Here is a 108520-nt window from a genome sequence, read left to right on the forward strand (position 1 = left end):
TCTGGCTGCTGGCTATAGCTACACGCGCGCAACTGAGTCGAACGGCATTACGAGCGCGGCCAGCTATCAGCAGTTCAACCTCTCGCAGTACTACAGTCTCTCCAAGCGCACCGGCCTGTACGCACTGGAAGCCTATCAGCGTGCGGGTGGCCAGACGCTTGGGACGAACGGCAAGAGCATCATCAACGCAACCGCCGATATCGGCGACGGCCAGAACAGCGCGCCGTCCTCGTCACGCAGCCAGTTTGCTGCCGGCGTGGGTATCATTCACCGGTTCTAACCGGGCAGGATGGTGGCGGCGTAGCGTTACTCCGCCACCGCAATTCGCTTTCGGTATGCGATGGTCGGACTATTGCTACCGTAGCTGTCAACGTCATTTAATAAGGATAACTACGCGTGAGCCGGAGCGGCAACCTACTCCCGTCAACTTGACAGAGTCGTTTCGAGTCGTGCCTCTTGTCACAGAAGTGCAGATAACCGAGGGTTTATCCTGGGTCAGGATGCTTGAAGAAGCAAGTCGCGAATGCCGTTAAATGTACCAGATAGTTAACAAATTGGGGCGTTTACATGAAGTTGTCCACCAAGTTGCTGGCTCTGGTCTTCGCGGCCTTGTTCGGCGTAGTACTCGTTGCGGCAACCGCCGTTCAGACTGTACGCAGTTCGCTCGTCGACAGTCGGCGGGAGCAGATCGTTATTCTTCTGACGAAAGCCGAGCATCTTGTCAATCACTACCGCGACCTACAGTCGCGTGGCGTGCTGACGCGCGACCAGGCCCAACAGGCAGCCAAAGACGTCCTCTCCCAGCTCAACGCGGACACGAAGAGCTACTACTGGGTCACCACGGCCGATGGCGTGAATCTGGTCCACCCGAATGCCCGGTTCATCGGGACCCGGGCCAAGGGCAATAAAACCACGGCAGGATTGACCGACAGCGACGCTTACCGTGAGGGCATGGCGGCTTCGCATATTGCGCTTGTCGACGTACTCGTGAAGCGCACGCCGGATGCGGACCCGGAGCCGAAGTTGCAAGGCGTGGTTGCGATACCCGATTGGGATTGGTGGATCGGCACCGGATTTTTCTATGACGACATCAACGCAGCGTTCATCAAGCTCGTCATCGTTCTGGGTTCCATTGCAGCCGTCATCTTCACCGCGGTTGGCGCGATCGCCTGGGTCGTGACGCGCGGTGTGAAGAGGGCGCTCGGCGGGGAGCCTGCCTACGCGGCCCATATCGCCACGCAAATCGCGGGCGGCAATCTGGCCATCGAGATTGAAGTGGGGCGGGCGTTACCGGGCAGCCTGCTATGCGTGCTGAACGACATGAAGTCAGAGCTCGCGGCCATCGTGTCCGAGATTCAGTCGGCGAGTCATTCGATCGCGACCGGTTCAGGTGAAATCGCGCAAGGCAACCTCGATTTGTCCCAACGCACTGAGGAGCAGGCGGCGTCGTTGCAGGAAACGGCCGCCAGCATGGAGCAGATTACGGCGACGGTTAAGCAGAACGCGGACAATGCAAGACAGGCAAACGGCCTCGCCAATGCCGCGACCGAGGCCACGGCGCGTGGGGGTTCCGCGGTGCAGGAAGTGGTCGGAACGATGAAGCAGATCGAGAGCGAGTCAAAAAAGATCGCCGAGATCACCTCGGTTATCGAAGCCATTGCCTTTCAAACCAACATCCTTGCGCTCAACGCCGCTGTCGAAGCAGCGCGGGCAGGCGAGGAGGGGCGCGGTTTTGCTGTCGTGGCAGGCGAGGTCCGCGCCCTTGCGCAACGCAGCGCCTCAGCCGCGAAAGATATCAAGAGCCTGATCCAGGCGTCGGTGGCGAATGTCAGCGGAGGCACCCGGCTGGTCGAAGTAGCCGGTGGCCGGATGGCCGAGATCGAGCAGTCGATTCGCGGGGTAACCGACATCATGGGTGAGATTTCCTCCGCGTCGGAAGAGCAGAGCACTGGCATTGAGCAGGTCAGCCGGGCGGTGTCGCAGATGGATGAAGTGACGCAACAGAATGCTGCGCTGGTCGAGCAGGCGGCTGCGGCTGCGGCGTCGCTCGACGAACAGGCAGGGCGCCTGCGTTCTGTGGTGGCCGTATTTCGGGTGGTCGCACAATAGGTTGCCGTCATCAGATGTCAGGGGTTCCCGGTTGACGCGAGAACGCTCGTATCCAGGCGCAAGGTCACAGGGGCTGCGTCTGTGCTTATCTGGTGCATGGCATGTGGCGGGTCTCGGCGGCGCCAATGTGAATGCCCCCGGGGCTTCGCAGCGAAGTATGGGTAGAACAATGGGTACGTGATGGTCCGGAACGTCACAGTGACACGATCCAGATATAGAAAGGTTCTCTTGTAAGCGGATCCTCCATTCTGCAATTGCAATGCAGGCGTAATGTAAAAAGAGCGTGCGGTTCAGCTCCGCTGATGCGCGAAGTCAGGCAAAATTCCAGCATTGATGCCGGTCTTTGATGCAGTTCGCTAACCCACTTCACGTTCTTGAGGCAATGAATGGCTACCCAGCAACCTACCATCATCTACACCCTGACCGACGAGGCTCCGCTGCTGGCAACGAGCGCCTTCCTGCCCATCATCCGCACGTTCACCGCGTCGGCAGGAATCCAGGTCACGGCGAGCGACATCTCAGTGGCCGGCCGCATCCTGGGCGAATTTCCAGAATTTCTGACCGAGGCACAACGGGTGCCTGACAACCTGGCCGAACTCGGTCGCCTGACCTTGCTGCCCGATACCAACATCATCAAACTGCCCAACATTAGCGCCTCGGTGCATCAACTGGTCGGTGCGATCAAGGAGCTGCAGGGGAAGGGCTACAAGGTGCCGGATTTCCCTGAGGAACCGAAGACCGAAGCCGAGAAGGCCATTCGTCAGCGCTACTCCCGGTGCCTGGGCAGTGCCGTCAATCCCGTGCTGCGCGAGGGCAACTCGGATCGCCGCGCACCTGCAGCTGTGAAGAATTACGCTCGCAAGAACCCGCACAGCATGGGCGATTGGAGTATGGCTTCGCGTACCCACGTGGCCCACATGAAGCATGGCGATTTTTACCATGGCGAAAAGTCCATGACCGTAGACCACGCCCGTGACGTGAAGATGGAACTGGTTACCCAAAGCGGTAAGGCCATTGTGCTCAAGCCCAAGGTGTCGCTGCTGGCCGGCGAGATCATCGACAGCATGTTCATGAGCAAGAAGGCGCTGTGCGACTTCTACGAAGAACAGATGGAAGACGCCCGCAAGACCGGCGTGATGCTGTCGCTACACGTCAAGGCCACGATGATGAAGGTCTCGCACCCCATCGTCTTTGGCCACGCGGTGAAGATTTTCTACAAGGAAGCCTTCGAGAAGCACGGCAAGCTGTTTGACGAACTGGGTGTGAACGTCAACAACGGCCTCGTCAACCTGTACGACAAGCTGGAAAGCCTGCCCACCTCGAAGCGCGAAGAAATCATCCGCGATTTGCACGCCTGCCATGAGCATCGCCCCGAACTGGCGATGGTGGACTCGGCTAAGGGTATCTCCAACCTGCACGCACCCAACGACGTGATCGTGGACGCCTCGATGCCGGCCATGATCCGCATCGGCGGCAAGATGTGGGGCGCCGACGGTCGTCCGAAGGACACCAAAGCGGTGATCCCGGAAAGCACGTTTGCCCGCATCTATCAGGAGATCATCAACTTCTGCAAAACCAATGGCAACTTCGATCCCGTCACCATGGGCACGGTCCCCAATGTCGGGCTGATGGCCCAGCAGGCCGAGGAATACGGCTCGCACGACAAGACTTTTGAAGTGCCCGAAGCGGGCGAAGCCCGTATCGTCGATATCGATACAGGCGAAGTGCTGCTCGTGCAGAACGTCGAAGAAGGTGACATCTGGCGCATGTGCCAGGTCAAGGACGCGGCGATCCGCGACTGGGTCAAACTGGCGGTCACCCGCGCCCGCAACTCCGGCATGCCGGCCATCTTCTGGCTGGACCCGTACCGCCCGCACGAGGCCGAGGTGATCAAGAAGGTCGAGACCTACCTCAAGGACCACGACACCGCGGGCCTGGACATTCAGATCATGTCGCAGGTGCGAGCCATGCGTTACACGCTGGAGCGCGTCATTCGCGGACTGGACACCATCTCGGTCACGGGCAATATCCTGCGCGACTACCTGACCGATCTGTTCCCCATCATGGAGCTCGGCACCAGCGCCAAAATGCTGTCCATCGTGCCGCTGATGGCCGGCGGCGGCATGTACGAAACCGGGGCGGGCGGCTCGGCTCCCAAGCACGTCAAGCAACTGGTGGAAGAAAACCACCTGCGCTGGGATTCCCTGGGTGAATTCCTGGCACTGGCGGTGTCGCTGGAAGAACTGGGCATCAAGACCGGCAATGCGAAGGCCAAAATACTGGCAAAGACGCTGGATGCCGCCACCGGCAAGCTACTGGAAAACAACAAGAACCCGTCGCCCAAGACAGGACAACTGGACAATCGCGGCAGTCAGTTTTATCTCGCCATGTACTGGGCCCAGGGGCTGGCTGCGCAAACCGAAGACGCCGCGCTTGCCGCGCATTTTGCGCCGTTAGCGAAGCAGCTCACTGAGAACGAGCAGGCCATCGTGGCCGAATTTTCGGCCGTGCAAGGCCAGCCGGTGGACATTGGCGGTTACTACATGCCCGACAGCGACAAGCTGGACGCGGTGATGCGCCCGAGCAAGACGTTGAATGCGGCGTTGTCGGCGACTCAGGCTTAAGAAAGTCCGGCTGCCCTGTCTATCAGGGCAGCCTATTCTCTGTCGCATTCCGGTTCTTGCGACGTCCCGTCGAGCGCGGCGGGTTGTTGGAACGTTACGGCGAATGCAGCGTCCGAACACGTTGCGATAAAGCTTGCGATGCCGTCCTGCAGTGCGACGGGTGGCAGCCACGGATACGGCAAGGATCCCTGCAGCGCGTTTAACTTTGCCGCGTCTGGATCGGGGACGGCGTCCATGCGTTCAATATGAATGTGCAGTCTGGTGATGGCATTTGCGCCGTCCGCCTCCTGTCCGAAGCGCCATTGATACACACCCTTTCCGATCCGCAGCGACCCGCCGTCCTTCTGCCGCATCACGACAAGCCATGGCATGACACAGGCTCCATCTTCATCCACCTGCGGTTCCGCGCAGACATAGTAGGTCCGGCACCGCTCGAAGCGTTCTCCGAAGTCAGCCACCAGTGTTTTGGCGATCGCCGGCGCGCCGACAACGCGCCGGGGAAAATCGATATCGTCGGTTGCAATCGAAAAGCTCAACTCGGCATCGGGCGAGAAGCACTCGGATATCAACTCCGGGTGGTTCAGGTCCTTGGCGCGAAGGTAGCATTCGAGAAGGGACTGGGCGGACGAAGAGGGCGGGGCAGTGTTCATGGTTAATCTCGGGTCGAAGTGAGCGAGGTGGCGGGTGCGTAGCCTGCACGGAGTCCACTCACCTTTGAAGTATAATTACCTTTCAAAGGTAAAGGTACGTGCAGTATCTGGAGTGGAGAGGTCATGGCCAAGCATCAAGAGGAGGTCGTTCTGACCGTAACAAACCCTGCCTGTCTGGTCGATGGCATGGACGCGGAGTTTCGGCATCTTGTCAACGGGTTGCTGCCGTTTGCAGCCCGGCTACTGTCGGTTCGTGATGGCTTCGGCACGCTAATCGGCCTCACGGGAATCCAGTATTCGTTGCTTATCGCGATCGCCCAGCTCTCGCACGAGGACGTCGTCACCGTCAATCAGCTGGCGGACCATCTGCATTTGAGCGGAGCGTTCATTACGATCGAAACCGGAAAACTTAAAAAACTGGGATTGATCGACAAACGATCCCACCCCGACGACAAGCGCAAGATGCGGCTGACCGTGACATCCGCAGGATCGAAACTGCTCAAGGAGCTTGCCACGAAGCAGCAGCACATCAACGACGTTCTGTTTGAAGGGGTGACCAAAACGGAGTTCAAGGTGCTTTGTTCGGTGGTGGATCGTCTGGTTGCCAACGGCGATCGCGCCACGCTCGATCTGTCGCACCTGATCGCGCGGCAGGAGAAGCGTTAAGCGATTCGCCCGCCGCTGCCTGACGTGAAGGCGCCGATCGGCAAGTCCCTTCACGTGTCCTGGTGTTAGTGCGCAGCCCATTGGATCGTGCTGATGTCGATTCCTTCAAGGTGCATATCCCAAAGCGGACTCAGCGCACGCAGTTTCGCCACGGTGCCTTGCACCTGGCGAATCACCTCGTCCACTTCTTCCTCCGTCGTGAACCGTCCTAACGTGAAGCGAATCGAGCTATGCGCCAGCTCGTCGCTACGGCCGAGCGCTCGCAAGACATACGAGGGTTCGAGCGACGCCGACGTGCACGCCGATCCTGAGGACACCGCGACGCCCTTGATCCCCATGATCAAGGATTCACCTTCCACGAAATTGAAGCTGACGTTGAGGTTATGCGGAATGCGCTGCGTCATGTCGCCGTTGACGTAAACCTCCTTCATCTGCGTCAGGCCTTCCAGCAGTCGATTGCGCAAGGCCCCGATGCGGCGGCTCTCGGACACCATTTCTTCCTTCGCGATTCGAAACGCTTCACCCATGCCGACGATCTGATGGGTGGGCAGCGTTCCCGAGCGCATTCCCCGCTCATGGCCGCCGCCATGCATCTGTGCTTCGATCCGCACGCGCGGTTTGCGGCGCACATACAGGGCTCCCACGCCTTTCGGGCCATACACCTTGTGGGCCGTGACGGTCAGAAGGTCCACATTCAGTGCATTGACATCAATGGTGATCTTGCCGGCCGCCTGCACGGCGTCGCAATGAAAGACGATGCCTTTCGCGCGGCACATGGCACCGATCTCGGCAATCGGTTGCACGACACCAGTCTCGTTGTTGACCATCATGACGGAAACGAGAATCGTATCGGAGCGCATTGCTTGTTGCAGTGCGCTCAGGTCTAGCAGGCCGTCCTGCTGGACGTCCAGGTAAGTCACTTCGAAACCCTGCCGTTCCAGCTCGCGACACGTGTCAAGTACCGCCTTGTGCTCGGTCTTCACCGTCACGATATGCCGGCCTTTTCCCTTATAGAAATTGGCCGCGCCCTTGATCGCCAGATTGTTGCCTTCGGTCGCGCCGGAGGTCCAGACGATCTCCCGCGGGTCGGCCCCGAGAAGTCCGGCGACGTGTGCGCGAGCCGTTTCCACGGCGTCGTCTGCTTCCCATCCGTAACTGTGGCTGCGCGACGCAGGGTTGCCAAAGCTCTCGTTCAGAAACGGAAGCATGGTGGCGACGACCCTTGGATCAACCGGCGTCGTTGCGCTGTAGTCCATATAAATCGGACGAGATGACTGTTTGGTTTGCATTGTTCCTACTCCAGAGAGCCCGGTCTCTTCACATCGAGCGAAGGCCGGCAGATGCAGCGACCGCAGTTTAGCGTGGAGTCGACCGATTTCTCGTCAACATCCATCCGCCGAGTAGGGTCGTCGCTTCCCTGCCGGCTTCAAATCGGGGTTTACGATAGCTTGCTTAGCTTTGTTGAAAGACATTTAATAAAAGCTAAGTAACAAAGCTAATAAACAACGCTTTGTGTGATGAATTGTAGCATCGCCTTGCCGGCGGTGCGCTGCAAGGAGGGCGAGATGGGAGAAAGCACTGTGAGCTCGAGCGGCAACCCGGACGCGCAGCGTCAGTTCCGGACGGCGTTGTCGATGTTTGCGACAGGGGTGGCCGTGATCACGGCGCCGAGAAAGAATGGACCACCGATCGGCATCACGGTCGCGTCATTCAACTCCGTTTCACTCGATCCGCCTTTGATTCTCTTCTCCGTTGACCGGCGCAACCAGAGCTTGCCCGACCTGAGCGCCGTGGGTACCTACGCGGTGAATGTGCTCGATGAAGCTCAGCAGGAAGTGTCGAATCGATTCGCCAAGGCGAATAGCGACAAGTGGGGCGGCATGCCCTGCGTCTCGAGCGAGCGCGCCGATGTCGTCCTGCTCCCCAACGCGCTCGCCACTTTCGAATGCGAACCGTATGCGCAACACGACGGGGGAGACCACGTCATCTTTATCGGTCGCGTCAAGAAACATCAATCCCGGTCGGAAGGACGTCCGCTCGTCTTTTTTGGCGGCCGATACCACACGCTCAACGGTGCTCACCAGCCTTCTGCCTGAGCGCACATCTGACCTAATTTCCGGAGAACATCATGATCAAGAACGGCACCCAACATATCGCGTCGCTGCGCGACGGACGACAGGTCTATATCAACGGTCAGGCCGTCGGCGACGTGACGTCGCATCCCGCGTTCCGCAATTCCATTCGCAGCTACGCCAATCTGTACGACTTCCAGGCGCGCCCGGAGAACGTTGAAAAAATGACCTTTGAGTCGCCCGACACGGGGCGACGAGTCAGCAAGATCTGGCAATTGCCGACCTCTTATGTCGAACTGGTGGAGCGGAGAACCGCCCTTGAAGCATGGACGGAGCTTCACTACGGCTTCATGGGCCGTTCGCCGGACCATGTCGCGTCATGCATCTCGGGCATGTACATGGGCATCGACGTGTTCGAGCAGTACGATCCGGCGCGCGCCGGTGCCTTGCGCGATTACTACAAGTACGCACGCGACAACGATCTCTTTCTCAGCTATGTGATCGTCAATCCTCAGGCCAATCAAGCTAAAGCGGCGCACGAGCAGGAGGACAAATACCTTGCAGTCGGCATCGTCGATCAGGACGCGGAAGGTATTACGGTGCGTGGCGCGAAGATGCTTGCCACCAGCGGCATCATGGCGAACGAGGTGTTCTGCAGTTGCATCCAGCCGTTACGCCAGGGCGACGAGATGTATGCGCTGTCATTCGCGGTGCCCATGAATGCCAAAGGCATGAAGGTGATGTCACGCAAATCGTACGAGGAGAACTCGCCTTCGGTCTTCGACAATCCGCTGTCGAGCCGATACGACGAAAACGATGCAGTGCTTTATTTCGATGACGTCAAGGTGCCGTGGGAGCGCATTTTTGTAGCCGGCGACGTGGCAATGTGCGCGAAGCAATTCCATGCGACGCCCGCCCACAGCTACCAGAACTACCAATGCCAGGTGCGCCTGATGGTCAAGTTGCGCTTCCTCGTCGGTCTCGCGCTGAAGATCACGGAAGTCACCGGAACCAACAGTTTTCCGCAAGTCCGTGAAACGTTGGGTCAACTCGCCTCTGAAGCGTCGATGGTGGAAGCCTGGGTGTACGGCATGGAGGCGAAGGGCCGTGTTGAAAACGGCTACTACGTGCCGGACCGCAACATGCTGTACGGCTCGCAGGTGGTGACCCAGCAACTGTATTCGAAGGTGCTCAACACGCTGCGCGAACTTGCCGGGGGCGGAATGATCATGCTGCCATCGAGCATTCGAGATTTCGAGAACCCCGACCTCCTCCGAATCATCGAAAAAACCCAGAAGTCGCCTGTCTGCAGCCCGGAGGAACGCGTCAAGTTCTTCAAGCTCGCATGGGACGCCGTGGGCTCCGAGTTCGCCTCGCGTCACAACCAATACGAACTGTTCTATGCGGGCGCTTCGTTCGTGACGAAGGGCCACGCATTCCGTACCTACGACTGGCCTCGTGCCACCGGTCTCGTCGACGACCTGTTGTCGACCTATTCGCTCGGCGCGGAGCTGGCGACGTTGCAGGCCGCCTGATTCCGAATTTCACCCCGATTCCAATTCACACAGGAGAGCAGTATGGCAATCAACAAACTTCACGACGAGTTTCGCACGCTGGACATGGAGCAGGGCTGGCAGTTGCCCGAAGGCTACGATCCGGCTTCCGGCGCGCAGGAACTAATCCTCGCCGGCTCGCTCGATACCGTCAATAAAACGGGCAGCCGCACGCGTCTGCTGCGCCTGCCGGGCGGGCTCTTCACGAAGAAGCCGTTCGTCCATGACTACTGGGAAGAGGTGTTTCTCGTGGAAGGCGACCTGACGGTTGGCAACGACGAGAATGGTCACGGCGGCACGCCGTTCAAGGGCTACACCTACGCGGTTCGGCCGCCTGGCGCTTACCACGGCCCGTTCAAGTCGGAGAAAGGCTGCGTCCTGCTTGAGACTCATTACTTCGATCCGGCCTGATCATGCTGGCTCCAATCGAGTGCTGCCGGCCAGTTGTCGTCGTCGGGCCATTCTAGCGGCAGCTTGACGCAGAGAACGGACCTTCATAGTCGGACGGCGAGGGCCCGATCATCGGTCTTATGGAAAGCGTCGCATAAGGCCGATGACGCGACAAAGAAGATCGGAGTCCGTTCGTCCCGTAACTGAGCGAATGCACATCCTCGCTTCCCCGCCGCAGCGAAGGCGAATGCCGTAGCATGCCGATGCAGACATCGCCGTATCTGGCGCGCGCCGGTTCGCTAGGCCGGCGTGCCTTCTCCCGCAGAACTTGCGCCCCCGCCACCCGCCCCACCGCCGTCATGATCGCCGCCACCGCCCGGTGTGCCACCGTCGTGCTCGCCATGGCCGCCTCCGTCGTCACCGTCGCGATGGCGCATTTTGTGCGACACCTCGTCGAGCTCATCGCCCAGCAGCCGCCGTACAACCACATAGAACACCGGAATCAGCAGCAAACCGAAGAAGGTGGCGAACAGCATGCCGCCGATCACGCCGGTGCCAATTTCGTGACGCGAAGCGGCGCCTGCACCCGATGAGATAACGAGCGGGAACACGCCGAGAATAAAGGCCATTGAGGTCATCAGGATCGGACGCAGTCTCAGCCGGGCTGCGGTCAGGACGGCGTCGCGCAGTGTCATGCCGCGTTGCTGACCCTCCACTGCGAACTCGACAATCAGGATCGCGTTTTTCGCCGCGAGACCGATCACGGTCACGAGACCAATCTTGAAGTATATGTCGTTCGGTACACCGAACGAAAGGCAGAATGCCAGCATGCCGAGCATGCCGAGCGGCACAACCAGCAGCACCGCAGCCGGGATCGACCAGCTTTCATACAGCGCGGCGAGACACAGGAACACCACCAGGATCGACAGCATCAGCAGCGTCACCGCCGATGAGCCCGACAGCAATTCCTGGAACGACTGCCCGGTCCAGTCCGCCGCGAAACCCACCGGCAACTGGTGGTCCACGATGTTCTGCAGCACATCGATCGCCTGACCGGTCGAATAGCCCGCCGCGGAGTTGCCGACAACCTCGATCGCCGAGTAGCCGTTGTAGCGCGGTAGCACGGTCGGCCCGAAGCTCCATTTGGCATTCACGACGCTAGAGAGCGGCACCATGTTGTAAGGGCTGATCGACGTGTTCGCGGGCGACGGGTCGACGGGTGTCGCGAAGCCGTTCAATGCGCTCGCACTATTCGATGACGACTGGCTCGCGGACGTGCTCGTGCTGCCACTGTTCGTGAACAGGCTCGGCGTATACAGGTGCTGGAGCGCATCGAGCCCCATCCGGTACGGCGCGTCCGCCTGGATATAGACACGCTTCACGCGCCCGCCGTAAGTGAACTGGTTGACGTAGAACGGCGCGAGCTCCATCTCAAGCGTGTCGTAGACATCGGTCAGTGACAGGCCCATCGCTTCAGCCTGAGTCCGGTCCACCGCGACGTCCAGTTGCGGCGCGCTCGGCAGTGAGTTCGGCCGGATCCCGAATAGCACAGGGCTCTTCGAGGCGCTCGCAAGCAGCGTGGCCGTGGCCTGGCCAAGCTCGGCGCGCGACTGGCCGGCACGCGCCTGCAGATACATATCGATGCCGCCGAACTGGCTGAGACCGCGGATGGTCGGCAGATTCACCGCGAAGATCTGCGCGTCGGGAATGCTATGAAGGATCTGGTTGATCTTCGGAATCAGCGTCATCGCGGTGTCATGGCGCTGTTTCCAGTCCGCCAGCTTGATGAACGACATGCCGACGTTTTCGCTCGTGCCGACAAAGCTGAAGCCTTCCGGCTGGAAAATGCCCACGATTTCCTTGCCGACCTCACTGTGTTCGAGTTTGTCGCGTACCTCGGCCATCACGTGATCAGTGCGTTGCAGCGTCGAGCCGGGCGGCAGATTGATGAGGGCGAGCACAAAGCCCTGGTCCTCGTCAGGCACAAAGCTGGTCGGCAGTTTCGTATACAGGAAACCGGTCAGCACGACGACGAGCACAAACACGATCATCCAGCGCGGCGCATGGTGCACGGCGCTGCCGGCATGGCCGAGATACTTTTTCGACGTCCAGTCGAAAGTGCGGTTGAACCAGCGGTAGATCGCGCTCTTCTTGTCCGGGTGTTCGGGCCTCAGGATCGCCGCGCACAGCGAAGGCGTGAACGACAGCGCGAGGAATGCGGAGAATCCCATCGACACCGCGATCGTCAGTGCGAACTGCGCGTAGATGATGCCGGTCGCGCCCGGCTGCAGCGCGGACGGGATGAACACGGCGGATAGCACCACCGTGATCGCGACAATGGCACCGGTGATCTGGCCCATTGCCTTGCGTGTCGCCGCTCGTGGCTCCAGATGCTCTTCGGTCATGATGCGTTCGACGTTTTCGATCACGACGATCGCGTCGTCAACCACAATGCCGATCGCCAGCACCATGCCGAACAGCGTCAACTGGTTGAGCGTGTAGTGCAGCGCCGACAGGCCGATGAAGGTCCCGAGCAGCGCCACCGGAATCACGAGCGTCGGAATGATCGTGGCCCGCAGATTCTGCAGGAAGATCAGCATCACGAAAAACACCAGCACGATCGCCTCGACGAGCGTGCGGATCACGTCGACGATCGACGCGGTGATAAACGGCGTGGTGTCGTATGGCACGCTCCACGTGACGCCTTCCGGCAAATCCCGCGCCAGCGTCGCCATCTCGGCTTTGACGGCCTTCTCGACCGCGAGCGCATTCGCACCCGGCAGCAGGAAAACCGCCAGCCCCCCGGCTGCCTTGCCGTTATAGACCGGCGCGAAGCCGTACGTCTGCGAGCCGAACGAAATACGCGCCACGTCGGAGAGCTTGACCGTGGTGCCGTTGCTGTTCGCCACGATAATGATGTCCTGGAACTGCTTGAGCGACGAAAACAGGCTGTCGCCCGTCACGTTCGCCGTAAACACCTGCCCTTTCACGGCCGGATCCGCGCCCAGCGAACCGGCTGCGAACTGCGCATTCTGGGAGCTCACGGCATTGAGCACCTGGGTCGTGGACAGCCCGTAGCTCTGCAGCTTGTCGGGGTCGAGCCAGATGCGCACCGCGTACTCCGAGCCAAGCAGCGTGGTATTGCCGACTCCGTTTACACGGCCGATGTTGGGCTGGATCTGTGAGGCGAGAATATCGGAGAGCCGCCCGGCATCGATCGCGGGATTATCTGACTGCAGCGCGACGAACATCAGGATGTCCGGGCTCGCCTTCGCCACAACCACCCCTTGCTGGGTGACCTGCGAAGGCAGCAGAGGCTCGGCGAGCGTGACTTTGTTCTGCACCTGCACCTGGGCAATGTCCGGGTTGGTGCCGGTCGCGAAGGTGAGGGTGATCTGCGTCTGGCCATTCGAGCTGGAGTTCGAACTGAAATACAGCAGATTGTCGATGCCAGTAAGCTGCTGTTCGATCACCTGGGTCACCGTCGATTCCATCGTCTGGGCGCTCGCTCCCGGATACTGCGCGGTGACGGTCACTTCCGGTGGAGCGATGTCCGGGTACGAATCGATCCCCATGCTGTGCACCGAGATGATGCCGAACAGCGAGATCAGGATCGCGATGACCCACGCGAAGACGGGGCGGTTAATGAAAAAACTCGGCATGAGCGGTCTCCTACTGCGTCATGCCGGCCGAAGCCGATGATGCTGCGGAAGCCTGCGCCGCCGCGGGAACCGACGACGACGCCGGGCTTGACACAGCAGGTGTCGTGGTCGCAGCGAAATCCGCAGCCGCCCCCGACGCCGGCGCAGGCGGCTGCCACGCGACGGTCTTCACCGGCGCACCTTCCCGCACCATCTGTACGCCTGTCGCGATGATCTGGTCACCGTCTGCCAGCCCGTGCGTGACGACCCAGTTGTTGCCAAGGCTATTGGTCGCCTCGACGTCCTTGCGCGTCACCTTGCCGTCCGCGCCGACCACAAACACGTATGCACCAACCGTGTCGCGCTGCACTGCCTGCTGTGGAATCAGGAATACATTGTTCTGCTGGCCGAAATTAACGGTCAGCGTCACATACATGCCCGGCAACAGACGCCGCTGCGGGTTCGCGACGAGCGCACGCATATTGATCGAGCCGGTCGCGGCATTCACCGTCACGTCGGAGTAATCGAGGGTGCCTGCGGTGCCGTACGACGTACGATTGGGCAGCCCGATCCGCACCGTGGTCTGGTTCTGTTGCTGCAGCTCTATCGAGCCGTTGCTTTGGGACTGCTGCAGCGTCGCCAGATCGGCTGAACTGATCGTGAAGTTCACGTACATCGGATCGATCTGCTGGACCGTCGTCAGCAGCGTGCCGCTGCCACCCGTGTCGGACGTGCTGGTGCCGACCACCGCGCCCGCGGTCACCTGTTGCTGTCCGGCGATACCGCTGATCGGTGCCGTCACGCGCGTGTAGTTGAGCGAAACCCGTGCGCTTTCGACGGTTGCCTCGTCGGCCTTGACCTTGGCCGCGGCGCTGCGTTCGGCGGCATCGGAATTGTCGACCGTCTGCTGCGAGACCGAGCCGACCGGCAGCAGCTTGCGGTTGCGCATGGCGGTGACGTGGTCGTTGACGTAGGTGGCCTGATCCTCGGCCAGCAGCGCGAGGTCGTTATTCAACTGCGCGCGGTAAAAGACCGGATCGATTTCGAACAGCAGTTGGCCGGCGCGAATCTGCGAGCCTTCCGTGTAGGTGCGCCGCAGCAGCACGCCCGACACGCGCGCCGTCACATTGGCGCTGTAGTACGGCGAAAGCCGGCCGACAAACTGACGTTCGAGCGGCACCGTTTGCGATTGCGCCTTCACCACGGCGACTTGCGGCGGCGGGGGCGGCGGCGCGTGTTTCGAGCAGGCGGCGAGTACGATCAGACACAGATACGACAGCGCGCCGCGCTGAGAACGTGACGTCATGGGAACTCCGTTCTTGCTTAAGGCCTGCACACGCGTGCTGCGCGGGATTCCAGACCGTTATGGAACAGCATTTGAGTCAGTCGGCCGACTGCGCCGAGGCAGGTCGTACAGCAGTTTCGGAAGCGGGTGAAGAAGCAGGCCAAGAAGCGGCGGCCGGCACCGAAGCGACCTTGGCGTCATCACGCTGCCAGCCGCCGCCAAGGTTCTTGACGAGTAACACGTTGCTCTCGGCGAGCAGAGCCTGCGTATCGCGCAGGCTCTGCTGCGCCTGGATCAGGGTGAGGCGCTGCGTCAGCACGTTTTGCTCGCTGGACGCGCCGGCATTGAACTGCGCCTGTTGGCTCGCGAACAGCCGGCTGCTGCTGTCGAGCACCTGTTCGAACGCGCTTTCCTGCGCCCGCAGGTGATTCATCGATGACAGGCTGTCCTCCACGCTCTGGAAGGCCGTCAGCACGGTATTGCGGTAGTTCGCGACGTCTTCGTCGTAGGTCGCGCGCGCCTTGTGGACCGCGGCAGTACGTTCACCGCCGTCGAAGATCGTGGCGGCGAGATCGGGGCCTAGCGTCCAGAAGCGGCTCGGCAACGTGAAGAGATGCGCGAACGTGTTGTGCGCAAAACCGCCCTCGGCCGAGAGCGTAAGGGTTGGAAAGTATGCAGCTTCGGCGACGCCGATGGTCGCGTTGGCCGCCGCCGCCGTGCGCTCGGCGCTCACCACGTCGTAGCGCCGCTCAAGGAGTTGCGAAGGCAGCGCGGGCGGCACGTCAGGTTGAACGAAGGAGTAGTCAGGATCGGGGGCGATGCTGAATGACTCGGGCGGCGTGCCGGTCAGCACGGCAATCGCGTGCTCGTCCTGCTCGCGGGTCGTTTCGGTCGCCTGCAGATCGGCGATCACCGTTTGGAGGTTCTCCTGCGCGTTGAGCACATCGTCGCCGGACGCTGCGCCTTCCTTGAACCCGGTCTGCGTCATCACGAGAATGCGGCTGTAGATGTACTGCTGCTCCTTCAATGCGTGAATGTCGTAGTCGGCCTGGCGTAGCTGGAAGTAGTCGGTCGCGACACTGGCCGCGATCGAAATGCGCTCACCGGCAAGCTGCGCATCCGACGCCTCGGCGTTCGCTTTCGCTTCCTCGATCTCCCGCCGTATCTGTCCCCACAGGTCCAGCTCCCAACTGACGGTCCCGGTAGCAGCCACGGCGTTGCCCGCCGAGGCCGACGAGCCGGAACTCGCCGAAAGTCCCTGGACGTTGCCACCGGAACGCGCGCCGGCGAGGCCTGCCGTGACGACTGGGAACAGGCCCGCCTGGTTGCTCTCCACCGTCGCGAGCGCGACGCGATAGGCGGCTTCCGCCGCCGCGATCGACTGATTTGCCTTCAACGCCTGTTCGACGAGACCGTCGAGCTTCTCGTCGCCATACATGCGCCACCAGGTGCTTGAGATTGCCGCCTGCGGATTCGCCTCGGCGCGCTGCCAGTCGACACCTTCCTTGAACCCTTCCGGGACCTGGACCTCGGGCTTGCGATAGTCCGGGCCGACCATGCACGCCGCAAGGGACGTGACGAGGGCGAGCGCTACGCCGCCTTTGATCGCGCGTCGCGATCGAGAGCGTGTAGCCTTTTTGCAAGCAAAACTCAAGGTAAGTGAATGACTTCTCAAGTGCATTCCCCTGTGTTGACCGGAGTTGGCGCTTTAGCTGTCGACGGGAGTTAGCGCTTGAGTGCTTACTCCGGTCCCATGCAAAGTACTTACTCCCGTCCGATGCAAAGCATTTACTCCGGTCCCTTACAGACTCGTTCTGCACACCGGATCAGCGATCCGGCAACGAGATGACACACTTTAGCGGGATTAAACGAACTCTGCAGCGTCGAGCCACCAGGAGAGCATTTCAATGGCGACCGCCACTTCGCGCTATCCCGGCGAAGACTCCCCCAGTCGCGGGAGCGGCTTGGCCGCGCCGACAGGAATACGTCATTTATCTCTGCTCTCCGGCCGCGATGATCGAAAAGTGGGGGAGGCAAACGAGTCGCGACACAGTTCAAGCATTGCGAGCAAATCCCGCCAGGGGATTTTCAATGCCCTGCGAGCGTGTCAATCCCGTAACCAGTGATGCGCACATCGAGTGCTCTCCATTTGGCGTACTGATTGGTGCTGCCTGATGTTGTGCTGCCGTTCGTCTAGCCATCGCCTCCTATGCCCAGCAGGAATGACTGTTATGCAATCGTGCTGCCTTCTCCGTCGGTTTGCATTGGCGGACTATCCCTACCACGCAATGTGCGTTAAACATCATCAGGAAGGAGATTGTCATGTCACTTCAAGCCAAACTCGACGCATTCAAGGCCGATTTCAAAGGCGGAAAAGCCCCGTACTTTGCACCGCCGGAAATCCATCCAATCATGGAACGCGCGACGGCCGAACTCGTGGCGTCCGGTCAGGCCGCACGTGCTCTCAAAGCGGGTGACGTAGCGCCGGAATTTACCCTCAATGATCCGGAGGGCAAACCCGTGTCGTCTGTCGACCTGCTGAAGCAGGGGCCGCTCGTGATCAGCTTCTACCGTGGCGTATGGTGCCCGTATTGCAATCTCGAGCTGAACGCGCTTGAAGAAGCGCTGCCGTCGTTCAAGGCCGAAGGTGCAAGTCTGGTTGCGATCTCCCCGCAGAATGCCGTGAACAGCCGCAAATCGGTCCGCACCAACAAGCTGAACTTCCCGATCCTGAGCGACACGCACAATGATGTGGCCGCCGCATTCGGCATCCGCTTTGCTTTGCCCGACTATCTCGTGGGTCTGTACAGGAACCTCAAAAACGATCTGCCGGCGTTCAACGGAGACGACAGTTGGACGTTGCCTATGCCGGCGCGCTACGTGATCGGGCAAGACGGAACGATCCTGTACTCGGAAGTTAACCCGGACTACACGCACCGTCCTGAGCCTCAGGACATGTTGCCGGTTCTTCGCAAGAAGGTCGCTGCGGCATCCTGATTCGGTCCTGCTCTGTTCCTGCCTCGTTCCCGGCCGTGAACCGTCGGGAAAGATTGAACAGGCAAGCGGGTACATCAACATCGAGGCAATATGAGATCACGTTTGAGGGCCGAATAGCTCCTCAATCCAGGCGACGAAAGCGCGAGCCTTTGCACTGACCATGCGCCCACTGGGAAACACTGCCCACAGGTCGATACCCGGCAATTCCCAGTCGGGCAGCACGCGTTTAACGGCACCGCTTGCGAGTTCCGGCGTGAACATCCATTCCGAAGCGATCGCGACGCCCATGTCGGCGAGCACGGCCGCGCGCACGCCTTCCGCCGCGTTCACGCGGACGCGCCCGGCGACGACAATTGCCGTTTCGGAATTGCCTTGCCTGAACGACCACACGGTTCCGCCGCCGCTCTGCTCATACACGATCGCCTGATGCGATAGCAGATCCGCAGGTACCCGCGGTTCGCCGGCTTTTGCGAACCAGGTTGGCGTGCCGATGACGCAACGCCGACCGCTAGTCACCTTGCGCGCAGTCATGTTCGAGTCGCCAAGCACCCCCATCCTGAGTCCAACGTCGATGCCGCGTTCCAGCAGATCGATGTTCTCATCGTCGAGCACGATGTCGACGTTGAGTTCAGGGTGTCGATCAAGAAATGTCTGGAGTTGCGGAAGGATGTGAATCCGCGCAAAAGTCACCGCTGCTGAAATCCTGAGACGACCCGAGAGGGCGCCAGCCGAACCTCTTGCCGCAAACTCCGCCTCGTCGGCCTCTTCGATCGCCCGCTTGGCGCGCTCGTAAAATGCGTGGCCCGCCTCGGTCGGCGTCAGTCCGCGCGTCGAGCGGAGCAGCAGTCGAACTGCGAGCCGCTCTTCGAGTTGCGCGATGGACTTGGAAACGGCGGGCTGCCCAACGTTCAGCAGCCGCGCTGCCGCCGAAAAAGAACCGGAATCCACCACGCACACAAACGTTTCCATCGCTGTCAGTCGATCCACGGTCGTCCCTCCTGGAACGGATGTTTGGGGCTCGTGCGTCGCACCGTCAAACACGTGCGACGAAACCTGCTTGCCGGAAGATACACCACTGCACCACGCTGTTTTCCGTAGCGCCGGCATAACACTCATTCCGCACAGGCATACGGTAACGCGTTCTTGTCCTCAGCGACTTTTCTTGCGCCGTCAGCCTTTCACCGACCGGGATGAAGTCCGCCCGATATTCCGCAAGAGAATGACTGTTATGCAGTCACGCTGCCTACCCCGGCGAGTTCAATTCAACGACGATGTCTCTGTGTTTGGCGAGCCGCTATCAGGCGCTCGTCTGACAGCAAATCGCCGTTGTGGCTCGCCCCGCAGTTGCAAGAGCCATCGAACGTGTTACCGCACTTGTACCGCAAGCCGGTACTAACTGATCCGCAAGGAGTCACTTCATGAGCAAGCTGTTTTCAGCCGTCAAAGTCGGCCCTTACACGCTTTCCCATCGCGTCGCGATGGCGCCATTAACACGCATGCGTTCGGAGCCCGGCGACGTGCCGGGAGATCTGATGGTTGAGTACTACACGCAGCGCGCAACCGAAGGGGGTCTTATCGTCACGGAGGCAACCCCCGTTTCGGTACAGGGCTACGGCTATGCAATGGCCCCGGGAATCTACTCCGACGATCAGATTGCGGGATGGCGCCGGATCACGGATGCCGTGCACGCCAAAGGCGCTCGCATCTTCCTCCAGTTGTGGCATGTTGGCCGTCAGTCTCACCCTGATCTTCAGCCTGGTGGCGCGGCGCCGGTCGCTCCGTCTGCGCTGAAAGCCGACGGCTATGCGTATTCGGTGAACGGCGAAGTCGAATTCACGATGCCCCGTGCGCTTGAATTGCATGAAATCCCCGCCATTATCGAGGACTTCCGCAGAGGTGCCGAGCGGGCACTGCGCGCGGGCTTCGACGGTGTGGAGCTGCACGGTGCGAACGGCTACCTGCCGGACCAGTTTCTCCAGGACGGTTCGAATACTCGCACCGACGAGTACGGTGGACCGATTGAAAATCGCGCCCGCTTTCTCCTCGAAGTGACGGACGCACTGATTTCGGTGTGGGGCGCGGATCGGGTCGGCGTGCGCATTGCACCGAGCGGCACCTATGGCTCGATGCATGACAGCGATCCGGAAACCACCTTCGGTTACGTGACGGAGCAGTTGGACAAGCGCGGCATCGGCTATCTCCACGTGGTCGAGCCACGCATCAAGGGCACGGAGACGATCGGCGAAGTTCATGATCCGGTCGCGTCTCGCCACCTGCGCCCGAAGTTCACCGGCACGCTAATCGCAGCGGGCGGCTTCACGAAAGAGGATGCGGACGCGATCATCGAAGCGGGCCACGCGGACATTGTGGCGTTTGGCCGCCACTTCATCGCCAACCCCGATCTGCCCGAGCGCCTGCGGTTGAATCTGCCACTCAACCGGTACGACCGGAGTACTTTTTACGGCGGTGACGCACGCGGTTACACCGACTATCCGTTCCATGCTGAAATGCAGGCGGCGTAATTCTGCACCCCACCATCCAGACGCCGGAAGCGTGGATTCCGGGACTTGATCCCCTTCACACAAGCACCACGGCCTGAACGACGCAGCGACCCGCACTAACGTAGCGCCGGTCGCTGCGTTGGCTACTACGGCACGGCAGGGTGAGTGGTTCTAAACTCTCTCGCAGGACTCTATATGAGCATTCTGGTGACCAGCGCCTCTGGTTCGAACGGCGATGGATACGGGGCGCTTCTGTCATTCCGCCTCGACGGTACCTTCATTGGGTCGTTTAGTGACGATCCTCGCATCGTCGATCCTCGCGGTATGAGCGTCAGTCCGGATCGGCAGTATCTTTATGTCAATAGCGGAAACGACTGCATCCTTGCACTCGACACCAACGGGATGGTGGTACGCGACACGGGTTCCGTTCAAGGACTGAATGCCGGAGGCGGCAACCTTGGGCCCGATGGGCGCTATTACGTAGGATTGCGTAGCGAACGGACGATTGCCGCGTTTCCCCCCGATCTCGACGGCGCCGCGCAATCCGTGCTGCCCGCCGGTGTGGTTCCGTACCCTCGCGGATTCGCCTTCGGCACGGATGGCAAGCTTTTCCTTGCTTCCGGCATCGGTCCAGACGGTGAGGGTGAGAACAACATCGTCGTGTTCGACCCGGACGGTGGACTGCATGCTTCCCGATTCATTACGGACGACGCGGTGAGTCCACTGGATCTCACGATTGGGCCGAACGGAAATGTGCTTGTGTCCAGCGAGTTCCCCTTCGGAAAGCCGGACGCGGTATGTACCGTCCGCGAATACGACAGTTCAACTGGTAGCCTCGTTCGCGTGTTCCGGGTGGATCGGAGTATGAGCTTTCATCGTCCTCGGGGTCTGCGCTTCGACCCTGAGGGATATTTGTTCTGCGTCGCGCGGGATACCGTCATTGCGTTCGACTTCGTCGACGGACGCTGCCTGGGTCCTGTAATCGACATGCCAAGGCTAAACGGCCAGGCGATCGCTTTCTTTGCTTGACGCACCGATTCCCTGCGTCGTGCCGCCAGCACGTTCTGGCTTTTAGCGCAGCGGCGATATCTAAGGTGTGTGACAGCTCGCCCGCGACCCAGTCCGGTTACCCCGAAAAAGTCTTTGCACATATCTGAGAAGTCAGATATATTCCGGATCAGAAACAGAGGTATCAGGAATGGATCACTACTTCGACGACTTTTTTGGGCCCGGTCAGAGCATCGTCTTTGCGTTGAGCAAAGCACGTCACCTGCTCACGGCGGAAATGGACGCGGCGCTCTCGGGCACCGGCGTCACCAGTTCGCAGATCGGCGTGCTGCTGCTCCTGTCGCGGGACAGGGCGTACACCTCGGTGGGATTATCCAGGCTGCTTGGCATCGATTCTGGATTCGTCACACGGATGCTCGACCGGCTGGAAAGGCAGGGTCTCGTGCGCCGGGCTCGCAACAGCGTGGACCGCCGGGTGGTGAGCCTGACGCTGACCGAAGCAGGGCGGGATGTCGCCACGCGGATCGCGGAGATTGCGCCGGCGATGTTGAACCGGCGGCTATCGAGCTTTACCCCTCTGGAATTCGCAACCTTGTGCAGGCTCCTCAACAAGTTGCTGGAAGGGTAGGCCATTTTTTTTGCTTAAATATCTGACATATCAGATAAGTGACGATGTTGTCAGGACAACCGACCGTCACACCCCTTAAAGGACGCAACATGAATCCGCCGAAACACGCGAGCGCTCCGGCGCCATTGACTGGCTGGCAGTTCGCACTGGGCACGTTTGCCGTGGCGCTCGCCACCTTCATGAATGTGCTGGACTCGTCGATCGCCAACGTCGCGATCCCGACGCTCTCCGGCGACCTCGGTGTGTCGGTCGACGAAGGCACGTGGGTCATCACGATGTTCTCCGCGGCCAACGCGGTGTCGATTCCGCTGACCGGCTGGCTCACGCAGCGGGTTGGGCAGGTGAAGCTCTTCGTGGCCGCGATCCTGCTGTTCGTGGTGTCGTCCGCGGCGTGCGGCCTCGCGCCGAACCTGCCCGTGCTGCTCGTGGCGCGCATCATCCAGGGCGCGGTGGCGGGGCCGCTGGTGCCGCTGTCGCAATCGCTCCTGCTCGCTTCGTTTCCGCGGGAAAAAAGCTCGAGCGCGCTGTCGCTGTGGGCGATGACCGCGACGGTCGGACCGATCGCCGGGCCGGCTCTCGGCGGCTGGATCACCGACAACTACAACTGGTCGTGGATCTTCTACATCAACGTGCCCGTCGGCCTCTTCGCCGCCGCGGTGATCTGGGCGCTCTACCGCAAGAGCGAAACGCCGTCGCGCAAGCTGCCGGTCGACAAGATGGGGCTCCTCTCGCTGATCGTCTGGGTGGGCGCGCTGCAGGTCATGCTCGACAAGGGCAAGGATCTCGACTGGTTCAATTCACCGGTGATCTGGGCGCTCACGATCGTCGCGCTGGTCGGGTTCGTGTTCTTCCTGATCTGGGAGCTGACCGAGGCCAGGCCGATCGTCGACCTGCGTCTGTTTAAAGGACGCAACTTCCTGGGCGGCACCATCGCGATATCGGTCGCGTACGCGGTCTTCTTCGCCAACCTCGTGATCCTGCCGACGTGGATTCAGGAGTACCTCGGCTACCGGGCCGTCGACGCCGGCATGGTGACCGCGCCGCTCGGCATCTTCGCCGTGCTCCTTGCGCCGGTGATGGGCAAGATCATGCCGAAATCGGACGTACGGGTGCTGGCGACGCTCGCGTTCCTGGGTTTCGCCGGCGTGTTCTTCATGCGCTCGCTCTACACCACGGACGTCGACCCCTACACCCTCGTGTTGCCTACGCTGCTGCAGGGCATCCCGATGGCGCTGTTCTTCACGCCGCTCACGGCGATCATCCTGTCGGGCTTGCCACCGGAGAAGATCCCGGCGGCCGCGGGCCTGTCGAACTTCGCGCGGATCTTCGCCGGGGCAGCGGGTACGTCGCTCATGAGCACAGTCTGGAACGACCGGACAATCCTGCACCATTCGCAGCTCGCCGAGCAGACCAGCGTGAACAACCCGAACTACGTGCACGCGCTCGCCGGTATTCAGACGACGCTGCACGCGAGTCTCTTCAAAGCCCAGGCCTTTTTCGAAACGCAATTGAGCGCACAGGCGTCGATGCTCGGCCTGAACGATGTGTTCTGGCTGTCGGCGGTGATCTTTGTCGTGATCATTCCGCTCATCTGGATCACCAAGCCGAGCAAGGACGGTGCGAAGAACGCAGCGGGCGCGGGCGGCCACTGAACAGCGCGGGGTCCGAACGGGAAGAAATCGCAAAAATTATCCTTGCCAGAATCTGACTTCACAGTTATTGTGTGAGTCACACACATTGAGGCCGCACCATGAAGCACTACACGCCTGAAAATTTCTCCCTGACGCACAGCGTCGGGTTCCTGCTGACCAAGGCTCGCAACCTGATCACGTCGGAAATGGACACGGCCCTCAAGGATCTCGACATCACCGGCCCGCAGATGGGCATTCTCCTCGCGATGCAGCGCGGTCTGGCCTCCACGCCGTTCGAGCTCTCGAAGATGTTGTCCGTCGACACCGGGCTGATGACGCGGATGCTGGACAAGCTGGAAACGAAGGGGTTGCTGGAACGCTCGCGCAGCGTTGACGATCGCCGGGTGGTGAACCTGGTGCTGACGCAGAAGGGCGAAGAAATCGCGGCCGAGATTCCGACTATCGCACCGGAAGTGCTGAACGTGCGGTTGAAGAAGTTCACGAAGGCGGAGTTCGAAGAACTGTGCCGTCTGCTTAACAAATTCATCGGAGAGTGAGCGCCGCGGCGCTCCCCCTTTTTTTTAATCATACATCTGACAGGTCAGAAAATGAAATCTCAGATTAATCAATCCGGCAGTGTTATCCGTGCGATGAGGACGGGGCTGTCAGCGATCCTGGTGGCGATGCTCTCGGCATGTGCCAACTACGCGGGTATCCACAGCGACAAGCAGATGGCGCAGCCGCAGCAGTTCGAGACGACGCAAAGCCTGCCGGCCGAAAACGGTCACTGGCCGGCGGCCGACTGGGCGGACCAGTTCGGTGACGGCCAACTGAAGGCCCTGATCGAGGAAGCGCTCAAGGGCAGCCCGACGCTTGCGCAGGCGCGCGCCCGCCTCGCCGGGGCGCAGGCCTATGCGGACACCGCGAAGGCCAGCACGATGCCACGCGTCGACGCTGAGTACTCACTGACGCGCCAGCAGTTCAGCGGCACGGCGGAAGTGCCGCCGCCCTACGCGGGCAGCTGGCAAACCCAGAACAGTGGACTGTTGAGCGCTTCGTACGATCTGGATCTGTGGGGCAAGAATCGCGAAGCGCTGAAGGCGGCGGTCTCCCAGGTGCAGGCAGGCGAGGCCGACGCGGAAGTCGTCAAGCTCACGCTCACGACGGCAGTTGCCCGCACCTATAACCAGCTCGCGCGGCTTTACGTGCTGCACGATATCGCCCAGCAGGAAGTCGAGCGCCGCGAACAGATCGACCGCATCACGGCCGGCCGCATCGCCACCGGACTCGATACCGAAGTCGAACGCAAGACGGCGCAGGCGAATCTCGCGACCGCCCGCTCGGCGCTCGCCGCGCTCGACGGCAGCATCCTCACGACCCGCTACCAGTTGGCCGCGCTCATGGGCGAAGGCCCCGACCGTGGGCTCACGATCGCGCGGCCTGCGCTCGGCGTCGGCGACGAAGTGCGCTTGCCGGACAACCTTCCCGCCAACCTTGTGAGCCGCCGCCCGGACATCGTCGCGGCCCGCTGGCGCGTCGATGCGATTACGCACGAAGTGAAGGAGGCGAAGGCCGAGTTCTACCCGGACATCAATCTGAGCGCCGCGATCGGCCTGGACGCCTTCGGTTTCGGCCGCTTTCTGACGGCAGCGAGCCGCACGGCCAGCGTGGGTCCGGCCATCAATCTGCCGATCTTCGATGCGGGTGCGCTGCGTGCGCAACTGAAGGGCCGTTACGCGGATTTCGATGACGCCGTCGCGACCTACAACCAGACCCTGAGCAGCGCCTTGAGCAGCGTGGCGACGCAACTTGCGCAAATCCGTTCGAGCGACGTGCAGCTTGGCGATGCGCAAGCGGCGCAACAGGCCGCGCGCGAGGCCGACGAGCTGGCGATCACGCAGTACAAGGCCGGCCTGACGAATCAGCTGACCGTGCTCAACGCCGACACAAACGCGCTGCAGGCCGATCAGGCCGTTGCCAGCCTGCTGATGGACCGGCGCGACCAGCAGATCGCGCTCGCATCAGCGCTCGGCGGCGGCTATGTCGATACGTCATCCGAATCAATACGCCGTGCGGATTCAGCCGCACCTTCCCACGCCGTCGTCGCCGCGCGCTGAACCGGCACGTTCGCACACTCTCTGGAGAATTGACATGAGCGATAGCACTACGGCCGACCGCACGAGCGCGGACCCGGCACAATTGAACAGCAAGGGTGCACACAACGCTCCCGCTGGACCCTCGCCGGACGCGACGCCTCCCGGCGGCTCGGGCAAGCGCAAGCTGTGGCTCGCACTGCTGGGCATCGGGGTTGCGGTCGCGGGTGCTGCTTACGGCACGTACTACGTCAAGTATGGGCAATATCACGAGTCGACCGACGACGCGTACGTCAACGGCAACCTCGTGCAGCTTACGCCGCAAGTGACCGGCACGGTCAACGCGGTCAACGCGGACGACACGCAGATCGTCAAAGAGGGCAGCCCGGTCGTCACGCTGGACCCGGCCGATTCGCGCATCGCGCTGCTGAACGCAGAAGCGGCGCTCGGCCAGGCCGTGCGCAAGGTGAGCACGTTCTACGTGAACAACAGCTACTATGCGGCCAACGTCGCGCAGCGCGAGGCGGACCTGGCGCGCGCGCAGGACGATTTGCAACGCCGTGTTGCGGTGGCCAGCACCGGCGCGGTGTCGGCGGAAGACGTCTCGCACGCCCGCGAGGCTGTGGCCGGCGCTCAGGCCGCGCTCGACGCCGCTCGCCAGCAGGCGCTATCGAACCGTGCGCTGACCGACCACACGTCGATCGAACAGCATCCGGACGTGCAGGCCGCCGCCGCCAAGGTGCGCGACGCCTATCTCGACTACGCGCGCAATACCCTGCCTGCACCGGTGACGGGCTACGTCGCGCAGCGCTCGGTGCAGGTTGGCGAGCGCGTCGGGCCGGGCACGTCGCTGATGTCGATCGTGCCGCTCAACGGCGTGTGGGTCGATGCGAACTTTAAGGAAGTGCAGCTGCGTCGCATGCGCATCGGTCAGCCGGTCACGATGACGGCGGATGTCTACGGATCGAGCGTCAAGTACCACGGAAAGGTGATCGGCTTCTCGGCGGGCACGGGCAGCGCCTTCGCGACCCTGCCGGCGCAGAACGCGACCGGCAACTGGATCAAGATCGTGCAGCGCCTGCCGGTGCGTATCGCGCTCGATCCGAAGGAGCTGCAGGCGCATCCGCTTCGCGTTGGGCTCTCGATGGACGTCGACGCCGACACACGCGAGGACTCCGGCACGCAGCTCGCCGCTGCGGTCAACACGACCTATCGCACCGATGTGTTTGCGCAGTACGGCGCGCAGGCAGACGCGGAGATCGCGAAGATTATCGAGCACAACGAAGTGACGGCGCCGGTGAGGGTGACAGCGTCGGCTGCGAGGAAGGTGGCGATGCGGGATCCGGCGCGCGGTTAGGGATGGTCAGCGTTAGCAATGATGTGGGAACCATTCCTGACGAACCCGGCGAGTCAACCGGCAGCCGGGATTCCTGGTATCGCGACGCCAAAAGTCTGCAGCAGCAGAATCGCGTTGAGGACCAGAATCGTTGCGGTCCCCACAATCGCGGTGACGGATACCAGCCGGCTGTTCACGAACGCGCCCATGATGTCGCGCCGGCTGGTAAAGATCACGAGCGCAACCATCGGCACCGGCAGCGCAAAGCTCAGCACCACCTGGCTGTAGACAAGCGCATCGGTTGCGTTGACGCCCAATGCCACGACAATGAATGCGGGCAGCATCGTCGCAAGACGGCGGAGCCAGACTGGAAGACGAAAACCCACGAAGCCTTGCATGATCATTTGCCCAGCCATCGTTCCGACTACCGAACTCGAAATGCCGGAGGCCAGCAGCGAAATCAGGAAGACCCCCGCCGCGCCAGCGCCGAGCAGAGGCGTCAAGGTGTGATAGGCCGTCTCGATCTCGGCCACGTCAGGGTGACCCGCGTGAAATGCGCCGGACGCCATGATGACCATGGCCATGTTGACGAGACCGGCAATTGTCAACGCAATGACGACTTCACGGTTCGAGAAACGCACCAGCCTGTGGCGCGCGGCATCGGTGTGCGCGGGTGCGCGATTCTGTGTCAGGCCGGAGTGCAGGTAGATGGCGTGCGGCATCACCGTGGCACCGATAATGCCGACGGCGACACCGAGCGCCCCTGAGCCATGCAACTGCGGTACGAACGTTCCGTGCGCCGCGGCTCCCCACGCTACGTGGACGATCGCCAGTTCGATCACATAAGACAGGGCAATCGCGCCGATGAGACCGCCGATAACCAGTTCGATCGGGCGGAAGCCTCGCTTCTCGGCCATCAGGATCGCGTAAGTAACGAGCCCGGTCACGGCCATGCCGATGAGAAGAGGCAGGTGAAACAGCAGTGCCAGGCCAATCGCGCCGCCGAGAAACTCCGCGAGATCCGTCGCCATGGCCGCGATCTCGCTGATTCCCCACATGGCATAGACCACGGGAACCGAAAAATGCTCGCGGGACATCTCGGCGAGATTGCGGTTCGTGACGATGCCCAGCCTTGCCGAAAGTGCCTGGAACAGCATGGCGATAATGTTGGCAGCGAGTACGACCCAGAGCAGCGAGTAGCCATACCGGGCCCCCGCCTGAAGGTTCGTGGCGAAATTGCCAGGGTCCATGTACGCGATGGAAGCCACGACAGCCGGGCCGGCAAACAGCAATGTGGAACGGATGCCGGCCTTGCGCCCAGCCAGAACCTCGCCGATGGCCAGCGTGGTTCGTTCGGTCATCCCCAGGCGTGCGGCTGGTGTACTCATCGCTGAAATCCTCTCGCTTGAAACAGACTATCGGTGCTATAGCCAGGGGCAGGGGCTGGGCGCTGCGCTTCAGACGGCAAGCCACACCCGCCCTTTCTCCCTACGTTTGCATCATGCGGCGAGGAACAGGAAAAGAACAATTGAACGTTCTCATCGCTTCGATAAAGAAACCCCGAAGCATGCCCAACGTTTCCAGGACTTACTCTGACGTAGGCGCCTGGCGTTTGCGATATTCAGCGGGCGTGACGCCGACATGTTTAGAAAATGTCCGCCTCAGTGTATCGACGTTGGCGTAGCCGCACTTCGCCGCGACCTGTTTTGGGGTGTCGTGTCCGTTCTCCAGAAGCTTGCGGGCCACAGAGATACGCGCCGCCTCCACCCACGCGCCGGGCGTCATGCCGACTTCAGCATGAAAGAGCCGTGCGAAGTGGCGAGGGCTTATCCCCGCATGTTTTGCCAGATCCGCTACGTTGTGATCGAGTTCCGGGTTGGCTGCAACCCATCGCTGCACCTCCTGTAACACGGAGCGTCCGGCAGGACGTGCCTCGCCCTTCTGACTGAATTGCAACTGTCCCCCGGGACGCTTGAAAAACATCACCAACTGGGCTGCAACACGCCTTGCCACGTCACGGCCGAGGTCTTCTTCGACCAAGGCTAAAGCAAGGTCCAACCCGGCCGTGACGCCCGCGGCGGTGCGCAGCTTTCCATCGCGCACGTACAGCGCATCTTCGTCAATCGTAAGCGATGGATGCGCCTCGGCTAAGGCCTTGGCCGCCGCCCAATGAGTCGTGAGATGACGGCCGTCCAGCAGGCCGGTCGACGCTAGAAAAAAGGCGCCCGTGCATATGGAACCGTACCGTCGACTCCGAACGGCCGCCGAGCGTAACCACGCCACAATGTTGGCGGAAAGCGTGACCTTTTCAGCGCCAGGCGCACCTGCTACAAGCAGCGTGTCGATGCGTTCATTCACATCTGGCGCGACCCAATCCGCCAGTAGCCGCACGCCCGAAGAGCTCCGGATCGGACCAGACTCGCCGGCCACGATCCGTAGGGCATAGAACTCCTTGCGCGCTTCAACGTTGGCCTGTGCGAACACATCAAGCGGTCCGGAGACGTCAAGAAGCTGAGCCCCTGGCGGGGCAAAAATAGCGACGATTTTGGGCATGGCCATCTCTCATGTACGCATTTTTTCAAATCCCGCTCGTGGCAGTATAAGACGGGATGCGACATTGTGAGCCTACCTTGCCGATGCATCCGGTTACCCGACCTTCACATTTTCGAATCTCCGCGCTGTGTCTGTTAATCGCGTGAAATGGCAGGATTTGTCGTGTTACGCCTATTGAAGACAGCTATCGGACTGCGGAGAATCGGTAGTGTTTTCTATGGAGATCAATCATGACTTTGAACGTTGCCGGAATCACCGTCCCTGATAGTCAACTGGCTCGCGAGATCACCGAACTCGTCCGGGATACAGCCTCGCCTTTGTTGTTCCATCACTCCAGTCGCGTGTACTACTTTGGCGCGCTGGCAGGCAAGCATCGTGGCCTCAAGTTCGACCCGGAGTTGCTCTACTGTGGATGCATGTTCCACGACATGGGGCTGACACACAAGCATAGCAGCGCGTGCGAGCGCTTCGAGGTGGACGGTGCAAATGCCGCCCGCGATTTCCTGAAGAGCCACGGCATCAACCAACAGGACATCGACACGGTATGGACGGCGATCGCGCTGCACACGACGCCGGGCATTCCGCAGCACATGCATCCCGTCGTCGCCCTTGTCACCGCAGGGGTGGAAATGGACGTCCTGGGGTTGACATACCCCGAATACAGCGACGTGGAGCGGGGGGCTGTCGTAGAGGCTCATCCGCGCACGCCGCACTTCAAGGAAGACATCATCCAGGCGTTCTACGACGGGATCAAACACAAGCCGGATACGACTTTCGGCAACGTCAAGGCGGATGTGCTTGCCGATAAGGATCCGCATTTCCACGCCGGGAATTTCTGTAGCGTCATCAGGTCATCGGCTTGGGCCGGTTGAGCTGACCAGCGCGAGGCCTGGTCCTCGTGAGTGCGCCGCGCTGTGCGTATAACGTCGGCGCCCGTTCGTCATTGTTTAGGATAACTGTAATGGCTGAAAATTCGACCACGCAGAAACTGACTCACGCAACGGGCACCGGGGCCGATCCGGTGTATGGCGCGGGTGCCGCAGCTTCGCTTTCCCGTATCGAAGCCGGAGCGTTGTAGGACATACCGTCAAGTCAAGGAGCTTAACGATGGTCCAGATACTCGCGGCGACGGACCTGATCGGCGAGCGTGTGCGAAAGATCGGCGGCACGACGTTACGGTCGATGGCGCGCGCGTCGAGGCTGCAGCGCTCGGCCGACAGCGAGGACGCGGACCCGCAGCCCTCCGACATGTTGGCCGAGTTGCTGGAAGACAACCAGCGACTTGTGACGAACTTGAGAGAGGCCCATGCCTTGTGCGATGAATTGGTGGATGTCGCCTCGGCCAGTCTCATCGAAAACTGGATCGATGAAGCCGAGGGCCGTGCGTGGTTCCTGGTCGAAACGATCAGGGGGTAGGGGAGATAGCTGAAGCGCCTCGGGATAATTAGCGCCGCCGCTCGAGGCTTGACAGCAGGCGCCCGTGTCTTCAGACCGAACCAGCCGGCGCAACCGCAAGACGAAGTTCCCGGTAGGCCGTCACCAGCGCGTCGAGACTGAATGTCCGGTTCAGGCCACTGGGATTGGGCAACACCCATGCGCGGGCGCCGCCGAACGCCGTCGGTTGCAAGCCCCAGTCGATGTCGCGCCTGCCCGACATCGCGCAGAGCGCCATCTTGCCGAGGAAGGCAACGTATCGCGGTGCATATCGTTCAATCTTCTGCTCGAACTCGGTCGCAGCCGCTTTGAATTCCGATTGCGATAGTTCGTCCGCTCGTGCGGTCGGACGCGAGACCACGGTTGTCAGGCCGCAGCCGTACTTCAGGAGCGTGCTATCGTCTTCGGGAGAGATCTGTTCCGGCGTAAAACCCGCCAGATGAACGGTCCGCCAGAACCGGTTGCCTCTGCCGGCAAAGTGGCGCCCGGTCGATGCCGCACGGATGCCCGGATTGATGCCGCAAAATACCACTGATAAACCCGGTTCGAGGATATCGGAAAGACCTTGAAGTGAATCGGAAGGTGTCACGGATGGTGTAAGCCTTTTCATGAAGTACTTTTGAACCGCCGAGCGGGAACAAGCGCAGTTTAGATTGAGAAACCTACGGTAAAAATATGGACCGGATCGACGTGATGAAGGTGTTCGTGGCCACGCTGGACGAAGGCAGCCTGGCGGGTGCCGGACGTCGGCTCGGACGATCCCCTGCGGCGGTGAGCCGGGCCATCGCGTTCCTCGAAGAGCACACCGGAACGGCCCTGCTGCACCGAACCACGCGAACGATCAGACTGAGTGCGGCGGGCGAACGTTATGCGTCGGCCTGCCGGCGCATCCTGACCGATCTCGAGGAAGCCGATTTGCTGGTGGCAGACGAGCGGTCGGCGCCGCGCGGTATGCTGACCGTGACCGCGCCTGTTGCCGCGGGTGAGGACGTGCTGCGGGCAATACTGGACGATTTCATCGATCGCTATCCCGCTGTTCCGATACGCCTGCAACTGCTCGACCGTCCAGTCGGCCTGATCGACGAAGGAATCGACGTGGCGCTGCGTATCGCGCATCTGGCGGACTCGACGCTCATCGCGATACCTGTCGGTGAGGTCCGCCGTGTCGTGGCGGCTTCGCCCCAGTACCTGGCCACTCATCCCGCCATCAACGAACCGGCCGATCTTGCTCATCATCAAATCATCTCGATGACGCATTTCGGGTTGGACTCCTGGAGTTTTCCGCCATCCGGTCGTTCGGCGATTCCCCAGGTCGTGCAATTGACCCCGCGCTTAATCGTCAACACGATCCGGGCGGCGATCGCTTCGACCGTCGCCGGCCACGGCGTCACTCGGATGTTTTCGTATCACATTGCCGAACAGGTCAAGGACGGGTCGCTGAAGATCGTGTTGCGCGATAGCGAGCATTCACCTCTCCCTGTGCACCTTCTGACGCCGCAAGGACGCCTGTCGGTCCCCAAGGTGCGTACTTTTGTCGACTTCGCGGCGCCGCGTCTGCGTCAGCATTTCGAGCAACTGCAGCACTTTACCGACACGGACTGAATCTCGCCGCGGAAGAATGTCTTCCGTACGCTGGCGATTCTCTCTCAATTCGATTCAATCTAGACTGGCTCCCATCATCAACGGCGGCGGCGTAGCTCGGCGCCGCTTCGTTGGCGCTCGTTTTGGCTGTCGATCTGTTTGCTGCGTTGAGGACGAAATGAATCAGCTTGCTCACTCCCCATCCAACCCGTTTCAGCGGCCGAGTTTGCGCGGTTATACCGAGCGCAACGAAATTTACTGGCGACGCAATCTGGTCGTTTGCGTGATCGGTTCCTTCACGACGCTAGTCAGTCTGAGCATGCTGCTGCCGTTCCTGCCGTTGTACGTGCGCCAGTTGGGCGTCGAATCCCAGTCGGCGGTCATTCAATGGTCCGGCGTCGCGTTCGGTGCGACGTTTCTCGGCACCGCGGCCACCGCGCCGCTATGGGGGCGGCTTGCCGATCGTTACGGCCGTAAGCCGATGCTGGTTCGTGCGGCGGTGGGTATGGCCGTGGTGATGTCGTTGATCGGCATGGCCCACAACGTCTATGAGCTGGTCGGGCTGCGGCTGATCGCCGGACTCGTCGGCGGTTACGCGTCGGCCTCCACCGTGATGGTCGGCACGCAGGCGCCGCGTGAGCGGGCAGGCTGGGCGCTGGGGATTCTGTCGACGGGTGCGCTCGCGGGTAACCTGGTCGGGCCGCTTATCGGGGGACTATTGCCGGGCTGGATTGGGATTCGCGGCACGTTTTTCGCGGGTGGCGCAATGATTGCAGTCGCTGCCCTGCTGACCATGTTCGTCGTGAAGGAGGATTTCCATCCGGCCTCGGACGCCCGGGGACGGGGCATCAAATCGGCCGCCACGCCAACGCGCCGCACGGATTACGTGGTCGTGGCCACGATCCTCGTGACGGCGATGATGGTCCTGCTCGCCAACATGTCGATCGAGCCGATCATCACGGTCTATATCGGCAGTCTGAACGTGCAGACGGATCATCTGGCGCGCACCGCCGGCGTGGTCATGGCGTGTTCCGCGTTGGGCAGCATCCTGACGGCGGCGCGGCTTGGCGCGCTTGCTGATCGCATTGGCAGTTGGAATGTCATCATCGGCTGCCTGGTGCTCACGGGGCTCGTGATGGTGCCGCAAGCCTTCGTCACCGAGTGGTGGCAACTTGCCGGATTGCGCGTCCTGATGGGCATGACGCTCGCGGGCTTGCTGCCCGCTATCGCCAAGCTGGCGAGACAGTCGGTCGATGAAAGCAGGACCGGTCAGATGCTCGGCTATCTGCAATCGGCACAGTTCAGCGGCCAGGTGGTCGGTCCAGTGATCGGTGGCCAGATTGGCGTCCTTTTGGGACTGCACTCTGTGTTCTTCGTCACTGGCGCGCTGCTCGTGACATGTGCCGCACTTGCTCAATGGGCACGTCGGCGCCAGCCGGTCTGACGGCCTGATCGGCCGATGCCGGTCAGGCACCACAGCACCACAGCACCACAGCACCACAGCACCACAGCACCACAGCACCACAGCACCACAGCACCACAGCGCCACGGCACCACGGCACCACGCACCACGCGCGAATTGCGTCAGTGCGATAGGAGTCGGGCACTACGACCCGAGTCTTTCCATCAGGAAGTCGACGAAGCTCCGCACCCGCGACGACAGATGCCGCGCGTGCGGATAAAGCAGCACGAAGGGGCGCGAACCACCGCCATACGGGACGAGCAATTCCTTGAGTGTGCCGTCGGCAATGTCTTTATCGACGGTGAAACGATAGGTCTGAAAAATGCCCGCCCCGTGGCGCGCCAGGGTCACCCCGGAAAGCACGTCACCCGACGCCGCGCAACCGCCGCGCGTCATCATCTCGACCACTTCGCCGTCCTGTTTGAACAGCCAGGGAAGATTGCGGCCGGTACTCGGCAACGCATACTGGATGCAGTCGTGATGGATCAGATCCTCCGGTGTTTCCAGCTTCCCGGCGCCGCGCAGATAAGCAGGCGAAGCCACGATCACCAGTTCCGCATCCTCGATTTTTCGCGCGATCAGACCGGAGTCGCTCGGTGCACGCCCGCGAATGGCGAGGTCGAATCCTTCTTCCGCGAAGTCGATATTGCGGTTGCTCAGGTGAGTTTCGATCGTGACGCCGGGATAGCGCGCACGAAATTCGGCTAGCAGGGGGAGGACGCGATAGTGGCCGTACGGTGTCGGCATGCTGATCCGCAACACGCCGGTCGGTGTGGTTTGCTGCCCGGTTGCCTCACGCTCGGCATCGGCCAGCTGGCGCAGCGCCTGCTGGCATTGTTCGAAGTACCGCCGTCCCGAATCCGTGAGCCGGATCTGTCTTGTGGTGCGCACAAACAGGCGCACACCGAGCCGGGCCTCCAGGCGCGCGACTGTACGGCTGACGGCGGCCGGTGTCACGCTTGCGGCGGTCGCCGCAAGGGTAAAACTCTCGAGCTCGGCCGCAAGACAGAACAGTTCGATACTGCCCAGAAGGACATCTTCAAATTGACGCTGCATGGACTCTCGAGGACCTTCGGTATTGTGCTTTTTGCCCGGAGGGAAGGGCACCCGGAACGGCCGCACATGAGCGCAACGGGCGGCGCGGTCGCCTCCGGTGCGGAACAAGGGTCTATGCAGGATATCAGGACTATAGTGTGACGCGCATTGAAGCCGCCCGCCTGTCCCATCGCCTGCAACGCAGGCAAGGCGCTTCACGCCGCGGCGAAAGCTAAAGGCGAGTTTGGCTATGGTGCGCAGCGGGGAGGGCAACCGGCGGCGCCGGCGAGGTCGTGGCTGGCAGTAGGGTTGATGACGCAAATGGCAACAGGCGCGCGAACTGCAGGTCAGTATTGGGCGACTGCAGCAGTTCGCGGGCTAGCGGACAAGGTGTTCATTCCTGTTTCGCGGCTCGCTGCTTGCGATAGGCCTCGACCGGCAAGCCACCCCAGCCCCAGTTCTCCGTGTCCACCTCCTCAATGACAACGAAGGTCGCCTCGAGCGGTTTGTTTAGCACGTCGAGCAGCAACTGACTTGCGCCGGCGATGAGCCGCGCTTTTTCCTCGGCGGTGACGGAATCGTTGCCGGGCTTGGACCCCTCGCGGGTGACCTGAATGGTGACAATGGGCATGTCGTTCTCCGTAATCGTGGTTTGACTTGAAGGGCGCCGGCTAGCGGCGCCCCGAGGATGATCAAAGACGAGTGTCAGGGCTTAGTGGCCCGCGCTCTGGCCGCCGTCCACGTGCAGGATTTCGCCCGTCACAAACGGTGCGGCATCCAGATACAGCACAGCGCCCACAACATCGCTCATTTCGCCCATATGCCCCATCGGATGCAGTGCGCCAAGCGCCGCATGGGTTTCCTGCGCGTGCATCGGCGACTTGATGATGCCCGGCGAGACGGCGTTGGCGCGGATACCCTTTTTCGCGTACTCGATCGCGAGCGACTTGGTCGCCGCGTTCAGGCCACCCTTGGTCAGCGACGCCAGTACCGAGGGTACGCCGTCGATCGCGTGGTCGGTCAGGCTGGTCGTGATGGTGACCACGTGACCGCTCGCCTGCTTTTCCATCTCGGCGATCGCCAGTTGCGTGATGTAGAAGAAACCGGAGACGTTCACGCTGATGGCGGCTGCGTAGTCTTCCGCGGTGTAACGGGTGAAGGGCTTGGCGACGAAGATGCCGGCGTTGTTGACCAGTGTGTCGATACGCCCAAAGCGGGCGACGGCCTCGGCAATCACGCGATGCGCGGTAGCCGGATCGGCAATATCGCCTGCGACGGTCAAGAGATCAGGGTCGTCCGAGGGGCGGACCGATCGTGCGGTTGCGACGACGCGGTAGTCCAGCTTGCGGAACGCTTTGACCAGTTCGGCGCCAATGCCTTGCGATGCGCCGGTAACGACGACGACTTTTTGTGACGTGCTCATGATTAAACCTCCAGATGAGATGCTTGGGATCAGATGCTGATCGGGCCATCGGCTCCGATGGGTATGAAATCTAGGCGCATTGGCGCGGATCTCGAATACCCGCCATGGACAAACAGTCGTGCTTGCCAGGTACAAATGGATCCTGCGGCGGCCCACCGTTGGGAAAGCCGCGGCCGGAGATCGTTGCGCGCCACGGGTAGCGATTGCTCCTGCGACCTGGACGACGGCCGGCCAACCTGGTAGCATCTGTCGCAGAGAGGCCGCGCCGTGCTGCGGCTCTGACACGGGTTGGATCTGTAACTGGACAGCGGTATGGAAAAGAAACGATTGCGGATTCGCCGGGAAGCGTTGTGCCCGCCGATTGGGGCGCTGCTGCGCTACCGCGCGCGTATCGTGCGCGTCGTCGCCGAAGCGCGCGGACAACGGGCGATGATCGAATCGCTCGACACCTCGGGCCGGCCATTTATCAGCACCGTCAAGTGGAACAGCCTGCGCGAGCTCGGCGCTCAACTCTTCTGACGGGCGCTTCGAAGGGCGGTTGCCTGATTGCCCGATCGGCGTGACGCAGCCGGAGGTGCTGATCCGGAAGCTCAGGTCGCAGTGAAGATCGAACCACGGGCGTCCACTGGGTCTTAGCCGGTCTGCATTTCCCAGCGGGCGGCTTGGACGCGCCAGGCCATTGCCGGTACTCTATGGAAGTTGCTCCTGCTCGAGACAGGCCTCTCCATGCGCGCCAACGATGCTTTGCCCACGCAAGCCGGCATGCCCGTATTCCAGACGCGGGGCGATGCCTACTCATTCGGCAACGACGCGATTGCGTTGCGCTGGACGGTCAAGGACGAACGTCTCGCCGATTTCTCACTGATCGATTTCGCGGGGGAGCGCACGCTCCCCATCGTCGCGCCGTTCGCGCTATGGCTCGCCGATGGAAGTACCGTCGGCGTGGCCGAGCTGAAGGTCCTTGCGCCGGTGAAAGAAACCGCACTCGCACCCAACCCCCGCGCGTCCCGCCTTGCCGAACGAATCGCCGGCCGACGCGTGAGTGCCACCCTCGTCGATGCTCAAGGCCGTCTAAAGGTGGAATGGAGTGTGGAGCAGCGCGACGGTTCACGATACCTACGCGAACAGTTAGCGATTACGGCGCTTCTTCAGGGCGCAGCTATCGCCGTCGTTTCCTTACTGGAGATGCGTGCTGCCGACGCACAGGCCAGCAGCGAACTGAAGGGCATGCCTGTCGTCGCGGGCAACTTCTATCTAGGTTTCGAGCTGCCGCTGGCGGAAAGTCATGTGGAAGGCGACAGCGTTCGCTTTACTCTCCAACGCGCGTTGCCGCTGGAAAAGAACAGGACGCTGATCTACTCCGCCGTGGCCGGCGTAGTGCGCGACGGCCAGTTGCGGCGCGACTTCGCCACCTATCTTGAACGGGAACGGGCTCACCCATATCGCCCGTTTCTGCACTACAACAGTTGGGGCGACATCGGCTACCTCACGCCGTACACCCAGGAGCAGGCGCTGGAGCGCATCGAAGCAATCGGCCGCGAGTTGCATGACGCGCGCGGCGTGCAGATCGATTCGTTTCTGTTCGACGATGGCTGGGACGACCTTAGCGGCGGCTGGCATTTCAGCAAGGATTTTCCACAAGGCTTCGCTCCGCTGCGCGACGCTGCAGCACGATACGACGCCGCGCCCGGCGTATGGTTGTCCCCGTGGGGTGGCTACGGAGCGCCGCAACAGGAACGTGTGACGCGCGGCCGTGCGGCCGGGTATGAGGTCATCGATCACGGACTCGCGCTATCGGGGCCGAGTTACTATCGACGCTTTCATGAAGTCGTGATGGCCTTGCTTGATGAGGGCGGCGTTAACCAGTTCAAGTTCGACGGTACAGGCAACGCTGACAGGGTATTTCCAGGCAGCCTCTTCGATAGCGATTGGGATGCGGCAATCCAGCTCATCGAGCACATCCGCGCGGTCAAACCCGATACCTTCATCAATCTCACTACAGGGACGCATCCGTCGCCGTTCTGGCTACGCTATGCAGACTCCATCTGGCGCGGTGGTAAGGACGACGATCTGGCGGGAACCGGCACTCACCGCGAGCGCTGGATCACGTACCGCGACGCGCAGACGTACCACCACGTCGTGGTGCGCAGTCCGCTCCTCCCGCTCAATTCGCTGATGCTGCATGGCATCCTCTACGCGCAGTGCAATCCGCGCCTCAACACGGCGGCAGGCAATGATTTCGCCAACGAAGTGCGTTCCTACTTCGGAAGTGGCACGCAATTGCAGGAGCTGTACATTACGCCAGCCCTGCTGACCGAGTACGACTGGGATGTGCTCGCGGACGCCGCCAGATGGGCGCGCGAAAACGGCGACGTACTGCGCGACAGCCATTGGATGGGCGGGGCGCCAGACCGGCTAGAAGTCTACGGTTGGGCAGCGTGGGCGCGGCACAAGGCGATCGTCACGCTGCGCAATCCGGACAGCCGCGTGCAACGCTTCACGCTGGATTTGCGGCGACAACTGGAGTTGCCGGCGGCAGCGGTGGGGCGATTCGATTCGCGTAGCATTTGGTGTGAAGCGGTTTCCGATATTCCGGCTGTCCTAAACGCTGATGTGCTTCAGGAAATCCAGCTCGCGCCGTTCGAAGTGCTCACGCTGGAATTGTTGCCGGTCGTTAATGCGGAGTGGTGAGGCGAAGTAGTGAAGTGGATGTGGCCGCATGCCTGGCGTCGGCCCGCCGGGTTCGCGCTAAAACAACGTATCCGCCAGTTCCACCGGCGTCGCCTTGATCTGGTGTAAGTCGAAGATAAGCACCTCGTTGTCACCTCGCACGAGCCACGGCGCGGGGCAGTACAAGCGCCTTTGCGGACCGATATTCCAGTAGCGTCCGAGATTGTGCCCGTTGACCCAGACGACGCCCTTGGTCCAGTTGCTCATGTCGAGCCAGATGTCGCCGACTTCATCCAGCAGCAAGCTTGCCTTGAAAAACAGCCCGGGCTTCAGCGGGTTCGTGCAGGTTCCCTTAAGGTTGGCGATAAACGTCTCATCGATCGGCAGCAGGAAGACGTCCCAGCCCTTGAGCATGGCGAACGACCCATCGGCGTTTTTCATCCTGACTGGTTCGAGCAGTCCTTTGCGGTCGACGAGCTCGGGGCCGAAGTTGACCCGTCCCATGCCCTCCACGAGGATCTCTAACGATACCGCGCCTCCCGCGTTCGACTCGTGCTCCGGCAACGTCAAGGGAAGGGCGAGCGGCGCGCAATGCATTACTTGAAGCGGCTGCGCATACTCCTGTGGCATTTGTGCCCTCGAAACGCCGCCCATGTAGTGTTCGCCAACGAAAACGGTCGCATAGTCATGAACACTGCTGATATCCAGCACACCGCTCGCATACTCCTGCAACTGCTTGCGGTACAGCACGAAGCCAAACGTCTGCCCATAACTTTCAAAGGACTGTGGTTCGATGCTCTGTTCGCGCGGCAGTGCCGTGGGCAGGTTGTCCCAGATCGACGCGTAGAGCGTTGGCATCAAGGCACCAATGCTCATGCTTTCGAGCGTGATGATGGCGCCAGGTATATCGGACAAGGGCGCAGGCAGGTAGCCGCCGATGATGTCGCGGTATTTCATGTACTTCGGCGTCGTCATGCCCTGCTCGTTAATCGGCGCCGAATAGTCGTAGCTGGTGATGTCGGGTTGATAGTTGCCTGAATCATCCACGTTCGCGCCGGCATAAAAACCAAAGCTCGTACCGCCGTGAATGACATACAGATTGAACGACCGTTTCGACTGCATGAACGCGGTCAAGACTTGCGAGAGGTCGTAGTTCGTCCCTGCGAAACCAGGTTCGCCCCAATGAGTGAGCCACCCTGGGTACACCTCACCGGCCATCGCGGGCACTGCAGGGAATTCCCGGCGGACGGTTGCGATTTGTGCCGCGTCGCCATTGCTCAACGCAATCGCACCACCGGTTACCGTGGTGCGATTGCGTTCGAGTTGCAGGAGCCCGTCTTCGGTGTAGAACGGCCCGGTTACGCCTCCTTTGAGCCAAAGCTGCCTGAGCTCTTCGAGGTAGGCTGGATTGCTCGCATACGACCCAAATTCATTTTCGATCTGGATCATCAGGATCGGTCCGCCGTGATGGATCAGCAACGGCTTGATACGCGGAACCAGTTCCTCGATGTAGCGAGCCACCGCTGCCATATAGCGAGCGTCGGTGGCTGAGTCGGTCCTCAACTGGACGTCCGGGTCGCGCAACAGGTAGGAGGGGAGGCCCCCAAGATCCCATTCGGCGCAGACGTAAGGCCCGGGGCGCAGCAGCACCCACATCCCCTCGGACTGGCACAGCCGGATGAAGGCCGCGATATCGCGGTTGCCGCTGTGGAAATCGAACACGCCCGGACGCGTCTCGTGGTAGTTCCACATGATGTACAAGGCGATGCAGTTCATCCCCATCGCCTTGGCCATCCTGATTCGATGTTGCCAATACTCGCGCGGGATGCGGGCCGGGTGCATCTCGCCGCTGCGAATCTGGAACGGCTCGCCGTCGAGCAGGAAGTGTTCGCCGTCTGGGCTGAAAGAGAAGGTGTGGCCGCATTCGAGGTTCACGGTGCACTCACACTTTGGCGCCTGAGGCGCGGTTGAACAAAGTGAATCTTCGAACTGAAGAATGGCGCGACCGCTTACTTAATACTAAGAGCTTTCGCTGGATCAACCAGCCAGACCCCTTGCGGCACCGAGCCAACGGCCACCCTTTATCAGCACAGTTATATACGTGGTATGCGCGTTGGACGGCTTGCTCGTGGATTTCTCGCGCCCTAACCTGAGTCTGACATTCAGCGGTCCTTCGAGCAGCTTCCTGGGCCGGCCATCTCATGCAATCCATACATCGACGAACTCCCGATTTCGGAAGTCGAAGGTCCTATTGGAGAAGACATGCACGACAACCTCCTCCCAGTCATCATCACACGGAAATGGCAACTTGCCGAGAGTTACCATGCCGTTGAACTTCAAACCAGGTCTCGATCGGAGCTTCCGTCGTTTGACGATGGCGCTTGCGTGACACTTGTTCACGACAATGTCATCTGCAAGGAGAGAATATATCCCCTGTGCGGTTCTACATCTCAGCCGCGTGCCTATGTCATCGCTGTGAGACAAGCTGATGGCGGCACGGACACAGAAACAGCCGACATCTCGTTGAGTCAAGGTGATGAGGCGTTCATCGTAACGTCACGGAGTCCTACAGTTGTTTTAGACGATCGCACGCGATCTATCCTTTTTGCTGGAGGCGTTGGCGCCGCATCGATCGCGGGAATCGCGAACCGGCTTGCCTCGGCAGGTCAAAAATTCGAGCTGCACAACTTCGCTCGATCACCTGAACGCGCGGTCTTTCGGGAAGAACTTGACGCGCTTAAAAGCGAAGGTGGGGTCCATCACCATTTTGGCTTGAATGCTGACCGGTTGGAGCAGACAACGTCTCACGCGATGAGTCCGGCCCATGCGAACACGCAGATCTACTGCAGTGGCCCCCCGGCATTTATGGATCTCATCGAGCGCCAGGCTCGCGACTGGGTATATCCGGCTAATATCCACAAAATTGTCCTGGGTGACAGAAAAAATTCATAGTCGCGTCTGTTCCAAGACGCGCGCTGATACTGAGATTTGTGTTTCGTATTGCCGTTCTCCGCGCTCTTTTGCGTTGATCCCTGACCGTTGCGCCGTCAGTACGTAGGCAGTTCAGGATCGCGACGTGCGAGGATGCCTTCCGTGCGTTGTCGCAGCGGTTCGTCGAGCATTTCCGGCTGAGGCAACAACCAGTAACGCTTCTCGCGGATGCCAGTGAACACGCGTTCAGCGAATGCGTCTTGTGTCAGGCCATGCGTCGACAGCATCCTGCGCAGCGTCTCAACGAACTGCTCGACCTCGGGGCGCTTTGCCGTCCCGATCAGAGGCGCGTCGAAAATTCCGCTTTGAACGGGCCCGGGCGCCAGCAACGACACGCCAATTGGCGCGTTCACCATTTTGAGCTCGCCGTGCAGCGATTCGGTCAATGCCACGACCGCGAACTTGCTGGCAGAGTACGTTGACATCAACGGGCTCGGAAGGAATCCACCAATCGATGCGGTATTGACGATGTGTGCAGGCGCGCCAGCTTTTAGCATCCGGGGCACGAAGCTACGAATACCGTTCAGCACGCCGTGCACGTTCACTGCGAAACTGCGTTCGAATTGCTCGAAAGAGATCTCCCAGCTGAAGCCAGTGCCCATTACGCCGGCGTTGTTAAACAGCAGATCCACACGGCCGTATCGCTGCCAGGCTTGTTCTGCCAATGCGTCCACGGCGTCTGGAATGCCGACGTCAGTGACTACTGTCAGCACGTCGGAGTCCAGCGTGGCGGCAAATGCTTCGAGCCGGGGCTGGTCGACGTCTGCCAGCACCAGACGCATGCCGAGCGATGCCGCATGGCGTGCAAGACCGCTGCCAATGCCGCTGGCCGCCCCAGTGATCACGGCGGTACCGCCGTCGAAGCGAATGGGTGTCGTCAAGATCAGGCTCCGGAAGGAACAATGTGTGGATGGGCCACGTCCGGCAGCGTCGGCGGCGGCAAAAGCTCGCGTCCGTCCAGCGAGTAGACGGGCAGTTGCCAGGCAAGCGGAAAGTGCAGACTGTGTGTGATCAGGCCGGTCCGTTCGCGTGCTGGCAGGTGGCAAAGCGCAAGTGTCGTTTCGGCCAGGTACTCGACCGCTTCGGTCGGATACTGCGCCGGGATATGTTGGTCAGCGCCGGGCGTGCGAATGGCCGTACTGGGCGCCACGGAATTCACTGCGATGTTGTCGGCCTCCAACTCGGCGGCGAGGCCCTGGGTAAAGCGGTTAACCGCAGACTTAATGGCCGCGTACGCCGTTACACCACCGGCGCTATCGAACACAGAATATGGGCGCAATGGCGCAAGCGCCGTCACTGAGCCGAGGTTCAGGATCCAGCCGGCTCCACGTGCGCGCATCAGCGGGATTGCCGCCTGACTCAACGTGAATGGTATCCGTAGGTAGTGGTCCAGCGTACGGTCAAACATCGCCAATGGCATCGTCTCGACGAGGCTGTACTCGGCGAAGCCGGCGTTGTTCACCAGAATGTCGATGCCACCCGCCGCTGCGTCTGCACGGGCCACCAGAGTGTCACGCTCCGCTCGCTTTTCCAGGTCGGCCGCCAGTGCGATTGCATGCCCTCCCGCCTGCGTAATCAACGCTACCGTCTCGGCCAGCGTGCCCGGCAGGACGACGGATTGCTCAAGGCTTCGACCGCTGACTACCACCGTGGCGCCTTCCGCAGCGAAGCGCTGAGCGATGGCCCGCCCGATTCCCCGGCTCGCGCCAGTGATGAGCGCGACTTTGCCGATCAATTTTTGTGGCTTGTTGGTCATATCGTTCTTTGCGTGATGGGGGGAAGGGTCAGGATGGTCGATTCCAGCGGACAAAAGGCATGGGAAATTGCCTCTACCGTCCATTCGGGAAACTCAGGGTCGAACCAGCGATCCACCCAGCCCCAATGAAAAGGGTGTGTCAGATACTCCCCCTGAAGGTCCTCGACGCAGGCGAACTCCTGCTGCCAGACGTGGGACCACTCACTGGGCGACGTGACACGGCTCAGTTGCCAGTTGCGAATCGTCGGCATGTACGCGGGCATGCGCAGCAGATCGCGCTCGAGGGCGGCAACGCGTTCGCTGCCTGCCTCTGGCCTGACGCGAAATAGCAACGTGCGCCAAACGCCATTTTGCAAGCCAGCCGCTCGCTGGCCGCCGTCTATAGGTCGATACGCAAGATGATCCGCGCGCGACACACCCGGCAACTGCGCAAGGCACGCGGCCGCCGCGGCAGCAGTAGCAGCACAGGCACCGCCCTCGAAGTGCAGATCGACGGTGTAGCCGCCGGCCCCCCAGCAGCCTTCCATGTTTCGGCCAACGACAATCCGGCGCAGACCGGGTAGCGAGTGAGTGCATGCCTCCAGTTCACGCTCCAGCGTATCCGGGCAAGCATCATGGTCAAGATAGAGCTGGGCTGTTTCAAGTCGCATCAGGACACCCCATGGGTTCAGGCAGTGGCTGATCGGCGCCGGTCAGAACATGGCGCCGGCGACGATGAGCCAGTCGATCTACCGCGGACCAGAATTCGATCACTTCCAACCCGGCGGCGGCGCGCATGCCGTAATAAGCGAGCACGTCCGGTAACTGCCACAGTAGCCACAACGTATTGGGTTCGTCGGGGATGGCGACAGGCGGCGACACCCAGCGATTGAGCAGCGTGAGCCCCCGTGCCGAACTGTGACTGAGGTGCTGCTCTTGCACAAGAGTCAGCACGGCAGGAACGTGCTCGGCATTCACTACGATTTCATCCAGCACGTGGATCATCTGCTGCCTCCTGAATGCACAGTGGCGTACTGGCAGGCGTTGAAACGCCCCAGCGGTCGTGCGCCGATCGTCATGGTCTGTATGTTCCCTCTGTGTGAGCGTGTTCGCCTGGGCGCCGGGGACTCGCAGCGCGAAGCTGCGCTTGGCTAAGTCTGATTGTTACCGGGGAGACTCGATCGTTCCGTTTTGCACGGAAGCGCGAGCGAGTGAGTCCATTATGTGGTGGCTCATTAAGGGTGACCCGCACCACATCGGTCGGCAAACGCTACCGTGGCGATCAAAACGGAATTTGTGTGAAGACCCTGCGGGAAGCCATGTTTGACACGAGATGCCCTGAGCGTCCCAGCCCGTTACTTGCGACGGCGAAAATGGCTTGGCGCCTGCCCAGTCCAACGAACGAAAGCGCGGCGAAACGAGGCTTCGTCGCTGAAACCCAGATGGCCTGCGATGCGGCTCATCGACCAGTTCGTGGCATGCAGACAGCGCACAGCGAACTCTCGCAGGCATTGTTCGCGCAACGCCTGGTATCCCGTGTTTTGAGCGGCCAGGCGCCGCCGGAGTGTCGGTTCGCTAATACCAAGGGCGGTGGCGATTTCGCTTAGCGTTGGAAGAGGAACTTCCCGCGCCAGTGCGGCATCGAGAAAGCCGTACACCTGTTGGGAGAATGACAACGCGTCTGGAAACGTTCCCGTCAGCCGAAACGGCACGTCCATCAGGAACGGAGCAAGCTCTGCCGGCTGACGCAACACGGGCCGCGTCAACAAAGCGGCGTCGAATGTGAACCCGTAGGTCGGCTCGCCAACAGCGACCGGGGCCCCGAACAGGCCGAGGAAGGGTGATGCGTCTTCGCGCAGCGGATGGGCGAGAAAGACCTTGCCCGGTTTCAGCGGTTGCCCGATTAACCAGCTGAAGAGCTGGAGATAGAACAGCAAGCCCGTCAGATCAACCAGGCATGCCGCAGAACTTTGCCGTTGACGCAACGAGTCCATGCAGAACGTTGCTGTCAGGTTGGCCGACTTCAAACTCAACGCGCCCGCCCTCGGATGCAGCATGGTGCAGAAGTCAATCGCGCAGTGTATGGCCTCATCAAGTGAGCGGCAGCTGAGCAGGCACCGGCACATGAGATCGACCTCGGTCTTGCGCATCGGGGGATGGCCGTCACCTTGCGCGACTTGTGCCTCCAATTGCTCGATAGCCGCGCGATACATCGAGACGAAATGGTCGGCCGAAAGAGGGTCGGTGGCATCGGGTAAAACCGGCAGCGTACTTGCGGCGCTCGTGCCGCCATGGCGGCTCAGTTCGTCCAGCAAACGCGAGCCCAAACCCTGCGGCACGCGCGCAGTGTGCCGCTTGCGCGAAGTTGCCACGCAAATCTCCTTTTGAGCGAGGTCGTAACGGTTAATGATCGAAACGGTAAGCGTTGTTCGTTCGTCGCGACCAGATAATGACCTCACGCCGAAAGCCTGTCTGCCAGGTCATGTCCCAGTTAGCGATTCTTGCAGGCTCGCGGGCGCGGCGATGATATTCCTCAGGCGTCGGCCTGTCACTTTTGAAACAGAGCATGAGCACCCTCGCGACAGGCCGGCAGGGGCAACCCTCGCCTGATCGCGAACGATGTGCCACGGAGACGAAATGGAACCTGCAGAAGGTGCTGCAATGCGCGCGGTCGTGCTGGATCGCGTTGGCGGACCGGAGGTCATGAAGATCGCCCGTGTTCAGAGACCCGAAGCCAGTCCCGGCGAGATTCTGATCAAGGTCGCGTACGCAGGCGTGAATCCGGCGGACTGGAAGTGCCGGGAAGGTTATCTGAAATCGTTCATCAACTATACGTTCCCCTTTGTCATCGGGTTTGATCTTTCTGGAACCGTGATCGATGTTGGGGCGGACGTGGTCGGCTTCGAGAAGGGCATGCGGGTTTTTGCACAGAGCGATGTTGGGGCCGGCAAATGGGGGGCCTACGCGGAATTCGTCACGGTTTCGCAGGCCTCAGTGGTGCGCATGCCCGAGAACCTTAGTTTTGCGCAGGCCGCTGCGGTGCCGACCCCCGCTTTGGCGGCATGGACTGGTCTCTTTGAGGATGGGGAGCTTCAACCCGGTCAGCGTGTGCTGGTCCACGGCGGGGCGGGGGCCGTCGGCGCATTCGCGATCCAGTTTGCCAGGCACGCCGGTGCCCACGTCGCAGCGACGTGCGGTGCCTACAACTTCGACTATGCTACGGCGCTCGGATCCGAATGCAACATCGACTATCGAACCCAGGACATCCTGACTGCCGTTCATGACTGGTCGCCGGCAGGGGTTGACCTGATCCTCGACACGATCGGTTGCGCGACGCTGCCTGCTGGGCTGGACATGCTACGACCGGGCGGCACCCTGGTCAGTATCCTGACGTTGATGCAAGGCGATACCGGCCCGGATCATGAGGACGCAGCGCGGCGAGGTCTTCGGACCAGGCTGACTTTCAGCAAGATGCCAAGCGGCCGGCAACTAGGCCAGGTCGCGGATCTGCTTGCTGGCGGTAAGGTCCGCCCGCCGCGCATCGAATCGTTGCCCATGGACAAAGTGGCGCACGCTCATAGCATGGTTCAGAACGGCACGCACCGAGCGAAGCTCGTTTTGCAAATCTCTGATGACCGGACTTGATCTGACCTGACCCGAACGAAAGCTGATTTCGGCTTCATCGAAAATCAGTCAAAAACTAATCATCAATATGGAGTAGGATAAAGTGATACTTTCATATGCAAAAATATTCGGATTGCTTAGCATAAATGTAGCAATGATATTGTCGAGCACCTCCGCGTTGGCCGCCATGAGCGCAGAAGAGTTCAACCAGTTGGGCAGCGCGCTCACGCCGATGGGAGCCGAGCGTGCGGGCAACAAGGACGGAACCATTCCCGCATGGACCGGAAAGTGGTTGGGATCGCCGCCAGGCGTCGCATACAAGGAGGGGGAGCGATATCCCGATCCGTACCCGGGCGAACAGCCGCGCTTCGTCATCACGGCGCAAAACATGTCCGAATACCAGGCCAATCTGACCGACGGTCAGAAGGCGCTGTTCAAGCAATACCCCTCTTCGTTCAAGATGATCATCTACCCGAGTCATCGAGATTTTCGTTACGACGAGGCAGCGTACAAACGAATTGGCACGTATGCGCAGAATGTGCAGATGACTGCGGACGGCAATGGCCTCAAGAACTATCCTCCGCAGGCGCCTTTCCCTATTCCGCATAATGGGCAGGAGTTGATGTGGAACCTACGTTTCTCGTCGGCCATTGCCACCGAGTCCGCGGTGTACGATCAGGCAGTGGTCTATCCGGCTGGGAGTATTGCCTGGGGAAAGTGGAAATACGAAATCTGGTCGCCGATGAACGGCCCGAAGTTTGATCCCAGCCAACCGTTTATTGACAGGACGTTCGCTCGTGTGGGAACGGATCTGCCGCTTAGCGACCGTGGCAGCCTTATTGTCTCGCAGACCTATTGGGACCACGAAGGATCCGATCTCACCAAAACATGGGTATACAACCCTGGTACGCGACGTGTCCGCCAGTCTCCCGAATATGGATTCGATCAGCCTCAGGGGCCAGGCGGATTCAGAACGGTTGATGACGACCGGCTATTCAATGGTTCCGGTGAGCGTTACAACTGGAAAATTCTCGGCAAGAAAGAGATCTATGTCCCGTACGATAACTACAAACTGAACGATTCTTCGATCAAATATGCGTCGCTGTTGACGAAAGGACATCCCAATCCAGACTTTGTCCGTTACGAGTTGCACCGGGTTTGGGTTCTGGAGGCAACGTTGAAGTCAGGATATCGGCATCAGTACGCCAAGCGGGTGATCTATCTTGACGAAGACACGTGGATGGCGTTGCTGGCCGACAACTATGACGCCCAAGGTCAGTTGTGGCGAACCAATATGCAAACGACGTTCTATGCGTACGATGCCCAGCGATTTTATGCGGCAACCGTGTTCTACCAGGATCTGATTTCTTCGGCGTATATGGCTGATCGAATGACGAACGAGGGGAAGGTTGTGCGTCTGAACAGCGACCCGGAATTCAATGAAGGACATTTTTCGCCGGATTCGATTCGGGCGTCAGGTCTCTGAGGTCGTAATTTCGAACCGTCCAGTCAGCCAGTTTCGCTGCGGGGCAGGTGGCGCCCCGCAGCACGTTACTTCACACCATCGAAACCACGCTATTGAGCAGCGTCTTCACGAGCACTGCCTGGCGCGTCGCGCCAGTTTTCGCAAATACGCCCCGCAAATGCGCTCGCGCCGTGTTCTTCGTCACGCCGAGCGCATCGGCGGCTTCATCCAGTGTGAGGCCGTCAACCAGAAGCAGGGCGAGTTCCGTTTCGGTCGGCGTCAGGCGGAACAACTTGCGCAGCATGGCGCGCGAATTCTGCGGCGAGCCGGCGGGATCGCGAATGAAGACGGCGACGGCTGGCCGCCGTCTCTTGTCCTCCGCACAATAGTTGAGCGGAATCGGGCGCATCAGAACGCTGAGCGGCATTTCACCTGTCGGTCGTGACAGCGTCGTCGCCTCGACGCATGCGGTGGCGGCGATGAGGTGATTGTTGATTGCCGACTGAATTGTCTTCTGGAATTTGCGATTCTCCAGCGGACAGTGCGCATGCAAGGCATCGTGGCTGAGGTAAATGCCGTCCTGCTTCGCAAACAGACGGTCGGCCGCGCCGTTGCTCTTCATCACCCTGCCATGTTCGTCGAGGATCACGGTGCCCACCAGCATGCGGTCGATGGTGCCTGCATACAAGGTGCGCTCGGACTCGAGAGCGTCGAGCGTCGAGTGAAGATCGACGGCGCGTTTCAGGTGAGGCAGGAGAATGGCGATCAATGCCTTGTCAGCTTTGCCATAGTCGCAACCGCGATGGGCGCGGCTGACAAAGAACGCGCATTCCACGCCGTCGTCGGTGCGGATGTTGGCCGCGAGGATATAACGGAGGTCAAGCGGCTTCAGGTATTGCAGATAGAACTCATGCTCACACCAGGCTGCTTCGCCAAACAGTTCGTCGGCGGTGACCACCTGCCCGGCGGGCAGGGTGGTAAATGGGCAGATCGCATAGTAGTGCTCGCTGTAGGATGGCTCGCCCGGCAATAGCGTGCCATAGGAGGACGCATTGACGATCAGGCCGGGCCGGTCGCTCGCCGGGTTGCGCAGCACCAGCGTGACAAAACTCGCGTCAAGCTGCTGCCGGATGCATTCCAGCAGGCGCGACCACGGCGTCGCTTCCAAAGGCCCCTGATAGACGAGGCCGAGCAGCGCACTCAATTGCCGAGGGGCAAGCGCCGCCGCGTCAAAATATTCGGAAGCGACAGTGTCGCAATCCGCCGACATCGCCATCGACATGTTCGGTGTCTCCGATGAACATGGACTCAGGATTTTTTCTTGTGTTTGCAACGATCATACAAACGTGCGCGCCGCCCACATCGTCCGTTTGATCTAGTCGATGGGGCGGCGCGGTAACACGGCCGTTGAACGGCGTGAAGGCGTTAAATCGGATTGCTATCGCCCAGCAAATACGCCACGATGCGCTCCGCGGCCTGCTCCGGCGAGTCGGTCGTGGTGTCGATGCGGATTTCCGGCTGTTCAGGCGGCTCATACGGCGAGTCGATGCCGGTGAAGTTCTTCAGTTCGCCACGCCGCGCTTTCTTATACAGTCCCTTGGGATCGCGCTGTTCGGCGACATCGATCGGCGTGTCCACGAATATCTCGACGAACACGCCCGCGCCAGCCAGCGCGCGTGCCATGTTGCGCTCGGCGCGGAAGGGTGAAATGAACGACACCAGGGTGATCAGACCTGCGTCGGTCATCAGACGCGCTACTTCGGCGACACGCCGGATATTCTCGACGCGGTCGGCCTCGGAGAAGCCGAGATCCTTGTTCAACCCATGACGCACGTTGTCGCCATCGAGCAGATAGGTGTGTTTGCCGAGCGCGTGCAGTTTCTTCTCCACCAGGTTGGCAATGGTCGATTTGCCCGCGCCCGATAAACCCGTGAACCACGCGATGCGGGGCGTTTGGCCCTTGAGCGCAGCATGCGCCGCACGATCGACGTCGATGGCCTGCCAATGCACGTTCTGCGAGCGCCGCAACGCGAAATGCAGCATGCCGGCGCCGACCGTATTGTTGGTCAGCCGGTCGATCACGATAAAGCCGCCGGTATCGCGATTCTCGGCGTAGCTGTCAAACGCGATCGGCCGGTCGAGGCTGAGATTGCACACGCCGATTTCGTTGAGATCAAGCGTGCGGGCCGCCAGGTGTTCGAGCGTGTTGACGTTGATCTTGTACTTGGGCTGCGCACTGGTGGCGCTCACCAGACGGGTGCCTATCTTCAGCAGATAAGGACGGCCTGGCAGCATCGGCTCGTCGCTCATCCAGACGAGGGTGGCTTCGAACTGGTCGGCGACGGCGGGCGGTGCGTCGGTGCAGGCGATCACGTCACCGCGGCTGACATCGATTTCGTCTTCCAGCGTCAGCGTGACCGATTGTCCGCACGATGCCGCGTCACACTCGCCCGTAGCGGTGATGATCGACGCGACACGGCTTTCCTTGCCGGACGGCAACACGCGAACGCGTTCACCGCGACGGATGTTGCCTGAGACGATGTTGCCCGCATAGCCGCGAAAATTCAGGTGCGGCCGGTTGACCCATTGCACCGGCAGGCGGAACGCGTTGTTGCGTTGTGCATCGTCTTCGATCGGTACGGCTTCCAGATACGTCATCAGCGGCGGTCCCTGATACCAGGGCGTGTTGGCGCTGGGCTCGGTGACGTTGTCGCCGCGCAGCGCGGACATCGGGATGCAGACGATATTGTCCAGGCCGATCTGCCTGGCGAACTCGCGATACTCGGCTTCGATTCGATCGAACACGTCTTGCGCGTAGTCGACCATATCCAGTTTGTTGATCGCCACCACGATGCGCCGGATGCCGATCAGCGACACCAGGTAGCTGTGGCGGCGCGTCTGGGTCAATACGCCTTTGCGCGCATCGATCAGAATGATCGCGACGTCGGCCGTGGAGGCGCCGGTCACCATATTGCGCGTGTACTGTTCATGTCCTGGCGTATCGGCGACGATGAACTTGCGCTTCTCGGTCGAGAAAAAGCGGTACGCGACGTCGATCGTGATGCCCTGTTCGCGCTCGGCGGTGAGTCCGTCGACCAGCAGTGCGAAGTCGAGATCGCCGCCTTGCGTGCCGACTTTCTTCGAATCCGCTTCGAGCTGGCTGAGCTGGTCTTCGAATAGCATCTTCGACTCGTACAACAGCCGGCCGATCAACGTGCTCTTGCCGTCGTCGACACTGCCGCAGGTGATGAAGCGCAGCAGCCCTTTGGTTTGATGCGTCGACAGATATTGCTCGATGTCGTCGGCAATCATGGTGGAAACGTGTGCCATCAGAAGTATCCCTCCTGTTTCTTCTTTTCCATCGAACCGGCCGAATCGCTGTCGATCAGCCGTCCCTGGCGCTCCGACGTCTTCGCCAGCAGCATTTCCTGGATGATGCCGGTCAACGTATCGGCCTCGCTTTCAATCGCGCCGGTGAGCGGGTAGCAGCCGAGCGTGCGGAAACGCACTTTCTTCATCTCCGGTACTTCGTTCCTGTGAAGCGGCATGCGTTCGTCGTCGACCATGATGAGCGTCCCATCACGCTTGACCACCGGGCGCTCCTTCGCGAAGTACAACGGCACGATCGGGATCTCGTTCAGGTAGATGTATTGCCAGATGTCGAGCTCGGTCCAGTTCGAAATCGGGAACACGCGGATGCTTTCACCCTTGCGCTTGCGCGCGTTGTACAGATGCCAGAGTTCGGGGCGCTGCATCTTCGGGTCCCAGCGGTGCTGTTCGGAGCGGATCGAGAAAATGCGTTCCTTGGCGCGCGATTTCTCTTCGTCGCGGCGCGCCCCGCCGAAGGCGGCATCGAATCCATAGTGGTCGAGCGCCTGTTTCAGGCCCTGCGTCTTCCAGATGTCCGTATGCACCGCCGAGCCGTGTGTGAACGGATTGATGTTCTGCTCGACGCCCTCAGGGTTGATATGGACCAGCAGTTCAAGATCGAGCCGCTCGACGGTCTGGTCGCGAAACGCAATCATTTCGCGGAATTTCCACGTCGTATCGACGTGCAGTAGCGCAAAGGGAGGCTTGGCGGGATAGAACGCCTTCATCGCGAGATGCAGCATGACCGAGCTGTCCTTGCCGATCGAGTACAGCATCACCGGGTTTTCGCATTCGGCCACTACCTCGCGCATGATGTGGATGCTCTCCGCCTCCAGACGCTCCAAGTGGGTCAACATCGTAAGTCTCCTTATCGTTTGCTGGGCCCCGTGACGAAGATGAGGGGCCGCGCATGAAGGAGACAGTACGGGTCCGGTGCCGATGCATTCTTCGTCCGACCAGACTAAAAAACGCATGAGGCGCGGTTTGTCCGTACGAACGGGACTAGCCTGGCTGCGTCGCGCATGCGGCCTGGTAGAGCGACTCGGCCCGCACTTTCAGGCTGCGCGCGACCGCGTCGAAGCCCATGCGCACCCATTCGCCGTGCGTGGCCATCACGACCGGCGCCGTCGGCCCCAGAAACAGGTCAGTCGAATAGTAAGTACAGCTTGCCTCGCCCGTGGCTTCGATCACCTGGTCGCGGCGCGCTGCATCCGGGTTGCCGGCTGACGGGATCATTTCCCACGACAGCAGCGTCGGGCGGTCGAACGCCACCAGGTGTTCGACCACGTGGAGCAGTTCGCCGGGCGCGGCAGGGTTCGGCAGGAACAGGTTGACCGGTTCGCCCATCTTGAGCGTCGATTCAACCTTGACCGTGTACGGATTCCATTGCGGATACTGGGCGAGATCGGTGAGCACGTCCCACACAAGCGACGCAGGCGCATCGATTTCGACCTTGATCGATGTCACCAGGTTTTGCTGACTGGACATATAAGCCTCCTTGGAAAGCGGGTTGTCGCGCGTTGTCGCGCGCGATCATCCTGTCAGAGGCATGCCGTCGCGTTCCTCGTCCAGGTGGACTATTGGCGGGTAAACCCAAGTTAGTCCGGTCGGACGAAGAGCGCGGAATTCGTCCACTTGTATCGTGTGTTTTCAAGGACACGACGGAGATCCGGCATGGCGGCACATTCCAGTGAAGAACAGCTTCTTTCCGGCCAGGCATGGGCTGAATTCTGCGAGACGTTAAAACGCAGCGGCCAGCAGATTCTCAGGGCGGAGGCACCCAGCGACGCGCTGACCCGCACGGAGGGATTTCGTTATCTGAGCCGGCTCTTGCGAATCGCGCTTGAAATGCATGTGGAATTCGCGGACGCGGATTTCCCCGGCTTCTTCTCGCCATCGCATGAAACCGCGAAGATCGGCGCGGATAACCCGGACAATCTTTACCAATATGCGCGTCTGAACGGCGCACACGACTATCGGGTTTCCGGTCAGCGCGGCACGGTGGCGTATTTGAGCTTCGGCACGCAGAAGGGTGGTTACGAGACCGACGGCAAGATGACCCAGACGGGCTTCATCGATGCCAACCATCTGGCGGTGGAGGCGGACGGCAGTTTTGAAATCGTGCTGAGCCAACGGCCGCATGAAGGCAACTGGGTACGTATGGAGCCGGGCACCAACGCGCTGATCGCGCGGCAGACGTTTCTCGATCGCAAGTCGGAGAAGCCCGCCCAACTGAAGATCGAGCGCATCGGTTCGACGGACAAGCCGGCTGCGCTCGATCCCGCCACGCTGCACACCGGCCTGTTGCGCGCGGCCGGTTTCGTCGAGAACACCGCACGTCTCTTCGCGGATTGGGCCGCGGGTTATCAGCACCACGCCAACCAGTTGCCGCCCGCCGACCAGGCGGTGTGCCAGGCGGTGGGCGGTGACCCGAACATCTTCTACTACCACTCGTACTGGACCCTTGGCGACGACGAGGCGCTGGTGATCGAGGCGGCATCCATACCCGAATGTGACTTCTGGAACCTGCAGATCAACAACTACTGGATGGAATCGCTCGACTACCGGCACCACACCATCTGCATCAACAAACATTCGGCGCGCTACAACGCCAATGGCGGCGTGACGCTGATCCTGAGCGCGCGCAATCCGGGCAAGTCCAATTGGCTCGACACGGCGGGGCATCGCAATGGCACGATGTGCTGGCGCTGGGTCGGCGCCGCGCATCCGGTGCATCCGGTCGCTCGGGTCGTCAAACTCGAAACGCTTGAGGAGGCAGTATGACGACGGACGCTACCACGGCAACCCGCCTCGACGCGGACCGCCTGTTGGCGCTGGCGATTGAACGCTCGGGAGGCCTGACCGATTTCGGCGCCGGCAACTATCGCGAAGCGCTTGACGTGTTGATCGATTCGCTGACCCGCGAGGCGAACGTGTCGCCGCAAGGCGAGGCGATGTTGCACGGCAAGGTGCTGGCGCAACTGGTCAACCGGCTGGTCATCGAAGACTATTGCCGGCGTAATCCCGAGATCCTCACGCAACCGATTGATGACCCGCTTGTCATTGTCGGCTTGCCGCGGACCGGCACCACGCTGCTGCAACGCATGCTGGCCGTCGACCCGCGCTTCTACTCGGCGGCCTGGTGGGAAACGCGCTACCCGGCGCCGTTGCCGGGTGAAGCGGTTGAGCATCCCGCGCCGCGCATCGCGTCGGCTTGCGCGGAGGTCGAGCAGATGATCCAGACCATCCCGCAGATTCTCGCGATTCACCCACTCGATGCGATGCAGCCGGACGAAGAGTTCATGCTGATGGAGCACTCGTTCATGTGCGCAATGGACTCGTATGCAAACGTCCCGACGTATACGGCCTGGCTCGCGCAGCAGGACCAGACCCCCGTCTATGCATACCTGAAAAAGATGCTGCAGTTCCTGCAATGGCAAAAGCGGCAACGCGGCGTTCGGGATGCGCCGCGATGGATACTCAAGACACCGCAGCATCTGCATACCCTCGAAGTCCTGTTCAAGGTGTTCCCGCGCGCAAAAGTGGTGCTGACCCATCGTGATCCGACCATGACGATTCCGTCGATGGCCAGCATGGCGCACACCCTGTGGAAAATGTTCGCCGACGCGCCGGACGCCAAAGTGGTCGGCGGGCAATGGTCCGCGCAAATGAGGCGCGCGGTTCACCACGCAATGGAGGTACGTGCCACGCTGCCGGCCGGGTGTTTTCTCGACATCCGTTTCGAGGACACCGTGACCGATCCATTCGGCGTGATCGAGCGGGTGTATCGCTTTGCCGGCATGCCGTTTCCGGACGATGTCCGCGAAGCGATGAAGGCATGGCTGTCGCACAACAGCCGCGACAAGCGCGCCGTACACGACTACACGCTCGCGGAGTTCGGACTGAGCGTGGAGCAGCTTGAACGCGACTTCGCGCCGTACCGTGAACGTCATATTTTGCCCGGTGTAACCGCGGCGCCTTAACGCGCGGTTCCCCGTGCAGCCAGCGCGCTGCGCCCGCATTCAGAACGCCCACTCATCATCGACACACACACAGGAAAGTCATGCCGCGCGATTTGCAGTACCTGCTCGACCGGGCCGACATCTCCGATTTACTGATCGATTACGGCACCGCGATCGATGCGCGCGATTTTGCCGCGCTGGATCGTATTTTCACTGCCGACGCCGTGATCGACTACCGCGCGACCGGCGGCCCGCGTTGCACGCTCGAAGGGGCCAGGCAGTTTCTGGCCGAGGCATTGCCGCAGTTTCCGCGCAGCCAGCACATGATGGGCAATATCAGCATCACGCTGCAAGGCGCGACGGCGACCGCCCGCACGATGTGCCACAACCCGATGGTTATGCGGCAACCCGATGGCAGTGAGAAGGTGATGTTCTTCGGCATCTGGTACGCGGATGAACTGGTGCGCACCGGCGACGGCTGGCGCATCCGCAACCGCTGCCTGGAATTCTGCTACTCGTATAACTATCAAGGGAATCTTTGACATGCTCCTCAGAAACAAGGTCGTCGTGGTATCGGGCATCGGTCCGGGTCTCGGTATCAAGCTTGCCGTCGAGGCCGCGCGCGAGGGGGCGCACGCGGTGGTTGCCGCCGCCCGCACCCCGGCGAAACTGGATGAGGCGGAACAGCGGATCCGTGAATTGGGCGTCGATTGTCAGGTGCTGAAAGTGACGGCGGACATTACCGACAGGCAGCAATGCAAGCACCTGGTCGCGCAGGCAATCGAGCGCTTCGGCCGGATTGACGCGTTGGTGAACAGCGCATTTGTGCACGGCAAATTCCCGGAGCCGATTGAAGAGGCCGATCTGGATGGCTGGCGCTCGGTGTTCGACACCAACGTGTTCGGTACGATGAACCTGACGCAGGAAGTGGTGCCGCACATGAAAAAGCGCGGCAGCGGCGCGATCGTCATGATCAACACGCAGGCTGTGCGCAAGCCGTTTCCGGGTGAAGCGGGCTATGCGGCGTCCAAAGGCGCGCTAGCGGTGGCGGTCAAGTATCTTGCGCGAGAACTTGGGCCGCATGGAATCCGGGCCAACAGCATCCACATGGGCTGGATGTGGGGCGCGCCGGTGCAGGAACATGTCCGGCAGGCTGCTGCTGCGTACAATGTGCCGCAGGAGCAGATCATCGCGCCGATCGCGGCGAATATCGCGCTAGGACATATTCCGACCGACGACGACTGCGCAAAAGCGGCACTATTTCTGGTGTCCGACTACGCGAAAGTCATCACCGGCGCGACACTCGACGCCAACGGCGGCGACTTCATGCCTTGACTCGACCCGTTTGGAGACACACTGTGACCCAGCCTATCGTCACGGATCAACATCAGCATCAACGCAGCGGCGCTGCGGGCGCGGAAGATTCGCGCGCCGTCGCAACGGCGACTCACTTCTTCGCTTTCAACGGCGACGCGGATGGACTCTGCGCGCTGCAACAGTTGCGGCTCGCCGAGGCACCGCAGGCCGTATTGGTCACCGGCGTCAAGCGCGACATCCAGTTGTTGCGGCGTATCGAAGCCGGTCGCGGCGATCGGGTTACCGTCCTCGACGTCTCGCACGAACAGAACGGTGCGGACGTCAACCGTCTGTTGCGGGCCGGCGCGCAGGTCCGGTATTTCGACCATCATTTTGCGGGTGATCTGCCGGCTCATCCGGGCTTCGACGCCCATATCAACACCTCGGCCGACGTGTGCACCAGCTCGATCGTCAACGGCTACCTGGGCGGACGACATGTCCGTTGGGCCATCGTCGCGGCCTTCGGCGATGAGTTGCCGCAGCTTGGCCAGGCGCTCGCTCAAGCGTATGGACTTGCACCCGAAACCGTTGTCTCGCTCGCGGAACTGGGACGTCACCTGAACTACAACGCCTACGGCGAAACCGTCGACGACCTGCACTTCGACCCTGCTGTACTGGCCGAGGCGATATTGCCGTTCACCGACCCGAGCGATTTCATGCGGGAGACCCACGTTTTCGCGGCGCTGTGCGAGGGCTATCGTGAAGATATGGGGAAGGCGCGTGCGCTGCGTCCCGAACGGGAGGTGAGCGGCGCCACACTGGTCAGGCTTCCTCAAGAAGCGTGGGCGCGACGCGCGACCGGGGTGCTTGCCAACGAACTGATGCAAACGCGGCCGGACAGCGCGCTCGCGGTCCTATCGCCGAAGTCCGATGGCGGCTTCGTCGTGAGCGTGCGGGTGCCGGCGGGCAAAACGCTGGGGGCCGACGATTTCTGCCGTGGCTTCGACACGGGCGGCGGACGAAAGCGCGCGGCGGGTATCAATCATTTGCCGGAGACAGAATGCGAGCAGTTCATCGCGCGCTTCGAAACGGCTTTTCGGCTGCAATGAGCAACGCATCGGACCGTTCTGGCCGATGCGCCGCCATCCTTGTCGCGCGATAGGGCGTAGACCGCGATCGATCGAATCAATGCGCCGCGAGCGTATTGAGCGCACCCATACCCAATTGATTCCGGCTGACGATCGGACAGTTTAGCGAGCAACCGGTCGGGTCCAGGTTGGCGTAGGCTGCCGCGCGCGCGCCATTGTCCGAACTGGCATCGCTCGCATGCGTGCGCACGAAGCCGCCGAGCGCCAATAACGCGACCGTACATCCGCCAACGACACTGAGTTTTCGGGAAATGCGTTTCATGGTGTCTCCGTCCAGTTCAGCCAGGATTCGTCTTGCGCGGCCATTCCGGGGCGCGGCAGAGCGATGATTTTGTATGGACTCAGGCTAGCACCGCCGGTTGACCGGGTCTTAGTCCGATTGAATTAGGGGGAAACCTTGGGTGTGTGGGGGCGGCCGGGACCGCTAGTCGCAGCGCCTGTGTTGCAGAGCAGCAAGAGGGCGACATGGGGTTAGCCCTGATCCCCGCTGCCGTCACAGTTAGTCTGAATGGATGATTGAGCCTTGCTGTGGAACTTGTAACTTGGCGCAAAGGCGTCGCTTTCGATCAGCCTCGGAACCCGGAGACTACATGACGGCAATGGACCACCTGGAGGCGCGGCTGCGCAGGCTCGAAGACATGGAGGCGATCCGCAGCCTGAAGTCGCGCTACTTCTTTTGCTGCGATCGGAAGGACCCGCAGGGCATACGCGACTGCTTCGCGCCGGGCAAGGTGCTGATCGACTACGGGCGTATCGGCGTGTTCAGCGACCGCGATCAACTGGTCGACGTGTTCGAGCGACTCGGCTGTCACGACCATATCGTCGAAATGCATCACGGAGCGAATCCGCAGATTGCACTCGTCGACGATACGACCGCACGCGGCACCTGGGGATTGTTCTACTACCTGATCAACACACGCGATCGCGCGGTCACGCAACTGGGTGCGTACTACGAGGACGAGTATCGCAAGCTCGACGGTGTCTGGAGGATCTCTGTGACGCGCTGCGTCGTGACGTCGACGCTGGCGATGGATCTCGCCGATGGAATGGCGAAGATTCTGTTCGCGGGTCGAAGCGCACCGGCACTCGTCGACGATCCGGAAAATCAGGCGTAGCCCCGCTCGGGGATTCCAAAACCCTGGTTCTACAACCACATCAACCTGGCTTGCGCTCTCCCGCCGCGGCGACGCGCTCAGCCCGTCAGAAAAGGAGCTTCATCATCATGGGTCGTCTTGCAAACAAGGTCGCTATTGTCACCGGCGGCGCCCGCGGCATGGGCGAACAGACGTGCCGCCTCTTCGTGCAGGAAGGGGCGCGGGTGGTCATCGCTGATGTGCTGGAAGCGGAGGGCGAGGCGCTCGCAGGCGAACTGGGGGACGCAGCCTGTTTCATGCGCCTCGATGTCAGCGACGAAGCGAACTGGGAGTCCCTCGTCGCGGCGACGCTCAGAAAATTTGAACGCATCGATGTGCTCGTCAACAACGCAGCCGTGCTGGTGTTCGGCGAGATCACCGCGTTGTCCAAACGTGACTTCGAGCGCGCCGTTTCGATCAACCTCGTCGGCACTTTCCTGGGCATTCGCACGGTCGCGACTGTCATGAAGACCCAGCGGGCCGGCTCGATCGTCAACATTTCGTCGGTTGACGGGTTGCGCGGTGTCAACGCGCTTGCGGCCTATGTGTCGAGCAAATGGGGCGTGCGGGGGTTGACCAAGGTCGCCGCGCTCGAGTTCGGTCACCATGGTGTCCGTGTGAATTCGATTCATCCAGGTGGCGTCAACACGCTGATGTCGAATCCGGGTGGGGCACCGGTCGAGGAGGTCAACAAGGCCTATAAACACGTGCCGATGCAACGGGTCGGCGAACCGGACGAGATTGCCCGGGCGACGCTGTTCCTTGCCAGCGACGAGGCGTCCTATTGCAATGGCAGCGAGTTGTCCGTCGATGGCGGTATGGCAGCGGGGAGTTACTATGCCGGCTTGCCGGGAGCGCCGGCCTGACGATGGTTCACGAAGCCGGTCAGGACCGATGCCAGTGCGGCCAGTGGCGGAGGACACTAGGCTAGGACACCGCACCAGATCCCGATAATTCACACATATCGAAAGCGTGATTTGTTGGTTTGCCGCATTCAACGCCGCTGATAGCATCGATTCGCAGTTTCAGACATTCTTTGAAACCGGCGAATCCGGCTAGTTGTGCGACGCGAAGTGAAGTGAAGCACATCCGTGGCACGCGTGTGCCGCCGGATCGCCGGGCATTCCCGGCAAGGCAAGACTTCATGATTGAGGCAAACAACATCACCGCAGCGGCGTTGCCGATTCTCGATCTGGCGCAATTCGATCATGGCGACGCCGAGGCGCGCGCGGTCTTTCTGGAGAATCTGCGCCATGCCGCACGCGATATCGGTTTTTTCTATTTGCGCGGCCATGGCGTCGACGCGACGTTGATCGACTCGGTACAGACGCTGTCGCGGCGCTTCTTTCTGCTACCCGAAGCGGAAAAGCGCGCGCTCGATATGGTGCGCTCTCCACAGTTTCGCGGCTACACGCGGGCCGGCGGCGAACTGACGCGCGGTCAGCCCGATTGGCGCGAGCAGTTCGATATCGGCGCCGAGCGGCCGCCGATTGCGCAGGGTGACGGCGTGCCGGTATGGACCCGTCTGCAAGGCCCGAACCAATGGCCGGCCACGTTGCCCGAACTGAAACCTGTGTTGTTGCGCTGGCAAGCCGAATTGACGCGCGTGGCGGTCCGTTTGCTTGGCGCGTTCGCCGCGGCGCTCGAGCAACCTGAAGACGCATTCGAACCTGTCTACGGCGAGACGCCGAACCAGCACATCAAGATCATTCGCTACCCGGGCCGCGAGGCGACCAGGAGCGATCAGGGCGTCGGCGCGCACAAGGATTCGAGTTTCCTGAGCTTTCTGCTGCAGGACCGGCAAGCCGGGCTGCAAGTCGCCACCGACGACGGTCAATGGATCGACGCCGCGCCGCTGCCGGGCACCTTCGTCGTGAATATCGGCGAATTGCTGGAACTGGCAACCAATGGCTATTTGCGTGCCACCGTGCATCGCGTGGTGAGTCCACCGGTAGGCAGCGAGCGTCTGTCGATCGCGTTCTTTCTCGGCGCGCGACTCGACGCGACGGTGCCGCTGCTGAGTTTGCCGCCAACTCTTGCGGCCCAGGCGCGCGGCCCGGCGAGCGATCCCGACAATCCGCTGTTTCATGACGTCGGCCCGAACTATCTGAAGGGGCGGTTGCGCTCGCATCCGGATGTCGCGCAGCGTCACTACCAGGATGTGCTCGGCGCACAGCCTGCCTAAGCCCAGTCAAACCGGTTTTCTTGCGGTGTCTTTACGCGTGGCCGCCTGCCGCGCGTCGTTCAACCTTTCTTGCGCCAGGACTTCCATGCTCCGTTCAGTGATGATCCGTCTTGTTCGTAACGCGGCCTTTGCCGTGTTGCCGTTCACCTTTGCCGCCCACGTGAGCGCGGCCGACGCGCCGCCGCTTCGCGTGGCTGCCGATGCGGTGCCGCATGCGGAAATCCTGACCTACGTGCAAAAGATCGCGCCCGATCTGAAGCTGAACGTGATCGAGGTGGCGAACGGCGTCAATCCGAACGAACTGCTCGCGCACGGCGACGTCGATGCGAACTATTTCCAGCACGTGCCGTATCTGCATTCACAGGAGCAGGCGCTCGGCCAGAAGTTCGCGGTAGCCGTGACTGTGCATATCGAGCCGCTCGGCGTCTATTCGCACAAGCATAAGAGCTTCGCGCAGGTGCCGGATGGCGGCTCGGTGGCCGTGCCGAACAACGTGACGAACCTGAGCCGAGCACTCTTTCTGCTGCAGGCGCAAGGCCTGATCAAACTGAAGCCGGGTATCACCGGCAGCGAAGCGAGTCTCGCGACGCCGCGCGATATCGTTTCCAATCCGAAGCATCTGAAAATCATCGAGATCGAGTCGCCGCAACTGCCGCGCTCGCTCGATGACGTCGATCTCGCCGTGATCAACGGCAACTACGCGCTGGAAGCGGGCCTCGTCCCCGCCAAAGACGCGCTCGGCCTCGAAAAAGTGGAAGGCAATCCGTACGCGAACGTGGTCGTGACCACGCCGCAACTGGCGAACGATCCGCGGATCAAGCGTCTCGCGGCCGTACTCAACTCGCCGCAGGTCGCGAAGTTTATCCTTGACCACTATCGCGGCTCGGTAATTCCGGTGCACTCAGCTGGGAGCGGCGCGTGATCCGCGTTGAGGATCTGCGCAAGGTCTACCGCTCGGGCAGCGGCGAGTTCACCGCGCTCGACGGCGTCTCGCTGGAGATTGCCGACGGTTCGATCTTCGGTATCGTCGGGCGCAGCGGCGCGGGCAAGAGCACGCTGATTCGCTGCATGAATCTGCTGGAGCGCCCCACCTCGGGACGCGTGTGGGTGGACGGCGAAGAGCTGACGGCGCTGCCGGCCGCTGCGCTCAGGCGGCAGCGGCAACGCATCGGCATGATCTTTCAGCACTTTCATCTGCTGCACGCGCGTAATGTTGCCGACAACGTCGCGGTGCCGCTGGAGATCGTCGGTATGAAGCGCGCCGAGCGTGCGCGGCGGGTCGCCGAACTCCTCGAACTGGTCGGGCTCGCCGACAAGGCGCACGCATTTCCTTCGCAGTTGTCCGGCGGCCAGAAGCAGCGCGTCGGGATCGCGCGGGCGCTGGCGGCGCAGCCGTCCTGCCTGTTGTGCGATGAAGCGACCAGCGCGCTCGATTCGGAAACCACCCAGCAGATCCTCGCGTTGCTGCGCGACGTGAACGAGCGTCTCGGCGTGACGATCGTGCTGATTACGCACGAACTCGATGCCGTCAAGTCGATCTGCGATTCCGCAGCCTTACTGGAAGCCGGCAAGGTGGTCGAGGCCGGCCCGCTGGCGGCGTTGCTTGGCAACCCCGCATCGCGTCTCGGCAGGTCGTTGTTGCCTGCGTGTGCGGGCCTGTCGCAGGGGCATGGCGCGGTTGCCGAGTTGACGTTTACCGATACCGTCGAAGCCTCACCCGTGCTCAGCAAGCTGGCGCACGAGCACTCGATCGGCGTGACGCTGCTGGGCGGTGGCGTCGAAGCCATCGGCGGGCAGCGTGTCGGCCGTCTGCGGGTCGGCTTTCAGGCGCCGGAAGGCGGCCTCGATTTCGGCGGCGTGCTGGCGTTTCTGAACGATCGCGGGGTGAGGGCGGAGCGCGTATGAATCTTGATGCATGGACCGACATCGTGCCATTGGTGCTCAATGGAACGGCACAAACGCTTTACATGGTCGCGCTTGCGGCGCTCGTTACCCTCGTGATCGGCTTGCCGCTCGGTGTGCTGTTGTTCGTCACGCGGACTCACGGCGTGCTTGATGCGCCGCGTCTCGGGGCGGTGCTCGGCGCGATCGTCAACGTCGGCCGGTCGGTGCCGTTCGTCGTGCTGCTGATCGCGCTGATTCCGCTGACGCGTGCCATCGTCGGGACGACGCTGGGCAGTTCGGCGGCGGTTGTGCCGCTATCGATCGGCGCGATCCCGTTCTTTGCGCGCGTCGTCGAGGCGGCGCTCGACGAGATCGACCGTGGCCGCGTCGAGGCCGTGGTCGCAATGGGCGGCACCGCGCGCCACGTGATCCAGAAAGTGCTGCTGCCCGAGGCGTTTCCGTCGCTGCTCGCGGGACTGACGCTGACGGTGGTGATGCTGATCGGCTTTTCGTCGATGGCGGGTGTGGTGGGCGGCGGTGGCCTCGGCGATCTGGCGATCCGCTACGGCTATCAACGCTTCAACAATCAGGTCATGGCCGCCACTGTCGTGGTGCTCATCGTGCTGGTGCAGGCCGTGCAGATGACGGGTGACTGGCTGGTGCGCTCGCTGGCCCATCGGCGCTGACACGTCGCACCCCATTTCAGCTTACATAGCCGCGTCCAGAAGCGCATTTGCCAGCACCGACGCACCTTGCGCGAGATGTACGGGATCCGCATCTTCCAACTCGTTGTGACTCAGCCCGGCTTTGCAGGGTACAAAGATCATGGCGGTGGGCGCGACATACGACAGATTGACCGCATCGTGGCCTGCCCCGCTGCAAATATCCATGGCGGGATAACCCAGCGATGACGTCGCTTGCCTTACGCGTTGGACACATTGAACGTCGAAGGCGACGGGTTCATAGGCCGCAACCGTTTGCACGTCGACACTCGCACCGTGGGTCACGGCCCGTTGGGCGCAGATAGCCTTGATTTCGGCGACGAGTTTCTGGAGCATCGGTTGCTGCGGGTGCCGTACATCAATGCTGAAGACGACTTTGCCAGGTATCGTGCTTGGCGAATTGGGATAACAATCGATGTGTCCTACCGTCACGCGCGCATCGGGATCAATTTTGTGGCCGAGATCAAGCATCGACGCAATCATATTGGCGGCGGCTTCCAATGCATCCTTACGCAAATTCATAGGCGTCGTGCCGGCGTGGGATTCGAATCCCACAATCGTCACTTCCAGCTCGTAGATGCCTTGGGCACCGGTGACCACGCCAATCGGAAGATTGGCGTTTTCCAGTATCGGTCCTTGCTCAATATGCGCCTCGAAATAGGCTTTTGGCATCTGGGTATCAGTCGCAGTGCCGGCGAATCCGGTACGTCGCAACTCATCACTCAAGAGTACGCCGGTTTGCATGCAGGGGCGTGCGCGCGCGACGTCTATGTCGAGTTTCCCGCTGTACACAGCGGACCCCATCATGCCCGGTGTGAAGCGGGAGCCCTCTTCGTTGGTCCAGGCCACGACCTCGATGGGATACCGGGTGCTGACGTCAAGTTCGTTCAAAGTCCGGATCACTTCGAGGCCCGCCAATACCCCGTATACCCCGTCAAAACGACCGCCCGCGGGTTGGGTGTCAAGATGACTTCCACACATCACGGCCGGGGCATCTTTCTGGGTGCCGTTCCTGCGCGCAAAGATATTGCCGATTGGGTCGATGCGAAGCTCGCATCCGGCTTCTTCACACCATTGCATAAATAGGCGCCGGCCCTGTACCTCCTCGTCTGTCAGCGCCAGACGGCAGTTGCCGCCTTTAGCCGTCGCGCCGATCTTCGCCATGTCCATCAACGAACGCCAGAGCCTGTCCTGATTCACGCTGATCATGCTGGTCACTTCCCTAAGTTTGAAAAAGTTGATGGCGTCCGCCGAACAGCTTTGGTCGCGAACCGGGCGGAAAAGGTTTCGAAAGAGCTTGAATTGACTGCGCGGATCCATGCTGCTGCGAATGGCTCTGGAGGTAAGCGTATATACTGGGATTGATAAACAAAAGACAAAAAATATTTCACCTCGATAACGTTTTGTTGTCATCTCCCGCAGCCATGAAACTTAACCAACTCAACGCGTTTCTCGCGGTGACCCAACATACGACAATTCGTGGTGCGGCGCGTGCACTGGGCTTGACGCAGCCGGCAGTCACCAGAGTCGTACGCGAACTCGAACTCGATTTCGGCGTTCCACTCATCACGCGAAGCGTGAAGGGCATTGAACTCACGGAGTATGGCAAGGCATTCGAAGTCCGCGCCCGGCTGTTGGTGGAAGAGATGCGCCGCACGCGCGACGAGCTTGAGCAGATCAAGCACGGGACGACCGGATCAGTATCGATCTCTGTGAGTCCCACCGTCGCGTTCACGATTCTGCCGGCTGCTTTTGATGCATTTACGCGCAGCCTGCCCGAGGCCACGGTCAGTTTCAGCGAGGGAAGCCATACGTTCGGGTTCGCCAGGCTGCGTGACGGTACGCTCGATTTCATCGTCACCCATCTGCTGAAAGAGCCAGAAGAAGCCGACGGTGAATTCACCTACATTCCACTCTTCCGTTCGGTCTTCGTGGTCGGTGCCAGGAACCGGCATCCGCGCGTCCGTGCCCGCTCGTTGCGAGAGATCCACGATGAACAGTGGTGCATGCCGTTGTATGGCGCGGGTGGCGATGATCTGACGCGTTCGATTTTTCAGCCGAATGGCATGGCGAGACCTAAACGCATCGTTCGATGTCCTTCTTTCTCGGTGGCACTCGGACTCGTCGCCCACACCAATGTTCTGAGCGTGTTCGCCAAGCCGCTTGTCGACATCGAATTCAAGCGGCACGGCATCAAGGCACTGACATTGCAGGAACCGTTGCCTCAGCTAACCGTCGCGATCATCGCGCGGCGAGATGCACGTCTTACGCCTGCGGCACTGCACTTTATCGATTGTTTGAAGGAGGCCTCGGCGGTGTTCGGGGCGGACTCGCTAAAGACTTCGGCCCTCGCACAATAGAACGATCGCTGCGGTACCTTCGCATCATCGCTTGAGGGTAAAGACTAACAATAGGCGATCAGGATGCCGCGTCAGGCACACTTTTCCTGCTTAACCGAGTCGAATAGTGCAGCGTATCGATGCCGGCAAGGAGCAGCGCGTCGACATCTTCCCAGCGTGCGCCGTGCAGCCGGTCGGTCCACACCATCGAGCCGAAAATGCCTTCCAGCAGCGACTGGAAATAGACGCTCGCAAGGTGCAAATCGAGTGTGGCCGGCAGTTCGCCGCTGGCCACCGCGCGCCGCAGCAGCGCGGTCGTAATACGTAGCGTCTGCTTGTCATAGAGCGTACGGCGGCGCAGCAGCGGTGCATTTTCCTCGCTCTGCTCGCACTTCATGTACAGGATCTCGAGCACCCGCTGCACCGAGCCCGACTCCACACATTGCCGCAGATAGTGCAGCGCCGCCTGGTGAAGCGTTTCGAGCACGGGCCCATCCTCGACCAGTTCGAAACCCTCAGCGGCACGCGCGAACGCCCGATCGCACATGGCGAGGCACACGTCGATCTTGTTCTTATAGTGACCATAGACTGCGCCGCGCGAAATACCCGCGGCATCCGCAATGTCGGCCATTGCGGTTTGCGCGACCCCTTTTTCCAGAAACACCAGCTCGGCAGCATCGAGGATGCCGTTGCGCGTGTTCTGCGATTCCACTTTCGTCTTGCGGGCCATTAATCCCTCCCTTTCAATTAGCTGTCGTCTGGATGCGACAGTTGGCCATCACGGTGCTTTATTTAATCAGACATGACTGATTATAATCGATCGCCTTAAGCGGACCGCTGGACGAGGCGATGGCAACCCACGGCGTATCCGCAACGACAGAAAGGATTCACATGAAGACCACGCGCTCCATCCTGTTGGCTCTCGCGATCGTTCCGCTGCTCGCCGGATGTGGCAAGGGGCGTTCCGAGGCAGGCGAAGCGGCGGCGCAACCGCAGGAAGTCGCGGTTGTCACGGTCCGGCCGTCGGCGGCGCCGTTGACGGTCGAACTGCCGGGTCGACTCGAAGCATACCGGCAGGCGGAAGTGCGGGCGCGGGTCGCCGGCATCGTGACGGCGCGTCTCTATGAAGAAGGGCAGGAGGTGCACAAGAACGCGCCGCTGTTTCGCATCGATCCTGCGCCGCTGAAGGCCGCGCGCGACGTGGCCGCCGGTTCGCTCGCTCGCGCTGAAGCCAATGCGCTCGGCGCGACCGACAAGCGCAAGCGCTATGACGATCTCGTGACGGACCACGCCGTCAGCGAACGCGATCACACCGAGGCCTTGACCGAGGAGCGTCAGGCGAAGGCCGAAGTCGCGTCCGCGCGGGCGGAACTCGAGCGTGCCCGGCTTCAGTTGAGCTACGCCACCGTGACGGCGCCGATCGACGGCCGCGCGCGGCGCGCGCTGGTGACCGAAGGCGCGCTGGTTGGCCAGGATTCGGCCACACCGTTGACGACGGTCGAGCAGATCGATCCGATCTACGTGAACTTCTCGCAACCCGCCGCCGATGTCGCCGCGCTGCGCCGCGCGATCGATACGGGCCGCGTGAAGGGTGTCGCGCAGAAGGACGTCAAGGTGCGTCTGACGCTGCCTGACGGCAGCGAATATACCCAGACGGGCACGCTGCTCTTCACCGATCTGGCTGTTGACCCCGGCACGGATACCGTCGCGATGCGCGCGCTGTTTCCCAATCCGCGGCGCGAGCTGTTGCCGGGTGCGTATGTGCGGATCACGCTGGATCGTGCCATCGATACCGCCGCGATCGCCGTGCCGCGCGATGCCGTGAGCCGCACCGCCGATGAGGCGTCCGTCAAGATCGTCGATGCGGCGGGCAAGATTGCAGTGGTGCCCGTGCAGGTCAACGAGCTCAAAGGGCGCAACTGGCTCGTGACGGGCGGCCTCAAGGGAGGCGAACGCGTCGTGGTGGAAAACGCCGCGACGCTGGAGCCAGGCGCCGTTGTCAAACCGCGCGAACGCGCTATCGAACCGCAGACCGATGCGAAGACCGCAGCTAGCACGTAACACGCGTGCATCACGCACGAAGTCACGCATGTAGCACGTGTGCAAAGCGCGTCGATGAACCGCGCGGCGCCGTCAGCGCGCGCCGCCGCGGTCCAACCTAACTGATCAGAGGCCGCAATGGCTCGTTTCTTTATCGATCGCCCCGTATTCGCGTGGGTGATCTCGTTGCTCATCATGCTCGCGGGCATCTTCGCGATCCGCGCGTTGCCCGTTGCGCAGTACCCGGATATTGCGCCGCCCGTCATCAACATCTGGGCGAACTATCCGGGCGCGTCCGCGCAGGTCGTCGAGGAATCGGTGACCGCGGTGATCGAACGCGAGATGAACGGCGCACCTGGCCTGATGTACACGTCGGCGACCAGCAGTGCGGGGTCGGCGTCGATCACGCTTACGTTCAAGCAGGGTGTCAACCCGGACCTCGCCGCCGTTGAAGTGCAGAACCGCCTGAAGACAGTCGAGGCGCGTCTGCCCGAACCGGTGCGACGCGACGGCGTTTCCGTCGAGAAAGCGGCGGACAATATTCAGCTCGTCGTCACGCTCACGTCTGACGACGGCAAGATGAGCGAAGTGCAGCTCGGCGAACTCGCGTCGGCGAATGTCGTGCAGGCGCTGCGGCGTGTGGAAGGCGTCGGCAAGGTGCAGTTCTGGGGCGCGGAGTACGCGCTGCGCATCTGGCCCGACCCGACCCGGATGACGTCGCTCAACCTCACCGCAACCGATCTGGTGACGGCGATCCGCAGCCACAACGCGCGCGTGACGGTCGGCGATATCGGCAACCAGGCGGTTCCAAACTCGGCGCCGATCAGCGCGACCGTGCTGGCGGACGGACAACTGCGTACGCCCGAGGAATTCGGCGGCATCGCGTTGCGCACGCGCCCCGACGGCTCGTCGCTGTATCTGCGCGACGTGGCGCGCGTGGAGTTCGGCGGCAGCGACTATTCGTTCACGTCGCGCGTCAATGGCAAGACCGCGACCGGCATGGCGATCAAGATGGCGCCGGGCTCGAATGCGGTCGCGACCGTCAAGCGCGTGCGTGCGACGATGGATCAACTGGCGAAGTATTTTCCGCCTGGCGTGAGCTATCAGATTCCGTACGAGACGGCGTCGTTCGTGCAGATCTCAATCCAGAAGGTGGTGAGCACGCTGATCGAGGCGGGCGTTCTCGTGTTCCTCGTGATGTATCTGTTCATGCAGAACATCCGCGCGACATTGATTCCGACGCTGGTCGTGCCGATCGCTTTGCTCGGCACGTTCGCCGTGATGCTCAGCCTCGGCTTCTCGATCAACGTGCTGACGATGTTCGGCATGGTGCTCGCCATCGGCATTCTCGTCGACGATGCGATCGTCGTGGTCGAGAATGTCGAGCGGATCATGGCCGAGGAGGGGCTCTCGCCCTACGACGCGACCGTGAAGGCGATGCGCCAGATCAGCGGCGCGATCATCGGCATCACGGTGGTGCTGATTTCGGTGTTCGTGCCGATGGCGTTTTTCAGCGGCGCGGTGGGCAACATCTATCGGCAATTCGCGTTGTCGCTGGCGGTGTCGATCGGCTTCTCCGCGTTCCTCGCACTGTCGCTGACGCCCGCGTTGTGCGCGACGCTGCTCAAGCCGATTGCCGGCGACCACCACGAGAAGACCGGCTTCTTCGGCTGGTTCAACCGGATGTTCGCGCGCGCAACGGGCCGCTATCACGGCACGGTTGCGAAGATCCTGAAGAAGCCGGTGCGCTGGGTCGTCCTGTACGCGGCGATCGGCGCGGCGGTGGCCGTGCTGTTCCTGCGCCTGCCGACGGCGTTCCTGCCCGACGAAGACCAGGGCAACTTCATGATCATGGTGATGCGTCCGCAGGGCACGCCGATGAACGAGACGATGCAGAGCATCAAGGACCTGGAGCGCTATCTGCTCGACAAGGAACCGGTCGCCTATTCGTATGCAGTCGGCGGTTTCAGTCTGTACGGCAGCGGTCCGAGCAGCGGCATGATCTTCGCGACGCTGAAGAACTGGAAGGAACGCAAAGACGCCAAGGCCCACGTGCAGGCGATCGTCGAGCGCGTGAATCAGCGCTTTGCCGGCACGCCGAATGTCACCGTGTTTGCGATGAATTCGCCGGCGCTGCCGGATCTCGGCTCGTCCAGCGGCTTTGACTTCCGTCTGCAGGATCGCGGCGGCGTCGGCTATGCGGTGCTGGTGGCGGCGCGCGACCGGTTGCTGGCCGATGGCGCTAAACAGCCCGCGATCACCGACCTGATGTTCGCCGGCGAGCATGACGCGCCGCAGATTCATCTCGACATCGATCGCAACAAGGCTGCGGCAATGGGCGTGACGATGGACGAGATCAATACGACGCTCGCCGTCATGTTCGGCTCCGACTACATTGGCGACTTCATGCACGGCAGCCAGGTGCGGCGCGTGATCGTGCAGGCGGATGGCCGGGATCGCGTCGATATCAACGATGTGCGCAAGCTGCGCGTGCGCAACGCGGCGGGCGAGATGGTGCCGCTGTCGGCGTTCGTCACGCTGCAATGGCGCGCAGGCCCGCCGCAGCTCACGCGTTACAACGGCTATCCGTCGTTTACGTTGAACGGATCGGCGGCGGCAGGGCATAGCAGCGGCGAGGCGATGCAGGTGATGGAAGCGCTCGCGGGCAAGTTGCCCGCGGGGATCGGCTTCGACTGGTCGGGCCAATCGTTCGAAGAGCGGCTGTCGGGTTCGCAGGCGCCGGCTCTGTTCGCACTGTCGGTGCTGATCGTGTTCCTCGCGCTCGCGGCGCTGTATGAAAGCTGGTCGATTCCGCTCGCGGTCATTCTCGTCGTGCCGCTCGGCGTGATCGGCGCCGTGCTGGGCGTGACGCTGCGCGGCATGCCGAACGATATCTATTTCAAGGTCGGCTTGATCGCGACAATCGGACTGTCGGCGAAGAACGCCATCCTGATCGTCGAGGTGGCGAAGGATCTGTACGGCGCCGGCATGACGCTCGTCGACGCGACGCTCGAGGCTGCGCGCTTGCGGTTGCGGCCGATCGTGATGACGTCGCTCGCGTTCGGCGTCGGCGTGCTGCCGCTCGCGTTCGCGTCGGGTGCGGCCTCCGGTGCGCAGGTGGCGATCGGCACCGGTGTGCTCGGTGGCGTCATTAGCGCGACTGTGCTCGCCATTTTCATGGTGCCGCTGTTTTTCGTGGTCGTCGGACGGGTGTTCAACGTCGGCAAGCGCCGGCGGCGGAGCCCGTCCGCAACGAACCCGCTGGAGATGAAGTGATGAATCGCGTTTTGACGCAAGGCCTCGCATTGAGCGCGCTGGCCGTGGCGCTCGCGGGCTGCTCGATGGCGCCGGTCTATCAGCGGCAGCAGGCGCCCGTGCCCGCTGTGTATCAGGGCACTGACACCGCGACGCAAAGCAACGCGGCCATAACGAATCTCGACGACTGGCGCGGCTATTTCACCGATCCGGTGCTGGGTCATCTGATCGAAGTCTCGCTCGCGAACAACCGGGATCTGCGGGCGGCGACGCTGCGCGTGCAGGAAGCGCGTGCTTTGTACGGCATCCAGTTCGCCGAGCGGCTGCCTTCCGTCGACGGTACCGCGAGCTACAGCCGTGGCCGCACGATTGATCCCATGCTCGGCGAAAACGTGGTTGCGAGCCAGTATCGGGCGGCACTCGGTGTCACGTCGTTCGAGTTGGATCTGTTCGGCCGGGTGAAGAGCCTGTCGGACGCTGCGCTGGCTGAATATTTCGCCAGCGAAGACGCGCAACGCGCCGCGCAGATCAGTCTGATTGCGGAGGTCGCATCGGCGTTTGTCACCGAGCGCGCACTGTACGATCAGGAGCAACTGGCGCAACGCACGCTCGAAGCGCGCGAGGGCATCTATGCACTCACGAAGCGCCGCTACGGCGCGGGCATGAGCACCGCCATCGAATTGCGCACGGCCGAAATGCTGGTCCAATCGGCGCGTGCGTCGGAGGCCGCGCTGGCGCGCGAACGCACCCAGGCCGCAAGTGCATTGCAGTTGCTGCTGGGCGATTTCGCGGTGGATTTGCCGCGCACGACGCCCGTGCTCGACGACCTGACGATGACGCCCGTGGCCGCCGGTCTCTCGTCGGATCTGCTGACGCGACGGCCCGATATCCGTCAGGCCGAAGCGCATCTGAAGGCAGCCAACGCGAATATCGGCGCGGCGCGCGCGGCGTTCTTTCCGAGCCTGCGCCTCACCACCGAAGTCGGGTCGGTCAGCGACAGTTTCTCGCGCCTCTTCGCAGGCGGCAGCGGCGTGTGGTCGTTTGCGCCGCAACTGACGTTGCCGATCTTCAGCGGCGGACGCAATCGCGCGAATCTTGATCTGGCGACCGTGCGCAAGAACATCGCGGTCGCCGACTACGAGAAGTCCATTCAGACTGCCTTCCGTGAGGTGTCCGATGCGTTGGCGGCACGCGATCAGATCGATGTCCAACTCGACGCCCAGAAGGCCGTGTATGCGGCGGATAGCGAACGCATGCGTCTCGCGGAACGCCGTTACAGCAGCGGTGTTGCGACCTATCTCGAACTGCTCGACGCACAGCGCAGCCTGTTCGAATCGGGGCAAGAGTTGATCCGGCTGAAGCAGTTGCGTTTGACGAACGCGATCGCGCTGTATCGGGCGTTAGGCGGCGGCTGGTCGAATGTGCTTGCCGCCGACGCTTGAGCGGCAGCGGGTTCAGGGGCGCGGGGTGGATGATGTCCACGCATCTCAGTGCCGACGATCTGCGCATTACAGATGGCGGACCGAATCACTGCAGTGGGCCGCCATCCCGGTTATTGTCACCCGGTAAAGTCTATCGTCCCAAAGCTTGTAGAATGAGAGTCATTGCTCGCTTTTAAACAGGCAGGATCGTGACAACGAAGAGGCGCCCTTCATTAAAGCCGCGAAAGGTCCCGCAGCAATCCCGCGCCGAACACACCGTCGCTGCGATTCTGGAGGCGGCGGCCGGTATTCTCGAAATCCGGGGTATGGAGGGGCTGAATACCAATCTCGTTTCCCAGCGGGCGGGGGTCAGCGTCGGCACGCTTTACCAATACTTCCCTAACAAGGATGCGCTCATCGTCGCGCTCTGTCTGCGGGAGGATGCCGTGTTCTGCGCCGAGGCCGAGGGCGCGCTGAATGAGCCGACTGGGCAGACGGCCCTGAAACACCTGATTACCGTCTCGGTGCGCCAGCAACTGCGCCGCCCCGCACTCGCGCGCGCACTCGATTTCGAGGAGGGGCGCCCGGCCATCGCAAAAGAGCTGGCGGCCAAAAAGGCCGCTTTTCACAGCTTGGTGCAGCAGATTCTGTCGCGTAGCGATATCCCACCGCAGGCCAGCATGGAGATCGCGACGGAGGACGTCCTTGCCATCCTGCGCGCGATCATCGATGCGGCAGGCGAGCGCGGCGAGGTACGCCGTGCTGCACTGGAACACCGTGTTGGACGCGCTCTGTCGGGCTACCTCGGCATCACCGATGGCCAAACTGAGGCGTCGCCAGCGCGACCTAAACGGTCACGGTAGCTGGTGGCGGCTAGTCGCTCTCAAATCATTCGATTCGGCAGTTCGCGGCACGGTACCCCAATGCCGTGCCACATCGAGGTAAATCCCGGCAGATTCCGGTCGATCCAAAAAGCGAGTAAGTACTTGTTTCTACGCTGGTCTGAACGCGTAAACCCGCGCCGGCAATGGTTTCGGCGCCAGGTTAACCAACACGGCTAAAGCGAGTTTTAAAATCGAGCAATTACTCGCAAAATTCACTTCAAGGCGCATCCCCCGGAAGGCACGACTGAACAGGAACGGATCGGCGAGCGCCTGCACAGTAACCGACATCTTGTGAGATCTATCATGACACTTCATCAGCAAGCCAAGCTCAATCACCTGAGCTTTCCTACCGTCAACGTTGCCGAAACAGCTGCGTTCTTTGAAAAATATCTCGGCTGCGAGATTGTCGCGACCGGCCAGAGCTGCCTGCTCAAGCGCAACGACTTCGACATCGTCCTCGAGCACGTTGAGGAAGGGGGTCCGGTTTGGCCGAAGAACTTCCATTTCGGCCTGGAAGTCGACACCCTGGAAGGCGTCCAGATGCTCTACCAGGAATTCCTCGAAGGCGGCGTTCAGATGGAAACGGAAGTATTCAATAACACGCGCGGATCGCGATTTTTCTGCCGTGCGCCGGGTGGTGTGCTGATCGAGGTCAACACGCGTGAGGACATGCAGCAGCAGGACCAGTGGCAGAAACTCTTTTAACAGGAGACGCGATGACCCTGAGGGTGAGGGGGCATGGCGGCCAGACGGCCGCCTGCAAGGCTAATGATACGGAACGCTCATCATGTGAAGCACAGATTCGTACCGCCATCATGATGGGCGCATCCCAAGACATTGGCGCCACGATCGCAGATTGGAGGCTACCGTTTCACAGGCGCAGTCGTTCCCGGCATACGCTTAGCGTCAATTGCCGGAGCCAGCGATGGACAGGATCGACCTCCAAACGAGGATGCCACATCTGCGATACCGTAATCTCCTCGGTCTTCACGGGAAGCTCGAAGGCGTAGGTGGTGGCAGGCGCGCTGGCGCATGCGGGCAATTCTTGCTGTGCAGGCTGATTGCGCATAAGCGACGCAGGCACGAGCGCGATCAGATCGGAAGCTCGGGCCACCGCGAGCGCGGCAGGAAAACTCGGCACGACGGCGACAATCGTTCGTTCCAGCCCTAAAGCGGCCAACGCCTCGTCAACCGGTCCGGTGGTGCGACCGCGTCGTGAAGCGACGACATGGCCAAAGGCGGTGTACCGTTTGGCTGTCGCCTTGCGCTCCATCGCGAGGGGATGGCCCTGTCTGACAACACCAAGAAAGCGATCCCGGAATAAGGCCTGCACGCGGACTTCCGGCCCCATTTCGCTCAAAACACCGATCTCAAGATCTGCGGAGCCGTCTCGCAGATACGCCGCCGTCTTCTCAAGCTTGGGCGCAAAACGCAAGCGCACGAGTGGCGCAACCGCGGTCGCCGCGGCGATCAGTGAAGCGCCAAAACCCTCCACAAAGCCGTCGTTAGCGCGAATGGTAAAGGTTCGCTGTAACGTTGAAAAATCCGGCTCCGTCGTGGAGGGCCGAAGTACGGCACGTGCCTCGTGAACCGCATTCTGAGTGCGTTGACGCAGTGCCTCCGCGTGGGGTGTCAATACCATACCGCGCCCCGCCCGAACCAATAGGGGGTCACCGGTCGCCTCGCGAAGCCGGGTTAAGGTTCGGCTCATTGCCGAAGCGCTCAATCCCAGGCGGCGCGCAGCGCCAACCACGCTGCCATCGGCAAGCAATACGTCGAGCGCAATGAGTAAATTCAAATCGGGTTCGGGCATGCCTGATCGTAGCATCATCCGTCGAGACATGGCGTTTGATGCAAGTAATAAGTGCAACTGCTGCGTCTTCCGCCATGTCTCAGTCGTCGATATATTTCATGTACTGACTCATGACCGAACGCGTGGTGCCTGAAAGCTACGCCGCATCATGTCTCATTCACAGGGAGCGATCCATGCAAGACAACTCTTCGCAGAAAACCATCCTCCTCATCGGTGCATCCCGCGGTCTCGGATTCGCCATGGTCGAGGAATACCTCAAGCGTGGCTGGCGAGTCATCGCCACCGGCAGGGAGGGCTCAACAGAAAAGCTTCTTCAACTCGCGAAAACATCGCATGAAGCTCTCGAAGTTGAAACAGTCGATATCACGATTCCCGATCAGGTCGCCGCGCTACGCGCTCGTCTTGAAGATCGACGACTGGATGTGCTTTTCGTGAATGCCGGCGTCAAGAACGACGATGGCGAAACGATCGCCGATGTCTCGACCGAGGAATTTGTGCGTGTCATGGTGACGAACGCGTTGAGTCCGATGAGGACAATCGAGGCGTTCCAGCACCTTGTGCGACCGACCGGAACAATCGGTGTCATGTCGTCCGGGCAGGGTAGCCTGACCAACAACGAGAACGGTAATTACGAGGTCTACCGGGGCAGTAAGGCTGCGCTCAACATGTTCATGCGTAGCTTTGCGGCGCGCCACCAAGACGACCCGAGAACCTTGCTATTGATGGCACCTGGATGGGTCAGGACGGACATGGGCGGTCCCGACGCGCGTCTGAGTATCGAGGAAAGTATCCCGAACTTGCTGAACACGATAGAGGCTTACGAAGGACGCTCCGGATTGCATTATCTGGACTACCTGGGAAGAGTCGTTCCCTGGTGAGCGGCGACGTAAGTGCCAAAGTCACCGCATCCCCTATCAGTCGCAATCAGATTGACGACGCTTGCGGCCGCGGTGTCGCCTTTGTGCGTTTCCCGTAAGTTGGGGCGACCCCGTACTTGTTCGACGAGATTTCCTGCCTGAACAGTTCGGCGAGCTTTTGCGCCGCCAGTGAAAGCGGCGCATCGCGTAGCTTCAGAATGCCGAGCTTAAGCGGCGGCAACGCCATCACTAATGGCACGCGGTTCGCCTGTTGCCCATAGGGCGCCGCGTCGAGCATCCCGGCCGGACACACGAGCAGCGCGTCAGTGCGCGTCATCAGACTCCAACTCACGCCGAACGTGTTGGTCCGGATGATGCGCGTAGGGAGCAACTGCCGCGATCGGCGCAGATAGTCGAGCAGGTTACTGTGCTGACTGCCGGGCGAGAGGTTCATGACCCATTTGCAGTCGAGCAACTGCCGCCATTCGGTGGCCTTTTCCAGTGGATGGCCCCGCCGGCATGCCACGATAGTTTCGAGCGTCTGCAGCGGTTCGAAATCGAACTCACCGCTGACCTCCTCTTCGGCGGGTGCGGCGACCGCGAAATCGATGGTCCCATCGCGCAGTGCGTGGAGTACGTGGGGCATCAGGCCTTCCTCGAAGGTGAGCTCCGCGAGGGGCATGCTTTTGCCGAAACGTTCGATGACGTCGGGCAGCACCCCCAGGAATACCATCGGCGTGACCGCCACCGATACGCGGCTGCGCTTGCCGCCCAGAATCTGCTGAATGTCCTGACGTGCCAGCGCGAGTTGAGATTGTGCAAGGCGCGCGCGTACCGTGAGCTGATGGCCGCACTCGGTCAGTGTCACGCCGCGCGAACTGCGCATGATCAACGGCGCATCGAGATCCTGCTCGAGTTCTCGCACGGCCTTGGTGACCGCGGCTTGACTCAGATGCAGATGGCGTGCCGCGCCGCGGATACTGCCCGTTTCCACCAGGGCAAGCCAGGCTTTCAGGTGATGGTCTTTCATGTCTCGTCCGCCATATTCCACTCCTCGCACGTGACAACGCAAGGTTGTCTCCGTCAATAATTTATTGTCTTCTGATCTGAATTTTATCTGAGTACGCTGTCACGGATTCCGCCCCGGCCATCCCGCCGCGTCACACGCATGCGTCGCGCCGCGGGATGGCTTACGTCATTCTATAGAGGTATCCTAATGAACAAGAAGACCTTCGCTGACTGGCAGGACAAGGCCGCTACCCTCGCAATCGAGGGGCGCGCATTCATCGACGGCGCACTCAGTCATTCACGAGACGGCAAGACTTTCCCATGCGCGAGCCCGATCGACGGGCGTGAGCTTGCGCGGGTGGCGGACTGCGGCGAGGCCGACGTCAACGCGGCTGTCGCCGCCGCTCGCCGCGCGTTCGACGAAGGGACGTGGGCCGGTTTGAATCCGGGTGGGCGTAAGGCCGTGCTGCTGCGCTGGGCAGCCTTGATGCACGAGCATCTCGACGAACTCGCCTTGCTGGAAACGCTCGACATGGGCAAGCCGATCGGCGACACGACCATGATCGACATACCGGCCGCGGCGCACTGTGTGGCGTGGTACGCGGAGGCGATTGACAAGGTCGGTGGCGAGGTGGTGCCCGCCGACCAGCACCTCGTCGGTCTGGTGACGCGCGAACCGATGGGCGTCGTGGCGGCCGTCGTGCCGTGGAATTTTCCGCTGGTGATGGCGGCGTGGAAGTTCGGCCCCGCGCTCGCGGCGGGTAACAGCGTCGTACTCAAGCCGTCGGAGAAATCGCCGCTCACGGCGATCCGCGTCGCGCAGCTCGCGCATGAGGCGGGACTGCCGCGGGGGGTATTCAATGTCGTGCCGGGCGGTGCCGAGCCGGGCAGGCTGCTGGCGGCGCATGGCGATGTCGACTGTATCGCGTTCACCGGTTCAACGCGAACCGGCCAGCTCATCATGCAGTGCGCGGCACAATCCAACCTGAAGCGCGTCTGGCTCGAGCTGGGCGGCAAGTCGCCCAATATCGTGCTGGCCGATTGCCCCGATCTCGATCGCGCGGCCAAAGCGGCTGCCGACGCGATCTTCTTCAACATGGGCGAGGTGTGCTCGGCCGGTTCACGCCTGCTCGTCCATCGGGACATCAAGGACGTGTTCATGGAGAAGTTGCTCGCGGCAGCACGTTCTTATGCGCCGGGGCACCCGCTCGACCCTGCCGTGACGATGGGCGCGGTGGTCGACCGGATCCAGATGGACCGGGTCCTGGCGTACATCGAGGCCGGCCGAAGCGAGGGAAGGCTTGTCGCGGGCGGGGCGCGGGTCAAGAAGGAAACGGGCGGTTTCTACATCGAGCCGACCGTGTTCGAAGTGAAGCCGGACGCGAAAATCGCACGCGAGGAGATCTTCGGGCCGGTGTTGTCGGTCATCGTGTTCGACACGGTCGATGAGGCCGTGCGCATCGCCAACGATACCCAATACGGACTCGCCGCCGCCGTCTGGTCCGCCAACGTGACGACCGCGCATGAGATCGCAAGGCGTTTGCGTGCAGGCACCGTCTGGGTGAACTGCTACGGCGAAGGCGGCGGCGACATGAACTTCCCCTTCGGCGGTTACAAGCAGTCCGGTAACGGGCGTGACAAGTCGCTGCACGCGTTGGAGAAATACACGGAACTGAAGTCGACACTCATCCGGCTGCGCTAACCACGGATGATAGGCGCGGATGCGGGCACCGACGCATTCGCGCCTGCCTCTGCGTTTCGATTCGAGCGGCCACGGGTGGCCCGCACGGACGCATTCATAAGAACGGGCAGCGCCCTCGGCCGTCCCGCGGCGCTGCCTTGACTCGCGAACCCATGCTTCGCGCAGGTCTCCTCCTTCAATGGTTCCATGTTCGCCGGCATCGGCGTGATGACCCTTTGCGCGCTGCGTCGGGGTGCTATCGCACGGCCGGCCTATCACGACAATTTAGCCCCGCCTACACAAAACCCACGATAGATATTGCCGGGCACGAGTACCGCTGTCCCGTGTTCCAGGGACAGACATCGAGTTTTGTGGACGCTAGAGTGCCTCATGCTTCAAATCAGCTTTGCCTGTCGGCGGCGACCGTGCGATAGGGCACCGCTAAACCACACCAATCAGGAGACTTCGTCATGCGTACCGGTTTTCGTCGTCATGCCATTGCCATTGCCATCGCCGCGCTTGCTGTTACCGCTGGCCTCACGCCCATCGCGAACTCACCGGCGTATGCCGCGGATGCCGAGCTCAACATCTATAACTGGTCGGAGTACATAGCGAAGGACACCGTGCCGAACTTCGAGAAAGCGACCGGCATCAAGGTTCGCTACGACAGTTACGACAGCGATGACACCCTGCAAACGAAGCTGCTCGCCGGCATCTCGGGCTATGACATCGTCGTGCCGACGTCGAACTTCATGATGAGGCAGATCGAGGCAGGCGTGTACCAGAAGCTCGACAAGTCGAAGATTCCGAACCTTGCGAACCTCGATCCCGCGCTGATGAGAAAAGTCGCCGATGGCGATCCGGGCAACCAGTACGGTGTGCCTTGGGCATGGGGTACGGATGGTGTGGGCTACAACGTCCAGGCGGTCAAGAAGCGCCTTGGCGAGAACGCGCCGGTCGACAGTTGGGCGTTGCTGTTTGATCCGGCGGTCGTATCGAAACTGAAGGGATGCGGTGTGTCGATTCTCGACGCCCCGGCCGACGCGTTCGCCGCCGCGTTGCAGTACATGGGCCGCGACCCGAACAGCAGGAATGCGGCCGACTATCAGGCCGCCTATGAGGTGCTGAAGAAAATCCGTCCGTACATCACGCAGTTCAACTCGAGCGGCTACGCGGACGACCTCGCGAACAACGACGTGTGCGTCGTGCTCGGCTGGTCGGGCGACGTGGGCTTGGCACGACGGCGCACACAGGACGCGAAGCGTTCCTACGAGATCCGCTTCTCGAACCCGAAGGAAGGCGGTCTGGTGTGGTTCGACATGATGGCCATACCGAAGGATGCGCCGCATCCGGAGGCCGCGATGAAGTGGATCAACTACATCGAAGACCCGAAAGTGAACGCCGCGATTACGAATGAGATCTTCTATCCCACCGCGAACAAGGCCGCGCATGCGCTCGTCACGCCGGATATCGCACAGGACCCCAGCGTCTATATCCCTGACGACGCGTTGAACAAGATGACGTTCGCAAAGCCGGCGACGCCTGAAATCTCGCGTCTCGAGAACCGGTTGTGGCTGCAGCTCAAGTCGGGAGGCTGAAGCGAGGCAACTCGCGACATCTGATGCAGGCGCCCCTCGCGTGGTGGTGCCCGCCGGAGATCTGGGTTGGGTTGCGCTGATATGGGGCTGTTCATGAAGTGAGCGGGCGCTGAAGTTCAAGCGTCCGTCGGCACCCTGAAAACGATGTCGACCGTACAGCCAATAAATATAGGTTAACTAAATAATTTGTATCTTTTCCGAACATGGAAAAACCAGTAATCGGCACCCGCGAGGTGCGCGGTAATTCGCGCCGTGGCTATGGCAATCCGGATGAGTTTGTCCGTATCGAGAACGTCGTGAAGCAATTCGGCGACAGCGTCGCGGTCGATAACGTCAGTCTGACCATCGCCAGGAACGAACTGTTCGCGCTGCTCGGCAGTTCCGGCTGCGGCAAGTCGACGTTGCTGCGCATGTTGGCCGGTCTCGAGACGGCCACGTCCGGCCGCATCTTCGTCGACGGTGAGGACCTTGCGACACTGCCGCCCTATCGCCGCCCCGTCAACATGATGTTTCAGTCGTATGCGTTGTTCCCGCATATGAGTGTCGAGGCGAACATTGCATTCGGACTGAAGCAGGAGGGAACGCCGGGCAATGAGATCTGCGAACGCGTTGCCGACGCACTCGAACTCGTCCAGATGCGCGGGTACGCGCAGCGCAAACCCCATCAACTCTCCGGCGGGCAGCAGCAACGCGTGGCGCTAGCCCGCTCGCTCGTGAAGCGTCCGAAGCTGCTGTTGCTCGATGAGCCGATGTCCGCGCTCGACAAGAAAATCCGTCGGCAGACCCAACTGGAGCTGGCCAACATCATCGACAGAGTCGGCGTGACCTGCGTGATGGTGACGCACGATCAGGAGGAAGCGATGACGATGGCAGGCCGCCTTGCCGTGATGAGTGAAGGCCGCATCGTGCAGGTTGGGTCGCCCAGCGAAGTCTACGAGTATCCCAATAGCCGATTTTGTGCCGGGTTCATCGGTTCGACCAATCTGTTCGAAGGGACCGTGGTCGAGGATGAGCCCGATTACATCGTCGTGGAAAGCGAGGAACTGGAAAGCCGCCTGTACATCAGTCACGGCATCACGGGCCCGATCGGCATGGCCGTTGGCATCTCCGTGCGACCTGAACGAGTGAGCGTCTCGCACGCAAGGCCGGAAGCGCGCTACAACTGGACGCGTGGCGTGGTCACTGACATCGCCTACATGGGCAGCTATTCGCTCTATCACGTGCGCCTTCCGGGCGGCAAAACCGTGGTGTCGAATCTCGACAGCGCCAGCCTGATGAAAGAGGACGCCCCCGCCTGGAACGACGAGGTGTTCTTATCGTGGTCGCCAGCAAGCGGCGTGGTGGTGACGCAATGAATACGTCCACCAACCGGGCCGTTGCCGCGAACGAGACCTCGCGTCGCGCGGGCTCCGTCGTAGCTTTGAGGTTCGCTGCCGCCCGATTCCTCCCTTCAGACCGCAAGGCGGTTATCGGTATCCCGTTTCTGTGGCTCACGGTGTTCTTCGCACTGCCGTTCGTGCTGGTGCTGAAGATCAGCTTCGCCGATCTGAGGCTGGGTATTCCGCCCTATACAAGTCTCGCCGGGGTGAACGACAACGTCGTGCACCTTGCGATACAGCTCGGACACTACGCGCGGCTGCTGCAGGACGACCTGTACATCGCCACCTACATCAGCTCGCTCAAGATGGCGGCGACCTCGACACTTCTGTGCCTCGTGATCGGCTATCCCATCAGCTACTACATCGCGCGCTCGGCGCCGGCCACACGCAACCTGCTGATGATGGCCGTGATGCTGCCGTTCTGGACGTCGTTCCTGATTCGCGTCTACGCGTGGATCGGCATTCTCAAGGACGACGGCCTGCTCAATCACGCGCTCATGGCCATCGGCTTGATTCATACGCCATTACGCCTGTACCACAGCAATGCGGGCGTGTATATCGGCATGGTCTATTCGTACCTTCCGTTCATGGTGATGCCGCTCTATGCGTATCTTGTGAAGATGGATCTCACCCTGCTCGAAGCCGCGTACGACCTCGGCGCTAAACCGTGGGTGGCGTTCACACGTATCACGCTGCCGTTGTCGAAAAACGGAATCATCGCGGGCAGCCTGCTCGTGTTTATTCCCGCGGTGGGCGAGTACGTAGTTCCCGAACTGCTCGGCGGCGCCGACACCCTGATGCTTGGACGCGTGATGTGGGATGAGTTCTTCAACAACATGGACTGGCCGATGGCCTCCGCCGTGACAGTGGCGATGGTGATGCTGCTCCTTCTGCCCATGGCCGTATTCCAGTACTACCAGGTCAAGGAAATGGAGGAATCGCAATGATCAAGCCAAATCGAATGCTATCGGCGAGTGTCCTGACGGTCGGTTTTCTGTTTCTCTATATCCCGATCATCAGCCTCGTCGTCTATTCGTTTAATGAGTCGAAGCTCGTTACCGTCTGGTCGGGATTCTCGCTGAAATGGTACGGCGTCCTGATGCACGATGACGAGCTGCTCACGGCAGCCTCGCTGTCGCTGAAGATCGCCTTGATGACCGCAAGCGCATCGGTTGTGCTCGGTACGTGGGCGGGGTTCGTGCTCGCGCGCATGGGACGCTTTCGCGGTTTCACGTTCTTCACGGCGATGATCAATGCGCCGCTCGTGATTCCGGAAGTGATTCAGGGTATCTCACTGCTGCTGCTCTTCGTGACCACACAGCAGATGTTCGGATGGCCTGCAGGTCGCGGACTGCTGACCATCTGGATTGGTCACGTCATGTTGTGCGTGTCCTTCGTCGCGATCATCGTGCAATCGCGCGTGAAGGAGATGGATCGCTCCATTGAAGAGGCGGCGCTCGATCTCGGCGCGACACCCTTCAAGGTGTTCTTCGCGATCACGCTGCCGCTGATCATGCAGGCGCTGATATCGGGCTGGTTGCTTTCGTTCACCGTTTCGATCGACGACGTGATCCTGTCGGCGTTCCTCTCCGGGCCGGGCTGGACCACGCTGCCGCTCGTGGTCTTCTCACGCGTGCGAATGGGCCTGAATCCTGAAATGAATGCGATTGCCACGATGTTCATCACCGTCGTGACGATCGGCGTAGTCGCCGCCAATCGCGTGATGCTGGGGCGTGAACGCCGGCTTGCGCGCGACCTGCACATGGCCGAAAGACAAGTCGATCCCGCCAGCCCGCCCATCAGTTGGACTCCGTCTGCACAACGGGGCGGTGAGACCGGACGTCGCCGCACGATCTGATTTTTTCCCTCTCACCGAAATACCCGAATAACAAATGACCAGGAGAACTTTCATGACGAAGAAGCTAATTTGCCTGTTGGTGGCGGGGACCCTGCCAGGGTTTGCTGCGGCGGACGCGACCAGTGACCAGATCAAGGCGATGCAGGCCCAGCTGGACGCGATGCAAAAAGAAGTGAAGTCGCTCAAGTCCGAGCTTGCGGCGAAACCGGCAGGCAAAAACCAGCTCGCCGCCAAGCCAGTCGTCGCAGCACCGGTAGTCGATGTCTCGTCGCCCGACTATGGCAACGCGCCGGCACAACTCACGAACGACGAAGTGACGCAGTTGAAGCAGCAGATGACGAACCAGCAAATGAAGGTGGACTCGCTCACCGATGCGGCCAACACCGGACCGATAGCGGGCCTGTCGATCACCGGCTATATCGATCCGACCTATATCTACAATCGCGCGGCCAGCACGTCGTCGTTCCTCTTCGCTAACCACGAGAACGCCTACAACTATTTCAACAGCACGTTCGGCGACCTGTATCTGGACATCAAGAAGACCTTTGGCGTGGGGCCGATGGCGCCGTCCTTCGAAGTCACGCTGATGCCCAATCGCGGCGCTGGCATGTACTTGATGAACGAGCATAGCGATAGCGGGTTCAACATTCTGAACACGGCCATCGCGACCGTGCCGCTGACCAATACGACCTCGTTCGTGGCGGGTCTTATGCAGGGGGTTGGCGGCTATGAGTACCAGCCCTCGAACCAGATGTTGACGCTCACGCACAACATGCTCTATGACTTCTCGGATCCCGGCAGCTATGTCGGTGCGGGCGTCAACTACACGGGCGACCACTGGGCCTGGAAGTTCCTGCTGGGCAATGAGCAGCTCCGCACGAACGGCGCCGTCACGCAGACCGGCGTGAACGCGCTGGGCGATCCGATCACGACGAGCAACAGGATGCCGACCTTCGCCGCGCGGGTCGATTACCTGCATGGAAGCCAGCTCGATATTGGCGGCTCTTTCAACATCGGTCGGCAAACGCTGCCTAGCGGTCTCAATCCGGCGACGGGCACAGTGGTCTACGGTTCCGGTGGCCAGGCGCCGAGCGCCTACGGCACCTACTTTTTCACCGAGATGGATGCCACTTACCAGTTGGCCGACGTGCAGTACAACGCCGAACTGGACTACGGCCAGCAGCAGCACGCGGCTTTCAACGGAGGCCTTGCGCAGTGGTATGGCTTGTCGCTGCTTGCGCACCACAAGTTCAATATGCCGGTGGTGGGCCATATGGGCGTGACGGCGCGTTACGACCTGCTCGTCGACAGCGAGAACGGCGGTGGCGGGGGCGGCATCGGTCTGAACGGCAACGGCATGGATCCGTATAACGGCTTTGGCCTCGACTCGGAATGCCTTACCAATTCGAAGGCCAACGGTGGGTCCGGCTTCGAGTGCAAGGGCGCGACACGCCAGGACGTCGCGCTCGACCTGTTGTTCTATCCGACCCAGCAAATCATCGTGAAGTTTGAATACCGGCACGACTGGGCCAACAACAAGGTATTCCTGCGCGACGACGGTTCGTACTCGAAGTCGAACGATCTGCTCGCGGCGCAATTCATCTACTCGTTCTAACCAGGGGCCGGCGGCGCTCGATAAGGCGTCGCCGCCGTTGTTCATTTCACGTTTCCGCCCATGCTCAAATTCGCGTATCAGCCGCACGTCCCGTCGTATTACGCTGCCACAGCCAACGATTCCGCGCATCATCCGCCGCTTGAAGGGGCGATCACTGCGGACGTCTGCGTTATCGGCGGCGGGCTAACCGGCATCTCAACGGCGTTGAACCTCGCCGAACGCGGCTATTCGGTCGTCGTGCTTGAAGCGTCGAAGATCGGCTGGGGCGCGAGCGGACGCAATGGCGGCCAGTTGATCGGTGGCTTTGCGTGCGGGATCGACACGTTTGCGCAATACATGCCGCGCGAGGATGTCCAGCGCGTCTGGAAAATGGGCATCGAATCGGCCGCGATCGTCCGGGACCGGGTTCAGAAGCATGGCATCGACTGCGACCTGACCCGCGGTTTCATGACCGTCGCGAACAAGCGGCGCCACGCTGACGAGTTGCGTGCGTGGCGCGACGAGGCGGCATCGCGCTTCGGCTACCAGGGGTACCGCTATGTCGAGCGTACCGAACTGTCCGGCTTCGTCGATTCGGACCGATACATCGGCGGCCTCGACGACGCTGACAGTGGCCACCTGCATCCGCTCAACTACACGCTGGGGCTCGCCCGCGCAGCGAGCGAAGCGGGAGTTGCGATCTACGAGGAGACCTGTGCCTCGTCCGTTGAAAATACGGCGAACGGGCACCGGGTAACGTGCGCGCGCGGACATGTCGATGCACGCTACGTCGTGCTCGCGTGCAACGCGTATCTCGGCAGCCTCGCGCCCGAGCTCGCCCGCAAGATCATACCGGCGGGGACCTTCGTGATTGCCACCGAACCGCTCACTGAGGCGAGGGCACACGCGCTACTGCCGACGAACGCGGCGATCTGCGACACCAAATTCCCGCTGGACTATTTCCGTCTCTCGAAAGACCGCCGTTTGCTCTGGGGGGGCAAGGCCAACTCGTCCACGCGCATGCCGGCCAAGCTCGTCGAGGCGATGCGTGGTGACATGCTAAAGACGTTTCCGCAACTCGCCGGCGTAAAGATCGACTATGCCTGGGGCGGTTTCGTCGATATCACGATGAACCGTGCGCCGCATTTCGGCCGGCTCGAGCCGACTGTGTATTTCGCGCAGGGCTTTTCGGGGCACGGGGTGAACGTAACGGGGCTCGCGGGCCTGTTGATCGCGGAGGCCATCGATGCCCAGGCCGCGCGCTTCGACCTGTTCGCGAAGATTCGCCATCGCGACTTCCCGGGCGGAAGTGTATTTCGCGCGCCGATGCTCGCGTTGGCAATGGCCTGGCACACGATGCGCGATGCACGGTGAGCGTGCAAGACACGTAATCGTCGGCGCGCAGGCAGGCGCGCCGGAACACTATCGAACACTACATTGACAGAGGCCGATCATGGCGGACATCTCGAACATCTCGAACATCGTTGAATTCAGCAAGGAAGAAGGCGAACTGATCCAGTATCGCGTGCCGCGCGGCAAGCTGTTGTCGGGCAATCCCATGCAGACGTTGACGCATCGCTTCATCAGCCCGTGCGGGCGATTTAGCTGCGGAACGTGGGAGAGCACGGCAGGGCACTGGGAGGTGGAATACGACGAAGAGGAATACTGCGAAATCGTGAGCGGTACGTCCGTGGTCCGCGACCGGGCAGGGCGGGAGAAGGTGTTTCGCGCGGGCGACCGTTTTGTTATCCCGTGCGGTTTTTCCGGCACATGGGAGGTGGTGGAGTCCTGCAGCAAGATCTACGTATCGCATGCGCCGCGTGCGGAGGCTTCGCCTGAGTCGATGTCGAACGACGACAACGCACAGTGACGGGGTACGTCTCGAAACATGAACGAGTGACAGTGCCGTCCGGGGTGACAACCACCGGTGGGCTCCTTAAATAAAAGATCGTCTTCTGTCATCACGCTGGTCCGGTTAGCCTCTTTCCAGCGTGGTGACGATCGAGCATCCCACAGATTCAAACGACATAGAAAGCATGGAGGAGCACAAATGAACCAGGAATTGTGGCGCCTGAGCGCAACTGAAATGGCAGCCCTCGTCGCCCGTCGCGACGTATCGTCGAAGGAGCTTGTCCAGAGCAGCCTGAAGCGGATGGAGGAAGTTAATCCGCGCATCAACGCGATTGTCGACGTGCTCGCCGACAGCGCCCTCGAGGCCGCCGCGGCGGCCGACGCCGCCATCAGCCGCGGCGAATCGCCTGGCCTGTTGCACGGCGTCCCGGTCACGGTCAAGGTGAACGTCGATATGGCAGGTTTTGCGACGACCAACGGTGTCACCGCATTCAAGGATCTCGTCGCTCGCGACGACAGCCCCGTCGTGGCGAACCTGCGCAAGGCCGGTGCCATCATCATCGGGCGCAGCAATGCGCCGGCGTTTTCGTACCGGTGGTTTACCGACAACGATCTCTATGGCCGAACGCTGAACCCGTGGGACGCCGGCCTGACGCCGGGCGGATCCAGCGGCGGCGCTGCGGCTGCTGTGGCAGCGGGCATCGGTACGATCGCGCACGGCAACGACCTTGGTGGATCGATTCGGTATCCTGCTTATGCGTGCGGTGTGGCAGGACTGCGGCCTTCCACGGGGCGAGTCCCTGCCTACAATGCGACGCAAAGCCGTGACCGGACACTCGCGGTTCAGCTCGCATCGGTTCAGGGTCCGCTTGCGCGCACGGTCGGCGACCTGCGGCTTGCGTTGGCGGCCATGGAGGCGCCGGATCGGCGCGATGTCTGGTCGGCACCGGTGGCACCCGTCGGCAAGGCGACGTTGTTTCCCACGCGTGTTGCGGTCTGCGCGCGCCTGCCGGGCATCCCCACGGACGACATCGTCGTCAAGGCCGTCCGTCAGGCTGCGGCCTGGCTGGAAGATGCCGGCTGTGTGGTTGAAGAGGTGGTGCCGCCGCGCTTCGACGAAGCGTGCGAACTGTGGCTGAAGCTGGTCACCAATGAAGCGCTGAGCGGGCTCGAGGAGACTATTCAGGCCTACGGCGACAATGCATTGCGCACAGCATTCGGCAGCCAGCGCCGCATCGCGCCGCCACTCGATCTGTCTGGCTACATGAACGGCCTCTCGCAACGCACCGGATTGCTGCGTGAGTGGCAGGCGTTCTTTGAGCGCTATCCGCTTCTGTTGATGCCGGTTTCAAGTCAACGCCCGTTCGCAATCGATGCGGATCAGAACGGCGACGACGCAATGCGCCGCATCCTCGAAGCACAGGGTCCGCTGCTCGCAACGGCCATTCTCGGTTTGCCGGGGCTCTCCGTGCCGACGCCGGTGCGCGAAGGGGTGCCGGCAGGCGTGCAAATCGTGGCCGGTCGCTTTGAAGACGCACTTTGCCTCGCCGCAGGCGAGGCTATCGAAGCGCGTGCCGGCGTATTTGCGCCGATCGATCCGGCAAACGATACGGCGCATCGCGCGGGCTGACCCGATGATCAAGGTCCTGATCGGCCTGGGGTTGCCCTACATCGGCGTTCTGGGGCTGCTGCCCTGGATCGCCTCCACCGATGTTGACGTGATGGGCATGCCCCTCATCTACGCCTGGATGTTCCTCTGGTTCGGACTGACATCCATCTGCCTGTTCGTCTGCTGGCATTGTTTCGACAGGCATGCCGGCGACGCCGCTTCACACGACGCCTGATTTGACGGGAGCACCTGCATGTCAACCGCCGTATTCGCCGGCTTCATTCTTCTGTCGTTCGTCCTTGCTCTGCGCGCGCGGCAGGGCGGGGGCGCGCAGAGCGTCCACGACTTCTTTGTCGCGTCGCGCCAGTTCGGCACGTTCCTTGTATTTTTCCTGGCGGCAGGGGAGATCTACAGCGTGGCGACCATGGTGGGCTTTGCGGGCGGTATCTATGCCAAGGGACCGACCTATGGCATCTGGTTCCTGGGTTATATCCTGCTTGCCTACCCGCTGGGCTATTTCCTTGGCCCGAAAATCTGGGAAGCGGGCAAGCGTTTCAATGCGATCACGCTGCCGGATCTGTTCAAGGGCTATTTTCAGAACCGCACGATAGAGGTCGTCGTTGCGTTGTCCTCGATCCTGTTCCTGCTGCCGATGGCGCAACTGCAATTCACCGGACTGGTGGCGGCGTTCCGGGGGCTCGGCTGGCAATTCGATCCGCTCCATCTGGTCATGATCGCGGCTGCGCTCGCGTTCGCCTATATCATGATCGCGGGGATACGATCCTCTGCCTACGTCGCCGTGCTGAAAGATATCCTGATGGTCGTTGCCATCGTGGTGACCGGCGTTGCCGTCGCGCAAAAGGTTGGGGTGACGACGGTGTTCCACGAGGCGAGCGTGCAAGTCAGCAACCGGATGAATGCCGAACAGTTGCGGTTCGCGATGAGCACAATTCTGTTCCAGTCGCTTGGCTTCATGGTGATGCCTTTCGGTGTGCAGATCTTCTTTACGGCGAAGAGCAGCAACACCATCCGGCGCACCCAGATCGCCATGCCGCTGTACATGCTGATGTATCCGTTTCTGGTCGTCGCTTCGTACTACGCGATTAGCCAGCACTATCACCTGAACTCGGCGAATGAAGCGTTCTTCGTCGCAGCGAACGATTTGCTCCCTTCGTGGCTCCTCGGTCTTGTCGCGGCGGCTGCAGCACTCTCCGGGTTGCTCGTCCTGACAGGCATGTGTCTGGCGATTGGGCCTATCGTAAGCCGCAATCTGTTGCCGACGCTGTCCGGACAACGGCAGAAGTCGGCCGCGAAGATGGTTATCGTGCTCTATCTCGCCGCATCGATCGTTATGACCTCGGCGACGCCGACGTTGATGCTCACGCTGATCAACACGACGTATTACGGTGTGGGTCAGTTCTTTCCGGGTCTGATCGTGGTGCTTTTTTCGCTGCGCGTCAGACCGGTAGCGGTGACAGCCGGTATTCTCGTTGGGCAATGCCTTGCGGTCACTTTCTATCTCTGCAAGTTCAGTCTGGGTGGTATCAATCCCGGTTTGCCCTGCCTGATCGCCAATGTCGTCACCGCCGCCGCAGTCAATTATTCGCTGCGTGCGACAGGAACGCGCACGGCGTTGCAGCGTTAAAGGGTTCGAGGGTCCGACGGTCCGAGACACCTGTGGCCCTTCGCCACCGGATCAACTCACACATGCAGGCTCTGGTCACGAAACGGAACACTTTTGACAAAGGACGCCAGCAGTTGCCTGCGCGACCCGATCTCGAGTTTCGCGAACGCGCGCTTCGCGTAGGTTTCGACCGAAGAAGGCTTCACACCCATTGACTGCGCGACGGCCTGAGTGGTCATGCCCTGAATGAACGCGGAGCATACGGCCGCCTCGCGCGCCGTCAATTTCGCACGCGATTGCCCAAGCCATTGGGCAAGCAGATTGTCTGGAATGCCGGCAGTTGCTGCGTCTGTCGAGGTGGGGCCAGCCAGCCGCCTATGCATTGCTGCGAGCGGCAAAACAAGGGTGGCAAGGTGCTTGACGACGCTCAATTCCTTGAGCGAAAACGGTGGCAACCGCCGTGTGCGGCACACCGACATTCCATACCCCACTCCCTGCACGACGCTGCCGACGGCACATTCGTCGTGAATGTCCCCGATGTCGAAGAACGCGCGCCTAAGTTCGGCGTCGACCCGTTGCGCGGACACCTGGAGCAACTGCACTTCCTTTCCGTGGCTAGCTTCTCCGTAGGTAGGGTCGTCGTTTGCGTAGCTGCGGTAATAGAGTTCCATCGTCTGTTGGATCAACTCCGGATTCTTGCCGAAACTACCGATCCAGCCAACGCGGCGGCCAGCCGGCGAGCTCTGGTCGTAATCCAGGTGCAGCGCATCGAAATCGACGAATCGCACGAGACCCTCGTACAGCGCAGGGAGAAATTGGGCGGAGCCAACGGCCTCCACGGCGGGACTCAGGGCCTCTGTCGTGAGGACGAGCTGGCTGAGCTGGATGTCGGTGGAGGATTGGGCTGTCTTCATGGGGTCCATTCGTTTCAGGGCACGGCTAACACCAGGTGTATCACGACAAAAACGCCGTACCTATGCTGGAATGCCCTGTTACGAGCGGATGCATCAGCGTGCTTGTCCCGTCTTTCGGGGACAGACGTGGAACGCCTCCATCGCTAGAGTCGAAATGTGATGGATGACTGACTAACGGAGAACGAGATGCTTTTGCCGAGGACACACCAGCAGCAGGTTCATGATGCACGGCGCTACCTGAATTGCACGTTGCACAACGGCGTGGTGTACACCGGTGGTGCAAATCCACGCTGCGTCGACTGCGTCGTCATCCGGGACGGGCGCATTGCGTGGGCCGGCGCTTATTCGGTATGTCCTGCCGTGTTCAGGGATCATGAGACGATCGATCTGCGCGGCCGAATGATCGTGCCGTCGTTTACCGATTCTCACGCTCACCCCGTGGAAGGCTTTCAGTTGATCTGCGACGCGGACCTGGGCACCGCGGATTCGTTCGAGGCCATCGAGCAGGGGGTGCGCCGCTGCGCGCGCGAGCATCCTGAGCGGAGCTGGGTCATGGCTGGCAATGTGTCGCTCGAAGCCATGGGATCGAAGCTGCACAGCGAAGCGCTGGACACGCTCGTGGCGGATCGTCCGCTTATGTTGATCGGGCATGACGTCCACTCGGGCTGCGTGAACAGTGCCGCGCTGCGTGCGCTGGGCGTCGATGCCGCGACACCCGACCCCGAAGGCGGCATCTACGAGCGCGATGAGGGCGGGCGGCCCACTGGCGTTGTGCACGAGGCGGCGCTGTATTCCATGTTTCGCCATCTGCCGCAAATGAGTCCAGCAGAATCGGCGCTCGCGCTCAGAAAGGCACAGCAGCAGGCGCATCGGTTCGGCATTACCGGGTGGTTCGAAGCCATGGCCGGGCAACGGCTCGTGGATGCCTATGCGAACGCGCGCGATACCGGAGAATTGAAAGAAAACGTGAGCCTCGGCTTGCTGGTGTCGCCGAATCTGCCGCTCGGCGCGCAGATCGACAAGCTCTGCGAATGGCGCGCGGCTTACGATGGCGGGCGCCTGCGGCTGCATACGGCGAAGATCTTTATCGACGGCGTGATCGAAAGCCATACCGGCGCGCTGCTCGAACCCTATGCGGACGTCATGCACAACGGCGATGCGCACTGGACCCCGCGACAGTTGCGTGAGGCTGTGTTCACCGCGGACGCCGAGGGTTTCGATCTGCACTTCCATACGATTGGCGATCGCGCCGTGCGTATGGCGCTGGACGCGCTCGCCGCGCTGAAGTGCGAGCGCCCCGACCGCGAGCGTCGCCCGCAACTCGCGCACGTTCAGATGATCGACGAGGCCGATGTTGCGCGGTTCGCGCAGGTCGACGCGATCGCCTCGGTTCAGGGTGTCTGGGCCGATGTCTCACCGGACCTGCAGGCGCTTTACAGGCAACGTGTCGGCGATGCGCGCACCGCGCGGCAATATGTATTCGGCGATCTGGTTCGGGCCGGCGCGCGGCTCTCGGGCGGCTCGGACTGGCCCGTTTCGACGCAGAATCCGATGGTCGCGATGGAGCACGCGGTGCGCCGCGCGCATGCCGGCCAGCCGGACGCGCCCGTGTTTCTCCCGGAGCAGCGCGTTAACCTCGATGTGATGATGCAGGCGTACACGCATCACGCCGCGTTCAGTCTGCGTTTCGACGATCAGGCCGGGCACATCGCGCCCGGCCGCCCTGCGTCGCTCGCGGTGCTGTCACATAATGTGCACGCGGTGGAATCGCATCGGCTGGCAGAGGTGGAGGTGGAACTGACGCTGTTCGAAGGCGAGGCCGTGTATGGCGGTTTCGATTGAACATCCGGGGCTTGCTGCGGGTGAAGGACCGCGACGGATGCAGCATGAGCGCATAGGCGTGTGCCTGTTACCTGCGGCCGAGGCGCTATGGAAGCAAGTCATTCAGGCAATGAAGAGTCGCTAGGCTTTCGCCACTCAATTGCCAACGCTGCGGAGCCTCTCAGCCACGCAGCGTTGCGAACAGACGCCAATGATGCAACCGGCTATTTCAGTCGGCGGCCCAACGTCTCTCGTACCATCGCCAGGCCGATCAGCGACAACAGACCGCATCCTATGACGTAATACGCGGGTGCATTGGCGTCGTGGGTCAAATGAATCAGCAGCGTTGAGGAAAACTGGGAAAAACTGCCGAACACCACGACTGCCGCGTAATAGCTGACCGACAGGCCCGTGGCGCGCAGCCGTTGAGGCAGCACTTCGCTCACCAGCACCAGGGTTGAAGGTGAAGTCATCGCCATAGGCACGGCCAGAGCGGCTGTCACTGCCAGCAGGCAGGGCAATGTAGGATGGTCATTCAGAAAGGCGAAGGCCGGATAGGTCGTGATCAGTAGCGCCACGCGTGACCACCAGACGACAGTGCGGCGGCCGTGACGATCGCTGAGCCAACCCGATAATGGCGAGAAAAGCATGAGCATGAGCGAGCCGACGAAACCGGCCCAGATCGACTGGGACAGTGGAATGTGCAGTTGGATCGCGGCGTAATTGGGAAGATAGAACACGACGACGTGCACGGCGGACGCGAGACCAATCATCAGAAGCACGCTTGCCAGCAACTCGCGCCAATGCTCCTTCACCAGTTGCCGAGTGGAGCCGGCATCACTCTCTCCCCTCTTCTTCGGCACGAGCGTCTCGTCGAGGCGGCTGCGGATTATCACGCTGATGGGGATCACGAGAATGCCGATCACGAACGCCATCCGCCAGCCCCAGGCGCTTAGCGCCGATGGCGTTAGAACGTTGCTCAACGACAGCGCGATGAGTGCGGCAAATACTGCTGCGAGCCCCTGGCTGAATGGTTGCCAGCTCGTATAGAAGCCGCGCGATTTTTCATCTGCGTACTCAAGCAGCATGGCACTCGCCGGCCCCATCTCGCCGCCGATCGCAAAGCCCTGAAGAAGGCGAGCAATCGTCATCAGGATTGGCGCAAACAGGCCGATCTGGGCGTACGTCGGCGTCAACACGAGAAGCGCTGCGCTGATCGCCATCAGCCACAGCGTGAGTACCACCGCGGGCTTGCGTCCAACCCGGTCCGCATAAGCGCCAATCACCAGTCCGCCAATAGGCCGCATCACGTAACCGATGCCGAATGCTGCGAACGATAGCAATAGCTGGCCGTATCGGTCGCTGACAGGGAAATACATCGGCCCAATAAGCGTGGCGAAAAAGTTGTACACAACGGAGTCGTACAGTTCCAGACCGCTGCCGACCGTGATCGCGGCGATCGTCCCCGGTTTGGAGAGTGGTCGGGATCCGGATCTGCTCGAAGCGCCTGCACGTGCCGGCGCTTGAGAGGCGCTGCGTTGGTTGGACATCGATGTCTCCTGAATTATCTGGCGGCGCCAGTGTTTGCCCGCTCTTTGGCGGATTGGAACGGTGATGCGGTACCGGGTGTGCGGCTCGCGTTGTGGTGCGAGACCGCGCGTTTCTTTCGTCGTGCCGGGCCGGTCGAGTCTGCGAAGGGTTTTTGCCCGGCCGGGGCATGTTGCTGTGTTACCGGGGCATCCGATCGAGGACATCGTGCTGCTGGTTTTGAGCGTGCGAAGCCGGATCGCGCCATCGCTGCATGAGTTGCTCCCACCGTACGCGCGCCGCCGCGAGATTACGCGCCTTGACGTGACCGAATCCGCGGATTCCTTCAGGGATGCTGGCAATCTCGAGCGCAACAGTGAGATTGTCCTCAGTAAGCCCCTTCAGCACTTCCTCGATGCATGCGCGGTACTCGCTGATGAGTCGACGTTCCGTGCGACGTTCCTCGGTACGGCCGAACGGGTCGAACGGGGTGCCGCGCAGCACTTTCAATGCAGCAAGCCCACGGAAGGCCGGGCGAACCCAGGACCCGAACGGACGCTTGACGGGTTCACCATTCGCGTTGCGCTTCGCGAAGAGCGGCGGTGCCAGGTGGTGCACGAGGCGGACGTCGCCCTCGAACATCGATCCTACGCTTGCGGTGAACGCGGCGTCGGTGTGCAGGCGCGCAACTTCATACTCGTCCTTGTACGCCATCAGCTTGAACAGGTAGCGCGCAACCGTTTCGGTCAAGCGGTGGCTGCCGAACTGCGATTCCGCGTCGCGCGCCTGGGCAACAAACGCTTCATAGCGAGCAGCGTATGACGGGTTCTGGTACTGCGTGAGAAATGTGGCACGTTTGCTGATGAGTTGATCGAGCGACGGTTTTTTCGTGATCTGGATCACCTGCGCATTGGCGTCGCGCACCGGCACGCTCGCGAGGTCATGCGCGCAGTGTCGTCCCCATTCAAAGGCCGCCTTGTTGTTGTCGACCTGCACACCGTTCAGCTCGATTGCACGCATCAGCGATTCCCGTGTCAGCGGCACGCGGCCTTTCTGCCACGCATACCCGAGCAGCATCAGATTGGAGTAGATCGACTGCCCGAGCAATTGCGTCGCGGTCAGTTCGGCATCGAAAACACCCATCTGTCCGGGCGCGACGCCACGGGCGATCGCCGCCATAGCCTCTTCGCCGGGTGCTTTCCAGTCAGGATTGCGCACGAACGCGGCCGTCGACGTGACGTGGCTGTTGAGCACAACGAAGGTTCGCCCGGGCTGCATCATCGAGAGCGTGGACTTTTGCGAACCGACGACCATATCGCAGGCAAGCACCAGGTCCGCCATCGCCACATCGACCCGCGCGGCGTGCAAGGCGTCGTCCTGATCCGCAATCTGGATGTGGCTCCAGGTCGCACCGCCCATCTGGGCCATGCCGGTCGCGTCTTGCGTGATCACGCTCTTGCCTTCGAGATGTGCTGCCATTCCAAGCACCTGGCCGATCGTGACAATCCCGGTGCCACCCACGCCTGCTACCACGATACGGCACGCGATGGCGGCATCGGGCAGTTGCGGTTCCGGTAGTGGCAGCATGTCGGCGAGCGTCACCTTGCGCGCGGCGTCGGGCTTCCGAAGCCGTCCGCCTTCGACCGTGACGAAGCTCGGACAGAAGCCCTTCACGCACGAAAAGTCTTTGTTGCAGGTGTTCTGATTGATCTGCCGCTTGCGCCCAAACTCGGTTTCGAGCGGCTGGACCGCAACACAGTTGCTTTCCACGCCGCAATCGCCGCACCCCTCGCACACCAGTTCGTTGATGACTACATGCTTGTCGGGTTCGGGCATCGTGCCGCGCTTGCGCTCCCGGCGCTTTTTCGTGGCGCACATCTGGTCATAAATGATGACCGTGGCGCCTGGCACGTCCCGAAGTTCGCGCTGTACAGCGTCGAGTTCGTCGCGATGCCGTACCGTCACACCCGTTGCCAGGCCGGTCGCCCCGGCATATTTGTCAGGATCGTCCGTCACCACGACGATGCGTTTGGCGCCCTCGGCCGCCAACTCGCAGGTCATGGCAGGCACGTCGAGCTGGCCGTCGACGGGCTGGCCGCCAGTCATCGCGACTGCGCTGTTAAACAGAACCTTGTAGGTGATGTTCACGCCTGCATGGATTGATTGGCGGATGGCAAGCAGGCCAGAATGGTTGTAAGTGCCGTCGCCGATGTTCGCGAACATGTGGTTGCGGCGGCTGAACGGTGCCTGCCCCATCCATGCAACGCCTTCGCCGCCCATCTGTGACCACGAAGTCGTTGAGCGGTCCATCCAGGTCACCATGCCGTGGCATCCGATACCCGCTGTGGCTTGCGAACCCTCAGGCACGCGGGTGCTCGTGTTGTGCGGGCAACCCGGGCAGAACCAGGGTTTCCGTTCGGAATCGCCCGTGACCAGACTGACTGCGCACTCTCTGGACTCGATTTCCGCGAGGCGGCGATCCATGCGCGCCGCGATGTCCGCTGGCACGCCGAGCCGCTTCAGGCGAGCCGCAATGGCCTTCGCGATCTGCGCGGGAGAAAGATCTGCCTTCGCGCGTAACAGCCAGTCCTCGCCCGGTGCGCGGTGGCTCCATTCGCCGCCGGGATGGTCCGCGCCGGCTTCATGGTATTTGCCGACAATGACCGGACGTGAGTCGGCGGGGTAATGGTAGAGCTCGTCCTTCAGCTGCTGTTCCACGAGCGGGCGCTTCTCTTCGACCACGAGGATTTCGCCCAGACCGCGCACGAATTCCCGAACGCTTGTGGATTCGAGCGGCCACACGACGCTGATCTTGTGCAACCGGATGCCGAGTGCGCGGCATTGCGCGTCGTCCAGACCGAGGTCGAGTAGTGCCTGGCGCGTATCGCTATAAGCCTTGCCGCTTGCGACGATCCCGAAACGATCATTGGGTCCTTCGATGACGTTGTGGTTCAGGCGGTTCGCGCGGATGTACGCAAGCGCGGCAGGCCACTTGTACTCCATCATGCGCGCTTCCTGCGCGAGCGGATCGTCCGGCCAGCGAATATGCATGCCGCCTTGCGGGATCACGAAGTCGTTCGGAATCACGGTCTGGATGCGGTGGGCATCCGTGAGCACAGAAGACGCTGCTTCGACGACTTCCTGCACGGTCTTCATGCCGGCCCACAGACTACTGTAGCGGCTCATCGCGAACGCGTGCACGCCGAGGTCCAGGATGTCCTGCACGTTGGCGGGGAAGAACACCGGCAGGCCGCAGGCGATGAAAGTGTGGTCGCTCTGATGCGCGAGCGTGCTGCTTTTCGACACGTGATCGTCGCCTGCCAGCGCAATCACGCCGCCGAGCGGCGCGGTGCCTGCAAGGTTCGCATGCTTGAGCGCGTCGGCACTCCGATCGACGCCCGGGCCTTTTCCATACCAGATGCCGAACACCCCGTCGTACTTTTTGCTGGACGCGTCGAACTCCAGTTGCTGCGAGCCCCACACCGCCGTGGCACCGAGTTCTTCGTTGACGCCAGGCTTGAATACGACATGCTGCTCTGCCAGAAGTTTTTTCGCCTGCCAGAGCGCCTGGTCGTAGCCACCGAGGGGTGAACCGCGGTAGCCTGAGATGAACGCCGCGGTCTTGTGTCCGGCCTGCTCGTCGCGCCGGCGTTGCATGAGCGGCAGGCGCACGAGCGCCTGCGTGCCGTTCATGAATGCACGCCCCGTTTCCAGCGTGTACTTGTCGTCGAGCGTGACGACTTCCATGGCCTTGCGGGTCGCTTCTGTAAGAAGGGCGTTCATGTGAAAGTGTCTCGTCGATATTTGTAATAAGGATGGCTAAATGGTTGGGCTGGATCGCCGCGATGCCGGAGCGTGTGGTCCCTACCCGGGAAAGCTCACGCGTAAGCGATCGCCGAGGGCACGCAGTTCCTTCGCGATGGACGCGGGCAATGTCACGCCTTCCACACGTGCCTGCCGCTCCAGCGCGTCGCCGCGTTCGCCCGGGAGCCGCGCGCCGTCGCCGCCTGCTGCACGGTATGTCTCGGTCCAGTCGTTCATGTAATCTCCGAAAGCCGACTGCTCAGCGTATTGTTCAGGCCGTACGAGCCAAAGAAACGCGCCTTGCATCGCTGCGCGCCGCTGCGGGGCGGGCGCGGCCGCCGTCAACGCACCCGCCAGGCATTCGACCATCATTGCGATACCGATCCCCTTGTGTCCGCCCATGGGGAGCAGAGAGCCGCCGAGTGCGCGCTTCGCATCGGTTGTCGGTTGCCCTTCGGCGTCGAGCGCCCAGCCCTCGGGAATCGGCTCGTCGTCGCGTGCGGCAAGGAGGATGTGTCCACGCGCAGCGACGCTGCAGGCTACGTCAAAAACAATCGGTGTGCGCCCAGGCCGCGGGCAGCCGAATGCGATCGGGTTGTGTCCGATTGCCGCGCCGCGGAATCCCTCCATCGCGAGTGCGGGTGGGGTGTGCTGGCCCATCATGCTGAAGGCGCCGCCCTCGGCGGCGAGCAGCGTGTGGATGCCGAGCGCGCCCAGATGGCCGCATGCCTGGATGACGATCAGTACTGAGGCGCTCGTCTTCAGCGCGTCGAGCCCGAGCCGAACCGCGTACGGACCCGCCAACTGGCCCATCGCGCCGTCCGCGTCGACCACGATGCCACCGGGGAAAGCCCTGTTCCTGATAGTGGGCAGCGGGTTGAATGCGTCTGACTGCAGCCGTTCTACGTAGGAAACGAGGCGTGTCATGCCGTGCGTGCCGTAGCCGCGCAGTTCGCTGCGAACCAGCACCGATGCGGCTTCGGCGGCCTGTGCGGGTGGCACATTACACGTTTCGAAAACCGCGGACGTCCAGTGCTCGAGGGCATCGGGAAGCAGGCGAGCATTCATTGCGCATTCTCTCGCGTGATGACGAGCCGTTCGGAAAACGGCCCGGAATAGATCGACTGGTAGTAGAGCGGCCGGTTGCGCAGCGTGTAGCCGCGCAATTCCATGATGAACCCGGGCTCGTTCGGGTCGATGCTCAGTTCGTTCGCCGCTGCGGCTGGCAGCTTGCCGAACTGGATCCATTGGTCTACCCGCAGCGTCGGCAGTGACAGCCGTTGGGCGACGAGTTCGCGCAGATTTCTCTCCAGCGCGGCCCGGTCCACGCCGCCAAGCTCGGCGAAATCCTCCTCGCGCAGCCAGAACTCGCTGTAAAGATCGAACCGGCCGCCCACGCTGATGACACGCTCGATGCGCACGAATCCGTCGCCGCCGAGGAACTCGGACCATGGCCCCTTGCGTTTCAGCCGCTTGACCGAGCGTGCGTGAACGTAGGAGGCGAGGTCGTTGCCATCCGCATCGCGAAAGCGCAGATAGCGCACGTCGGCGGGCGCAACGCGCGAGCCCGACACGAACGTGCCCCGGCCCTGCTCGCGGGTGATGAGCCCGGAGTGCACGAGTTGGACGAGTGCTTTCTGGACCGTCCCGACGCTCACGCCATGGCTCGCCGCGAGATCGCCCTCGGAGGGCAAGCGGTCACCTTCGCGCAATGATCCGGATTCGATGTGCCGGATGATCGCTTCCGACACCATGGATAGTTTTGTCATGTTCTCTTAGAGACTGCGTTCAAACCGGCTGACGGCAGTTTCCCGTACATCGAGCACTTCGCTGGCGAGACGCGTGCCCGATGCCACGTCCGTTGCATAGTCATACAGCCGGTCACCTAGATCCGAAATTTTCATTCCCTGTTCGAGAATGCCGCTGGCATCGAAATCGATGTTGTCCGCCATCGTTTGCAGAGTATGGATGTTGCCACACACCTTGACCGTAGGCGCGACCATGTTGCCGATGGGATTCCCTACGCCAGTGCCGAAAAACGTGAGCTGGCATCCGCCGGCGGCGAGCGCGGTCAGGTTTTCGACGGCCGCGGCAGGCGCGTCCATGAAATGAAGTCCTTTGCGGCGGGGCGCCTCGCCGTATCTAAGCACGCCGACAAGTGGAGTCGAACCGGCCTTAGCCATCGCGCCAAGCGCTTTTTCCTCGACGGTAGTCAGCCCGCCGCGCTTGTTATCCGGCGACGGTTGGGACTCGCGCATGTCCACGCCGCGCACAATCGCGGCGTGTTCCATTTTCTTGACCGCGTCGACGAACGCCGCTCTGACGGATTCATCTGCTGCCCGCGCGGCGAACAGATGTTCCGCGCCGATGAACTCCGACGTTTCAGAAATGATGACAGTGCCGCCTTCCGCAATCAAACGGTCCGCCATTCGCCCAATGGTCGGATTGCAACTGAGACCGGACGTCGTATCGGAGCCGCCACACTCGACGCCCACGATGAGTTCCGACATCGGGCACGGTTCGCGCCGCAGGCTCGAGGCGGCGATCGAGAGCCGCGACGCCTTGCGTGTGCCTTCGGCAATGCAGTGAATGGTGCCGTGCGGCTGGAGGTGTACGGTGTCGACGGGCTTGCCGGTGTCGCGTATGCGTGAAGCGACGTCCTCTGTCGACGATTCCTCGAGCCCGACAACGAGGACGGCAGCAATGTTGGGATTACGTCCGAGACCGGCGAGCGACTCGTACGCGAAGTCGAGATCCGCACCGTATTGGCCCCGCACGAACAGCGTGGTGACAGGAATCGTGCCATCGACCGAGCTGGCAATCGTCCGGGTCACCGGGTTGCAATTGTCCATGACGGAAATGATGGCGACCCAGTTGCGCACGCCGACGGTGCCATTTGCGCGTCGGTAACCGAGAAATGTTTTCATCTGCTTACCTTGTATTCAGATCGCCGCGTGCGCGGGTCGAGTCGATGTTGTGTACATGTGCATGTTCGCCGACTGTCAGCGACGTGCGAGCGGTGCCGATGACCTGGCCGTATTTGAGGATTGCCGCGCCACCAGAGGTCTGCGCAATGCAGACCTTGTGGCCGAATGGCACGTCCTGCCACAGCGTGACTTCACCTGAGCGTTCACCCTGAAGAACGCAGATGTCGCCGACCCTTCCGGGATCGATCAGTGTGGCGACATTGTCTGACGGGTTGAGCACGATCGCACGGGGCATTGTTTTACTCCTATACAGGTGTTGATCTAAATTTAGGATCCGGCGCATGGTTAGTCAAGCCGATTATTCCTTAATCCATGAGCCACAGAATAGAGCGGGTACCGAATGTCCTATATAGGTGTTTCTAATTACTCCTATATAGAAGTTGTTGACTTGTGGGTGACCGCCGTCTATCTTCCAAAACACGCAATGCAACGCTGTGGGCGTACGGACAAGGAGATTTCCGATGAACGTGAAGTCGCATCTGGAGAAGATCGCCAGACTGGAAGCGCTGCGTGCGCGCTTCGATCCGCTGGACGATTTCGAGTTGTGGTTCTGGGCCGGTATGACGGGCGGCACCCATGCCGTCAATGCAGCACTGCACCATGCGGGGATCACCGCTGCCGACGACGTCTACGTCGCGCAGCCAGGGGTTTACCTCGTTCCCCAGCCGGATGGCACGTTGCAAGCTGCCTTTCGTCCTTTAGGGGATGTGCTGCATGTGGGTCGGCCTGTTGTCGAGGCGCCCGTGCCCGAAGACATCGCGTCGATGATGCATCTGATGGAAGTCGTGGAGCAGCATCGCGACCCCTGTGTGCGCGAGGGTGTCGCACCGACGGCCGCGATCGTGGAGGAATGCGACAAGGCCTTGCGGGTGTGTTTTCGTCTGTTGAATGAACGGATGGAAGGAGCGTTGCATGAACATTGAACAACACATCGCCGCCGCCGGGCGCATCGAGCGCTCGCTGCGCAAATGCAGTGCGGAAGACGTCGAGATGCAGATCGAAGCGGCGATGCTGGCCGGCACGCATTGGCTGAACGCCGCGTTGCACCGCATGGGCGCGACGGAGCAGGCCAGCGACGTCTTTCACACGTATCTCCTCACGGTCAACGCGTATCGGAAGCTGTGCGTGGCAAACGAGGAGATGGTTCGCGCGCTGTCCGAAATCGAGGACCTGCGCCCGGCATTCGTGCGCGGCAATATGCCTGGTGCCGGGGCCGCCGTGGACCGTGCACGTGAGTTGTTATCGGTGATTCGTCTCAAGGCGACGGCAGGCGGCTGATTGGCACGAGAAACAGCCCATATTCAAAGGAGGAGACAACAGTGAAAGCAGTGCGAGTAGTGCCGACGCTGCAAGGCGGCAAAGTCGAATTGCAGGACATCCCCGTGCCGCAGGTCGGGGCTGGACAGGTGCTCGTCAGGGTTCGTGCCGCGGGGCTGAATCGCGGCGAGATCAACCAGGCGCGCGAACTCCGTTCGGGTAACACGATTACCGCAGGCGTCGAGCTGGCTGGCGAGGTGGCGCAGGTTGGCGAAGGGGTCACACGATGGCGCGAAGGTGACCGCGTGATGGGCCACGGCAAGGGCTGTCAGGCGGAATACGTTGTCATGGACCCGCTTGCGCTGATGCCGGTACCGGAAAACCTCTCATGGGTCGACGCGGCCGCTTTCCCCAACGTGTTTATCACCGCGCACGACGCGGTCGTGACAAACGGGGAGCTTCGCAAGGGCGAGTCGATTCTGGTCAATGGCGCGTCGGGGGGCGTGGCAATGGCGGCGATCCAGATTGCCTCCTTGCTGGGCGCGAAGCCCGTGATCGCGACATCCCGCTCCGCGGCGAAGCTCGACAAGCTCAGCCAGTTCGGCGTCGATGTCGGCATCGACTCGTCGCGCGACTCGCAGCTCGAGGTCGTGATGGCCGCAACCGACAAGCGCGGTGTCGACGTGATCATCGACACCGTGGGTGGCCCGGTATTCGAGGCGAATATGGACAGCCTCGCGGTCAAGGGGCGACTCGTCAATATCGCGCGTCTTGGCTCAGCGACCGCCCAGATCGACCTGGCAAAGCTATGGCTCAAACGCCTGAAGCTGATCGGCGTGACGTTCCGCACGCGTACAGAGCAGGAACGGCTCGAATGTATCCAGGCGTGCGCGCGCGACATGCTGCCGTTTCTCGAGGCGGGCCGCATCCGGCTGCCGATAGATCGTACGTTTGCGATCGACGAGATTGCAGAAGCGCACGCGTACATGCAACTCGATCAGCACGTCGGGAAGATCGTGCTGACAGTCCCATAAGTTCGCTCAGACCAACGATATCGATTAACAGGAGACTTTAATGAGCATCCAAATTACTCCGTTGACCGGCTCGGTCGGCGGGCTGGTCGAAGGCGTCAACCTGAACGAACCCATCACTCGCGATGTGTTTGAAGTGCTGCATCGCGCTTTTCTCGAGTACGGCGTACTGGTCTACCGCAGGCAGTTCCTGCAACCTGGGGCGCACGTCGAGTTCGCCAGACTTTGGGGCAACCCTGCGCAAAACAACCCGTTGGACCCATCGGTGCCAGGCTTTCCTGGTCTGATCCAGGTCACGAAGATTCCCAAGGAGACAGCATCGACGGAAGCGTGGCATTCCGACTCGATCTATACAGCCGTTCCGCCGAAGATCTCGATCCTCTCGGCCGTCGTTGTGCCGCATGGCGGCGACACGATGTGGTGCAATCAGTACGTTTCCTACGAGCGCCTGTCGCCGGCCATGCAGCGCATGCTCGAGGGCTTGCGCGCACGATTCACAGGGCTGCGGCTCGCACGGATGAGAGGTATCGACACGATTCCGTCGGCGGTGCATCCGATCGTCCGCACCCATCCGGAGACTCACCGCAAGGCACTTTACGTCGGCCATCCCGAGACCGCGCAGCAGATCGAGGGAATGACGGTTGCCGAGAGCCGGCCATTGCTCGACTTCCTGTACGAACACTCCACGACGCCCGACAACATTTACCGCCACATGTGGCAGGTGGGAGATGTCGTGATGTGGGACAACCGTTGCACGATGCACTATGCCGTGCACGATTATGGCGAAACTGAACGTGTGTTGAACCGCATCACGCTGGAGGGAGAAGCGCCAGTCTAACGCTTCGTCGGACCGCCGGATCGCCGGATCGCCGGATCGCCGGATCGGCAGGCGACCGGCTGGGATAAACGACAGGATGAATAGAATTTAAATTAATTCGGTATCCGAATTGATAAATGAATAAAAAACGGCTGGGAAAAGGAGGAGATCAGATGAAGAAGACAACTGTTGCGACGGCAGCGGCGGCAATGGCGGCAGCCATCGTATCGGCGCCTGCGTTTGCGCAAAGCTCGGTAACGCTGTATGGGATCGTTGATACGGGCGTCGAGTATTTCACGCACGCCACGCCCACGGGCGGTTCCGTTGCACGAATGCCCGTGATCGGCGGGGGAGACGTGCCGTCGCGCTGGGGATTGCGAGGAGCAGAGGATCTTGGCGGCGGCTTGAAAGCGGTCTTCACGCTCGAAAGCGGATTCTCGGCGTCGAACGGTGCGCTTCAACAGGGCGGCCGGCTATTCGGCCGGCAGTCTTACGTCGGTTTGAGCGGCCCTTGGGGGCAACTCACGTTTGGCCGACAGTACAGCATGACGAACTGGGCCATGACCGAGTCGAACATTATCGGCTCGGGCGGATTCGGTGGCCTCGCATCGCTCGATTCTTATCTGCTTGCCGCGCGCTTCGATAACGACGTGGTTTACATGGGCACGTTTTCCGGGGTCACTATCGGCGCGAGCTATTCGACCGGGCGCGATTCGAGTGCGGTGGGAAATTGCCCGGGTCAGACGGGCAATGACTTCCTTGCCTGTCGCGCGATCTCGGCAATGCTCAAGTACGACGGCAACGCATGGGGCGCGGCTGTGACCTACGACGAGCAGCGCGGCGGTGCAGGCGCGACGGCCATCACCGTCGTGCCGGGTGCGGCAGGTATTGCTTTCACGAAGTCCAGCGATACCGACCGACGCTACCAATTGGCTGCGCACGTGGATATCAGCTCGGTGCGTGTGGGCGCGGGATGGCTGCACCGGCTGGTCGAGGGCGACACACGGTCGGCCAAAACCGATATCGAATACCTCGGTGCCTCGGTGCCCTACGGCGCGTGGGTCTTCGATGCGCAGGTCTCGCACATCCTTGACAGCACCTACGACGCCGACGGCACGATGGGCACCCTGCGGGCCAACTACAACCTTAGCAAGCGGACCGCGCTTTACGGTGTATTCGCCTACATGAAGAACAGCGGAAAAGAGGGCATCTACTCGGTGTCGGCCTCAAGTGCGGTCCCGGCGGCTCCGCATCCCGGGTCGAATCAGCTCGGCGTGGAGTTCGGCATCCGACATCTATTCTGACCGCAGGTGTGACCGTAACGCGGCGGGCGTTGGTTCGGCAGATGTTGCGCGCGCTGCCACTATCGGCGCCCGTGACCGCAGGCTGGTGATTTGAATCGCCAGTGTGAAAACTGTATCGCGCAGACAGGCGCAATGTGAGGTTGGACATGCAGATTGGAATTCCCGCTGAGTTGGGAGATCGCAAAGCATTGGTTGCCGCAACGCCTGAGACGGTCAAAAAACTCGTCGCTCAAGGGCACGGCGTGACAGTCGAAGCCGGTGCCGGTGAATGCGCGCATTACACGGACGATGCATACCGGAATGCGGGTGCGCAGATTGGCGACGCGGCTGCGGCTTATGGCGCACAGATCGTATTGAAGGTCGCTTCGCCGACAGCCGCTGAATTGCCGTTGATGAAACCCGGTGCAGTGCTGGCGGGCATGCTCGATCCGTTCAACGCGGAAAACGCTGAGCGGCTCGCAGCAGCAGGGGTGACCGCGTTCGCGCTGGAAGCCGCGCCGCGCACCACCCGCGCGCAGAGTCTTGACGTGCTGTCGTCACAGGCCAACATCGCCGGTTATAAGGCCGTGCTGATTGCCGCGCACTATTATCCGCGCTTCATGCCGATGCTGATGACGGCAGCCGGCACCGTGAAGGCTGCGCGCGTACTGATTCTTGGCGTAGGTGTTGCGGGCTTGCAGGCAATTGCGACGGCAAAGCGCCTCGGTGCGGTGGTGGAAGCCTCCGATGTGCGTCCCGCGGTTAGGGAGCAGATCGAATCGCTCGGTGCGAAGTTTATCGACGTGCCCTACGAGACCGATGAGGAGCGCGAAGCGGCGGAGGGTGTAGGCGGTTATGCGCGGCCGATGCCGCCTTCGTGGCTCGCCCGTCAGTCGGCGCTCGTGCATGAACGAGCCAAACAGGCAGACATCGTGATCTCGACTGCGCTTATTCCGGGTCGTCCCGCACCGACATTGATCTCCGTGGATACGGTGCAGGCGATGAAGGCAGGCTCAGTGATTGTCGACCTCGCTGCGGGGCGCGGCCCTGTCATTGACGGGCACCGTGGCGGCAATTGTCCGCTTACCGAACCGGATGAGGTCGTCGTGACCGATAACGGCGTGCAGATCGTCGGCTATACGAATCTGGCTTCGATGGTACCTGCCGACGCGTCGTCGCTCTACGCACGCAACCTGCTCGACTTCCTGAAGCTGATCATCACCAAGGAAGGCGCCCTGAACATCGATCTCGCAGACGACATCGTCGCGGCCACGTTGTTGGCTCGTGACGGCGAAGTCGCACGCAAGGCATAAAGGAGAGCGGCGATGGAAGTCATCAACCACACCGTCATCAACCTGATCATCTTCGTGCTGGCGATTTACGTCGGCTACCACGTCGTCTGGAACGTCACC

At 61.4% G+C, this 108520-nt stretch carries 91 protein-coding genes and 5 pseudogenes; 62 read left to right on the plus strand and 34 right to left on the minus strand.

The genetic code is table 11. From position 1 onward, the window contains the following. The 3 genes and pseudogenes from PQQ96_RS14455 to PQQ96_RS14465 all read left to right on the plus strand — a co-directional run. Positions 1-280, plus strand: a pseudogene (locus tag PQQ96_RS14455) (porin); the annotation flags it as partial. A 287-nt stretch (positions 281-567) separates the two neighbouring features. Further along, positions 568-2109 carry a methyl-accepting chemotaxis protein gene (locus PQQ96_RS14460; protein ID WP_408292683.1) on the plus strand — a complete coding sequence of 514 codons (1542 nt, stop codon included), beginning with the start codon at positions 568-570 and terminating at the stop codon, positions 2107-2109. A gap of 386 nt (positions 2110-2495) precedes the next feature. Next, the gene (locus tag PQQ96_RS14465; RefSeq protein ID WP_408292685.1) at positions 2496-4733 is read left to right on the plus strand and encodes an NADP-dependent isocitrate dehydrogenase; all 2238 of its coding nucleotides are present in this window, start codon (positions 2496-2498) and stop codon (positions 4731-4733) included. Positions 4734-4765: 32 nt separating this feature from the next. Here the strand turns inward: PQQ96_RS14465 and PQQ96_RS14470 are convergent, their stop codons facing one another. Further along, on the minus strand, positions 4766-5383 hold the full coding sequence (locus PQQ96_RS14470) for a nuclear transport factor 2 family protein (protein ID WP_408292687.1): 618 nt from the start codon (positions 5381-5383) through the stop codon (positions 4766-4768). 123 nt (positions 5384-5506) lie between these two features. Between PQQ96_RS14470 and PQQ96_RS14475 the strand changes: the two genes are divergently transcribed. Next, positions 5507-6049, plus strand: coding sequence for a MarR family winged helix-turn-helix transcriptional regulator (locus PQQ96_RS14475; RefSeq protein ID WP_408292689.1), 543 nt, complete (start codon positions 5507-5509; stop codon positions 6047-6049). A gap of 65 nt (positions 6050-6114) precedes the next feature. On the opposite strand, the gene PQQ96_RS14480 is transcribed toward PQQ96_RS14475, so the two are convergent. Next, positions 6115-7338, minus strand: a complete 1224-nt coding sequence (locus PQQ96_RS14480) for an IscS subfamily cysteine desulfurase (RefSeq protein ID WP_408292691.1) — start codon at positions 7336-7338, stop codon at positions 6115-6117. A 276-nt stretch (positions 7339-7614) separates the two neighbouring features. Between PQQ96_RS14480 and PQQ96_RS14485 the strand changes: the two genes are divergently transcribed. The 3 genes from PQQ96_RS14485 to PQQ96_RS14495 are packed head-to-tail and all read left to right on the plus strand — an operon-like array spanning position 7615 to position 10085. Next, on the plus strand, positions 7615-8145 hold the full coding sequence (locus PQQ96_RS14485; RefSeq protein WP_408292693.1) for a flavin reductase family protein: 531 nt from the start codon (positions 7615-7617) through the stop codon (positions 8143-8145). Positions 8146-8177: 32 nt separating this feature from the next. Beyond that, positions 8178-9656 (plus strand): 4-hydroxyphenylacetate 3-hydroxylase family protein, encoded by a 1479-nt coding sequence (locus PQQ96_RS14490; RefSeq protein WP_408292695.1) that lies wholly within the window; start codon positions 8178-8180, stop codon positions 9654-9656. Positions 9657-9698: 42 nt separating this feature from the next. Next, entirely contained in the window at positions 9699-10085 is a 387-nt protein-coding gene (locus tag PQQ96_RS14495; protein ID WP_408292696.1) for a cupin, read from the plus strand. Positions 10086-10363: 278 nt separating this feature from the next. On the opposite strand, the gene PQQ96_RS14500 is transcribed toward PQQ96_RS14495, so the two are convergent. The 3 genes from PQQ96_RS14500 to PQQ96_RS14510 form a co-directional block, all read right to left on the minus strand. Next, a complete protein-coding gene (locus PQQ96_RS14500) occupies positions 10364-13726 on the minus strand; it encodes an efflux RND transporter permease subunit (protein ID WP_408292698.1) in 3363 nt (1120 codons plus the stop codon). 10 nt (positions 13727-13736) lie between these two features. After that, positions 13737-15011 carry an efflux RND transporter periplasmic adaptor subunit gene (locus PQQ96_RS14505; RefSeq protein WP_408292700.1) on the minus strand — a complete coding sequence of 425 codons (1275 nt, stop codon included), beginning with the start codon at positions 15009-15011 and terminating at the stop codon, positions 13737-13739. A 76-nt stretch (positions 15012-15087) separates the two neighbouring features. Beyond that, the gene (locus PQQ96_RS14510; protein ID WP_408292702.1) at positions 15088-16671 is read right to left on the minus strand and encodes an efflux transporter outer membrane subunit; all 1584 of its coding nucleotides are present in this window, start codon (positions 16669-16671) and stop codon (positions 15088-15090) included. Between the two features lie 641 nt (positions 16672-17312). Between PQQ96_RS14510 and PQQ96_RS14515 the strand changes: the two genes are divergently transcribed. Beyond that, positions 17313-17987 carry a peroxiredoxin-like family protein gene (locus PQQ96_RS14515; RefSeq protein WP_408292704.1) on the plus strand — a complete coding sequence of 225 codons (675 nt, stop codon included), beginning with the start codon at positions 17313-17315 and terminating at the stop codon, positions 17985-17987. A gap of 96 nt (positions 17988-18083) precedes the next feature. On the opposite strand, the gene PQQ96_RS14520 is transcribed toward PQQ96_RS14515, so the two are convergent. Next, positions 18084-18974 (minus strand): LysR family transcriptional regulator, encoded by an 891-nt coding sequence (locus PQQ96_RS14520; RefSeq protein ID WP_408292706.1) that lies wholly within the window; start codon positions 18972-18974, stop codon positions 18084-18086. Positions 18975-19405: 431 nt separating this feature from the next. On the opposite strand from PQQ96_RS14520, the gene PQQ96_RS14525 reads away from it, so the two are divergent. The 7 genes from PQQ96_RS14525 to PQQ96_RS14555 all read left to right on the plus strand — a co-directional run bounded on the left by PQQ96_RS14525 (position 19406) and on the right by PQQ96_RS14555 (position 27205). Then, entirely contained in the window at positions 19406-20509 is a 1104-nt protein-coding gene (locus PQQ96_RS14525) for an alkene reductase (RefSeq protein WP_408292708.1), read from the plus strand. Between the two features lie 174 nt (positions 20510-20683). Further along, entirely contained in the window at positions 20684-21517 is an 834-nt protein-coding gene (locus PQQ96_RS14530) for a hypothetical protein (protein WP_408292710.1), read from the plus strand. 169 nt (positions 21518-21686) lie between these two features. Next, positions 21687-22124, plus strand: a complete 438-nt coding sequence (locus PQQ96_RS14535; RefSeq protein WP_408292712.1) for a MarR family winged helix-turn-helix transcriptional regulator — start codon at positions 21687-21689, stop codon at positions 22122-22124. An 89-nt stretch (positions 22125-22213) separates the two neighbouring features. Beyond that, complete coding sequence (locus PQQ96_RS14540; RefSeq protein ID WP_408292714.1) at positions 22214-23776, plus strand: DHA2 family efflux MFS transporter permease subunit; 1563 nt, start codon at positions 22214-22216, stop codon at positions 23774-23776. A 98-nt stretch (positions 23777-23874) separates the two neighbouring features. After that, positions 23875-24312, plus strand: a complete 438-nt coding sequence (locus tag PQQ96_RS14545; RefSeq protein ID WP_408292715.1) for a MarR family winged helix-turn-helix transcriptional regulator — start codon at positions 23875-23877, stop codon at positions 24310-24312. A gap of 51 nt (positions 24313-24363) precedes the next feature. Further along, positions 24364-25872 carry an efflux transporter outer membrane subunit gene (locus PQQ96_RS14550; protein ID WP_408292717.1) on the plus strand — a complete coding sequence of 503 codons (1509 nt, stop codon included), beginning with the start codon at positions 24364-24366 and terminating at the stop codon, positions 25870-25872. Positions 25873-25906: 34 nt separating this feature from the next. Further along, positions 25907-27205, plus strand: a complete 1299-nt coding sequence (locus PQQ96_RS14555; protein ID WP_408292719.1) for an HlyD family secretion protein — start codon at positions 25907-25909, stop codon at positions 27203-27205. A gap of 53 nt (positions 27206-27258) precedes the next feature. Here PQQ96_RS14555 and PQQ96_RS14560 read toward each other — a convergent pair whose 3' ends face one another. Then, on the minus strand, positions 27259-28572 hold the full coding sequence (locus tag PQQ96_RS14560) for an Nramp family divalent metal transporter (RefSeq protein WP_408292721.1): 1314 nt from the start codon (positions 28570-28572) through the stop codon (positions 27259-27261). 199 nt (positions 28573-28771) lie between these two features. Beyond that, on the minus strand, positions 28772-29737 hold the full coding sequence (locus PQQ96_RS14565; protein WP_408292723.1) for a GlxA family transcriptional regulator: 966 nt from the start codon (positions 29735-29737) through the stop codon (positions 28772-28774). 230 nt (positions 29738-29967) lie between these two features. Between PQQ96_RS14565 and PQQ96_RS14570 the strand changes: the two genes are divergently transcribed. Both PQQ96_RS14570 and PQQ96_RS14575 read left to right on the plus strand, forming a co-directional pair. Next, entirely contained in the window at positions 29968-30609 is a 642-nt protein-coding gene (locus tag PQQ96_RS14570; protein WP_408292725.1) for an HD domain-containing protein, read from the plus strand. Between the two features lie 241 nt (positions 30610-30850). Next, positions 30851-31153: pseudogene (locus PQQ96_RS14575) on the plus strand (Dps family protein); the annotation flags it as partial. A 70-nt stretch (positions 31154-31223) separates the two neighbouring features. On the opposite strand, the gene mug reads toward PQQ96_RS14575, so the two are convergent. Continuing rightward, on the minus strand, positions 31224-31781 hold the full coding sequence (mug, locus tag PQQ96_RS14580) for a G/U mismatch-specific DNA glycosylase (RefSeq protein ID WP_408292727.1): 558 nt from the start codon (positions 31779-31781) through the stop codon (positions 31224-31226). Positions 31782-31846: 65 nt separating this feature from the next. Between mug and PQQ96_RS14585 the strand changes: the two genes are divergently transcribed. Continuing rightward, complete coding sequence (locus PQQ96_RS14585; protein WP_408292729.1) at positions 31847-32773, plus strand: LysR family transcriptional regulator; 927 nt, start codon at positions 31847-31849, stop codon at positions 32771-32773. Positions 32774-32930: 157 nt separating this feature from the next. After that, positions 32931-34196 (plus strand): MFS transporter, encoded by a 1266-nt coding sequence (locus tag PQQ96_RS14590; RefSeq protein WP_408292731.1) that lies wholly within the window; start codon positions 32931-32933, stop codon positions 34194-34196. 162 nt (positions 34197-34358) lie between these two features. Here PQQ96_RS14590 and PQQ96_RS14595 read toward each other — a convergent pair whose 3' ends face one another. After that, complete coding sequence (locus PQQ96_RS14595; RefSeq protein WP_408292892.1) at positions 34359-35270, minus strand: LysR family transcriptional regulator; 912 nt, start codon at positions 35268-35270, stop codon at positions 34359-34361. A 141-nt stretch (positions 35271-35411) separates the two neighbouring features. On the opposite strand from PQQ96_RS14595, the pseudogene PQQ96_RS14600 reads away from it, so the two are divergent. Further along, positions 35412-35532 (plus strand): annotated as a pseudogene (locus tag PQQ96_RS14600) (nitronate monooxygenase); the annotation flags it as partial. A gap of 111 nt (positions 35533-35643) precedes the next feature. On the opposite strand, the gene PQQ96_RS14605 reads toward PQQ96_RS14600, so the two are convergent. Together PQQ96_RS14605 and PQQ96_RS14610 are read right to left on the minus strand one after the other, a co-directional pair. Next, positions 35644-35880, minus strand: coding sequence for a tautomerase family protein (locus tag PQQ96_RS14605; RefSeq protein WP_408292732.1), 237 nt, complete (start codon positions 35878-35880; stop codon positions 35644-35646). An 81-nt stretch (positions 35881-35961) separates the two neighbouring features. Further along, positions 35962-36672 (minus strand): SDR family NAD(P)-dependent oxidoreductase, encoded by a 711-nt coding sequence (locus PQQ96_RS14610; RefSeq protein WP_408292734.1) that lies wholly within the window; start codon positions 36670-36672, stop codon positions 35962-35964. 312 nt (positions 36673-36984) lie between these two features. Here PQQ96_RS14610 and PQQ96_RS14615 point away from each other — a divergent pair, with 312 nt between their 5' ends. Next, entirely contained in the window at positions 36985-37191 is a 207-nt protein-coding gene (locus tag PQQ96_RS14615) for a hypothetical protein (protein WP_408292736.1), read from the plus strand. Positions 37192-37398: 207 nt separating this feature from the next. After that, a complete protein-coding gene (locus tag PQQ96_RS14620) occupies positions 37399-39363 on the plus strand; it encodes an alpha-galactosidase (RefSeq protein ID WP_408292737.1) in 1965 nt (654 codons plus the stop codon). Between the two features lie 57 nt (positions 39364-39420). Here the strand turns inward: PQQ96_RS14620 and PQQ96_RS14625 are convergent, their stop codons facing one another. Further along, positions 39421-41277, minus strand: coding sequence for a beta-galactosidase (locus PQQ96_RS14625; protein ID WP_408292740.1), 1857 nt, complete (start codon positions 41275-41277; stop codon positions 39421-39423). A gap of 327 nt (positions 41278-41604) precedes the next feature. Here PQQ96_RS14625 and PQQ96_RS14630 point away from each other — a divergent pair, with 327 nt between their 5' ends. Next, positions 41605-42294 carry a ferredoxin reductase domain-containing protein gene (locus PQQ96_RS14630; protein WP_408292743.1) on the plus strand — a complete coding sequence of 230 codons (690 nt, stop codon included), beginning with the start codon at positions 41605-41607 and terminating at the stop codon, positions 42292-42294. A 95-nt stretch (positions 42295-42389) separates the two neighbouring features. Here PQQ96_RS14630 and PQQ96_RS14635 read toward each other — a convergent pair whose 3' ends face one another. The 5 genes from PQQ96_RS14635 to PQQ96_RS14655 form a co-directional block, all read right to left on the minus strand. Beyond that, positions 42390-43214, minus strand: a complete 825-nt coding sequence (locus PQQ96_RS14635; protein ID WP_408292746.1) for an SDR family NAD(P)-dependent oxidoreductase — start codon at positions 43212-43214, stop codon at positions 42390-42392. Between the two features lie 2 nt (positions 43215-43216). Then, a complete protein-coding gene (locus tag PQQ96_RS14640) occupies positions 43217-44089 on the minus strand; it encodes an SDR family NAD(P)-dependent oxidoreductase (protein WP_408292749.1) in 873 nt (290 codons plus the stop codon). Next, on the minus strand, positions 44086-44739 hold the full coding sequence (locus tag PQQ96_RS14645) for a Dabb family protein (protein ID WP_408292752.1): 654 nt from the start codon (positions 44737-44739) through the stop codon (positions 44086-44088). The genes PQQ96_RS14640 and PQQ96_RS14645 overlap by 4 nt, the downstream gene beginning before the upstream one ends. Beyond that, complete coding sequence (locus PQQ96_RS14650) at positions 44729-45073, minus strand: hypothetical protein (protein ID WP_408292755.1); 345 nt, start codon at positions 45071-45073, stop codon at positions 44729-44731. The genes PQQ96_RS14645 and PQQ96_RS14650 overlap by 11 nt, the downstream gene beginning before the upstream one ends. A 350-nt stretch (positions 45074-45423) precedes the next feature. After that, entirely contained in the window at positions 45424-46383 is a 960-nt protein-coding gene (locus PQQ96_RS14655) for an AraC family transcriptional regulator (protein WP_408292757.1), read from the minus strand. Positions 46384-46729: 346 nt separating this feature from the next. Here PQQ96_RS14655 and PQQ96_RS14660 point away from each other — a divergent pair, with 346 nt between their 5' ends. Together PQQ96_RS14660 and PQQ96_RS14665 are read left to right on the plus strand one after the other, a co-directional pair. Beyond that, the gene (locus PQQ96_RS14660; protein WP_408292760.1) at positions 46730-47713 is read left to right on the plus strand and encodes an NADP-dependent oxidoreductase; all 984 of its coding nucleotides are present in this window, start codon (positions 46730-46732) and stop codon (positions 47711-47713) included. A gap of 133 nt (positions 47714-47846) precedes the next feature. Further along, positions 47847-49178 carry a DUF1329 domain-containing protein gene (locus PQQ96_RS14665; protein WP_408292894.1) on the plus strand — a complete coding sequence of 444 codons (1332 nt, stop codon included), beginning with the start codon at positions 47847-47849 and terminating at the stop codon, positions 49176-49178. A 70-nt stretch (positions 49179-49248) separates the two neighbouring features. Here PQQ96_RS14665 and PQQ96_RS14670 read toward each other — a convergent pair whose 3' ends face one another. The 4 genes from PQQ96_RS14670 to PQQ96_RS14685 form a co-directional block, all read right to left on the minus strand. Beyond that, a complete protein-coding gene (locus PQQ96_RS14670) occupies positions 49249-50433 on the minus strand; it encodes a helix-turn-helix transcriptional regulator (protein WP_408292897.1) in 1185 nt (394 codons plus the stop codon). Positions 50434-50582: 149 nt separating this feature from the next. Beyond that, on the minus strand, positions 50583-52487 hold the full coding sequence (gene cysN / locus PQQ96_RS14675) for a sulfate adenylyltransferase subunit CysN (protein ID WP_408292763.1): 1905 nt from the start codon (positions 52485-52487) through the stop codon (positions 50583-50585). Beyond that, a complete protein-coding gene (gene cysD / locus PQQ96_RS14680) occupies positions 52487-53500 on the minus strand; it encodes a sulfate adenylyltransferase subunit CysD (protein WP_408292766.1) in 1014 nt (337 codons plus the stop codon). Before cysD ends, cysN begins: the two co-directional genes overlap by 1 nt. A 28-nt stretch (positions 53501-53528) precedes the next feature. Next, on the minus strand, positions 53529-54014 hold the full coding sequence (locus PQQ96_RS14685) for an SRPBCC domain-containing protein (protein ID WP_408292769.1): 486 nt from the start codon (positions 54012-54014) through the stop codon (positions 53529-53531). Positions 54015-54200: 186 nt separating this feature from the next. Between PQQ96_RS14685 and PQQ96_RS14690 the strand changes: the two genes are divergently transcribed. From PQQ96_RS14690 to PQQ96_RS14710, 5 genes are all read left to right on the plus strand, one after another. Continuing rightward, entirely contained in the window at positions 54201-55310 is a 1110-nt protein-coding gene (locus tag PQQ96_RS14690) for a DUF1214 domain-containing protein (protein WP_408292771.1), read from the plus strand. Then, positions 55307-56509: a sulfotransferase family protein gene (locus tag PQQ96_RS14695; RefSeq protein ID WP_408292773.1), complete on the plus strand. Its 1203-nt coding sequence runs from the start codon at positions 55307-55309 to the stop codon at positions 56507-56509. The genes PQQ96_RS14690 and PQQ96_RS14695 overlap by 4 nt, the downstream gene beginning before the upstream one ends. An 80-nt stretch (positions 56510-56589) precedes the next feature. Continuing rightward, positions 56590-57030 (plus strand): nuclear transport factor 2 family protein, encoded by a 441-nt coding sequence (locus PQQ96_RS14700; protein WP_408292776.1) that lies wholly within the window; start codon positions 56590-56592, stop codon positions 57028-57030. Between the two features lies 1 nt (position 57031). Beyond that, positions 57032-57823, plus strand: coding sequence for an SDR family oxidoreductase (locus PQQ96_RS14705; protein WP_408292779.1), 792 nt, complete (start codon positions 57032-57034; stop codon positions 57821-57823). Between the two features lie 23 nt (positions 57824-57846). Then, the gene (locus PQQ96_RS14710; protein ID WP_408292782.1) at positions 57847-58893 is read left to right on the plus strand and encodes an acetyltransferase; all 1047 of its coding nucleotides are present in this window, start codon (positions 57847-57849) and stop codon (positions 58891-58893) included. 76 nt (positions 58894-58969) lie between these two features. Here PQQ96_RS14710 and PQQ96_RS14715 read toward each other — a convergent pair whose 3' ends face one another. Beyond that, the gene (locus tag PQQ96_RS14715) at positions 58970-59194 is read right to left on the minus strand and encodes a hypothetical protein (RefSeq protein ID WP_408292784.1); all 225 of its coding nucleotides are present in this window, start codon (positions 59192-59194) and stop codon (positions 58970-58972) included. A gap of 328 nt (positions 59195-59522) precedes the next feature. Here PQQ96_RS14715 and PQQ96_RS14720 point away from each other — a divergent pair, with 328 nt between their 5' ends. The 6 genes from PQQ96_RS14720 to PQQ96_RS14745 all read left to right on the plus strand — a co-directional run bounded on the left by PQQ96_RS14720 (position 59523) and on the right by PQQ96_RS14745 (position 64820). Next, entirely contained in the window at positions 59523-60047 is a 525-nt protein-coding gene (locus tag PQQ96_RS14720) for a nuclear transport factor 2 family protein (RefSeq protein ID WP_408292787.1), read from the plus strand. Positions 60048-60154: 107 nt separating this feature from the next. Further along, positions 60155-60931: a glucose 1-dehydrogenase gene (locus PQQ96_RS14725; RefSeq protein WP_408292790.1), complete on the plus strand. Its 777-nt coding sequence runs from the start codon at positions 60155-60157 to the stop codon at positions 60929-60931. Positions 60932-61209: 278 nt separating this feature from the next. Beyond that, positions 61210-62250, plus strand: a complete 1041-nt coding sequence (locus PQQ96_RS14730; protein ID WP_408292793.1) for an isopenicillin N synthase family dioxygenase — start codon at positions 61210-61212, stop codon at positions 62248-62250. A gap of 85 nt (positions 62251-62335) precedes the next feature. Then, positions 62336-63172: a MetQ/NlpA family ABC transporter substrate-binding protein gene (locus tag PQQ96_RS14735; protein ID WP_408292796.1), complete on the plus strand. Its 837-nt coding sequence runs from the start codon at positions 62336-62338 to the stop codon at positions 63170-63172. Then, positions 63169-64155 (plus strand): methionine ABC transporter ATP-binding protein, encoded by a 987-nt coding sequence (locus PQQ96_RS14740; RefSeq protein ID WP_408292799.1) that lies wholly within the window; start codon positions 63169-63171, stop codon positions 64153-64155. The genes PQQ96_RS14735 and PQQ96_RS14740 overlap by 4 nt, the downstream gene beginning before the upstream one ends. Further along, positions 64152-64820 carry a methionine ABC transporter permease gene (locus PQQ96_RS14745; protein ID WP_408292802.1) on the plus strand — a complete coding sequence of 223 codons (669 nt, stop codon included), beginning with the start codon at positions 64152-64154 and terminating at the stop codon, positions 64818-64820. The genes PQQ96_RS14740 and PQQ96_RS14745 overlap by 4 nt, the downstream gene beginning before the upstream one ends. A gap of 21 nt (positions 64821-64841) precedes the next feature. Here the strand turns inward: PQQ96_RS14745 and PQQ96_RS14750 are convergent, their stop codons facing one another. Next, positions 64842-66065: a Zn-dependent hydrolase gene (locus PQQ96_RS14750; RefSeq protein ID WP_408292899.1), complete on the minus strand. Its 1224-nt coding sequence runs from the start codon at positions 66063-66065 to the stop codon at positions 64842-64844. A 215-nt stretch (positions 66066-66280) separates the two neighbouring features. On the opposite strand from PQQ96_RS14750, the gene PQQ96_RS14755 reads away from it, so the two are divergent. Beyond that, entirely contained in the window at positions 66281-67216 is a 936-nt protein-coding gene (locus PQQ96_RS14755; RefSeq protein ID WP_408292805.1) for a LysR substrate-binding domain-containing protein, read from the plus strand. Between the two features lie 58 nt (positions 67217-67274). Here PQQ96_RS14755 and PQQ96_RS14760 read toward each other — a convergent pair whose 3' ends face one another. Further along, the gene (locus PQQ96_RS14760) at positions 67275-67925 is read right to left on the minus strand and encodes a TetR family transcriptional regulator (protein WP_408292808.1); all 651 of its coding nucleotides are present in this window, start codon (positions 67923-67925) and stop codon (positions 67275-67277) included. Between the two features lie 161 nt (positions 67926-68086). On the opposite strand from PQQ96_RS14760, the gene PQQ96_RS14765 reads away from it, so the two are divergent. The 5 genes from PQQ96_RS14765 (at position 68087) to PQQ96_RS14785 (ending at position 75500) form a co-directional block, all read left to right on the plus strand. Next, positions 68087-69256, plus strand: coding sequence for a MexX/AxyX family multidrug efflux RND transporter periplasmic adaptor subunit (locus PQQ96_RS14765; RefSeq protein WP_408292810.1), 1170 nt, complete (start codon positions 68087-68089; stop codon positions 69254-69256). A gap of 117 nt (positions 69257-69373) precedes the next feature. After that, a complete protein-coding gene (locus PQQ96_RS14770) occupies positions 69374-72511 on the plus strand; it encodes a multidrug efflux RND transporter permease subunit (RefSeq protein ID WP_408292812.1) in 3138 nt (1045 codons plus the stop codon). After that, positions 72511-73932, plus strand: coding sequence for an efflux transporter outer membrane subunit (locus PQQ96_RS14775; RefSeq protein WP_408292815.1), 1422 nt, complete (start codon positions 72511-72513; stop codon positions 73930-73932). The genes PQQ96_RS14770 and PQQ96_RS14775 overlap by 1 nt, the downstream gene beginning before the upstream one ends. A gap of 188 nt (positions 73933-74120) precedes the next feature. Beyond that, the gene (locus PQQ96_RS14780) at positions 74121-74774 is read left to right on the plus strand and encodes a TetR/AcrR family transcriptional regulator (protein ID WP_408292818.1); all 654 of its coding nucleotides are present in this window, start codon (positions 74121-74123) and stop codon (positions 74772-74774) included. A gap of 324 nt (positions 74775-75098) precedes the next feature. Further along, entirely contained in the window at positions 75099-75500 is a 402-nt protein-coding gene (locus PQQ96_RS14785; RefSeq protein ID WP_408292821.1) for a VOC family protein, read from the plus strand. A gap of 166 nt (positions 75501-75666) precedes the next feature. Here PQQ96_RS14785 and PQQ96_RS14790 read toward each other — a convergent pair whose 3' ends face one another. Then, complete coding sequence (locus tag PQQ96_RS14790; protein ID WP_408292824.1) at positions 75667-76608, minus strand: LysR family transcriptional regulator; 942 nt, start codon at positions 76606-76608, stop codon at positions 75667-75669. Between the two features lie 173 nt (positions 76609-76781). On the opposite strand from PQQ96_RS14790, the gene PQQ96_RS14795 reads away from it, so the two are divergent. Continuing rightward, complete coding sequence (locus PQQ96_RS14795; RefSeq protein ID WP_408292826.1) at positions 76782-77486, plus strand: SDR family NAD(P)-dependent oxidoreductase; 705 nt, start codon at positions 76782-76784, stop codon at positions 77484-77486. A 46-nt stretch (positions 77487-77532) separates the two neighbouring features. Here the strand turns inward: PQQ96_RS14795 and PQQ96_RS14800 are convergent, their stop codons facing one another. After that, the gene (locus PQQ96_RS14800; RefSeq protein WP_408292829.1) at positions 77533-78495 is read right to left on the minus strand and encodes a LysR substrate-binding domain-containing protein; all 963 of its coding nucleotides are present in this window, start codon (positions 78493-78495) and stop codon (positions 77533-77535) included. 186 nt (positions 78496-78681) lie between these two features. Between PQQ96_RS14800 and PQQ96_RS14805 the strand changes: the two genes are divergently transcribed. The 11 genes and pseudogenes from PQQ96_RS14805 (at position 78682) to PQQ96_RS14855 (ending at position 91688) form a co-directional block, all read left to right on the plus strand. After that, positions 78682-80175, plus strand: a complete 1494-nt coding sequence (locus PQQ96_RS14805) for an aldehyde dehydrogenase (protein ID WP_408292832.1) — start codon at positions 78682-78684, stop codon at positions 80173-80175. Positions 80176-80624: 449 nt separating this feature from the next. Continuing rightward, positions 80625-81752, plus strand: a complete 1128-nt coding sequence (locus tag PQQ96_RS14810; protein ID WP_408292834.1) for a polyamine ABC transporter substrate-binding protein — start codon at positions 80625-80627, stop codon at positions 81750-81752. A gap of 263 nt (positions 81753-82015) precedes the next feature. Beyond that, positions 82016-83107: pseudogene (locus tag PQQ96_RS14815) on the plus strand (ABC transporter ATP-binding protein); the annotation flags it as partial. After that, on the plus strand, positions 83104-84078 hold the full coding sequence (locus PQQ96_RS14820) for an ABC transporter permease subunit (protein WP_408292837.1): 975 nt from the start codon (positions 83104-83106) through the stop codon (positions 84076-84078). The pseudogene PQQ96_RS14815 and the gene PQQ96_RS14820, both read left to right, overlap by 4 nt. Continuing rightward, positions 84075-84989: an ABC transporter permease subunit gene (locus tag PQQ96_RS14825; protein ID WP_408292840.1), complete on the plus strand. Its 915-nt coding sequence runs from the start codon at positions 84075-84077 to the stop codon at positions 84987-84989. The genes PQQ96_RS14820 and PQQ96_RS14825 overlap by 4 nt, the downstream gene beginning before the upstream one ends. A gap of 52 nt (positions 84990-85041) precedes the next feature. Continuing rightward, complete coding sequence (locus PQQ96_RS14830) at positions 85042-86604, plus strand: DUF3138 family protein (protein ID WP_408292843.1); 1563 nt, start codon at positions 85042-85044, stop codon at positions 86602-86604. A gap of 60 nt (positions 86605-86664) precedes the next feature. Beyond that, complete coding sequence (locus PQQ96_RS14835) at positions 86665-87957, plus strand: NAD(P)/FAD-dependent oxidoreductase (protein ID WP_408292845.1); 1293 nt, start codon at positions 86665-86667, stop codon at positions 87955-87957. 79 nt (positions 87958-88036) lie between these two features. Continuing rightward, complete coding sequence (locus tag PQQ96_RS14840) at positions 88037-88453, plus strand: cupin domain-containing protein (RefSeq protein WP_408292848.1); 417 nt, start codon at positions 88037-88039, stop codon at positions 88451-88453. A 180-nt stretch (positions 88454-88633) separates the two neighbouring features. Beyond that, a complete protein-coding gene (locus tag PQQ96_RS14845; RefSeq protein ID WP_408292851.1) occupies positions 88634-90064 on the plus strand; it encodes an amidase family protein in 1431 nt (476 codons plus the stop codon). A 4-nt stretch (positions 90065-90068) separates the two neighbouring features. Next, entirely contained in the window at positions 90069-90278 is a 210-nt protein-coding gene (locus tag PQQ96_RS14850) for a DUF3311 domain-containing protein (RefSeq protein ID WP_408292854.1), read from the plus strand. Between the two features lie 18 nt (positions 90279-90296). Further along, entirely contained in the window at positions 90297-91688 is a 1392-nt protein-coding gene (locus PQQ96_RS14855; RefSeq protein WP_408292856.1) for a sodium:solute symporter family protein, read from the plus strand. Between the two features lie 56 nt (positions 91689-91744). On the opposite strand, the gene PQQ96_RS14860 is transcribed toward PQQ96_RS14855, so the two are convergent. Then, the gene (locus PQQ96_RS14860) at positions 91745-92581 is read right to left on the minus strand and encodes a helix-turn-helix transcriptional regulator (protein ID WP_408292859.1); all 837 of its coding nucleotides are present in this window, start codon (positions 92579-92581) and stop codon (positions 91745-91747) included. Positions 92582-92767: 186 nt separating this feature from the next. Here PQQ96_RS14860 and PQQ96_RS14865 point away from each other — a divergent pair, with 186 nt between their 5' ends. Beyond that, positions 92768-94423: an amidohydrolase gene (locus PQQ96_RS14865; protein WP_408292861.1), complete on the plus strand. Its 1656-nt coding sequence runs from the start codon at positions 92768-92770 to the stop codon at positions 94421-94423. A 203-nt stretch (positions 94424-94626) separates the two neighbouring features. On the opposite strand, the gene PQQ96_RS14870 is transcribed toward PQQ96_RS14865, so the two are convergent. The 6 genes from PQQ96_RS14870 to PQQ96_RS14895 form a co-directional block, all read right to left on the minus strand. Then, positions 94627-95952, minus strand: coding sequence for an MFS transporter (locus PQQ96_RS14870; protein ID WP_408292902.1), 1326 nt, complete (start codon positions 95950-95952; stop codon positions 94627-94629). Positions 95953-96130: 178 nt separating this feature from the next. Beyond that, on the minus strand, positions 96131-99712 hold the full coding sequence (locus tag PQQ96_RS14875; protein WP_408292864.1) for an indolepyruvate ferredoxin oxidoreductase family protein: 3582 nt from the start codon (positions 99710-99712) through the stop codon (positions 96131-96133). Between the two features lie 81 nt (positions 99713-99793). Beyond that, positions 99794-100801: an Ldh family oxidoreductase gene (locus tag PQQ96_RS14880; protein ID WP_408292867.1), complete on the minus strand. Its 1008-nt coding sequence runs from the start codon at positions 100799-100801 to the stop codon at positions 99794-99796. Then, a complete protein-coding gene (locus PQQ96_RS14885; RefSeq protein WP_408292870.1) occupies positions 100798-101502 on the minus strand; it encodes a GntR family transcriptional regulator in 705 nt (234 codons plus the stop codon). The genes PQQ96_RS14880 and PQQ96_RS14885 overlap by 4 nt, the downstream gene beginning before the upstream one ends. Before the next feature lie 6 nt (positions 101503-101508). After that, positions 101509-102660: a UxaA family hydrolase gene (locus PQQ96_RS14890; RefSeq protein ID WP_408292872.1), complete on the minus strand. Its 1152-nt coding sequence runs from the start codon at positions 102658-102660 to the stop codon at positions 101509-101511. Between the two features lie 4 nt (positions 102661-102664). Then, positions 102665-102955: a UxaA family hydrolase gene (locus PQQ96_RS14895; RefSeq protein WP_408292875.1), complete on the minus strand. Its 291-nt coding sequence runs from the start codon at positions 102953-102955 to the stop codon at positions 102665-102667. A 226-nt stretch (positions 102956-103181) separates the two neighbouring features. Between PQQ96_RS14895 and PQQ96_RS14900 the strand changes: the two genes are divergently transcribed. The 7 genes and pseudogenes from PQQ96_RS14900 to PQQ96_RS14930 form a co-directional block, all read left to right on the plus strand. Next, positions 103182-103643, plus strand: a complete 462-nt coding sequence (locus PQQ96_RS14900) for a hypothetical protein (protein WP_408292878.1) — start codon at positions 103182-103184, stop codon at positions 103641-103643. Beyond that, positions 103633-103998, plus strand: coding sequence for a hypothetical protein (locus PQQ96_RS14905; protein ID WP_408292880.1), 366 nt, complete (start codon positions 103633-103635; stop codon positions 103996-103998). Before PQQ96_RS14900 ends, PQQ96_RS14905 begins: the two co-directional genes overlap by 11 nt. Positions 103999-104039: 41 nt before the next feature. Continuing rightward, a complete protein-coding gene (locus tag PQQ96_RS14910) occupies positions 104040-105011 on the plus strand; it encodes a zinc-binding dehydrogenase (protein ID WP_408292882.1) in 972 nt (323 codons plus the stop codon). Between the two features lie 40 nt (positions 105012-105051). After that, positions 105052-105846, plus strand: coding sequence for a TauD/TfdA dioxygenase family protein (locus PQQ96_RS14915; protein WP_408292884.1), 795 nt, complete (start codon positions 105052-105054; stop codon positions 105844-105846). A gap of 152 nt (positions 105847-105998) precedes the next feature. Continuing rightward, positions 105999-107129: a porin gene (locus PQQ96_RS14920; RefSeq protein ID WP_408292887.1), complete on the plus strand. Its 1131-nt coding sequence runs from the start codon at positions 105999-106001 to the stop codon at positions 107127-107129. 146 nt (positions 107130-107275) lie between these two features. Next, complete coding sequence (locus PQQ96_RS14925) at positions 107276-108421, plus strand: Re/Si-specific NAD(P)(+) transhydrogenase subunit alpha (RefSeq protein WP_408292890.1); 1146 nt, start codon at positions 107276-107278, stop codon at positions 108419-108421. Between the two features lie 12 nt (positions 108422-108433). After that, positions 108434-108520 (plus strand): annotated as a pseudogene (locus PQQ96_RS14930) (NAD(P) transhydrogenase subunit alpha); the annotation flags it as partial.

Source organism: Paraburkholderia sediminicola (assembly GCF_046027825.1).
GTDB classification, from domain to species: Bacteria; Pseudomonadota; Gammaproteobacteria; order Burkholderiales; family Burkholderiaceae; genus Paraburkholderia; species Paraburkholderia sediminicola_D.

Excerpts from the sequence above, each read along its gene's own strand:
- PQQ96_RS14460 (WP_408292683.1), top strand. The coding sequence starts at position 568 with ATGAAGTTGTCCACCAAGTTGCTGGCTCTGGTCTTCGCGGCCTTGTTC.
- PQQ96_RS14465 (WP_408292685.1), top strand. The coding sequence starts at position 2,496 with ATGGCTACCCAGCAACCTACCATCATCTACACCCTGACCGACGAGGCT.
- PQQ96_RS14470 (WP_408292687.1), bottom strand. The coding sequence starts at position 5,383 with ATGAACACTGCCCCGCCCTCTTCGTCCGCCCAGTCCCTTCTCGAATGC.
- PQQ96_RS14475 (WP_408292689.1), top strand. The coding sequence starts at position 5,507 with ATGGCCAAGCATCAAGAGGAGGTCGTTCTGACCGTAACAAACCCTGCC.
- PQQ96_RS14480 (WP_408292691.1), bottom strand. The coding sequence starts at position 7,338 with ATGCAAACCAAACAGTCATCTCGTCCGATTTATATGGACTACAGCGCA.
- PQQ96_RS14485 (WP_408292693.1), top strand. The coding sequence starts at position 7,615 with ATGGGAGAAAGCACTGTGAGCTCGAGCGGCAACCCGGACGCGCAGCGT.
- PQQ96_RS14490 (WP_408292695.1), top strand. The coding sequence starts at position 8,178 with ATGATCAAGAACGGCACCCAACATATCGCGTCGCTGCGCGACGGACGA.
- PQQ96_RS14495 (WP_408292696.1), top strand. The coding sequence starts at position 9,699 with ATGGCAATCAACAAACTTCACGACGAGTTTCGCACGCTGGACATGGAG.
- PQQ96_RS14500 (WP_408292698.1), bottom strand. The coding sequence starts at position 13,726 with ATGCCGAGTTTTTTCATTAACCGCCCCGTCTTCGCGTGGGTCATCGCG.
- PQQ96_RS14505 (WP_408292700.1), bottom strand. The coding sequence starts at position 15,011 with ATGACGTCACGTTCTCAGCGCGGCGCGCTGTCGTATCTGTGTCTGATC.
- PQQ96_RS14510 (WP_408292702.1), bottom strand. The coding sequence starts at position 16,671 with ATGCACTTGAGAAGTCATTCACTTACCTTGAGTTTTGCTTGCAAAAAG.
- PQQ96_RS14515 (WP_408292704.1), top strand. The coding sequence starts at position 17,313 with ATGTCACTTCAAGCCAAACTCGACGCATTCAAGGCCGATTTCAAAGGC.
- PQQ96_RS14525 (WP_408292708.1), top strand. The coding sequence starts at position 19,406 with ATGAGCAAGCTGTTTTCAGCCGTCAAAGTCGGCCCTTACACGCTTTCC.
- PQQ96_RS14530 (WP_408292710.1), top strand. The coding sequence starts at position 20,684 with ATGAGCATTCTGGTGACCAGCGCCTCTGGTTCGAACGGCGATGGATAC.
- PQQ96_RS14535 (WP_408292712.1), top strand. The coding sequence starts at position 21,687 with ATGGATCACTACTTCGACGACTTTTTTGGGCCCGGTCAGAGCATCGTC.
- PQQ96_RS14540 (WP_408292714.1), top strand. The coding sequence starts at position 22,214 with ATGAATCCGCCGAAACACGCGAGCGCTCCGGCGCCATTGACTGGCTGG.
- PQQ96_RS14545 (WP_408292715.1), top strand. The coding sequence starts at position 23,875 with ATGAAGCACTACACGCCTGAAAATTTCTCCCTGACGCACAGCGTCGGG.
- PQQ96_RS14550 (WP_408292717.1), top strand. The coding sequence starts at position 24,364 with ATGAAATCTCAGATTAATCAATCCGGCAGTGTTATCCGTGCGATGAGG.
- PQQ96_RS14555 (WP_408292719.1), top strand. The coding sequence starts at position 25,907 with ATGAGCGATAGCACTACGGCCGACCGCACGAGCGCGGACCCGGCACAA.
- PQQ96_RS14560 (WP_408292721.1), bottom strand. The coding sequence starts at position 28,572 with ATGAGTACACCAGCCGCACGCCTGGGGATGACCGAACGAACCACGCTG.
- PQQ96_RS14565 (WP_408292723.1), bottom strand. The coding sequence starts at position 29,737 with ATGCCCAAAATCGTCGCTATTTTTGCCCCGCCAGGGGCTCAGCTTCTT.
- PQQ96_RS14570 (WP_408292725.1), top strand. The coding sequence starts at position 29,968 with ATGACTTTGAACGTTGCCGGAATCACCGTCCCTGATAGTCAACTGGCT.
- mug (WP_408292727.1), bottom strand. The coding sequence starts at position 31,781 with ATGAAAAGGCTTACACCATCCGTGACACCTTCCGATTCACTTCAAGGT.
- PQQ96_RS14585 (WP_408292729.1), top strand. The coding sequence starts at position 31,847 with ATGGACCGGATCGACGTGATGAAGGTGTTCGTGGCCACGCTGGACGAA.
- PQQ96_RS14590 (WP_408292731.1), top strand. The coding sequence starts at position 32,931 with ATGAATCAGCTTGCTCACTCCCCATCCAACCCGTTTCAGCGGCCGAGT.
- PQQ96_RS14595 (WP_408292892.1), bottom strand. The coding sequence starts at position 35,270 with ATGCAGCGTCAATTTGAAGATGTCCTTCTGGGCAGTATCGAACTGTTC.
- PQQ96_RS14605 (WP_408292732.1), bottom strand. The coding sequence starts at position 35,880 with ATGCCCATTGTCACCATTCAGGTCACCCGCGAGGGGTCCAAGCCCGGC.
- PQQ96_RS14610 (WP_408292734.1), bottom strand. The coding sequence starts at position 36,672 with ATGAGCACGTCACAAAAAGTCGTCGTCGTTACCGGCGCATCGCAAGGC.
- PQQ96_RS14615 (WP_408292736.1), top strand. The coding sequence starts at position 36,985 with ATGGAAAAGAAACGATTGCGGATTCGCCGGGAAGCGTTGTGCCCGCCG.
- PQQ96_RS14620 (WP_408292737.1), top strand. The coding sequence starts at position 37,399 with ATGCGCGCCAACGATGCTTTGCCCACGCAAGCCGGCATGCCCGTATTC.
- PQQ96_RS14630 (WP_408292743.1), top strand. The coding sequence starts at position 41,605 with ATGCACGACAACCTCCTCCCAGTCATCATCACACGGAAATGGCAACTT.
- PQQ96_RS14640 (WP_408292749.1), bottom strand. The coding sequence starts at position 44,089 with ATGACCAACAAGCCACAAAAATTGATCGGCAAAGTCGCGCTCATCACT.
- PQQ96_RS14645 (WP_408292752.1), bottom strand. The coding sequence starts at position 44,739 with ATGCGACTTGAAACAGCCCAGCTCTATCTTGACCATGATGCTTGCCCG.
- PQQ96_RS14650 (WP_408292755.1), bottom strand. The coding sequence starts at position 45,073 with ATGATCCACGTGCTGGATGAAATCGTAGTGAATGCCGAGCACGTTCCT.
- PQQ96_RS14660 (WP_408292760.1), top strand. The coding sequence starts at position 46,730 with ATGCGCGCGGTCGTGCTGGATCGCGTTGGCGGACCGGAGGTCATGAAG.
- PQQ96_RS14665 (WP_408292894.1), top strand. The coding sequence starts at position 47,847 with ATGATATTGTCGAGCACCTCCGCGTTGGCCGCCATGAGCGCAGAAGAG.
- PQQ96_RS14670 (WP_408292897.1), bottom strand. The coding sequence starts at position 50,433 with ATGGCGATGTCGGCGGATTGCGACACTGTCGCTTCCGAATATTTTGAC.
- cysN (WP_408292763.1), bottom strand. The coding sequence starts at position 52,487 with ATGGCACACGTTTCCACCATGATTGCCGACGACATCGAGCAATATCTG.
- cysD (WP_408292766.1), bottom strand. The coding sequence starts at position 53,500 with ATGCGTTTTTTAGTCTGGTCGGACGAAGAATGCATCGGCACCGGACCC.
- PQQ96_RS14685 (WP_408292769.1), bottom strand. The coding sequence starts at position 54,014 with ATGTCCAGTCAGCAAAACCTGGTGACATCGATCAAGGTCGAAATCGAT.
- PQQ96_RS14690 (WP_408292771.1), top strand. The coding sequence starts at position 54,201 with ATGGCGGCACATTCCAGTGAAGAACAGCTTCTTTCCGGCCAGGCATGG.
- PQQ96_RS14695 (WP_408292773.1), top strand. The coding sequence starts at position 55,307 with ATGACGACGGACGCTACCACGGCAACCCGCCTCGACGCGGACCGCCTG.
- PQQ96_RS14700 (WP_408292776.1), top strand. The coding sequence starts at position 56,590 with ATGCCGCGCGATTTGCAGTACCTGCTCGACCGGGCCGACATCTCCGAT.
- PQQ96_RS14705 (WP_408292779.1), top strand. The coding sequence starts at position 57,032 with ATGCTCCTCAGAAACAAGGTCGTCGTGGTATCGGGCATCGGTCCGGGT.
- PQQ96_RS14715 (WP_408292784.1), bottom strand. The coding sequence starts at position 59,194 with ATGAAACGCATTTCCCGAAAACTCAGTGTCGTTGGCGGATGTACGGTC.
- PQQ96_RS14720 (WP_408292787.1), top strand. The coding sequence starts at position 59,523 with ATGACGGCAATGGACCACCTGGAGGCGCGGCTGCGCAGGCTCGAAGAC.
- PQQ96_RS14725 (WP_408292790.1), top strand. The coding sequence starts at position 60,155 with ATGGGTCGTCTTGCAAACAAGGTCGCTATTGTCACCGGCGGCGCCCGC.
- PQQ96_RS14730 (WP_408292793.1), top strand. The coding sequence starts at position 61,210 with ATGATTGAGGCAAACAACATCACCGCAGCGGCGTTGCCGATTCTCGAT.
- PQQ96_RS14735 (WP_408292796.1), top strand. The coding sequence starts at position 62,336 with ATGCTCCGTTCAGTGATGATCCGTCTTGTTCGTAACGCGGCCTTTGCC.
- PQQ96_RS14745 (WP_408292802.1), top strand. The coding sequence starts at position 64,152 with ATGAATCTTGATGCATGGACCGACATCGTGCCATTGGTGCTCAATGGA.
- PQQ96_RS14750 (WP_408292899.1), bottom strand. The coding sequence starts at position 66,065 with ATGATCAGCGTGAATCAGGACAGGCTCTGGCGTTCGTTGATGGACATG.
- PQQ96_RS14755 (WP_408292805.1), top strand. The coding sequence starts at position 66,281 with ATGAAACTTAACCAACTCAACGCGTTTCTCGCGGTGACCCAACATACG.
- PQQ96_RS14760 (WP_408292808.1), bottom strand. The coding sequence starts at position 67,925 with ATGGCCCGCAAGACGAAAGTGGAATCGCAGAACACGCGCAACGGCATC.
- PQQ96_RS14765 (WP_408292810.1), top strand. The coding sequence starts at position 68,087 with ATGAAGACCACGCGCTCCATCCTGTTGGCTCTCGCGATCGTTCCGCTG.
- PQQ96_RS14770 (WP_408292812.1), top strand. The coding sequence starts at position 69,374 with ATGGCTCGTTTCTTTATCGATCGCCCCGTATTCGCGTGGGTGATCTCG.
- PQQ96_RS14775 (WP_408292815.1), top strand. The coding sequence starts at position 72,511 with ATGAATCGCGTTTTGACGCAAGGCCTCGCATTGAGCGCGCTGGCCGTG.
- PQQ96_RS14785 (WP_408292821.1), top strand. The coding sequence starts at position 75,099 with ATGACACTTCATCAGCAAGCCAAGCTCAATCACCTGAGCTTTCCTACC.
- PQQ96_RS14790 (WP_408292824.1), bottom strand. The coding sequence starts at position 76,608 with ATGCCCGAACCCGATTTGAATTTACTCATTGCGCTCGACGTATTGCTT.
- PQQ96_RS14795 (WP_408292826.1), top strand. The coding sequence starts at position 76,782 with ATGCAAGACAACTCTTCGCAGAAAACCATCCTCCTCATCGGTGCATCC.
- PQQ96_RS14800 (WP_408292829.1), bottom strand. The coding sequence starts at position 78,495 with ATGAAAGACCATCACCTGAAAGCCTGGCTTGCCCTGGTGGAAACGGGC.
- PQQ96_RS14805 (WP_408292832.1), top strand. The coding sequence starts at position 78,682 with ATGAACAAGAAGACCTTCGCTGACTGGCAGGACAAGGCCGCTACCCTC.
- PQQ96_RS14810 (WP_408292834.1), top strand. The coding sequence starts at position 80,625 with ATGCGTACCGGTTTTCGTCGTCATGCCATTGCCATTGCCATCGCCGCG.
- PQQ96_RS14820 (WP_408292837.1), top strand. The coding sequence starts at position 83,104 with ATGAATACGTCCACCAACCGGGCCGTTGCCGCGAACGAGACCTCGCGT.
- PQQ96_RS14825 (WP_408292840.1), top strand. The coding sequence starts at position 84,075 with ATGATCAAGCCAAATCGAATGCTATCGGCGAGTGTCCTGACGGTCGGT.
- PQQ96_RS14830 (WP_408292843.1), top strand. The coding sequence starts at position 85,042 with ATGACGAAGAAGCTAATTTGCCTGTTGGTGGCGGGGACCCTGCCAGGG.
- PQQ96_RS14835 (WP_408292845.1), top strand. The coding sequence starts at position 86,665 with ATGCTCAAATTCGCGTATCAGCCGCACGTCCCGTCGTATTACGCTGCC.
- PQQ96_RS14840 (WP_408292848.1), top strand. The coding sequence starts at position 88,037 with ATGGCGGACATCTCGAACATCTCGAACATCGTTGAATTCAGCAAGGAA.
- PQQ96_RS14845 (WP_408292851.1), top strand. The coding sequence starts at position 88,634 with ATGAACCAGGAATTGTGGCGCCTGAGCGCAACTGAAATGGCAGCCCTC.
- PQQ96_RS14850 (WP_408292854.1), top strand. The coding sequence starts at position 90,069 with ATGATCAAGGTCCTGATCGGCCTGGGGTTGCCCTACATCGGCGTTCTG.
- PQQ96_RS14855 (WP_408292856.1), top strand. The coding sequence starts at position 90,297 with ATGTCAACCGCCGTATTCGCCGGCTTCATTCTTCTGTCGTTCGTCCTT.
- PQQ96_RS14860 (WP_408292859.1), bottom strand. The coding sequence starts at position 92,581 with ATGAAGACAGCCCAATCCTCCACCGACATCCAGCTCAGCCAGCTCGTC.
- PQQ96_RS14865 (WP_408292861.1), top strand. The coding sequence starts at position 92,768 with ATGCTTTTGCCGAGGACACACCAGCAGCAGGTTCATGATGCACGGCGC.
- PQQ96_RS14870 (WP_408292902.1), bottom strand. The coding sequence starts at position 95,952 with ATGTCCAACCAACGCAGCGCCTCTCAAGCGCCGGCACGTGCAGGCGCT.
- PQQ96_RS14875 (WP_408292864.1), bottom strand. The coding sequence starts at position 99,712 with ATGAACGCCCTTCTTACAGAAGCGACCCGCAAGGCCATGGAAGTCGTC.
- PQQ96_RS14880 (WP_408292867.1), bottom strand. The coding sequence starts at position 100,801 with ATGAATGCTCGCCTGCTTCCCGATGCCCTCGAGCACTGGACGTCCGCG.
- PQQ96_RS14885 (WP_408292870.1), bottom strand. The coding sequence starts at position 101,502 with ATGACAAAACTATCCATGGTGTCGGAAGCGATCATCCGGCACATCGAA.
- PQQ96_RS14890 (WP_408292872.1), bottom strand. The coding sequence starts at position 102,660 with ATGAAAACATTTCTCGGTTACCGACGCGCAAATGGCACCGTCGGCGTG.
- PQQ96_RS14895 (WP_408292875.1), bottom strand. The coding sequence starts at position 102,955 with ATGCCCCGTGCGATCGTGCTCAACCCGTCAGACAATGTCGCCACACTG.
- PQQ96_RS14900 (WP_408292878.1), top strand. The coding sequence starts at position 103,182 with ATGAACGTGAAGTCGCATCTGGAGAAGATCGCCAGACTGGAAGCGCTG.
- PQQ96_RS14905 (WP_408292880.1), top strand. The coding sequence starts at position 103,633 with ATGAACATTGAACAACACATCGCCGCCGCCGGGCGCATCGAGCGCTCG.
- PQQ96_RS14915 (WP_408292884.1), top strand. The coding sequence starts at position 105,052 with ATGAGCATCCAAATTACTCCGTTGACCGGCTCGGTCGGCGGGCTGGTC.
- PQQ96_RS14920 (WP_408292887.1), top strand. The coding sequence starts at position 105,999 with ATGAAGAAGACAACTGTTGCGACGGCAGCGGCGGCAATGGCGGCAGCC.
- PQQ96_RS14925 (WP_408292890.1), top strand. The coding sequence starts at position 107,276 with ATGCAGATTGGAATTCCCGCTGAGTTGGGAGATCGCAAAGCATTGGTT.